Source organism: Buttiauxella sp. B2 (assembly GCF_006376615.1).
Classification (GTDB): Bacteria; Pseudomonadota; Gammaproteobacteria; order Enterobacterales; family Enterobacteriaceae; genus Buttiauxella.
Map to the genome: position 1 here is coordinate 1 of NZ_VEXQ01000007.1, position 115,343 is coordinate 115,343.

Genomic DNA, 115,343 nt, shown 5'->3' on the forward strand with positions numbered 1-115,343 from the left:
CAGTCAGAGTTGTTTTACCATGGTCAACGTGGCCGATAGTACCGACGTTGACGTGCGGTTTTGTACGTTCAAATTTTTCTTTAGACACGGCTATATTCCTTACTGTTGTGCTCTCACCATGAGGAGAGAGCACGGGATCAATGTTTTTAAACCCTGGGCTTATTTACCGCGGGCTTCGATTACGGCCTGAGCAACGTTGTTCGGCGCATCATCATACTTCAGGAATTCCATGGAGTAAGATGCACGACCTTTGGTCAGAGAACGCAATTGAGTTGCGTATCCGAACATTTCTGACAACGGAACTTCAGCATGAATCTGAACGCCAGTAGCGTTAGATTCTTGACCTTTCAGCTGACCACGACGACGGCTAAGGTCACCGATAACGTCACCAGTGTTCTCTTCCGGAGTTTCAACTTCAACCTTCATGATAGGCTCAAGCAGAACTGGTTTCGCTTTCTTAAAGCCATCTTTGAAGGCAATAGAAGCGGCCAGTTTAAACGCCAGTTCAGAGGAGTCAACGTCGTGGTAAGAACCGAAGTGCAGACGCACGCCGAGATCTACTACTGGGTAACCCGCCAGAGGACCAGACTTCAGCTGCTCCTGGATGCCTTTATCAACAGCAGGGATGTATTCCGTTGGGATTACACCACCTTTGATGTCGTTGACGAACTCGTAACCTTTCGGATTCGAACCCGGCTCCAGTGGGTACATGTCGATAACAACATGACCGTACTGACCACGACCACCAGACTGCTTAGCGTGTTTACCTTCAATATCGGTAACTTTCGCGCGAATCGCTTCACGGTAAGCAACCTGAGGTTTACCAACGTTAGCTTCAACGTTGAATTCACGTTTCATACGGTCAACGATGATGTCGAGGTGAAGCTCACCCATACCAGCGATAATGGTCTGGTTGGTTTCTTCATCAGTCCATACGCGGAATGATGGATCTTCTTTAGCCAGACGACCCAGAGCCAGACCCATTTTTTCTTGGTCAGCTTTGGTTTTTGGTTCAACAGCGATAGAGATTACCGGTTCAGGGAACTCCATGCGCTCCAGAATGATCACATTGTCCTGGTCACACAGGGTATCACCGGTGGTCACTTCTTTCAGACCAATAGCTGCAGCGATGTCGCCTGCGCGAACTTCTTTGATCTCTTCACGTTTGTTAGCGTGCATCTGTACGATACGGCCCAGACGTTCACGCGCTGATTTCACCGGGTTGAACACGGTGTCACCAGAGTTAACCACGCCAGAATAAACGCGGAAGAAGGTCAGGTTACCAACAAACGGGTCAGTTGCGATTTTGAACGCCAAAGCAGCAAACGGCTCATTGTCGTCAGAGTGACGAACTGCCGGAGTGTCTTTACCGTCGTCCAGCATACCGTTAATCGCAGTAACATCAGTCGGAGCTGGCAGGTATTCAACAACCGCATCCAGCATCGCCTGAACACCTTTGTTCTTAAATGCAGAACCACAGGTAACCAAGATAATTTCGTTGTTCAGTACGCGCTTACGCAGAGAAGTCTTGATCTCTTCTTCAGTTAGCTCTTCGCCACCAAAGAATTTCTCCATCAATTCGTCAGAACCTTCAGCAGCGGCTTCAACCAGTTTCTGGCGCCATTCTTCGGCCAGTTCCTGCATATCAGCTGGGATCTCTTCGTATTCGAAGGTCACGCCCTGATCGGCTTCATTCCAGTTGATCGCTTTCATTTTCACCAGGTCAACAACACCGGTGAATTTCTCTTCCGCGCCGATAGCCAGTTGCAGAGGAACCGGAGTTGCGCCCAGACGTTTTTCAATCTGATCAACAACTTTCAGGAAGTTAGCACCCATACGGTCCATTTTGTTAACGAACGCGATACGTGGAACTTTATATTTGTTTGCCTGACGCCATACGGTCTCAGACTGTGGCTGAACACCACCAACAGCACAGTAAACCATTACCGCGCCATCAAGAACACGCATGGAACGTTCAACTTCGATAGTGAAGTCAACGTGCCCTGGGGTGTCGATGATGTTGATGTGGTGTGGTTCGAACTGCTTCGCCATACCAGACCAGAAACAGGTAGTCGCAGCGGACGTGATGGTAATACCACGTTCCTGCTCCTGCTCCATCCAGTCCATAGTTGCTGCGCCGTCATGAACTTCACCGATTTTGTGGTTTACACCGGTGTAGAACAGAACACGTTCGGTAGTCGTTGTCTTACCGGCGTCGATGTGAGCACTGATACCAATGTTACGGTAGCGCTCAATGGGTGTTTTACGAGCCATTTGATTCCTCTATATCCTGAGACGTTCATTTAAGTAACCCAAAGCGGGCAGCTTATGTGAAGCGCCCGCTTGGTGACTAACACTCCGAAGGGATTACCAACGGTAGTGTGCGAACGCCTTGTTGGCTTCAGCCATACGGTGAACGTCTTCACGTTTCTTAACTGCAGTACCTTTGTTCTCTGCAGCATCAGAAAGTTCGTTCGCCAGGCGGAGAGCCATGGATTTATCACCGCGTTTACGAGCAGCTTCTACGATCCAACGCATTGCCAGAGCATTACGACGAACCGGACGTACTTCTACTGGAACCTGGTAAGTAGAACCACCTACACGGCGGGACTTAACTTCGACAGTCGGACGAACGTTGTCCAGAGCGACTTCGAAAGCTTCCAGTTCGTTTTTACCAGAACGCTGAGCCAGGGTCTCCAGCGCGGAATAAACGATAGATTCTGCAGTAGATTTCTTACCATCTACCATCAGAATGTTTACAAATTTGGCCAGCAACTCTGATCCGAACTTAGGATCTGGAAGAATTTTACGTTGACCAATGACGCGACGACGTGGCATGGGAATACTCCGTTGTTAATTCAGGGTTGTCCAAAACTCTATTGAGTTTGACATTTATTTAAAACGTTTGGCCTTACTTAACGGAGAACCATTAAGCCTTAGGACGCTTCACGCCGTACTTGGAACGAGATTGCTTACGGTCTTTAACGCCGGAGCAGTCAAGTGCACCACGAACGGTGTGGTAACGAACACCTGGCAAGTCTTTTACACGACCACCACGGATCAGGATCACGGAGTGTTCCTGCAGGTTGTGACCTTCACCACCGATATAGGAGGTAACTTCAAAACCGTTAGTCAAACGCACACGGCATACTTTACGCAGTGCGGAGTTTGGTTTCTTAGGAGTGGTAGTATATACACGAGTACATACGCCACGTTTCTGCGGGCAGGCTTCCAGCGCAGGCACGTTGCTTTTTGCAACTTTGCGAGCGCGTGGTTTGCGAACCAGCTGATTAACTGTTGCCATTAAATAGCTCCTGGTTTTAGCTTTTGCTTCGTAAACACGTAATAAAACGGCCTCATATAATATGAGGACGCAGAATTTTAGGGCTGAGCCGAAAAGGTGTCAAGAAATATACAACAATCCTGGATTTTACCAGGAAATCTGCTGTTCGTGTTTAACCGTCAATCTGACGAAATCAGTATAGCTGACCTGGCCTATGCCGGTTGAAATTTGAGCAGCTATGCCGCGAGCCTCGATATCTTCCTGCAGAGCATAAATAGAAATGGGGGCGGCGAGCAACAAATCAAGGGCTCTGGTCCCGGATAGGGCAGCAATAACCGCATCTTGTCGCAATAAAAGTTCATCACCGTGTTTCACACAGCGCAGCAACGATTCAAGATCGGTCTGAAAAGGTGAGTGTTGTAAAATATGCAGCATGCCGCCTCAGAAGGTTAATAGCACATCAAACTGATGCAGTAATTCGCACAACGCATCGGGCTCAAGCGGTTTTGCATCAAGAACCCAGGCACTTTCTGACGAGAATCCCCGTTCGCGGATAGAAGCAGCGCAGAGATAGCACTGCTCAATATCGTATAACGGCAGTACACGGAATGTTGCTATGTAATCTCTGGCAAGGATAAGCCCTGGCTGCTGGCCTGCTATCAACTGCAATACTCCGTCACCAATGAAAAACACACCAATGTCTTCGGTTAATGCCGATGTGGCGAGTAAAGCATCTAACCCTTCACGACCTGCAGCACTACCATGAGGGGCCGATTTAAATACAAATGCGACTCGCTTCATCAGAATTGTACCGTCCGATCGCACGTCAGCGATGCTTGCGCTAATGCACCCAGCCCACTGAGAGTGAAACCGGGTTGCAAGTTATGACCCGGCAGACCGAGTTGAGTGGCTTGTTCTGCATCCGTCACACCACGACGTAATGCCGCAGCTATACAGATATGCAATTCAACACCATATTGCTGATGTAATTGTTGCCAGGCGCGAACCAAATCGAATTCGTCACTTGCAGGCGAAGTCAGAAGGTTGGCGTTATGCACACCCTCACGGTAGAAAAATACGCTTTCCAACGTGTGACCTTCTTCGATAACAGCCCGGGAAAATTGCAACGCACTGCTAGCCTGCTGCGAGCCATAGGCCGGACCTGTCACCAGGATGGCAAAACGCATTACTTATCCTGTCCCTGGAAATCACCGTTTTTGAATTGGCGAATATAGAGATAAACCGTGTGCTTAGAAATGTTCAAACGATCGGCAACCTGGTTGATCGCATCTTTAATATCAAATATACCTTTCTCATAGAGGTTCAGCACAATCTGTCGATTCTTGGCGTTGTTGGACACATTGCGGTCGGCATTCACCTCTTCAATCGTGAATTCCAGAGCCTGCATAACCAGATCCTCCACCGAGGACGCAAAGTTAACGGAAGAAGCCACTTCTGGCGTTTCCGGTGGGATAAAGGTCGACATGATTTGCGAGAATGGAACATCAAGGTTGATGTTGATGCACAACAGGCCAATGACACGTTCGTCACGATTACGAATGGCAATAGTCTCTGATTTCATCAGGACGCCACTTTTTGCACGGGTGAAATAGCATTTGGAAACGCTACTATCCGCACCGGTCATATCATGCAGCATACGCAATGCAAGATCGGTAATTGGCGAACCAATTTTACGGCCGGTATGTTCGCCATTCGCAATACGGATGGCGGAACATTTCAGATCTTGCAGCGAGTGCAACACGATTTCACAATGAGAACCAATCAGCATCGCTAACCCGTCCACTACCGCTTCGTAGGATTTTAATATTTCAAAGTCGGTTTGTTCAAAAGGACGCTGGTCCAGTAAATCGAGCTCACTGGTTTCATTGGTTAAAAGCGAATTGGACATTTAAAAATACCACCCTCTACAGAGAGCCTGTCGCGCTTATATGGTGTCAGGGCAGACTCAAACTCGTTGTTGCGCAGTCTGCTAAGGTAATACAGCGTAAGATGCGCTTTCCAGCTTTTATTATATCCTGCCTCAAATAAAAAACCGCCGCCCCTGAGGACGGCGGTTAATAATGCCTTATTTGCTCTTCGCAGCATCTGCATCTGGAGCGGCTTCAGGAGCAGCATCCGGTTTAGCATCTGCTTTTGGCGCAGGCTTGATATCCAGCAGCTCAACGTCAAATACCAATGTGGAGTTTGCTGGAATTCCTGGGACGCCAGTTTTGCCATAAGCCAATTCTGGTGGAATAACGAGTTTGATTTTCCCGCCTTTCTTAAGGTTCTTCAGACCTTCAGTCCAGCCAGGGATTACACCGTCAAGACGGAAAGACAGTGGCTCGCCACGGGTGTAAGAGTTATCGAACTCTTTACCGTCGATAAGCGTACCCTTGTAGTTCACAACAACAGTGTCGCTGTCTTTCGGTGCTTCACCAGTACCGGCTTTGTCGATTTTGTACATCAAGCCAGTATCGGAAGTTTTAACGCCTTTCTCTTTTGCGAAAGCATCACGGAAGGCTTTGCCTTTATCCGCATTTTCTTTAGCGTCTTTTTCCATTTTCGCTTGAGCGGAAGATTTCACGCGAGCTTCGAAAGCTTGCAGCGTCTGCTCGATTTCCTGATCGGATAATTTGCTCTTATCAGCAAATGCATCCTGAACACCAGCGATCAGCTGATTCTTATCCAGCGTAATCCCTAGTTTCTCTTGTTCTTTCAGAGAGTTTTCCATGTAACGGCCCAGCGAAGCACCTAATGCATACGCAGATTTCTGGTCGTCATTCTTGAATGCCGCGTTGCTTGCAGCAGGAGCCGCAGCATCTTTAGCGGCAGCAGCCGGGGCAGCGAACGCCGGAGCGCTCAGGGCAACGGCCATCGTGGTCGCCAGTAGCGTTACTTTAAACAGTGATTTCATCCATTTCTCCAGGGCCGGGGCCTCTAACCCCAAGGTTATTATCAACTAAGAGACGTACTATAACGTCGTGGAAGAAATCTACACAATCTCTCCGCGTCTTATCGAGACAAATTCAGACTCTTTTTGTATAAAGAAGTTTCGTCCTGAGCAAAACGGCGCTGTAACATGCGTTTTTTTTCAGTAGAATCGCCGCAAATTGTCCATCCGCAGGCCAGGAGAGATTAGCCATGCAACAAAAGTCGACCGAACAACGGCTGGAAGAACTTGAGAGTCGTCTCGCTTTCCAGGAGATTACAATAGAAGAGTTAAATCAGACAGTAACGGCACACGAATTGGAGATGGTCAAACTACGCGAGCATTTTCGTTTGCTGGTAGAAAAGTTGAAAGCTAGCCAACCATCGATGGTTGCCTCGGAAGCTGAAGAAACACCACCTCCGCACTACTAGCGATACAAAAAGAAAAGGCGTGTCAGTGACACGCCTTTTTTATGTTTAGCAGATTAGTGGCAACCGCAGCCGCCATTACCGCCACAACCGCCTTTACCATGTTCGTGATCATGATCGTGACCGTGGCCACCACAGCAACCATCGTCGCCGTGATCGTGGTGATGGTCGTGCTCGCCGTGAACGTGGCCATGAGCCAGCTCTTCAGCAGTTGCTTCACGAATTGCAATAACTTCTACGTTGAAGCTCAGGTTTTGGCCTGCCAGCATGTGGTTGCCATCGACAACAACGTGTTCGTCTTCAACTGCAGTAATCTCAACTGGCACTGGACCTTGGTCGGTATCAGCCATAAAGCGCATACCCACTTCCAGCTCGTCAACACCCATGAAGACGTCTTTCGGTACACGCTGAACCAGATTTTCGTCGTATTGGCCGTAAGCGTCATTTGCGCCAACGTTCACGTCGAAACGATCACCAACTACGTGACCGTCCAGAGCTGTTTCTAAACCTGAAATCAGGGAGCCATGACCATGCAGATAGTCAAGCGGCGCACTCACCGGAGACTCATCAACCAACACACCGTCTTCTGTACGTACCTGATAAGCCAGGCTGACCACCAGGTCTTTTGCTACTTTCATGATATCTCCTGAGCGAGCGTGAGAAAAAAACTGGCGCCGATTGTAGCGGAATTTAGCGCCGGTGTACCCCTAAGCTTAAAAAAAGCTGACGCATCTCGCTAGTCCGGATGAAAAATCCCGATGACTTGCTCTTGTTCGCGAACGTGCTCGCGAGCCTGCTTATCCGCCTCACGCATCTGGTGGCCGCACTTAACACATTCAACAATATCGACATTGTTCTCACGCCACATCGCGAGGGAATCTCGCGCCTGGCATTTGGGGCAAACGGCCCCAGCAATAAAACGTTTACGCACCGGCATTCGCTTCACCTTAATTATTCAAAATCATCCCAACCATCGAACTGCCGACGCTCTAGTTGCATCTCGCGCTCGAAAATCTCTTCTAACTCACGACGAGCTTCACGCACCCTGGAAATTTGTGCGTTATCGGTATGAATCGGCATTAACTCACGCAGCATACTCATATCTAACCGCCGGAAGTGAAGTTGTGCGCGATGCGCCTGATGTGGATGCATACCTAACGTCATCAGCGCCTTACGCCCTAACTCTAGCGCACTGGAAAACGTCTCGCGTGAGAACTGCGTTACTCCAGCTTGCAACAATTCGTGAGCTTCTACACGTCCTCTGGCACGAGCCAAAATCGCCAGATGTGGAAAGTGTTGTTGACACAAATGAACCACTTTCATCGTATCTTCCGGCTCGTTACAGGTAATCACGATAGATTTTGCGGTCTCGGCACCCGCAGAACGCAGCAGCTCAAGTTCAGTCGCGTCGCCGTAATAAACCTTATAGCCGTATTTCCGCATCAGGCTTACGGAGCTGATATCTCTCTCCAGCACGGTGATGCGCATTTTGTTCGCCATCAACAAACGTCCAATCACCTGCCCGAAACGCCCAAAGCCAACAATAATGACTTGCGGTTGGTCGTCTTCCACGTACGGCTTTTCATCAATTTCATCATCGGCAACGTTAAAACGTCGCGCAAGAATGGCATCGACACCTTTCATCAGCAATGGAGTCGTCATCATTGAAAGCGTGACGGTGACCAGTAGCAATGGCATCTGGTCACCACTAAACAGCTTTTGCGATGAAGCGGTAGAAAACAGAACAAATGCAAACTCCCCGCCCTGGCTCAGAACGCCAGAAAACTGCAATCGTTCAGAGCGTCGCAAACCATAGAACCACGACAAGCCATACAACACTGTGGCTTTAACTGCCACCAGCACCAGCACACCCAAAACGACCCAGAATATATGGGTGTAAAGCACGCCAAGATTTAGCGCCATGCCCACGGAGATGAAGAACAACCCTAGCAATAACCCTTTAAAAGGATCGATAGCGGTTTCCAGTTCGTGCCGATATTCACTTTCAGCCAATAGCACACCCGCGATGAATGTACCTAGCGCCATGGAAAAGCCCAACGCATCCATGAATAACGCCGAGCCCAACACCAACAGCAATGCCGCAGCGGTAAAAACTTCCCGAACACCGGAACCGGCAATAAACCGGAAGAGAGGCTTTAACAGGTAACGTCCGCCAACCAACATGCCTGCAAACGCCAATACTTTGAAGCCTACTTTTATCCAATCGGGGCTATCGTCACCATGCCCTGCCAGCAGAGGTACCAGAGCAATCGCCGGAATAACGGCTAAATCCTGGAACAACAGAACAGAAAAACCGAGCTGTCCGGATTCGTTGCGATTCATACCTTTGTCGCGCATCAACTGTAACGCCATAGCGGTGGATGACATCGCCAGGCCAATACCGCCAATCACCGCCGCCTGCCAGGAAAACTGCGTCAGCATCAGTAGCCCGGCAAGCACCAGTGCGCTAAGCAAGACCTGTGCTGCACCCACGCCAAATATAGAACGTCGAAGTTGCCACAATTTTGATGGGTTCAATTCAAGCCCGATAATAAACATCAGGAACACAACACCCAATTCAGAGAAGTGAAGAATTTCATCCACATCACTGATAAAACCTAAACCCCACGGCCCAATAGCAATACCTGCAAGTAAATAACCCAGCACCGCGCCAATGCCCAAACGAGCGGCTATGGGTACAGCGACAACCGCCGCAAACAAAAATAGAACCCCGGCTAGCAATACGTCCGATCCTTCCATCAGCGACCTCCCGGTGGTAACGGCGACGCCAACCATTCACCATACGCTTTTGCATGGCTGGCTAGCTCCTGAGGAGATTGGCGGCGAGCCCAGTAAACAATGATGGGATTCATCCAGTGCATACGGCACATCGCAGCAGTAAGTTCAAAGGGGCGCAAAATATCGGTTAGCGGAAAACGATTAAAACCATCATGCCGATAGGCACCTTCCGGCTCTCCGGTGGTGATCACACTACGCCAGTACTTTCCCGCCAGAGCATTACCTCCGACACCGCTTGCAAATCCACGGCTCAGCACACGATCCAGCCACTCTTTGAGCAATGCCGGGCAACTGTAGGTATAAAGAGGATGTTGGAAGACGATGACATCATGTTCTTGCAGCAAGGCCTGCTCACGATAGACATCGATAAAAAAATCAGGATAGTGCGCATAAAGATCATGCACAGTCACATTTTCAAGCTTCTGCGCCGCCTGGAGTAAGACGCGGTTGGCGACCGAGTCTTGTGACTCCGGATGGGCATATAGCAGCAAAACTTTCGGCGGCTGCGACATCATTACCCTCCAGGGCGTCGTCATAGTGATTTTTTTGGGCTACCATGCAGCCCGACGCGGTGCCGACAGCATCACGTTACCTTAATATAATGACAATTTAACATACTCTGAACATACGGCGCTTTATGATTGTTTTCTCCTCGTTACAAATTCGTCGCGGCACACGCGTTCTGCTGGATAACGCCACCGCTACCATTAATCCGGGCCAAAAAGTGGGTCTGGTGGGTAAAAACGGCTGCGGTAAATCCACGCTGCTGGCGCTACTGAAGAACGAGATCAGCGCCGATGGTGGCAGCATGACCTATCCTGGCAACTGGGCGCTGGCTTGGGTTAATCAGGAAACCCCTGCATTGGCGATGCCGGCCATTGAATATGTTATTGATGGCGATCGCGAGTTCCGCCAGCTTGAAGCTGAACTGGAAAAAGCCAATGAACGCAACGATGGCCATGCAATTGCGCTGGTTCATGGCAAACTCGATGCAGTTGATGCCTGGACTATTCGCTCCCGCGCCTCAAGTTTGCTGCACGGCCTAGGCTTCAGCAATGAACAGCTTGAACGTCCGGTTAGTGATTTTTCCGGTGGCTGGCGCATGCGCCTGAACCTGGCACAGGCACTAATTTGCCGCTCCGATTTACTGCTGCTTGATGAACCGACTAACCACCTGGACTTAGATGCAGTTATCTGGCTGGAACGTTGGTTGAAAAACTATCAAGGCACGTTGATTCTTATTTCCCACGACCGTGACTTCCTCGATCCGGTAGTCGGTAAAATTATTCATATCGAACAAGAGTCGATGTTTGAATACACCGGCAACTATTCATCGTTTGAAGGCCAGCGTGCCACGCGCCTTGCTCAACAACAGTCGATGTTTGAAAGCCAGCAGGAGCGTGTCGCGCACCTGCAAAGTTTTATCGACCGTTTCAAAGCCAAGGCCAGTAAAGCTAAGCAAGCGCAAAGCCGCGTGAAGATGCTTGAACGTATGGAGCTGATTGCCCCGGCGCATGTCGATAACCCGTTCCATTTCAGCTTCCGCGCCCCAGAAAGTTTGCCGAATCCACTTTTGCGTATGGAAAAAGTCAGTGCAGGTTATGGCGACCGCGTGATCCTTGACTCCATCAAACTGAATCTGGTCCCTGGTTCTCGCATCGGCCTGCTTGGCCGCAACGGTGCCGGTAAATCAACGCTGATTAAACTTCTGGCGGAAGAAATCAAACCTTTGCAGGGCGATATTGGCCTGGCAAAAGGGGTTAAGCTGGGTTACTTCGCACAGCATCAATTGGAATATTTACGCGCTGATGAGTCTCCGTTGCAGCATCTTTCACGCATCGCGCCGAAAGAGCTTGAACAACAGTTGCGTGACTACCTGGGCGGCTTTGGTTTCCGGGGCGATAAAGTCACTGAGCAAACCGCACGTTTCTCTGGCGGTGAAAAAGCACGCCTGGTACTGGCACTGGTTGTCTGGCAGCGCCCTAACCTGCTACTGCTCGATGAACCGACCAACCACCTTGATCTCGATATGCGCCAGGCACTAACCGAGGCGTTGATTGATTTCGAAGGCGCACTGGTTGTGGTTTCGCACGATCGTCACTTACTGCGTTCAACTACCGACGATCTCTATCTGGTACATGATGGAAAGGTCGAAGCATTTGACGGCGATCTGGAAGATTATCAGCAGTGGCTTGTGGATTTGCAAAAGCAGGAAAACCAACCGCTTGATTCGGCAAAAGATAACGTAAACAGTGCCCAGGCGCGTAAAGATCAAAAACGCCGCGAAGCGGAGTTACGCACCCAAACGCAACCATTACGTAAGCAAATCACGCATCTTGAAAAGCAGATGGAAAAACTGAACGTACAGCTTGCTGCCGTAGAAGAAAAACTGGCTGATAGCGCTATTTACGACCAAAGTCGCAAAGCAGAAATGACCGAATGCCTGCAAACTCAGGTGAAAGTGAAGTCGGCGTTAGAAGAATGCGAAATGGAATGGCTGGATGCACACGATCAGTTAGAACAGATAATGCAGGCCGAATAATCGGCTTGCACAGCCCTCTCCCGTTGAGAGGGCTGTAAAAACAAAATCAGTGCCAAATCAGCAACACACAGGCAGCGGTTAGCAATCCCATAAAGATGTTGAAGGTTGCCCAAGCGCGGCGGCTACGAAGCAATATGCCAATCATGCTGCCGAATGCAATCCAGATGATACCCGCGACAATGTTGACCAACGCAATACCAATACTGATTAACACAACAGAATGCAGATACTGAGTACCGGCGAGAGTGAAACTCGCAACTGCGCCTAGCGCCATCAACCATGCTTTGGGGTTGATAACCTGTAACAAACCGCCCTGCCAGAATGGAATAGGTGCCGGAGGTGGTGCATCTGCTTCCAGTTTTTCGTAGGTTGCGGTGCCGATTTTCCAGGCAAGCCATAAAAGATAAGCGCTACCGGCAATCTTCAGGATAAGGTGCAGGGCAGGATAAACCAGGATTAAGCTACCGACGCCGAAGGCCACCAGTAAAAGGATGCACTGCATCCCCAGCATAATGCCTATCATCAAAGGTATGGTACGCATAAATCCGTAATTGGCGCCGGAAGACGTAAGCAACATATTGTTTGGGCCGGGTGTAATGGCAGCGACCCAAAGAAAACCAAGCATTGAGAAGAAAAGCGTTTCCATGAAATGGGTGTTCCACACCCGGTAAAGTTAATTAGCAAACTAAATGAAACTAACAGTGTGATATGGCCACGACAAGTCCCGCAGCATTGAATTTTAATCACATAGACGATGAGCAGTTTCGTCCGTTAAGAGGTGTCAGTAATCCACACCTGCAAACCATGCTCCCGCGGTTAATTCGCCGTCGCCTTAATTTCAAACCTCACTGGCAGCGCCTGGACATGCCGGATGGGGACTTTGTCGACCTTGCCTGGAGCGAAGACCCACGACAGGCAATGCATAAACCACGGTTAGTTGTTTTTCATGGCCTTGAAGGAAGTCTGCATAGCCCGTACGCACATGGTCTAATTGATGCTGCGCGTAAGAAAGGCTGGTTAGGTGTGGTGATGCATTTCCGTGGTTGCAGCGGTGTACCTAATCGCATGAAACGCATTTACCACTCTGGTGAAACAGAAGATGGAAGTTACTTCCTGAGCTGGCTCAGCACACGTTACGGTAAAGCACCGACGGCGGCTGTCGGGTTTTCACTCGGCGGTAATATGCTCGCCTGTTTAATGGCAAAACAGGGAGCTGATTGTACGCTTCAGGCAGGTGTTGTGGTTTCTGCTCCACTGATGCTGGAGCATTGCAGCAAGCATATAGAAAAAGGTTTCTCTCGCGTTTACCAACACTATCTTTTGAATTTGCTAAAGAAAAATGCGGCACGTAAGTTAAGAAGCTATCCGGGGACTCTCCCTGTTGATATGCGCCAACTTAAAGGCATGCGTCGTTTGCGTGAATTTGACGATTTGATTACCTCAAAGATTCATGGTTTTGCCGATGCTCTTGACTATTACCGTCAATGCAGTGCCATGCCATTACTGCCACAAATCAAAACACCGACGTTAATCATCCACGCTAAAGATGATCCGTTTATGGATCACCATGTGATCCCCGATAAGGCAATATTGCCTGCTAATATCGAATATCAACTGACTCGCTACGGCGGGCATGTTGGATTTGTCGGCGGTACGCTTCGTCGCCCTGAGATGTGGCTTGAACAGCGTATCCCGCAGTGGCTAGCTCAGTTTTTGGACCCGTAATATGATGATTCCCTGGCAAGATCTCCCTCCCGAAACACTTGATAATCTGATTGAATCCTTTGTATTACGCGAAGGCACAGATTATGGTGAACAAGAGCGCTCACTAGAGCAAAAGGTGGCCGATGTTAAGCGCCAGCTACTAAGTGGTGAGGCCGTGCTGGTATGGTCAGAGCTCCATGAAACGGTGAATATCATGGCTCGCGGGCAATTTCGCGGCTAAACATTCAACGCCTGGGTTGTCTCCTATACTGCATAAGGCTTACCTCTTATTAACAAGACCGTTGTGATTACCCATGGAGTTGTTGCCTTATGTCAGCCAAACATCCGGTTATTGCCGTAACAGGTTCCAGCGGCGCGGGAACGACCACCACCAGCCTTGCCTTCCGTAAAATCTTCCAGCAACTCAATTTACGCGCAGCGGAAGTTGAAGGTGACAGTTTCCATCGTTTCACCCGCCCTGAAATGGATATGGCTATCCGTAAAGCCCGTGATCTGGGCCGTCATATCAGTTATTTCGGCCCGGAAGCCAATGATTTCGGTTTGCTTGAGCAAACATTTATTGAATACGGAAAAACAGGGCAAGGTAAATCACGTAAGTATCTGCATACTTATGATGAGGCCGTACCCTGGAACCAAATTCCTGGCACCTTTACGCCCTGGCAACCGTTGCCAGAACCTACCGATGTTTTGTTCTATGAAGGTTTACACGGTGGAGTCGTTACGCCGCAACATGATGTGGCGAATGCCGTCGATTTACTGGTAGGTGTTGTGCCAATTGTGAATCTGGAGTGGATACAAAAACTGGTGCGCGATACCAGCGAGCGTGGGCATTCCAGAGAAGCAGTGATGGATTCTGTAGTACGTTCGATGGACGATTACATCAATTACATCACACCGCAATTTTCCCGCACGCACATTAACTTCCAGCGCGTCCCTACTGTTGATACTTCCAATCCGTTTGCCGCTCGCGGCATTCCGTCGCTGGATGAAAGCTTCGTGGTAATTCATTTTCGAGGGCTGGATGACATCGATTTCCCATACTTGCTCGCCATGCTGCAAGGCTCATTCATTTCCCACATCAATACATTAGTGGTGCCAGGCGGCAAGATGGGACTGGCAATGGAATTGATCATGACGCCATTGGTGAAGCGCCTGGCGGAAGGCAGAAATATTAATCAGGGCGGCTAATCACCGCCCAGTTAAGAGCTTCTCTAGCCTTCAATCACTTCATAACTATGGGTAATGTTCACCGCTTTTTCCAACATCAGAGCAACAGAGCAATACTTCTCAGCAGACAAATCTACCGCGCGGGAAACCGCGTTATCTTTCAATTCCTTGCCTGTCACGATGAAATGCAGATTGATATGCGTAAACAAACGCGGTGCTTCTTCGCGGCGCTCTGAGGTCAGTTTCACTTCGCAATCAGTCACGTTGTAGCGGCCTTTTTGCAAAATAGAAACCACATCGATTGCACTACAACCACCAGCGGACATCAGTACCATTTCCATCGGACTTGGGGCTTTATCGCCTGCATTGCCGTCCATCAGAATCTGGTGCCCTGAAGCAGACTCTCCAATGAAGGTTAACCCTTCCACCCACTTCACTCGTGCCTGCATGTTGCTTCTCCCATTGAAAAAATTACCTCTCAGAGTACGCGGAAGCAGCAAAACTGGCAATGGAAGGAGACCTACATCAAGCTGAAACGAGACAATAGGAGACACCTGTCAAAAGCTATGCTAAAACAATCCAGATGATACATTGACGTTATGCATGTTTGCATTGGACATCACTAATTACAGGCAGCAAGAATGACTTGCATGCCACCTCCCCAAGGTGGGGAATTTTCTAATACTTGCAACGCCAGACAGGATGTTTAGCGTCCCGTCGTTGGTAGCCAGTTATAACACAGAGGATAACCGCGCATGGTGCTTGGCAAACCGCAAACAGACCCGACTCTCGAATGGTTCTTGTCCCATTGCCATATTCATAAGTATCCATCGAAGAGCACACTGATTCACCAGGGTGAAAAAGCAGAGACGCTGTATTACATCGTCAAGGGTTCTGTGGCTGTTCTGATTAAAGATGAAGAGGGCAAGGAAATGATCCTCTCCTATCTGAATCAGGGCGATTTTATTGGTGAGTTAGGGCTGTTCGAAGAAGGTCAGGAACGCAGTGCCTGGGTTCGTGCTAAAAGTGCTTGTGAAGTGGCTGAAATTTCCTATAAAAAATTCCGCCAGCTGATTCAAGTCAACCCAGACATTCTGATGCGCCTGTCAGCACAGATGGCAAACCGTCTGCAAGTCACGTCTGAAAAAGTCGGCAACCTGGCATTCCTTGATGTTACCGGTCGTATCGCACAGACGCTGCTGAACCTGGCAAAACAACCTGATGCAATGACCCACCCAGACGGTATGCAGATTAAAATTACCCGCCAAGAAATCGGTCAGATCGTCGGTTGCTCTCGTGAAACCGTTGGTCGTATCTTGAAAATGCTGGAAGATCAAAACCTGATCTCCGCTCACGGTAAAACGATCGTCGTTTACGGCACTCGTTAATCTCCGTCTCAAAAATGGCGTATCGCTTCGGTAATACGCCTTTTTTATCTCTAAAATTCATACACCTGCAACTTGAAGTATGATGAGCATATGTGGCGCAGACTGATCTATCACCCAGAAGTTAACTATGCACTGCGGCAAACGCTTGTGCTGTGCCTTCCTGTGGCGGTAGGTTTACTGGTTGGTAATCTACAAGCTGGCCTGCTGTTCTCGTTAGTTCCTGCCTGCTGCAACATTGCGGGTCTGGACACGCCCCATAAACGCTTTTTCAAACGTCTGATTATCGGTGGTAGCCTTTTCGCCGTCAGCAGTTTGATCATGCAACTTTTGTTGCTCTACACCACCGTACCGCTGCCCGTCATTCTTATTGTTATGGCGTTACTGCTAGGGGTCACCGCTGAAATCAGCTCCCTTCACGCTCGCCTGCTTCCTGCCTCACTGATTGCTGCCATTTTCACACTCAGCATGGCCGGAAATATGCCAATCTGGAAACCAATGTTGCTGTATGTCTGCGGCACGATTTGGTACGGCGCTTTTAACTGGTTTTGGTTCTGGATGTGGCGCGAGCAGCCGCTGCGCGAATCATTAAGTCTGCTCTATGGCCAGTTAGCAGATTATTGCGAAGCCAAATACGGTTTGTTGACTCAGCATACCGATCCTGAAAAAGCACTTCCCCCATTGCTTGCACGTCAGCAAAAAGCGGTCGATCTGATTACCATCTGCTATCAACAATTACACATGCTGGCGGCAAATCAGCAAAACGGCTACAAGCGCTTGTTACGCTCATTCCAGGTTGCATTAGATCTTCAGGAACACATTTCTGTCAGTTTGCACCAGCCTGCTGAAGTTCAAAAACTGGTTGAGCAAAGCCATGCTGAAGCCGTGATTCGCTGGAATGCCCAGACAATCGCAGCGCGGTTACGCGTGCTGGCAGACGACATTCTTTACCATCGAATGCCACAGCGTTTCACGATGGAAAAACAAATCGAAGCTCTCGAGAAAATTGCCCGTCAGAATCCAGATAACCCAGTAGGCCAGTTTTGCCATTACCACTTCAGCCGTATTGGCCGCGTCTTGCGTACTCAACGTCCTTTATATGTCCGTGATTTAATGGAAGACAGGCAACGCCGCTTGCCTCTTTGGGCCGCACTCAAAAGTTATTTGTCATTGCAATCCGCCGCCCTAAGAAATGCCGCCAGATTAGGCGTGATGCTCACCATTGCCAGCCTGTTTGGCGCGTTTTTACATCTCCCTAAGCCCTACTGGATATTAATGACAATAATGTTCGTAACGCAAAACGGTTATGGCGCTACGCGGGTACGTATCCTGCACCGATCTGCAGGCACCATCGCGGGCTTGGCCATCGCGGGCGTGGCGTTGCACTTCCACTTCCCACAAAGCATTGCGTTGGCTGCGATGCTCGTCATCACGCTGGTCAGTTATCTGTTCATACGCAAAAGCTACGGTTGGGCGACAATTGGCTTTACGGTGACGGCGGTATATACCCTGCAACTGATCACACTGAGTGCCGAGCAGTATATCGTTCCCCGCTTAATCGATACTTTGCTGGGCTGCCTGATTGCTTTTGGTGGCATGGTGTGGCTGTGGCCACAGTGGCAAAGTGGTTTGTTAAGACAGAACGCCCACGACGCGTTGGAAAGAGATCAGGATGCTATCCGCATAATTCTGAGCAGCGACCCTGAGCCCACACCACTCGCTTATGCACGCATGAAGGTCAATCAGGCACATAACGCCCTGTTTAACTCGCTAAACCAGGCGATGCAGGAGCCGGGTTTTAACTCGCACTATCTGGCAGATATGAAACTGTGGGTAACGCACAGTCAATTCATCGTTGAGCACATAAATGCCATGACAACGCTCGCCCGCGAGCACAACATGCTCACCCCGGATTTAGCCCAGCGTTATTTACAGTCATGCGAAATTGCGCTGCAACGATGCCAACAGCGGCTTCAGTACGATGGGCCAGGGGAAACCAATGATGCGAATATTCTGGACCCACTGGAAGGGCTTCCGAGCGGGCCGTTAAGTACGATGGAGCAGCATTTACAACGGACTCTGGGCCACCTCAGCACCATGCATACCATTTCTTCGGTTGCCTGGCGTCAGCGGCCACATCACGGTATCTGGTTGAACCGCCGATTAGGACGGTCCAATTAGATCAGCCTTTGACGATTTTCGCGACCGCTTTAGCAAAGTGAATCATTCCTTCGTCAATATCAGCATCTTCGATAATCAACGATGGTGCGAAGCGCATGACATCTGGACCAGCGTTCAGAACCATGACGCCTTCCTGAGCAGCTGCATGCAAGAATTCACGCGCACGGCTTTTGTATTGCGGTTTAAGTTCGGCACCAATCAACAGCCCCATACCGCGAATATCGCTGAACACATCGAACTGCTCATCGATTTGCTGCAAATGCTTCACGAAAAGCTGGCGCTTCGCTGTGACACCGTTCAACAGCGCCGGAGTATTAATGATATCAAACGCAGCACCTGCTACCGCACAAGCCAGCGGGTTGCCGCCGTAGGTTGAACCATGTGTACCAACATGGAATGCCGAGGCAATGTCCTGCGTAGTCAGCATTACACTCACCGGGAAGCCACCGCCGAGTGCTTTGGCACTGGTCAAAATATCTGGCGTCACACCATAGTGCATATAGGCAAACAGCTCACCGATACGCCCCATTCCGCACTGCACCTCATCAAATACCAACAGCGCTTTATGCTCATCACACAACTCACGCAAACCCTGCAAGAATTCTGGTGTTGCCGCTGTTACGCCACCCTCACCTTGAATAGGTTCAACCACTATTGCGCAAGTGTGGTCATCCATCACAGCTTTTACCGCATGCAAATCGTTAAACGGCACATGGATAATATCGGCGGGTTTAGGGCCAAAACCATCGGAATACTTCGGTTGTCCACCGACAGAAACGGTAAATAGCGAACGGCCATGAAAAGCGTTATGGAAGGCAATGATTTTGGTTTTGTACGGACTATGGCGCGTAGATGCGTAGTAACGCGCCAGTTTAAATGCAGTTTCATTGGCTTCGGTGCCGGAGTTCATAAACAACACGCGTTCAGCAAAAGTGGCATCAATCAGCTTACGGCCAAGACGTAGCGCGGGTTCGTTGGTGAAAACATTGCTGGTATGCCATAGCGTTTCGCCCTGGCTTTTTAACGCTTCTACTAACGTCGGATGGCAGTGGCCTAACGCAGTAACCGCAATCCCCCCCGCGAAATCAACATACTCTTTCCCTTGTTGATCCCATACGCGACTGCCTTTGCCTTTTACGGGGATAAACTCCGCAGGTGCATAAATCGGCAGAATTACTTCGTCGAAAGTTGCGCGGGTAATTGCTGATTGTTCAGTTTCCATTTGTTGCCCATCCCCTTTTTACGCATAAAGCTTCATGAAAGACACTTGAAAATATAATCATGAAATATGCATAAAAAATCACTACCTGGCAATAAGAAATCAACGCTTGAGGAAATTGTCGAGTAACTGATGCCCTTGCTCGCTAAGAATACTTTCCGGGTGGAACTGCACACCTTCAAGATCCAGCTCACGATGCCGGATGCCCATAATCTCTTGCTTATCTGTCCAGGCCGTCACTTCAAAACATGTGGGTAACGTTGCCGGGTCGATAACCAAGGAATGGTATCGCGTCACCGTCAGAGGATTGTTCAGGCCGTTAAATACACCGGTATTGTTGTGCGAAATGGCAGAGGTCTTACCGTGCATAACATTTTCAGCACGAACAATGATCGCACCAAATGCCTGCGCAATAGCCTGGTGGCCGAGGCAAACACCCAGAATGGGTAATTGCCCGGCGAATTGCGTGATAGCAGAGAGGGAAATACCCGCGTCACTGGGAGTGCAAGGGCCTGGGGAGATAACTAATTTCTCTGGCGCCAGCATGCTGATATCAGTAAGGGTCAGTTCATCGTTACGTTTCACCACCACCTCCGCGCCCAATTCGCAAAAGTACTGATAAAGGTTCCAGGTGAACGAGTCGTAATTGTCGATAAGCAGTAGCATCGCGGCTCCGGGGTAAAAAGAACCGCGCTATTCTATTCGTTTTCGCGCGCTTCACTCACGACTTTAGTGAAAATCTCGCATAGCGGGGTTAAATCCCCCAGCGCACCAGCCTGATTCGCCGCTTGCCATTCGTCAGGATCAACATCGCGCCAGTCCAGAACGTATCCGGCATGAATAGCCAGTTGCTCGAAGAACACACGCTGTGCTCGTCCGCTGCCAACAAAGAACGGATGAAGTACATTAATTTCACAATAGTAATGTGCCAGGCGATTAATGAACTCGGTTTTGGCAAGCCCGACCAGATAATGCTCGTCTTCCATTTCCTGCATCAGATCGTTGCCTTCATTTTCGATGTACTCGAAATGACAGAAACGTGTCTCCCCTTTGGAGATATCCACATCACGTAGCTCACCAGCCCAGTCGAAAACATCCTGAAAAAGCTGCTGATGGATGGCACAAAGCCAAGGTAATCCGCGATGCAGCGGGCCAAGTTCAATTGCCTCTACGCGCTGTGCGATAGTCTCATCTTGCGCATGAGGCTCAAGAATATCCAGCCGGCTACTGGCCTGAAATGAACGGCTACGCTGTTGCTGCCAAAGGCGGGACTTTTGTTTGTCGGTTAGTTTCTTTGCCATGATGCCTCCCTAACATGACCCATTCTTGCCACAAGTATAAGCAGCAATCGGCGGACGTGCTGGAAGGTGAAAATGCGCGAGAACAAGATGCCCGCGCAGGAATTTTTACGGCAAGACTTTCGCGGAGAGGATAACTACTGGTTTTGACGGAACATTTTGATATGGGCCGACATCATGAGTCTGAACCTGAGAGATCTTATCGGCAACGTCCATCCCTTTCACAACTTTACCAAATACCGCATAACCGAAGTCGCGTTGGCCATGATCGAGGAAGGCGTTATCTGCCACATTGAGAAAGAATTGGCTGGTTGCGCTGTCTTTATCTGCAGTACGCGCCATAGAAATAGTACCGCGAGTATTACGCAGACCGTTATCGGCCTCGTTTTTAATTGGTGGGTTTGGCTGCTTCTGATTCATATCTGCAGTGAAGCCGCCACCCTGAAGCATGAAGCCCGGAATAACACGGTGGAAAATGGTGTTGTTGTAGAAACCGCTGTTAACGTAATCCACAAAGTTTTTCACAGAGACGGGGGCTTTCTGGCTATTTAACTCAAGCTCAATTTCGCCCGCTGAAGTGGTCAACAGAACGTGAGGGTCACCTTTAGCAGCAAGTGCCGCGGGGGATAGAGCGGTTAGAGCAAACACAGTTGCTACAGCCGCCAGAGTTGATTTGAGCATGAATAATTCCTTACGAAGGCAGTGAGTAAAGCAAGTTGCTAGAGTGTAAAGATGCACTCCAGTATGTGCCAGCCATTTACTGTTTTTTACTTTCACACAAATCAATAAGTTAAATCAGTGAATTAATGGATGTCGTCACATTTCATGACACACATCACTCTAAACAGTACTCATTGCAGTAAATGATTCATAAAATATATAAATACGTCACACTTTTGACTAAAATCCATTCTTCTCAAGTGCTGTCAAAGCATTTTACATTTCTATTTACAGGCTCGTCATGACTAACAGCAACCGCAGTAAGCTCACATGGATCAGCTTCTTCTCCTACGCCCTCACTGGTGCGTTGGTAATTGTCACCGGAATGGTGATGGGCAATATTGCCGAATACTTCCACGTTCCCGTTTCCAGTATGAGTAATACCTTTACCTTCCTGAATGCGGGGATTTTGATTTCTATTTTCCTGAATGCCTGGTTAATGGAAATCGTGCCACTAAAAACCCAACTGCGCTTTGGTTTCATACTGATGGTGCTGGCAGTGGCCGGGCTGGTCTTTGGGGATAGCCTGACTATCTTCTCGGTCGCGATGTTTGTGCTCGGGCTGGTCAGTGGTATCACGATGTCGATTGGTACATTCCTGATTACCCATATGTATGAAGGCCGTCAGCGTGGTTCACGTCTGCTGTTTACCGACTCCTTCTTCAGCATGGCGGGAATGATTTTCCCAATGGTGGCCGCGATTCTGTTGGCCCGCAGCATCAACTGGTATTGGGTTTACGTTTGCATCGGCCTGATTTATGTCGCCATCTTCATTCTGACCATCGGCTGTGATTTCCCGGCATTGGGCAAACACGCACCGCAAACTGAAAAAGTTGCCGAAAAAGAAAAATGGGGCATTGGCGTGCTGTTCCTGTCCATTGCTGCGCTGTGCTACATCCTTGGGCAACTGGGCTTTATTTCCTGGGTGCCGGAATATGCCAAAAGCCTGGGTATGAACCTGAATGATGCCGGTCAGTTAGTCAGTGATTTCTGGATGTCTTATATGTTCGGGATGTGGGCATTTAGTTTCATTTTGCGTTTCTTCGATCTGCAACGCATTCTTACCGTGCTTGCGGGCGCTGCTACCGTTCTGATGTACCTGTTCAACAAAAGTGAACCTGCGCATCTGGCATGGTTTATTTTGGCTCTCGGCTTTTTCTCCAGCGCAATTTACACCTCTGTTATCACACTGGGTTCTTTGCAGACTAAAGTTGCCTCGCCAAAACTGGTTAACTTCGTACTCACCTGCGGCACCATCGGCACCATGCTGACTTTCGTGGTTACCGGCCCGATTGTTGCCCACAGTGGCCCACTCATGGCACTGCAAACTGCAAACGCCCTGTATGCGGTGGTCTTTATCATGTGCCTTATTCTGGGCCTGGTAACGAAACACCGCCAGCATAACGCGGCTGCGCACTAACCGCCGACGTCGGATGTCGCTTCGCTAATCCGACCTACAAAACGCTCATGGCGGGTAACTCCTCGTTACCCGCCAAATTTAATCTCTTCCGCCTCATGCAGCATCACCCACGTTTGTGACAACTGTGTGGTTGCAATCACCTTCCCTGTCCGTACAGACCAGCGCACCGGCACCTGGCGCCGCACCGCATCAAAACCATTTTCTGCCGGAAGAATAATGAGGTTTGCCGCATTTCCTTCTACAAGGCCATAATCCTGCACACCAAAAGTACGAGCGCTGTTATCTGTAATCAGTTTCAGCCCTTCATCAATTTGCTGATAACCCATCATCTGGCAGACATGCAACCCCATATGCAGTACTTGCAACATATTGGCCGTACCCAGCGGATACCATGGGTCGAAGACATCATCATGACCGAAACAAACGTTAATACCCGCCTCGAGCAACTCTTTCACGCGGGTGATACCACGCCGTTTTGGATAATCATCGAAGCGGCCTTGCAGATGAATATTCACCAGAGGATTAGCGACAAAATTTATCCCGGACATTTTCAGTAAGCGGAATAGACGCGAGGTATAAGCACCGTTGTATGAGTGCATCGCCGTGGTATGGCTGGCGGTGACTCGCGCCCCAATACCGTCTCGCAATGCTAGTGCCGCCACAGTTTCAACAAAACGCGACTGCTCATCGTCAATTTCGTCGCAATGAATATCTAAGGGAAGGTCGTATTTCTGTGCCAGTGCGAAAACCTTATGCAAAGATTCAACGCCGTATTCGCGAGTGAACTCAAAATGTGGGATCGCACCGACCACATCCGCGCCCAAGCGCAACGCTTCTTCAAGCAACACTTCACCATTCGGATAGGAAAGAATCCCCTCTTGCGGGAAAGCTACTATTTGTACTTCAATCCATGGCGCTGCTTCTTGCTTAACTTCCAGCATCGCTTTTAATGCGGTAAGCGTTGGGTCTGAAACATCAACGTGGGTGCGTACATACTGGATACCATTGGCAATCTGCCATTTCAGTGTTTTCCAGGCTCGCTGTTTTACATCCTCATGCGTGAGTAACGCTTTGCGTTCTGCCCAACGTTCAATGCCTTCAAACAGAGTACCGGACTGATTCCAGCTGGGTTGCCCGGCAGTTTGTGTGGTATCGAGGTGAATATGAGGCTCAATAAAGGGTGGGATTGCCAGGCCACCCCGCCCATTAAGAATTTGCTGGCTTTCGGGTTGGGGTTCGCTCATCGGTTTTATTGTTTTAAAACGCCCATTTTCAATAACGAGTTGCCACAGGCCTTCTCGCCCAACAAGACGCACATTTTGGATCAATTCCAACGTCATTTTGTTCATACCCACCCCTTCATGATTAACCACCTCTACTTCATAACACGGTCTGCAAAATAAGGCATTTATTGTCTTACCGCGAATAATCAAACAATTCCGACACTTAGAAAAACCTTCTAAAATCAGACTCATACCCATTAAGAGGTATATAAAGGTGTATTTGATTTGTATCAATAATCGCCATTGCTGAATCGTTAAGGTAGGCAGTAATAAAAAAGAAATTGAGGCAAATATGAGCAAAGTCAAAATCGCAGTAGTCGGTAATGGCATGGTCGGCCATCGCTTTATCGAAGACTTACTTGATAAAGCCCTGCCAGGCCAATTCGATATCACTGTTTTCTGCGAAGAGCCACGTAAAGCCTACGACCGCGTGCATCTGTCTTCCTATTTTTCCCATCATACCGCTGAAGAATTATCTCTGGTTCGCGAAGGCTTCTACGAGAAGCACGGCGTCAATGTGTTGGTGGGCGAACGCGCCATCACCATTAACCGCCAGGAAAAAGTCATTCACTCAAATACTGGCCGTACTGTTTATTACGACAAGCTTGTGATGGCGACCGGTTCTTATCCGTGGATCCCGCCGATCAAAGGCTCTGAAACACAAGATTGTTTCGTCTACCGCACTATCGAAGATTTGAACGCCATTGAAGCCTGCGCCCGTCGCAGCAAGCGCGGCGCCGTTGTTGGTGGTGGTTTGCTTGGCCTTGAAGCCGCAGGTGCGTTGAAAAACCTCGGCGTAGAAACCCACGTCATTGAATTCGCCCCAATGCTGATGGCCGAACAACTCGACCAAATGGGCGGCGAGCAGCTACGCAATAAAATCGAAAGCATGGGCGTGCGCGTTCATACCAGCAAAAACACCCTGGAAATCGTACAAGTTGGTAACGAAGCACGTAAGACCATGCGTTTTGCTGACGGCACCGATCTGGAAGTGGACTTTATCGTCTTCTCCACCGGCATCCGCCCACGCGATAAACTAGCAACCCAATGCGGCCTGGCTACAGCTCAGCGCGGCGGCATCGTAGTTAATGACACTTGCCAGACTTCTGATCCAGATATCTACGCCATTGGCGAATGCGCAAGCTGGAATAACCGTACATTCGGCCTGGTAGCGCCTGGTTATAAAATGGCACAAGTCACTGCTGACCATCTGCTCGGTACAGAAAACGCGTTTGAAGGCGCGGACATGAGTGCCAAGCTGAAATTGCTCGGTGTCGATGTCGGCGGGATTGGTGATGCTCATGGCCGCACACCAAATTGCCGCAGTTATGTTTATCTCGACGAAAGCAAAGAAGTTTATAAGCGTCTTATTGTCAGTGCCGACAACAAAACCCTGCTCGGTGCGGTTCTGGTTGGCGATACCAGCGACTACGGCAACCTGCTGCAACTGGTATTGAATGACATTGAGCTGCCGGAAAACCCTGACGCACTGATCCTGCCTGCGCACGCCAGCTCAGGCAAACCAGCCATTGGCGTTGATAAACTACCGGACAGCGCACAAATCTGCTCCTGCTTCGATGTCACCAAAGGGCATCTGATCAAAGCCATCAATAAAGGCTGCCACACGGTAGCGGCGTTAAAAGCTGAAACCAAAGCAGGCACTGGCTGCGGTGGCTGTATCCCGTTAATTACTCAGGTATTGAATGCTGAGCTGAGCAAGCAAGGCATCGAAGTTAACCACAACCTATGTGAACACTTCGCATTTTCTCGCCAGGAGCTGTACCACCTGATCCGTGTTGAAGGCATTAAATCTTTCGACGAGTTGCTGGAAAAGTACGGTAAAGGCTACGGTTGTGAAGTCTGTAAACCGACTGTCGGTTCTTTGCTGGCCTCTTGCTGGAACGAATATGTGCTTTCTCCAAAGCACACACCACTGCAAGACACCAACGACAACTTCCTGGGCAACATCCAGAAAGACGGTACTTACTCTGTAATCCCTCGTTCAGCAGGCGGTGAAATTACGCCGGAAGGCTTGATGGAAGTAGGCCGCATCGCACGCGAATTTAATCTCTACACCAAAATCACCGGTTCCCAGCGTATCGGCCTGTTTGGCGCGCAAAAAGACGACTTACCAGAAATCTGGCGTCAACTGATTGAAGCTGGCTTCGAAACAGGTCATGCGTACGCGAAGGCACTGCGTATGGCGAAAACCTGCGTAGGTAGCACCTGGTGCCGTTACGGCGTTGGTGACAGCGTAGGTTTCGGCGTCGAGCTGGAAAACCGTTACAAAGGTATTCGTACTCCACACAAAATGAAGTTCGGTGTTTCTGGCTGCACCCGTGAATGTGCAGAAGCACAGGGTAAAGACGTGGGTATTATCGCCACCGAAAAAGGCTGGAACCTGTATGTGTGCGGCAACGGTGGTATGAAGCCACGTCATGCAGACTTACTGGCTGCGGACTTAGACAACGAAACGCTGATCAAATACCTCGATCGTTTCATGATGTTCTACATCCGCACTGCAGACAAACTGACCCGTACTGCGCCGTGGTTAGATAGCCTGGAAGGGGGTATCGACTATCTCAAGCAGGTCATTATCGAAGACAAGCTGGGCCTTAACGCTCAACTTGAAGCCGAAATTGAACGCCTACGTGAAAAAGTTATCTGCGAATGGACTGAAACGGTTAATACCCCAGAAGCACAGGTTCGCTTCAAACACTTTATCAATAGCCCGCAGCGCGACCCGAACGTACAAATCGTGCCTGAGCGCGAGCAACATCGTCCGGCTACGCCTTACGAACGTATCCCGGTCACTCTGGTAGAAGAAGTGGAGGAAAATGTATGAGCCAGTGGACTACCGTTTGCCCGTTAAACGACATCCTGCCTGCTACCGGTGTTTGCGCATTGCTAGGTAATGAGCAGATAGCAATTTTCCGCCCACGGAACGATGATCAAGTTTTCGCTATCAGTAACATTGACCCGTTCTTTGAAGCCAGTGTGCTGTCGCGCGGCCTGATTGCCGAACACCAAAACGAACTGTGGGTTGCCAGCCCGTTGAAAAAGCAGCATTTCAGACTGCGAGACGGGTTGTGCATGGAAGACGAGAGCCGCTCAATTGCGCATTACCCAGCACGCGTTCAAGACGGTCAGGTTCAGATTAAAGCATAAGATAACCCTCACCCCAGAAGAAAGCGGACACCGTTCAGTCCCCTCGCCCCTTTGGGGAGAGGGGAAGGGTGAGAGGCAATAACACCGTATTCGATTTCATTATTTTCTTTTAATTTATTGGGATAACAAAATGTTCACCGATACCATTAATAAATGTGCGGCAAATGCTGCACGCATTGCCCGACTGTCAAAAAACAACCCGCTTGGTTTCTGGATAAGCTCCGCGATGGCGGGTGCTTACGTTGGTCTTGGGATCATCCTGATTTTCACTCTTGGTAACCTTATTGAACCTGCGTTGCGTCCACTGGTTATGGGAGCGACCTTCGGTATCGCCCTGACGCTGGTCATCATTGCTGGTTCTGAATTATTTACCGGCCACACCATGTTCCTGACGTTTGGTGTAAAAGCAGGCACTATTTCCCATGGTCAAATGTGGGCGATTCTGCCAAAAACTTGGCTCGGCAACCTGATTGGTTCTGTGTTTGTCGCCCTGCTTTACAACTGGGGTGGTGGCAGCCTACTACCGTTAGATACAAGCCTAGTCCACACCGCCGCACTGGCAAAAACCACCGCGCCTGCAATGGTGCTGTTCTTTAAAGGTGCCCTGTGTAACTGGCTGGTTTGCCTTGCAATCTGGATGGCAGTGCGTACCGAAGGTGCCGCTAAATTCCTCGCTATCTGGTGGTGTTTGCTGGCGTTTATCGCTTCAGGTTACGAACACTCTGTTGCCAATATGACCTTGTTTGCGCTTTCATGGTTTGGCCATCATAGCGAAGCTTATACGCTGGCAGGAATCGGCCACAATCTGTTGTGGGTAACGCTTGGGAATACCCTTTCCGGTGTAGTATTCATGGGTCTGGGTTATTGGTATGCTACCCCGAAAGCCGAGCGTCCACAGCCTGAGCGAATCGCCACGCCGGAGACTGCACGCAACTAATTTCTTTTGAGGATTGACCGTGGATCACCTGCCTATATTTTGTCAATTGCGAGGTCGTACCTGCCTGTTAGTCGGCGGTGGCGATGTTGCTGAACGTAAAGCGCGTTTGTTGATGGAGGCAGGTGCACAAGTCACTGTGAATGCCCTGGACTTCTCCCCGCAATTTCATGTGTGGGCTGAACAGGGCATGATTACTTTAGTCCAGGGTGAATTCCAACCCACGCTGCTTGATGTTTGCTGGCTAGCTATTGCCGCAACAGACAACGATGTAGTGAATCAACAAGTCAGCGACGCTGCTGAATCCCGCCGTATATTCTGTAATGTGGTCGATGCGCCTAAGCAAGCCAGCTTTATCATGCCATCGATTATTGACCGTTCACCGCTGATGGTTGCGGTCTCATCTGGTGGGACTTCCCCGGTACTTGCCCGTCTGCTGCGTGAAAAACTCGAAGCCATTCTGCCATTGCATCTGGGAAAAATTGCCTCTTATGCAGGAACCCTGCGTGGTCGAGTGAAAGCGAATTTCAAAACCATGGGCGAACGCCGCCGGTTCTGGGAAAAGTTCTTCACTAACGACAGGCTGGCGCAATATCTGGCCAACGAAGATAAGCACGCCATCGACCAGGAAACCGAGTCGATGTTTGCAACACCGTTGGATCATCGCGGTGAAGTGGTGCTGGTCGGTGCAGGTCCAGGCGATGCAGGGTTGTTGACGCTCAAAGGGCTACAACAAATCCAGCAAGCCGATGTGGTGGTTTATGACCGACTGGTGTCCGATGACATCATGAATCTGGTGCGTCGCGATGCCGACCGTGTGTTTGTAGGTAAACGCGCGGGCTACCACTGTGTTCCACAAGAAGAAATTAACCAGATTCTGCTGCGCGAAGCGCAAAGCGGAAAACGCGTCGTGCGCCTGAAAGGTGGTGATCCGTTTATCTTTGGGCGTGGTGGAGAAGAACTGGAAACCCTGTGCGAAGGCGGTATTCCGTTCTCCGTCGTGCCGGGTATTACTGCCGCTTCCGGCTGCTCTGCATATTCTGGTATTCCATTAACTCACCGCGATTACGCACAAAGCGTGCGCCTGGTTACCGGGCACTTGAAAACGGGTGGCGAACTGGACTGGGAAAACCTGGCTGCGGAAAAACAGACGCTGGTCTTCTACATGGGTTTGAACCAGGCACCAGCGATTCAGGAAAAATTGATTGAGTACGGGATGTCTGCCGAAATGCCAGTTGCATTGGTAGAAAATGGCACCGCAGTGACACAACGTGTGGTCAGCGGAACATTAAACGAACTCGGTGCATTGTCCACTCAGGTCGCAAGTCCGGCATTGATTATCGTCGGCAGAGTTGTCGCATTGCGCGATAAGCTGAACTGGTTCTCGAATCACTGATCTACCCGTCATAATTCAAGATGCAGGTGCGTTGGCAGTGTTCGCACGCCCCGGTCACATAGTTTTAGTTATGCTCACAAGACCTTCCTGCAACTCAAATTATTTTGGGTATACATCCAATATCGCTCTCTTTAAGAGAGCGATTTGATTTAGAGACCCTTACAACTTTCCTGCAAAATACGTATCACCGTCTGCGCACCGCTGCGATTGGGATTAATACGGATCATTCGTTGTTCAAGCGTAGGGTCTGACTGACGAAACGTACCGGACACACGGTAAAACAGCGGCGGGATTTCATACTTCGATTCCGCGCCAACCGGATATGGTAACGCACCTAACTGCTGCGCACCGTTGAGTACCCGCTCTGCAATCGGTTGATGGAACTCCACCAACACCACCTTTGATTGCGCATTAGCGATAAACGCCTGCTTCACTTGTGGAATGATGCCTGAGTTCAGCGCGTCGACAAGATTGTCGTTAACCTGCGCCTGCACTGCGTGCATGACTGGCGCAAACACCAATCCCCGCAACGCTTCCATTGCCTGAAAACCCTGCACCTGGCAGCCGCCTGAATACATGCTCTGACGCACCGCATTAACCACTTTCTCGTCACCGACCACAACACCAATGCCCGCTGGTCCAAACAGCTTGAAGCTCGAAAAGGTCGACAGCGTCGCACCACATTCACAGCCAATACCGTCGACCTTCATCACCGCATAGTTGTCATCAGTTAGCGACGGTATGCCATGTTGATTGAAGCAGGCGATAACATCCTGCAAGACATACGAGTCATCTATTTTCTGTCGGGTATGCTGAATAAGTGCCGCCTGCGGGCGGTGCAATTCAATGGCCCGGTTCACCTCATCAAGCTGATTAAAATCGGCACGAATTAGCGTTAAACCCATCTGTTCGGCAATCACCGCCGTAGTGGGGTAAAGAGGCGCATCGTGGATAAGCAGGCTTTCACCGGCTTTCAACAATGCTACCAATCCACAGCGGATTGCCCCCGTTCCCGCACCCTGTACCAACGCTGCGGCAGGAGAAGCAAAGAAATCAGCTATAACGGCTTCAACACGCTGGGTCATTTGTGGCTGATTAAGACCCGGAACTAAACCCAAATCGCCAGTATTAAGAAAGTCGCTTCCCGGGAAATGGTGACAAATGGTATCCACAAGCTTGAACTGTTTGAGCTGCGCCTGTTCCATCGTCAAGCTTTGTAGGGGATAAGTTTTCATTGGTATGCTCCGTTAAATCCCCCTGCGGCATAGAGCTGACGCAGGGGAAGTACAATTAGCCAAGGCCAACCAGATTGATTACGTTGGCTAAAATCCCCACGATAATGGTCGCAATTGGGCCAATAGCCATTTCAACGAGTGGTCGTTTAGACGTGCGGTTCAGCAGATAGATCCCAGCTACCACCAGGAAACCCATTCCCGGTAAAATAGCGTTGGAAGCCATCATTCCCCCAACCAGCAACGACACTTCCAACATCCGGGTGATGGCTGTACGGATATGATCACCACACGCTTTAACACCAGGATATTTATCCAGCCAGATCGCTATTTTTCCCAGCAGTCGGATTTCAGCGAACATAATCACGCAGCCAGAAATAAACGCGATCCACGGATTGTTGGTTGCCAGGCCTGCCACAAACACGAACTTCATGCCTTCCGGACTATAAACCCCAGTGGCAATGGCTGTAGTGCCCACTAATGGCACAAAGCTAATTGCGCGCGCCAGCGCTACTAACATGGCACTGGTACCTTCTCCTTGCGCCATCAGTTGCAAGGATACCGGCCCTTCCGCTAGCAGGCTGAATGACATGGTTCCCGCGACAGCGACTAGCCCGCCACTGAGAACCAGGTACCAGATGTTTTTCTGGATACGCTGAATACGAGTAGAAAATAACCCGACCAACATTTCATTCGCGCCAACCGCAGGTGCCTGGCCATCAGCCGCTTTCGCAGGACGTTCTTTAATAGCGAAATAGAACATTGCCACCATAGCAAGCAGCAGTGCGATGCCATTAGGATCAAGATTAACGGGTTTGCTCAGGCGGCCGCCGAAACTCATTGCGCCAAGGGACTGTGTTGCCAGATAGCCCGTCAGCGTCACTACCAGAACCCAGAGCCCTTTGCGATAACCATACTGGTATGCCACTACTAGCGCGGGGAACAAAGCAAAACAGACGATGATGGGTTCACCAACTTTGCTCAGTTGATTCATAAAATTCACTGGCAAATGAGCAAATGCATCGACTACGGAACGTAGACCGGCCATCAGCGCGATGGAATACACGACGCCTATGACCCCCGATAAAATGAACCCTTTCCTACTGTCCGCACACCAGGTCCCGATCACGTCAGTACCGAGTAACAGGCTGTGCACCAGAATAATCGGTGCAGCCAGAGAGAACGGAATACCAAAACCAATAACCAGTCCAAAACTCAGTGCAAAACTGGTGGTTGCAAGTACTTTACGGCTCATCCTGCCTTCAAGGTACTCAGGTACTAATGGCCTCAATCCATCGTGAAATACGGCCACACCTCTGTTAGCCATCATGGCCGAGATCCCACCAATGAGCGCCAGCAGGCCGGCTTTGGTGGGATCGATTTCCATCAATCGGGTTAGAAACTCGAATCCCATAAACCGGTCCTCTACTGAGATAAAATCGCTTTAATCACAACAGGCATCACGACATCGATATCCTGACCAGTAAATCCAAATGCCGTTTTGCCCTTGTTCACATGACCGATGATTTCTTCATCAGAAAGGATTTTCCCGGGCATCCCGAGGGTGACACATTTATCGGCACCAACAATGGCGATAGCCATTGCCAGCGCCCCGCCGCCACCTGTATTACAGGCGCCAAAGTAAAAATCAGCATTACCACTTTTCAATGCCATCGCGGCTTCAATATCACCCATCACTGTGATGGAAGTAGCACGTTCACCCGCCAGAGATTGCAGCACATCAGCAATTCTCTGTTTTTCAATTTGTCCGCCAATTACGAATTTCATAGACTTATCCTTCATTAACAATATTGTGGAGTTGTATCTGCACTTTTTCTTAGTTACAGCCAGAGATGACGTTCACTCCGTCAGGCAACCTGGTGCAGCAGTCTCAATAGTTTTTTCATCAGTTCGCGCTGTAAGCCAGCAACACCGATTTTTTCATTGGGAATCCTTATTTAAAGAACACAGAGGGATTTTCTCGTAGCATCAAATCAACGTCGGCCTGCGTAAAACCTGCTTCCTGTAACATAGGCACAAACGTTGTCATCAAATAGTCGAAACCAAGGCCACCATTGGCTTTCAGATGGGAACGACGGGTAATATCCATGGAGAGCATGACGTGGTCGAGCAAGCCACGGCTGGCGATTTCCCGCAGCATGGCAATACGTTTTTCATCCGGGTAATAGTTGTTTTTTCCAATGGTATCGAACTGCACGTAGGCACCCTGTTCAATCATGCGCAGGATGTTCTCTAGATTGTCTTTCAGGTCACAATGGCCCACGACCACGCGGGAAAGATCTACGCCATAGCTTTTGAGCAATGCCAATTGCTCCAGACCCATGGTGCTAAATGAGGTGTGTGTGGAGATAGGGCGTCCGGTTTCCCGATGCGCAATTGCTGCGGCGGTAAACACTTTTGCTTCGTCCGGTGTGATTACGTCAACACTTGAACCGATTTCAGCAATGATCCCAGCTTTTAACCCTGTACCATCAATACCCTGTTCAATTTCATCAACCATTTCTTGTGCCAGCTTTTCGACGCTAGCTGTGGCAACGTGAGCTGGGAAAAAATCGTGTTGGTAATAACCGGTGCAAGCCACAACATTCATGCCAGAATCACGCATAATATCTAGCATAAACTGAGGGTTGCGACCCATATAACGGTTGGTCATTTCAATGATGTTACGCACACCCAGGCTATAGAGCGTTTTCATCTCTTCGCAAATCAAGTCGTACTGATCCAACCGGCAATCAATGTTGTTTTTGAACGACGATAGATCGATATGCAGGTGTTCGTGTGCATAGGTGTAGCCCGACGAATTGATTCTCAACTGTTCAGCCATGATGGTCTCCAGTGTTCACGGTATGCAGCAGCGATAGGAATGAAGTACCGTTTTGCGGCGCGGCGGCGTGGAAGAAATCGCAGGCCGTAGCGCCTACATCAGACAATGTTTTTCTGTTCCCCACAGACACGTTCACAATTCCTTGCGACCAAACCAGTAGCGGGACGTTTTCACGCGTGTGTTTACTGTGACCAATAGTGGGGTCGTTGCCATGGTCGGCCATCACCACCAGGCAATCGCCGTGTTGCATCACCCCCATTAATCGGGCGAGATTTTCATCCACGACCTGAAGTCGTTCAGCGTACCGCTCCACATCCTGCGCGTGCCCGGCAAGATCGGTTTCCTGAATATTGGTACAGATAAAAACATCGCCTGGCTTTTGCACTTCATCGAGCGTAATGTCCATAATCTGTTGAGTATCAACAAGATTCTGATAGCTAACACCGTGTGGGTTAATGGCGATATCTGCCACCTTTCCTATCAACACCGTTTTGACATCCACCTCATGCAACTTCTGTGGCACCTGTACACTGGCATCCACACCAAAGCCCATATGAACGACCTGAAAACCCTGCTGATAAACCCCGGCTCGCGGTGCGTTAATACCGATGTATTTGCCCTGTTTTTCCTCGACAGCATTCTGGAGCTGCTGGCTACTTTCCAGTTCTCCACCAAATGCGATGACCCTTCCTACTCGCACGCAGCGACGTACAATTTCGCCAATGGTGCGCACTTCCTCGAAAGAAATAGCATTCAAATTCGCGCTGATGTTAAACACCTGGCCGAGGTCTGCTTCAAGGTTATCGCCTATCGCTACCGCATGATTCACCCACAAATATTGCAGTCTGTTGCCGATACGCTCGACCTGCCAGCAATCGGCAATCAACGCTCGTTCAACTTCATCAATCACTTCAGAGAAGGGCATACGCAGCGGGGGGCATGGCCGGGTGCCGAGAATTTCCTGGTGGCCCATAAAGGTATCACCCCCTTCATGTTGCAGCGCCGCAGTACCGTAAACGGCGCTCGCAGAAGGGCGCATCGCCCCTTCGATGTAACCCAACGCATTGATAAGACCAAGTTTTTCAAGAGCAGGTAAACGTAACTGCGGGAAGTGCTGCAAAATGTGCCCACAGGTATTCGCACCAATATCTTCCGGCCTGTTCTGCGGCACATCCTCCATTGCACCAATACCAAAACTGTCTATTACGACCACCACAAATTTACTCACGTAGACCTCCGCAAATGGGATTACCGAGACTGTCATACAGTGCTTCAAGCACCGGAGTTCCACTACTGATGCCAGATACCAGTGCAACGTCACTGCGTGTGACAAAAACCTGCGTTCGAAAACACATCACCACCGGAGTACCGACCGCGAATTCACCTGCAAGCCCGATGTGGTAATCAATGCTGCTGTCGTCCATTGGCAGCAATTTGGCAGGAACCGCATCGTTTCCTGGCCCCTGGAAAACCAGTGCGTTTTGTGCGTGCCCACGACGGTAATAACCGCCGCCAAAGCAGTAACTGTTGCCCTGAAACTGATGTGAGATTTCGGTGAGATACAACATGGCTAGCTGTTCTGGCTGGTCGCCATGCTGATTAGCAGGAATGGTGCCCGTAAGCGCATGGCCCGGCTCGGCATGCGTCACACCATATTCAGCAAGCAATGTGAATGTGGTGCAGCTCGATGCAGACGGCGCATTAAGCTGCGTTACTTCGATTCCCTGCATGCTAAGTTGGTCGCGCGCTTGTAATAGCGTGTGCAGATTAGGCGTAACATGAGTTTGCTGTGAATCTTCATCCCAAAGTAGGCAAGGGAAATGGGTCAATCCGGAAATTTTCACACCAGGCATTTTGCCGACGGCAGCAACCGTTGCATCCAGTGTCAAGAGCGGGAACCCCGCCTCCTGGCCTGGGTAAAGTTTGTCTTTATCGCCGACGATTTTGAGCATAATGGGTTGGATAAGCCCTAAACGCTGAGCGGCATTTGAGATCTCTTGTGCTTTCTCCAACGAAAAAACAGTGATCATCTCCGTCGAAGCTGCAACATTCTCATCGGCCAGATTGGCTGGCACTTGCACCAAATGCCCGACATGTAAAACAGGTACTTTAGCGTTGCGCAGTGTGCGCGCTTCTTTAAAATCCACCGCCACGACCCCGTGAAAACCGATCTCAATCAGTTTTTTTGCAAGCCACGGATTACGTCCGATTTGCTTGGTCATCAAATAGAGGGTTATTCCGTGGCGAGCGGCTGCATCAAGCAGTTTCCGTCCATTTTCCAAAACCTTGTCTACATCGATGACGTACGTATCCGGCAGAATAGCGCCTTGCCGCCATAAGCCGCGCGCAGCCTTAATCAATTCCGGGTTTTGTGCCTTGAGCGCCTCAATAAACATTGCCTTGCCTCTCGACTACAGTATGTGAAATAAATCTAAATAATCATTTTTTTGAATATTTAAGGCGTATCAATAGCACTAAAAAAATGCGTTATGCCTTATGCGCCATCCACAGGCTATAAAGATTAGCCAGCAGATAACCTTCTTCATTAGGATGCAAAGCCAGCGCAAAAGGCGATATCAACGACTGATGAACTTGCACGAGTTTAGGGTAAATATCCGCTTCTTTGATTTCGGCTAACAACTCATCGTCCAGCGGGCCAATCTCCACGCCACGACGACTACGCATCAACGCATTTGCCATATGCGTAACCGCCATTTCGCCCTGCTCGTTGCGCATGGGAATTCCCCACACGCTTTCCAGTTCTGTGACGACATTCAACATGCCGTCACAAATATCCTGGTCAATAACACCTGCCTGGCAAAGCAGGTTGAGTCTGTTTTCCATAAAGTACTCACTTTCAGTAACTCGGTTCTTGTACCCCACCCAGCACACGTTGCTGATGGGCTAATAATTCGTGTTTATCTACTACTGTGCGTAAGAGTTGCTGAATGGGAATATCATCAGAACGCGTTAGCACCACCGCTTCGGAAGCCTGCATATATCGTTCATCACCATGAAGCGGTAAAGCCTCAAGGCCATGTAGTGCCAAATCAACGTCACTACCCACATTCCAAATCACCGCATCAATCTCACCTTTGGTGATGCGATTGAGACATTCATGGTAAGGAACATCCAACACTTCTACGTTCTGACCTGCAAAATAAACCTCCGTCATAATGCGCTGGTCGGCAGAACGTGGGTCAAGCCCAACACGACGAATGCTCTGTTGCTGGCCCACACGGCGAATGAGTTTATGCTCGCCAACATAAGTATGCGGCCCTAGTTCCAGCGCCATACACAAACCGCTGTTATCAAGGTAACTTTGCGCCGCCAGACGGGATACTACCGCAAGGTCGTACACACCATTTAGCAAGCATTCAACGCGAACATCTGAACCGCGCATATGCGCGTAATAAAAAGGAATACCATCAAACTGAGCTTTCAACCCGCTGGCTAACCCTTCATACAAACGCGTGTAGGGTAATGGCATAGCGCACACAACATTGCCAATATCTGCAAACGCCAGTAACGCTTTGTTATCCATGCTGACCAGGTAACTGCCATTGCGCCCGCGGCGTTCCACTGAGATAGCACCAGCGTTTTCAAGTGTCTTTAAGGCCGCTTGCATTAGCCCTACGGAAAAACGACATTCCGTTGCTAACTCACCTATTGTTTTCAATCGGTTGCCGCTTTTTTCGCCCAGCAAATAACGCGCCAGACTCGCTTGTGCGACACCCTCTTTCTTAATGAAACTACGGCTCATGAATAATCTTCATTTTTTTGAATGGTTATATCTTCATAAAAATGAAGATAGATGGCAATCGGCAAAGATGCAAAAAGAGAATGGGGTCACACAAAAAGAAAACCCGCCATATAGGCGGGTTCAAAAAAGCTTATGAGCTTATAAATTACGGCTGTGCGACAAACCCAATCACTTCATAGACTTTTTTCAGTGTAGCGCTAGCATGCACACGCGCTTTCTCAGAACCGTCTTTCATCACTTGCTGTAAGTAGGCTTCATCGTTACGGAAACGGTGGAAACGTTCCTGCAACTCGGTCAGCATGCCGGATACCGCATCAGCAACATCACCTTTCAGGTGGCCATACATTTTGCCTTCAAACTGCTGCTCAAGTTCTGGAATAGATTTACCCGTTACGCCCGCCAGAATATCCAACATATTGGATACACCCGCTTTGTTAGCGGTGTCGTAGCGTACAACAGGCGGCTCGTCAGAGTCAGTTACCGCACGTTTGATTTTCTTCACCACCGCTTTCGGGTCTTCCAGCAGGCCGATAACATTGTTGCGGTTATCGTCTGATTTAGACATTTTCTTGGTCGGCTCGAGCAGAGACATCACGCGCGCACCAGATTTCGGGATAAACGGCTCTGGTACTTTAAACACATCGCCATATAGCGCATTGAAACGCGCAGCGATATCGCGGCTTAGTTCCAGGTGTTGTTTCTGATCTTCGCCAACCGGCACCAGGTTGGTCTGGTACAGCAGGATATCGGCGGCCATCAATACCGGGTAGTCAAACAAACCGGCGTTGATATTCTCTGAATAACGGGAAGATTTATCTTTAAACTGAGTCATGCGGCTCAGCTCGCCAAAATAGGTGTAGCAGTTCAGCACCCATCCCAGTTGTGCATGTTCTGGCACATGGGACTGAACGAAGATGGTGCTTTTAGCCGGATCAATACCACAAGCCAGATACAATGCCAGCGTGTCTAGCGTTCGGCTACGCAGTTGCGTTGCATCCTGACGCGCGGTAATCGCATGCTGGTCAACGATGCAGTAAATGCAGTCGTAATCATCTTGCATATGGACCCACTGACGCAGCGCACCCATGTAGTTACCAATGGTCAATTCACCTGATGGCTGTGCGCCACTAAAGACGATGGGCTTACTCATGTTCTGATTCCTGATGTTCTTTGTTAGAGAGCCCTAATGCGGGCAATAACTCGTTGAAATGGTCAAATACGTAATCGGGTTTGCTCAACTCGATGGATTCACCATAGTTGTAACCGTAAGTCAGGCCGATAGAACAACATCCTGCGGCCTGCGCTGCAAGAATATCGTTACGGGAATCACCCACAAATAGCAGCTCTTCGGCACTCAGATTCAGCTGTTCCATCACTTTGTGCAGCGCTTCAGGATGTGGTTTTTTATTTTCCACATCGTCGCCACCAATAATGACCTTGAAGTAATGCGCGATACCTAATCTTTCCAGCATCGGTAAGACAAATGGAGTTGGCTTATTCGTAACTAGCCCCATCGGCAGTCCTTTTTCGGCCAATGTAGCAAGCGTGTCAGCCACTTCAGGGAACAGGAAGCTGCCTTCCTCCGCAGTTTGTGCGTAGTAAGTATCAAACAGTTTACGTGCGATACGGCATTTGTCGGCTTCTGGCTCTTCACCTTTTAACGCCCAGGTCAGCGCTCGCTGAACCAGCACGTCGGCGCCATTACCGATCCACTTCTCGACCTTATCTTCACCCGCCGTCGGCAACTCCAGGGCATACAGCGCCTGATCCATTGCTTGGGTCAGACCTAATGCGGTGTCAACCAATGTACCGTCTAAATCAAAGGCGATACCGCAAATTTTATTTAACTTATCCATGACTTACCTTTGCCAATTCACTGCGCATACGATCAATGACGGCTTTGTAATCTGGCTGATTGAAAATAGCTGACCCCGCGACAAACATATCCGCGCCTGCGGCCGCAATTTCAGCGATGTTGTCAGCTTTCACGCCACCATCAACTTCCAGGCGGATTTCATAACCGGATGCATCAATGCGCTCGCGCACCTGACGTAACTTTTCCAGTGTATGAGGAATAAAAGATTGGCCGCCGAAGCCCGGGTTAACGGACATAAGCAGAATCACATCCAGCTTATCCATCACGTGGTCAAGCCAACTCAGCGACGTAGCCGGATTAAACACCAGCCCAGCTTTACAACCATGCTCTTTAATCAGTTGCAAAGAGCGGTCAACATGTTCAGACGCTTCTGGATGGAAAGTGATGATATTCGCACCAGCAGCAGCGAAATCAGGGATAATTCGATCGACAGGTTTTACCATCAGATGTACATCGATAGGTGCGGTAATACCATAATCACGAAGGGCTTTTAACACCATCGGGCCGATGGTGAGGTTCGGTACGTAATGGTTATCCATAACATCAAAATGGACGATATCCGCACCAGCTTCCAGCACCGCTGCCGTGTCTTCACCCAAACGGGCAAAATCGGCTGAGAGGATTGAGGGGGCAATCAAAAACTGTTTCATCCGCTTCTCCAATAGCAAATCATTAACGTCTGCGGGCGAAACGGCTCAGGCACTAACTTTATACAGCGCCAGCAGTTCGTCCACCTTGTTACGTTTTCCACCATCCCGACTAATACTGCGTCGCACTTGTACCACATGCAGTTTTGTTGCCTGGTGGTACCACGACCGGGTAAGTTCCGTATCATGGTTAGAAATCAGCACCGGAATGCGATTTCCTTGCAAATTTTCGGCTAACTGTGCGAGATGTTGCTGCTGCACAGCGTTAAAGCTATCGGTGTGATACGCAGTAAAATTAGCCGTTGCAGACAAAGGCGCGTACGGAGGATCACAGTACACAACTGACCCCTCGACTACATTCGCCATGCTGACATCATACGACTGACACAGGAATGTGGCGTTTTGTGCCCGTTCGGCAAAATGATACAACTCTTCTTCCGGAAAGTAGGGTTTGATATAGCGGCCAAACGGGACATTGAATTCACCACGTAGGTTATAACGACAAAGGCCGTTGTAACAATGGCGGTTCAGATATAAAAACAGCAGCGCACGACGAAACTCATCTTTGCACTGGTTGAATTCGGTACGATTGAGATAGAACACCTGCTCATCGTTTTGCTCGGCAGTAAAGAGTTTTCGAGACTCCTGAACATACTCTTCCGTACGGGTTTTGACGATGTTATAGAGGTTTATCAGATCGCTATTAATATCTGCGAGGATATAACGGGAGTAATCAGTATTCAGAAAGACTGAGCCGGCACCAACAAACGGCTCAATCAGACAATCACCTTTCGGCAGATACTTTTTAATGTCTTCGAGCAGGGGGTATTTCCCCCCCGCCCATTTCAGAAAAGCGCGATTTTTTTTCATGCTGCCTAACTATTTACACCTTTTCCTGCTGTGGAAAGGTTCCAACAGCGGCTGCGCTTGCTCATCACTTCAGATCAGACTGAACCTGATGGATAGGTTTTGCCCACGGGTTCTTGGCCTGCACATCAGCTGGCAATGTTGCAACGGCACGTTTTGCCTCATCTTTGTTGGCATAAATACCGCTAACCAACACATACCAAGGTTGACCGTTTCGTACGGTCTGGTAAACCATGTAGTGTTGCAGATTCTCTTTCTTCGCCCAGGCATTCAAGTTTGCTGAGTTAGAAGAAGAGCTGAGCTGCAAGGTGTAATGGCTACCTGGTGCGCCTTTGATTGCACTATCATCACCAGCTACTGCGCCAGTTGCTGCTGTCACAGGTGCTGTTGCTTTCGGTGCGACTGCAGTTTCCGTGGCAGTTGCTTTTGGTGCAACTACGGCGGCAGGTGCTTTCACTGGAGCAGTGGCCGTTGGCGCTGTAACCGGCTCACTACGTTTAGCAGTTACAACCGGTTTTGGTTCAGTTACTTTCGCCACTGGCTGCTTAGCAGGCTGCGCTTTAGGCTGCGGCGCGATAACAGCAGTTTTACGTTCTTGACGTGGTGATGTTTGCTTCGCAGGTTCAGATTTTGCTACCTGACGCGGAGCTGTCGTTGCACCATTGCTACCCGCAACTGCCGCGACAGTAGCCGGTGCTGTTGGTAGTGTTGAGCTATTGACGGCATTATCAATCTGGCCCGATTGTTGGGTCAGTGCATTATTCAGATCACCCGGAACTTCTACACGTTGCTGGCCTTGAGGTGCAGGCTGAGACTGTGCGTCGGTCGGCGTTGAAGAAATGGCAGGAAGCGTGACCTCTTGTGGGTTACCTGCAGTTTCTGTCTGATTAGCCGCAGACGTATTACCCGGTTGTAGTTGCGCACCATTAGCCTGGTCAGCAGCATTGCCGTTAGAACCAGACAAATCGATATTTTTCTCAGCACCAGGCTTCTGCTCTGCAGTTTCCGGAGTCGAGGAAGGGGCTTTAAGTGCCGAACCAATTCCAATGATCAGTAGCAATAGTACAAGAATACCAATGCCCATCATCAGATGCTGGCGAGATACCGGAACTTTCTGTTTAGCGGATTTTTTACGGGTACGCGCCGGACGACGTTCTTCTGCATCAACTTGCAGATCATCATCGCTCTCATATTCTTCTTCGTCACGAGTACGGCGGGAACGCGCAGGGCGAGGCTCGTCGGCGTCTAATTCAACATCATCGACATTGATTTGTGGCTCGTTGTCACGCTCATCAGCTCTACGGGCACGGCCTGAACGGCGATCGCTTGGATCGGGTTTCAGTTCGTCTTCCGGTTTAAACTCATCCATTTAACACCCCACTCAAAGGCTTATGCCAGTAATTCGAACTCAGCACGTCACCCGAAGTTAAAAATCGCCTGACTTCAGCGACCGAAATTTCTAATAATTAAGCCTGCTGACAATCAGCTATGGCGGACAAAACGACATCATGCGGCACTCCAGCACGCATTTCACTCTTCCCTATTGCCAGCGGCAGCACTAAGCGCAGCTCACCAGCCAAAACTTTTTTATCACGCATCATGTGGGGCATATACGCGTCTGCTGACATTTCTTTCGGACCGGTAACCGGCAGCCCAGCACGTTGCAGCAATTTGATAATGCGCTGTACATCTACCGCACTGAAGTTACCAAGACGCTGTGCTGTACGTGCAGCCATCACCATACCTGCGGCAACAGCTTCACCATGCAGCCAGTTGCCATAGCCCATTTCAGCTTCTATAGCGTGACCAAAGGTGTGACCCAAATTCAGTAAAGCACGTAAGCCGCTTTCGCGCTCGTCAGCAGCGACAACTTCTGCTTTCAGCTCACAACAACGACGAATACACCAGGCCAAAGCTTTGCCATCAAGCGCAAGCAATGCATCCAGGTTTTCTTCAAGCCAGTCAAAGAACTTACCGTCAAGGATGATGCCGTACTTAATCACTTCTGCCAGGCCAGACGCCAACTCCCGCGCGGGTAAAGTACTCAGACAGTCGAGATCCACCACAACCGAAGCTGGCTGGTAGAACGCACCAATCATATTTTTACCGAGGGGATGGTTAACGGCTGTTTTACCGCCAACAGAAGAGTCCACTTGCGAAAGCAAAGTGGTTGGAACCTGAATAAAACGTACGCCACGTTGATAACTCGCCGCAGCAAAGCCAGTCAGGTCACCAACGACACCACCGCCAAGGGCGATGAGAGTCGTGTCACGACCGTGTGGCTTTTCAAGCAACGCGGTAAAGACAGTGTCTAATACTGCGAGGCTTTTAAATTGTTCGCCATCCGGAAGGATGACGGAATCGACTTTAACGCCCGCTTGCTCCAGCACGCCACGCACCTTATCCAGGTAGAGCGGCGCCAGGGTTTCATTGGTCACCAGCATCGTTTGGTCACCAGCTTTCAGCGGTCCAAAAGATGCCGAGTCACTAAATAACCCAGCAGCAATGGTGATAGGGTAACTACGTTCCCCGAGAGTGACTGTTAACCTCTCCATAACGCGAAGACCACCTTGATGTTGCTTAGCCCGCAGGCGTTTTTTTCGATTAAGCCAGAATCAGTTGCTTTCCAACATATGAATAATCTGGTTAGCAACCACTTTGGCACTTTGGTCGTCGGTGCGAATCGTCACATCAGCAATCTCTTCATAAAGAGGATTGCGTTCTTGAGCTAATGCTTCAAGAACTTCACGCGGTGGAGTTTCAACTTGCAGCAGTGGGCGCTTTTTATCACGCTGTGTACGAGCAAGCTGTTTTTCGATCGTGGTTTCAAGATACACCACAACTCCACGGGCGGAGAGACGGTTACGGGTCTCACGAGACTTAACAGAGCCGCCGCCAGTTGCCAGCACAATGCCCTGCTTTTCAGTGAGTTCGTTGATGATTTTTTCTTCGCGATCGCGGAAGCCGTCTTCGCCTTCAACGTCGAATACCCAGCCCACATCTGCTCCGGTACGTTTCTCAATCTCTTGATCAGAATCGAAAAATTCCATATTGAGTTGCTGAGCTAACTGACGCCCAATAGTGCTTTTGCCGGCACCCATAGGCCCAACCAGAAAGATATTGCGTTTCTCTGCCATTTTTTCGGTACTACTAAGACAATTCGTTGATGATAAACCCGCCCTGTTAAAACCAGGTGCAGCGGGACATGAACTGAAACCTCATAAGCGATAGTGCGAGAGTCAGACTGAAAATTATCTCAATACTCAAGGTGGTTTGGCAACCGATTATATTCCCCTGCGTTTCTATGACGAAGAAAATGCATAAATCAGGGTTATCTGTCACAACTCTTGAGCAACCAGCCTCTCGAAACGGTACACCTTGTAAGCTAATTCCTCTCTGCCGTCAAACACCTGGGCATCGTTTCAAAGAAAAATCCCACTATGGTGAACGAAAATACTACTGAACAGGGATAAGTCGAGGTGTAATAAACACCACTAATTCACGGCGCTGATGGTTTTTAGCATCATGACGAAACAAGTTACCCACCAGCGGTATGGAACCAAGAAGGGGGACGCTATCGCTGCTGTCTTTGCTCTGTTGCTGGAAAATCCCACCCAGCGCGAGGGTTTCGCCATCTTTCACTGCGACTACCGTTTCTATCTCTTGCTTATCTATCGCCAGTACTTCGCCATTAGCCTGCTGAATACTCCGCCCTGGCATGTTTTGGCTAATACGTAGTTTTAAGCGGATGTTGCCGTGCGCTTGAATCGTAGGTGTCACTTCCATCCCCAGAACAGCCTCTTTAAATTCAATTGCGGTCGCCCCACTGTCACCGCTGGAAACCTGATACGGAATTTCAGTACCTTGTTTAATGCTTGCTGGCTGTTGGTGCGCTGCCATCAAGCGCGGGCTGGCGATAATTTCCAACTGTTGCTGTTGTTCCAGAGCCGATAACTCAAGTTCGAGCAGCCGCCCATCTATACGAGCAATGTTAAAACCTACTTTTGCTGTTGCTGTGCCGACAGAAAGGCCAGCGGAAACTCCGGTGGGTTGATGAAACTTACCTTCGTCTGTCAGTTCCGCAGCAGACCATTTCACGCCAAGCTCACGAAGTTTGTCCTGATTAATGGTGACAATATGCGCAGCAATTTCAACTTGCCCTATTGGCAAATCCATTTCAGTGACCCAATCAGCTATCTGTTTCAGCACAGCCTTATTGTCCCGCACAATCAGTCGATTGGTACGTTTATCTGTCGTGATATTTCCCTGCGCACTCAATAAATTACTTCCGCCCGCTTTTAGTGCCGCGGACAACTCTTCAACGTTCGCATAATGAGGGGCGAAGACCTGATATAGCAGTGGTTGATTAAGAGCTTCCCGTTTACGAAGTTCCATCGCTAAAGTTTGTCTCTCTTGCAGACGTGCTTTTGGTAAAATTTGTATGACATTGCCTTCGCGTTGCTGGCTAAGTTCCGCAGTATTCAATACCAGTTGGAATGCCTGTTTCCACGGCACGTTAATCAAATTAAGTGACAGCGCGCCGTCAACACCTGGCGCGATCATCAGGTTAACGTTTTGATTTTCAGCCAATGCTTGTAGCACCTGAGCTACCGGTGCGTTGTCTAGCATCAAAGAAATGCCTTTATCTGCCTGGCTTGTGAATGGTAGAGCGAGCGCCAGAAGCAATACTCGAATCCATGGCATAGGTTGTTCCTTTTATATCCCAACGGTAAGAAGAGGGCTGGCAGACTGAAACGAGTTTTGCAGCCACAAAACCCGCTCCCACACTTTCAATATGGACACCTGGAAAAAGTTCGCTACCTGCTTTGATTCGCTTCCATGTACCTTGCGGGCTGAGCATCAGGGCTGTGCTCGTGGTTGATGAGCTAACGACCCCTTGTAACGCCCATCCAGCAAGTTGTTCTGCCAGTTTTTCACAAGGTGAAATCTGCGGCTGAAAAGGGTTAGGAGGCATTGCTCGCACAGATGACGCAGCAATTAATAATCCTATCCAAATGCTACGGCTCATCGGCAAACTCCATTGTCAGCACAAGTTTGAGCCATTCCCCTTGAGTCGTAATAGTGAAACTGTGGCTCGATACAACGCGATACTCGGCAAGCCTGGTAAAAAAGATCGGTAGCATTTCCCATGGAATAAGCATCTCCAGCACGCCCTGTTTCTCTTCAGGCTGCCACTTCAGCAACTGCCCGTTTGATTGCCCAACGAGCTGCGAAACAGAAAATATTGGCGCGCTTATTGATAAAAGCGATTTTTCGAGCGACTTAATTTCCCAAATTTTTCGTCGCAACTCAGTCTGTTTTTGATTCGCCTGCTGATTACCTGTTACCAGTTGCTGCGTAAGAGAATGTTGTGGATGTATCACGAAAAACCATGCTGCAAGCGTTAGCAAGATTGTTATGACCACAAGCGATACGATGCGTATCCAGACTGGCCCACTCAACCACCTTTCAATTAGCCAGGGCATTTACCACCTCAGAGAGAGTTACCGTGAAAGTAAAACCAAATCCGCCCTGTGCTTCATGCAGTACCGCACCAGCCCGAACGGTAGAAATGCCTTCAAGTTGAGCAAGTTCCTTTTCCAGCTTCTGCATTGCTTCCAAAGCAGTGGCGTGGCCCTTAACGACGAAGAATTCTTTTTGTAGTGATAACGAGGACAACCAGGTTCCCGCAGGTAAAAGACTGGCAAGTTGTATCAACCGTGTTTCCCAAACCTGAATAACCAGTTTTTGCGATTCTTTGATTTGCTGTAAATGCAGCAATTTATTGTTCTGCTTTTGTAACACCAGTCGCTGCTGATAGAGCTGTTGCAACGCGGAATGCATGCCTGCCTGATAGCCGCTTTGCGCCTGTAACTGGCGTACTTCCCATGCCGATAACGCCTGCCCTCTGACGACCAGCAGTGGTATCAGCATCAAAACCAGTGCGAATAAAGTGCTCCAGCGATGCATGCGCTTTTTACGCTGGCTCTGGCGCCAGGGCAGCAGATTGAGAAGGAGTGTCATCGGGATATTCTGCCAATTGCCAGTCCTATAGCGACCGTAAACATCCCTCCATGGCGCGGTAACGGTGGTTGCAAACGTGAAAGGGCTCCCCAGGCATTTAAGGGCAAAACACCTATTGGAAATGGCTCAGAATGCACGTGGCTCAATGCGACTAATTCCGGTTCGGCGGTTAATTGCTGACACAGGTCGGAAATTGTCGGTACCGTGCTGGTATCAGCCCACCCCCAGCGCCGGGAGGCATCTGTAGAAACCCACAGCCAATGATTGTTTTCGTGATGCACTAGATATTGGCATGCCTCCAGATGGCACGGCGTAATCAGCGTTGACAATGCACTGGCAGCGGGAGTCAGCGTTGCTGGGTACAACCTGACTGTGGCCAGGTTTTTAAGCAACGCAGCGACATCTGTCTGACGTGCAGCTACTATCAAATGCGGGTCAGCAACATCTTGTGACGCTAAATAATCCCAACACAGTTGAGCTGGTGACATTTGCAACTGCCGAGCAGTTGCTGAGGCGATATAAGTTTCACTTGCAGGTTCGGACAGGCGTTTATCGGGCGCAGGGACTGGACGTTGTAATGTTCGCTGCGTAGGAAAAGAGACGCGTAACTGATGGCGAAAAGGTAACTCATTTCGCCAGTCCGCCAGCGTCTTTGTGAATGCTTCAGCATTAGTTAATAAACCGTCGCGAAAGGTCCCTTCAGGAAGTGAAAGATGCCACCAATGCCGAAGCTGCCATCCTTGCCGTTGGCGTTGAACTGCCACAGCACGAATGCTTTCATATTGAATATCCAGGCCAATTTGCCAGGTATTGAACATCATGATTACGATCTCCTTATCGCCGCGTGAGGAAAATGCCGTACCAATGCCACTGGCTTGCCTTTATACTACCGCGCGGTTGTTTATAAACTGCCCAATGGAAACGAAATGGGAAATTTAAGGTGAAGTTCGTAAAGTATTTATTAATCCTTGCAGTATGTTGCATTCTGCTGGGAGCAGGCTCGATCTTCGGGCTCTACAAGTTTATTGAGCCGCAGTTGCCTGATGTCGCCACGCTTAAAGATGTGCGACTACAGATCCCAATGCAGGTTTATAGCGCCGATGGTGAGTTAATCGCCCAGTACGGTGAGAAGCGCCGTATCCCAGTAACGCTCGAACAAATTCCACCAGTGATGGTGAAAGCGTTCATTGCGACCGAGGACAGTCGCTTCTATGAGCACCATGGCGTCGACCCTGTGGGGATTTTCCGCGCAGCCAGCGTAGCGCTGTTTTCTGGCCATGCATCCCAGGGCGCGAGTACTATTACGCAACAACTGGCGCGTAACTTCTTTCTGAGTCCTGAACGCACTTTGATGCGTAAGATAAAAGAAGTGTTCCTGGCGATTCGTATTGAGCAGCTACTGACCAAAGATGAAATCCTCGAGTTGTATCTCAACAAGATTTATCTCGGTTACCGCGCTTATGGGGTGGGGGCTGCAGCGCAAGTCTACTTTGGTAAGTCGGTTGATCAGTTAACACTGAGTGAAATGGCAGTGATTGCCGGTTTGCCGAAAGCACCGTCGACGTTTAACCCACTTTACTCAATGGATCGCGCAATTTCTCGCCGCAATGTGGTGTTATCGCGCATGTTGAGCGAAAACTACATTACCCAGGCACAGTACGACGAAGCGCGTAACCAACCTATCGATGCGAATTACCATGCACCAGAAATCGCATTTGCCGCACCTTATCTCTCTGAACTCGTACGCCAGGATATGGTTGCACGTTACGGAGAGAAAGCTTACGAAGATGGTTACAAGGTATACACCACCATCACTCGTAAAACGCAGCAGGCGGCGCAGCAGGCTGTTCGCAACAACGTCATGGCTTACGATATGCGCCATGGTTACCGTGGCCCATCAAATGTGCTGTGGAAAGCAGGCGAAACGCCGTGGGACAAAACTAAGATTGTCGATTCTTTAAAGAATTTGCCGACTTATGGCCCCCTATTCCCGGCTGTCATTACCCAGGCATCTCAGAGCGAAGCCACAGCATTGATGTCTGACGGCAGCACCGTTTCCATCAGCATGGACGGTATGCGCTGGGCGCGACCGTATCGTTCGGATACTGCGCAAGGCCCAACGCCACGTAAAGTAACGGACGTTGTGCAAGCAGGCCAACAAATCTGGGTACGTAAAGTGGATGACAGTTGGTGGCTTGGACAAGTCCCAGACGTCAACTCCGCGCTGGTTTCAATTAATCCGCATAATGGAGCAGTCGTAGCACTGGTCGGCGGTTTTGACTTCAATCAGAGCAAGTTTAACCGTGCGACTCAGGCATTACGCCAGGTTGGTTCCAACATCAAACCGTTCCTGTATACGGCTGCAATGGATAAAGGGCTGACATTAGCGAGCGTGTTGAACGATGTACCGATTTCCCGCTGGGATGCAGGTGCCGGTTCCGACTGGCGGCCAAAAAACTCACCGCCAGAGTACGCAGGCCCAATCAGATTACGTCAGGGTTTGGGACAGTCTAAAAACGTTGTGATGGTGCGTGCGATGCGTGCGATGGGCGTAGATTACGCGGCAGAATATCTGCAACGCTTTGGATTCCCAGCGCAAAATATTGTGCATACTGAATCACTGGCGTTAGGTTCGGCATCATTCACCCCAATGCAAGTAGCCCGCGGTTACTCCGTGATGGCTAACGGCGGCTTCTTAGTCGACCCTTACTACATCTCGAAAATTGAGAATGAAGTTGGTGGCACTATTTTTGAAGCGAAACCGAAAGTGGCATGCCCGGATTGTGATATTCCGGTTATTTACGGGGAAACGCAGAAGTCTAACGTACTGGAAAATCAAGATGTTGAAAACGTCGCGCAATCTCAGGAAAAGCAAAACGCCAGCGTGCCGATGCCGAAGCTTGAACAAGCTAATAGCGAATTAGTTGCGCAGAGCAGCCCACCAGAATACGCACCGCATGTCATCAATACACCATTGGCATTCCTGATTAAGAGTGCACTCAACTCGAATATCTATGGTGAACCAGGTTGGCAAGGTACTGGCTGGCGTGCAGGCCGTGACCTGAAGCGTAATGATATTGGTGGCAAAACCGGCACCACTAACAGCTCAAAAGATGCGTGGTTCTCAGGTTATGGGCCGGGTGTGGTGACATCCGTCTGGATTGGTTTTGACGATCATCGTCGCGATCTTGGACGTACATCCGCATCAGGGGCAATCAAAGATCAGATCTCCGGTTACGAAGGCGGGGCGAAGAGTGCTCAACCGGCATGGGATGATTTTATGAAAGCCGCACTGGAAGGTGTGCCGGAAGAACCGTTAACTCCACCGCCAGGTATTGTTACGGTGAATATCGACCGTAGTACCGGGCAATTAGCTAATGGTGGAAATAGCCGTCCTGAGTTCTTTATTGAAGGCACCCAACCAACGCAGCAGGCCGTGCACGAGGTGGGTACGACGATAATTGATAATGGTGAAAGCCACGAATTGTTCTAAAACTTTGATACAGCCCGCTTCACTTTGAGGCGGGCTGCTATATACCCGTTAGCATTCGAGTTGCAGGTAGGCGGCAAGGGGGCTTATCACGATGAGCCTACTTGAGTAAGTGATTCGGGTTAGTGAGTGTAGCCAACACCCCCTGCGGCTTGCAGGATGACGGGTATAGAAAGGATTTACAAACGCCCGTTCTCTTTCAACCACTCACGCACCAGGAAAAGCGCACTCACATTTCGCGCTTCGCTGAAGTCTTCCTCATTGAGTAAATCGAGCAGCGATTCCAGCGGCCAGCGTACTTGCGGCAATTCTTCCGGCTCGTCACCTTCCAGGGATTCAGGATAGAGGTCCTCAGCAATCACAATATTCATTTTGCTGGAAAAATAGGACGGTGCCATAGTCAGCTTTTTCAAGAATGTCAGTTGATTAGCCCCGAAACCAACCTCTTCCTTCAGTTCACGATTAGCCGCTTCAAAGACAGTCTCGCCCGGATCAATTAACCCTTTTGAGAAACCAAGCTCATAAGATTCCGTGCCAACCGCGTATTCACGAATCAAAATCAAATGGTCATCGACGATAGGCACTATCATTACAGCTTCGCGCGCAGACGGTCGCATACGCTCATAAACACGGCGCACACCGTTGCTAAACTCCAGATCCACCGTTTCTACGTTAAACAGCCGTGAACGAGCCACGGTTTCAACATGTAAAATAGTTGGTTTTTGTAATGGTTTACTCATCGTGGCTGGGCTAACAGTAAATGCAGGTGCTCCATTGTGCGTTATGCCACATATCTGACGCAACGGACATTGGTTATTATTTACATTTTTGCAACTTTAAGTGATTTTTCAAAGCCTCTGTTACATGTCAATAGGCAGCAAATGAAATAGGAATTTGCTGATATTTCTCGTAAAGTCGCTTTGCTAACATTATGTTACAGCAGGCTATACAGATAAAATGCCTCAAGATTGAGGCCATACCTGCCGATAACGATTTTTACACCCAATGCTGTAAGGGGTGAAATTTGCTGCGTTTTACTAAGAAAACGAGTGTTTGATGGGGAAGGCATGAGCACCTTATTACTTCTTTTAGCTGCTATGCTGGCCTGCATCTTAATTGCGGGGTGGCTCATCTGGCGTAGCCTGCGATTACGCGCTCGTGTCTCACAAGCTCAATCGTTCAGTGGTGCAACTACTCGCAAGTTGACCGCTGATGAACGCGCCGCTGTTGAAAACTACATCGAATCATTATCCCGCTCGCAGGACATCGTGGGACCGTCAGGTGCGAGCGCTGCACCGGCAAAACTTGTATTGAACGCACTGAGTAATACAGCGCTTTCTCTTACCCGCTCCATCACCCGTTATGGCTTATCGACTGACGACCCCAATAAATGGCGCTATTACCTTGATTCAGTTGAGGTTCATCTTCCACCATTTTGGGAACAGTACATTACCAACGATAACTACGTTGAGCTGATTCGTACTGAAACCATGCCGTTGGTTATCTCCCTAAACGGCCATACGCTTATCGACTACAGAAGCGAAAACCGTGGTTTCGCTCTTGAACAAGTCCCTCACAGTCAGGCGTCTATTCGTGGCGAAGAAAGCGAACAAATAGAGCTGCTGAATATCCGTCAGGAAACACCTGAAGAGTACGCACTGAGCCGCCCCGATGGATTGCGTGAAGCGATTCTGATTTGCGTAGCGTTCATGATGCTGTTCTTGTGTCTGGTTACCCCTTCGGTCGTTTTGCCATGGTTAATTGGCGGCGCTTTTATGCTTCTGGCGGCCAGCTTGTGGGGTTTATTTGCTCCACCAGCAAAAAATGCACTGCGTGAAGTCCATTGTTTGCGCGGAACGCCCAAACGTTGGGGGTTATTTGGTGAATCTAATCAGGATCAGATTAACAATATATCTTTAGGGATCATTGACCTGCTCTACCCTGCCCACTGGCAACCATACGTTGCTCAGGATCTTGGGCAGAAAACAGATATCGATATTTATCTCGACAGGCATGTGCTCCGCCAGGGGCGTTTCCTTTCTCTGCATGATGAAGTGCGCAACTTCCCAATCCAGCATTGGGTGCGCAACATGGTCATTGCGTCAGGAAGCCTGATGATTCTGATAATGCTGACTATCTGGGTGCCGTTGGAGATGCCTTTAAAGCTGAGTCTTTCCTGGTTGAAAGGCGCACAAACTATTGAAGCCACCACTGTCGCAGACCTGGATAAAAAGGCACTTCGCGTTGGTGATACTCTGAAAGTGAACGGTACTGGCATGTGTAATATCCACATGCCGGGCAACTACACCACACGGCAAACTTACCCGTTTACTCCGTTCGACTGTTCGCAAATCATCTGGAATACTGCGCCATCAATGCCGCTGCCGGAATCCGAAATCATGGATAAAGCCATCGCACTGACACAGGCTGTCAGTGGGCAAATCCATCCCCAGACCAGTGACGACTCAAAGGTTAACCCGCAACTACGTAGCGCGATTCAGAAATCAGGCATGGTGTTGCTGGATGACTTCGCCGGTATTGTTCTGAAAACCCAGGCGCTGTGTACCGCAGAAGATGAATGTGTACGTCTGAAAAATGCGTTGGTAAACCTGGGTAACACGAAAGATTGGGATACTCTGACCAAGAAAGCTGATTCCGGCAAACTCACTGGTGTGAATGTTTTGCTGCGTCCGGTCAGTGCTGAATCACTTGATAACCTGGTTACGACTTCCACGGCCCCGTTCTTTATTCGTGAAACAGCTCGTGCCGCGCAGGCTCTTAACAGCCCTGCCCCTGCCGGATATGTCATTATTAATGATGAAGGCAGCGACCTGGTAGACCAGCCATTGCCGCCGGTTCCGTTATATGACATTCCCGCGCAAGAGCAATGGGGCGAGTTTTTACGACTGGCCGAAATGTTGCTCAAAACGCCATTTAGTGCAGAAGGGATTATTACCGGCATTTATGAGGATGCAAACGGCACACAGCACATCACCCTGCATAAGATTCCGGATAGCAGCAGCTTATGGCGATATATCAGTACCACATTGTTGCTCATCAGCATGATTGCCTGTTTGTTGATCAATGGTGTACTAGCTATTCGCCGTTACCGACGCAACCGCAACCGCCTGGCGCAAATCCAGCAGTACTATGACAACTGCATGAATCCCTCGTTAACCACGATCTCCGCTGTACACCCGCTGTTCTAAACCTCACGCGACAGGTTGTGCTAACCTGTCGCGTTGTTTCTCTTAATCAGGTCCGAACTTATGCATATTGATATTGCCTGGCACGATGTTGATACCGTATTGCTGGATATGGACGGTACGCTGCTGGATCTCGCTTTCGATAACCATTTCTGGCAGAAACTGGTGCCAGAAACCGTCAGCCAGCTAAGAGATATTCCGCTTGATGAAGCGCACCAGCTGATCGCCCGCGAATATAACGCCGTGCAACATACGCTAAACTGGTACTGTCTGGATTACTGGAGCGAGCGTCTGGGACTGGATATTTGTGCAATGACCACGGCGCAAGGGCGAAACGCGGTGCTACGTGAAGATACCGTTCCTTTCCTCGACGCCCTCAAAGCCTGCGGCAAACGACGCATCTTACTGACGAACGCGCATCCGCATAATCTGGCCGTCAAACTTGAACATACCGGTTTAGCTCAGCACCTTGATTTATTACTTTCCACCCACACATTTGGTTATCCGAAAGAAGATCAGCGGTTGTGGCAAGCCGTTACCGAACAGACCGGGTTGGACCCTGCCAGGACGTTATTTATTGACGATAACGAACCCATTCTGGATTCCGCCGCGAAATTTGGTATCCGCTATTGCCTGGGCATCACCAATCCAGATTCTGGTCAGGCTGAAAAAACCTATCAACACCATCCGGCATTGAACGACTATCGCCGACTGCTCCCGAAGTTGATGTTTAAGGAGTCGTGATGAAAGAAAAATCGTCTGAAGGTGTGCGTCTCGACAAATGGCTTTGGGCTGCACGTTTTTATAAAACGCGTGCCATTGCCCGGGAAATGGTGGAAGGCGGTAAAGTGCATTACAACGGGCAACGCAGTAAGCCGAGTAAAATCGTTGAGCTGAATGCTATGTTGACGCTACGTCAGGGCAATGACGAAAAAACCGTCAAAGTGCTGGCAATTACCGAGCAACGCCGTCCGGCCACCGACGCTGTGCAGCTTTATGAAGAGACTGCGGAAAGTATCATTAAGCGAGAAAAAGTGGCGCTGGCGCGCAAAATGAATGCGCTGACGATGCCCCACCCCGACCGTCGCCCCGATAAAAAAGAGCGTCGCGATTTGATGAAATTTAAACACGGTGGCAACGAATAGACCCAATAGATTTCGAGATGCAGGAAGGCAGCAAACCGAGTGAATCCCGATGAGCTTACTCAAGTAAGTGATTCGGGTGAGCAAGAGCAGCTAACGCATCTGCAACTTGAAAGATGAAGGGTATAGCGGCTATCTGAATGAGAGAAAATTATGACCCAACACGACCAACTGCATCGTTACTTGTTTGAAAATTTCGCCGTACGCGGTGAACTGGTAACGGTTTCCGATACCTGGCAGCAAATCATGGAAAACCATGACTACCCAGCCCCCGTGAAAACCATTCTCGGCGAATTGCTGGTGGCAACCAGTTTGCTGACTGCAACCCTCAAATTTGATGGCGATATTACCGTGCAATTGCAGGGTGATGGTCCAATGAGTCTTGCGGTAATTAACGGTAATAATAACCAGCAAATGCGTGGCGTCGCGCGCTTTAAAGGTGAAATCCCGGCTGATGCAGATTTGAAAACGTTGGTTGGCAATGGTTACCTGGTTATCACCATAACCCCGGCTGAAGGCGAGCGTTATCAGGGCGTTGTTGGGCTTGAAGGCGATACCCTGGCAGCCTGTCTGGAAGATTACTTCTTACGTTCAGAGCAGTTACCAACACGCCTGTTTATCCGTACCGGTGATGTTGAAGGTAAACCAGCGGCTGGCGGCATGTTATTACAAGTTCTACCAGCACAAGATGCTCAGGCCGATGATTTCAATCACCTGGCAGCACTCACCGAAACTATCAAGGCTGAAGAGCTGTTAACCTTACCGGCCAACGACGTATTGTGGCGCTTGTACCACGAAGAAGAAGTCACACTGTACGATCCGCAGGCGGTCGAATTTAAGTGTACTTGTTCACGTGAGCGCTGTGCCGATGCGTTGAAAACACTACCAGATGAAGAAGTGAACAGCATCATTGCCGAAGAAGGCGAAATTGATATGAACTGCGATTACTGCGGTAACCACTACGTGTTCAACTCCATGGACATTGCAGAAATCCGTAACAATGCCTCCCCGGCAGATCCACAAGTTCATTGATTTCCTGACCTCACTTTAGTTTTCTCCCTCTCCAGAGGGAGAGGGCTGAGGCGAGGGTATTGAGACTCAAATCATTTCATAGTTTGCACACGAACGCGCGCTCAATCACACCCGTCCGTTAATCGCACTATTTTTTAACATATTCAGAATATTTTCCCTGCTGTATTTGCATTTCCTGCCATACTCTCACCCCGTTGTGACTCGCTTCACAGCGTTTTCCGCTATATAGATTCGAGTGGATGCTCAAATCTATGATAGGAGTCGCGGTTAACAACCAATAAACAACCCTACAATATCAGGCAGTACAAATTGGCTAAGGAGCAGTGAAATGCGAGTTAAAGGTATAACCCCGCAAGATCTCAAGGCTTATGGAATTCATGATGCAAGTGAAGTGATTTATAACCCTGATTACGACACCCTCTATCACGAAGAACTGAATCCCAACCTGGAAGGATTCGAGCGCGGCGTAGAAACAAATCTTGGTGCAATAGCTGTTGATACCGGCATCTTTACTGGCCGTTCCCCGAAAGATAAATACATTGTTCGTGATGACACCACGCGCGATACCCTCTGGTGGGCAGATAACGGTAAAGGTAAGAACGATAACAAACCGCTTAGCAAAGAAACCTGGCAACATTTGAAAGGTCTCGTCACCAACCAACTCTCTGGCAAACGTCTCTTCATTATTGATGCTTTCTGCGGTGCGAATGCAGATACCCGTCTATCCGTGCGTTTTATTACCGAAGTGGCCTGGCAGGCTCATTTCGTTAAAAACATGTTCATTCGCCCAACTGACGAAGAGTTAGAAACATTCGAGGCTGACTTTGTGGTGATGAATGGTGCTAAGTGCACCAACCCACAATGGAAAGAACAGGGATTGAACTCTGAAAACTTCATCGCTTTCAATCTGACCGAGCGCGTGCAGTTAATTGGCGGTACCTGGTACGGCGGCGAAATGAAAAAAGGGATGTTCTCTATCATGAACTACCTGCTGCCGTTGAAAGGTATTGCATCTATGCACTGTTCGGCTAACGTCGGCGAAAAAGACGATGTAGCGGTGTTCTTTGGTTTGTCTGGCACAGGCAAAACTACGCTTTCTACCGATCCGAAACGCCGCCTGATTGGCGATGACGAGCACGGATGGGACGACGATGGTGTATTCAACTTCGAAGGCGGCTGCTACGCGAAGACCATTCGCTTATCTAAAGAAGCAGAGCCAGAAATCTACAATGCTATCCGCCGTGATGCGCTGCTGGAAAACGTAACAGTACGCGACGACGGTTCTATCGATTTTGACGATGGTTCTAAAACCGAAAACACCCGCGTTTCCTATCCTATCTACCATATCGACAATATCGTTAAGCCGGTTTCGAAAGCGGGCCATGCCAAAAAAGTTATTTTCCTGACTGCTGATGCCTTTGGTGTACTGCCTCCAGTTTCACGCCTGACGGCAAACCAAACGCAATACCACTTCCTGTCTGGCTTTACTGCCAAACTTGCTGGTACTGAGCGTGGTGTAACCGAACCAACGCCAACATTCTCAGCCTGTTTCGGTGCGGCATTCTTGTCCCTGCACCCAACGCAGTACGCTGAAGTGTTGGTAAAACGCATGCAGGCCGCAGGTGCGCAGGCTTATCTGGTTAATACTGGCTGGAACGGCACGGGCAAGCGCATCTCCATCAAAGATACACGTGCGATTATCGACGCTATTCTGGATGGTTCGCTGGATGACACCGAAACCTTCACGTTGCCAATCTTTGGTCTTGCAGTTCCAACGGCATTGGCGGGAGTTGATGGCGATATTTTGGATCCGCGTAATACTTACACCTCCCAGGAACAGTGGCAGGAGAAATCGGAACAACTGGCTAAGTTGTTTATCGAGAACTTCGAGAAGTACACCGACACCCCTGCGGGTGCAGCACTGGTGAGTGCAGGGCCAAAGATTTAATTCGCCCTACCGTTGATAGTTAAAAGCCTTCTCGAGGACGAGAAGGCTTTTTTTATTCCCTCTCGCTATTGAGAGGCTGAGGAGACTTGTTCATCGGAACTGGCAAATAAGCCCTTATCCGCAAACCGCCCCGCTCACTAACACCGATATCCAATAGACCGTTATGGTTGTCGATAATACGCTGCACAATCGCCAAACCTAAACCGGTTCCGCTGGTGCTACGTGCGCTATCACCACGTACAAACGGCTGGAACAGATGCTTAAGCTGCTCGGGTTTAATCCCTGGGCCGTCATCTTCCACCTGGAACCAGGCGCGATTTACTTCACCACCGCTGCTGACTTTAATCCAGCCATTGCCATAACGGGCAGCATTCACCACCATATTGGCTACAGCACGCTTGATCGACAGCGGATGGATATTCACCAACAGCTCACCGGCTTGCAAGTCGGTGTCAATTTCGCGCTCATAACCGCTTTCCGCAGCCACCACTTCCCCCAATACACTATTGAGATCGGCGGTTTCCAGCGGCATCTCTTGCCCTGTGCGCAGGTAATCAATGAATTGCTCGATTATCGCATTGCATTCTTCGATATCTTTGTTAATCGACTCAGCAAGATAGCCATCTTCTTCACCCATCATTTCGGTTGCCAGACGAATACGCGTGAGTGGTGTACGCAAATCGTGGCTGACGCCCGCCATTAGCAATGTGCGGTCATCGGCAAGTTGCTTCACACCGGCAGCCATATGGTTAAACGCTCTGGTCACAGAACGCACCTCGGAAGCACCATATTCGCGCAACGGCGGCGGAATAATGCCTTTACCCACTTGCAAAGCGGCATGCTCAAGGTCAACCAAGGGTCGGTTCTGAATACGAATAAACAGCCATGCACCGCCAATCGCTAGCAGCATTATTGCCAGCGTATAACGGAACAACGGTGAAAAATCGCCCTGATGAATTTCAGTTAGCGGAACACGAACCCAGATATTTGGCGACAGCCACGTCTTCAGCCAGACAACAGGCGAGCTTTTGTTAACCTCAACACGCACTTCGGTTGGGCCACCCAATTGCTGCGCCATTTGATGACTAAGGAATTCGTAATGCTGCGCCCAGCGTAAACCCGCGTCTTCCGCCGCTTCATTGGAATAAAGGGAAATACCCAATTCACGATAGATTTCACGCCGAAATGCAGGCGGAACCACCAGTTGCGTGCCATCTTCCAGTTGCAGTTTATCGGTCATCAGCATACGGACTTCGTAAGCCAGCACCTTATTAAACTGCTGCAAACTCGGCAGAATAGCGAAGTTCAACACCACAAGGTAGGTCGTCACCAGGCTGACAAACAGCAAGGTGACGATCAGTAACAGCGTCCGGGCAAACGAGCTTCTGGGGGAGAAGCGGACTCGCCTCATGCCTTGGAACCGTCCGGCACGAATACGTAGCCCAGGCCCCATACGGTCTGGATATAACGTGGATGCGCAGGATCTTCTTCGACCATGCGGCGCAGACGAGAAATCTGCACGTCGATTGAGCGTTCCATCGCACTGTATTCACGTCCACGAGCCAGGTTCATCAACTTGTCGCGAGACAACGGCTCACGCGGATGACTAACCAGCGCTTTCAGTACCGCGAACTCGCCGCTAGTTAATGGCATAGGCTCATCTTCACGGAACATCTCACGGGTGCCGAGGTTCAGTTTAAACTTACCAAACGCAATAACCGCTTCTTCCTGAGAAGGTGCACCAGGCAGTTCATTAGCCTGACGGCGCAGAACAGCACGGATACGTGCCAGCAGTTCACGCGGGTTAAAGGGTTTTGGAATGTAGTCATCAGCACCAATTTCCAACCCTACAATACGGTCAACTTCTTCGCCTTTCGCGGTAACCATAATGATTGGCATTGGGTTGCTTTGGCTGCGCAGACGGCGGCAAATAGACAAACCATCTTCGCCAGGAAGCATCAAATCAAGCACCATCAGGTGGAAGGACTCACGAGTTAGCAGGCGATCCATCTGTTCTGCGTTAGCGACGCTACGGACCTGGAAGCCTTGTTCGGTGAGATAACGCTCTAGCAGCGCACGCAGGCGCATGTCGTCATCCACGACCAGAATCTTATAATTCTCTTGCATTCTTATACTCCCAAAGGCTCGAACAGTGAGTGCGTATTCTTAAAAAACTGCGACGTTACGACCAGTCAATTCTGGTATATATTCTAGTCGAAATTGTTACAAAGCATATTAAACAGATGGTTATAGGCATTTTTTAACCAAAAGAATGACCTGGTTCGCAAATCTCCGGGATTGCCATCACCCTGATATTTCGGTTTAAATCACTTATATCGCTATACACTTTGCAAGGTTTGAAGATGAAAACGCCATTAATCACCCGCGAAGGCTATGAAAAGCTCAAACAAGAAAAGGACACCTTGTGGCGTTTCGAGCGTCCAGAGGTGACAAAAAAGGTCACCTGGGCTGCAAGTCTTGGCGATCGCAGTGAAAATGCCGACTATCAGTACAACAAAAAACGGCTGCGAGAAATAGATCGTAGAGTGCGTTATCTCACAAAATGCCTGGAACAGTTAAAGATCGTCGACTATTCGCCACAACAAGAAGGCAAAGTGTTCTTTGGCGCATGGGTCGAGATTGAAAACGATGCAGGAAACCAACTGCGTTTTCGCATTGTGGGTTACGACGAAATTTTTGGGCGCAAAGATTACATCTCTATCGATTCACCCATGGCTCGTGCCCTGTTGAAAAAAGAAGTGGGCGATCTCGCCATTGTGCAAACGCCTGCAGGTGAAGCGCAGTGGTACATCAATGAAATCGAGTATGTGAAATAGCCCGCACAGCCAGCAACAGAACTGTCCGATTCATCACCTCCAGGGCGCTGTGGCTGGCATTTTCGCCCTCCAATCCGTATAACTATCCCTTGAAATTTCGACTCACACAGATGAAAAAGCCATGATGAATGATTCACTCTGCCGCATTATCGCAAGCGAGCTAAAGGCCAGAAATGAACAGGTTGATGCCGCCGTTCGCCTGCTGGATGAAGGGAATACCGTGCCATTTATTGCACGCTATCGTAAGGAAGTCACCGGCGGTCTGGATGACACGCAACTGCGTCAGTTAGAGAGCCGTCTTAGCTATCTGCGCGAGTTAGAAGATCGCCGCCAAACGATACTTAAATCGATTACCGAGCAAGGTAAATTGAGTGACGAACTCGCCGCGGCCATCAATGGTACGCTGAGCAAAACCGAGCTCGAAGACCTCTATTTACCGTATAAGCAAAAGCGCCGTACGCGCGGACAGATTGCAATTGAAGCAGGGCTCGAGCCACTGGCTGAGCTGCTGTGGAACGACCCGTCACACACACCTGAAGATGCTGCAGCCCGTTACGTTGATGCCGACAAAGGCGTTGCCGATACCAAAGCCGCACTGGATGGTGCGCGCTACATTCTGATGGAGCGTTTTGCAGAAGACGCCGCGTTGCTGGCAAAAGTGCGTAACTACCTGTGGAAAAATGCACATCTGGTTGCCAACGTGGTGAGTGGCAAAGAAGAGGAAGGTGCAAAATTCCGTGACTATTTCGACCATCACGAACCGATTGCCACCGTCCCCTCTCACCGTGCTCTCGCTATGTTCCGTGGCCGCAACGAAGGTATTTTACAGCTAGCACTGAATGCTGATCCGCAGCATGACGAACCACCGCGTGAAAGCTACTGCGAACAGCTGATTATCGACCATCTTGGTTTGCGCCTGAACAACGCACCTGCTGACGCCTGGCGCCGTGCTGTTGTGAGCTGGACATGGCGCATCAAAGTGCTGATGCACCTTGAAACCGAGTTGATGGGCACCGTGCGCGAACGCGCCGAAGAAGAAGCGATTAACGTTTTTGCCCGCAATATGCACGACCTGTTGATGGCCGCTCCTGCCGGATTACGCGCCACTATGGGCCTCGATCCCGGCCTGCGTACCGGTGTGAAAGTCGCCGTTGTCGATTCCACCGGCAAACTGGTCGCCTTCGATACTATTTATCCACATACCGGCCAGGCGGCAAAAGCAGCGGCGGCCGTTGCGGCACTATGCGAAAAACACAATGTTGAGCTGGTCGCTATCGGCAACGGGACTGCATCGCGTGAAACCGAGCGCTTCTTCCTCGATGTACAGCAGCAGTTCCCGAAAGTCACCGCGCAAAAAGTGATAGTCAGTGAAGCGGGCGCTTCTGTGTATTCTGCATCCGAGCTGGCAGCACTGGAATTCCCTGACTTAGACGTATCGATTCGTGGCGCAGTTTCGATTGCCCGCCGCCTGCAAGATCCGCTTGCCGAGTTGGTTAAAATCGATCCGAAATCCATTGGTGTCGGCCAATATCAGCACGATGTGAGCCAGTCACAATTGGCGAAAAAACTGGATGCAGTAGTAGAAGACTGCGTAAACGCCGTTGGCGTCGATCTCAACACCGCTTCAGTGCCGCTGTTGACTCGCGTGGCAGGTTTAACACGCATGATGGCGCAAAATATCGTCAACTGGCGTGATGAAAATGGTCGTTTCCAGAACCGCCAGCAGTTGCTGAAAGTCAGGCGTTTGGGGCCGAAAGCCTTTGAGCAGTGTGCGGGCTTCTTGCGTATTAACCACGGCGACAACCCGCTGGATGCCTCCACCGTTCACCCGGAAGCATATCCCGTTGTTGAGCGCATCCTGGCCGCAACCGAACAAGCGCTACAGGATTTGATGGGCAACGGTGAAGCATTGCGTGGCCTTAGCGCACGCGAATTTACTGACGAACGCTTCGGTGTACCGACTGTTACCGACATCATTAAAGAGCTTGAGAAACCAGGCCGCGACCCTCGTCCGGAATTCAAAACAGCGAAGTTTGCTGACGGCGTTGAAACCATGAACGACCTGCAACCAGGTATGGTTCTGGAAGGTGCTGTTACCAACGTGACCAACTTCGGCGCGTTTGTGGACATCGGCGTCCACCAGGATGGTTTAGTCCACATCTCCTCACTGTCCGACAAATTCATCGACGATCCCCATAAAGTGGTGAAAGCGGGGGATATCGTCAAAGTGAAAGTGATGGAAGTGGATCTGTCTCGCAAACGTATCGCATTAACCATGCGTCTTGATGAGCAACCAGGGGAATCCAACCGCCGTAGCAGTGCGCCACGTGAACAAAGTGAACGTCGCCCGGCACAAGCGCAAAAACCTCGCGGGCGTGATAACGCTAGCAGCGCAGGCAACAGCGCGATGAGTGATGCATTGGCGGCAGCACTCGGTAAGAAGCATTAGAGTTAGTCAAATCCCCCTATCCTGAAGGAGAGGGGGCTCCAATATTCTCTCCATCCACAATGAGCACAATGTGTCTGTTTCATTCCCACCTGCAAATTAATAACATTTCATTATCATCCCAATCCATTTATCAGAAAATAGAATGAGTTTGCGATAGATCAATTTTGATAAAAATATAAAAACGGCAGTAATACTTATCAAACATGTAACACATGAAATATCCAGACAACATTAACTGAGATAATATAATAAATTCATCATTGAAAAATAATAACAAACCATTGTTATTATTTGATTTATTATAAAAACCTCGTTGCATGCACCACAACCTCAATAAACAACACTCACCTGAAAAATAAGTGAGAACCCGTTGTTCATCACAAAAATAGTTATTGAAGACAGAAACCATTCTCATTATCATTGATTTGTTCGTTATTTCTACTCCATCCAAAGAACATTCTTGTTAGCGTTTCTCATTAACGTAATAAAGAGCCCAGCTCTAAGTAGGTCCTATGCGATTATTGCCAGGTAGTACGTGGAAAATTACCGGTTTTGCCAGTGAAATTAGCCCGTCTTATCGCCAGAAATTATTATCACTCGGTATGCTGCCCGGCTCTTCGTTCAATGTTGTACGTGTAGCACCGCTGGGCGACCCGATTCATATCGAAACACGTCGCGTCAGTTTGGTATTACGTAAAAAAGATCTCGAACTACTACACGTTGAAGCCATTGCCTGATTGGCGGGGTGAGCGCTAGCGCTCGTTGTTATTTTCTTTAAGTTCACGAATAAAATGAAAAAATTAACCATCGGCTTAATCGGTAACCCTAACTCCGGGAAAACAACGTTATTTAACCAGCTCACCGGCTCACGCCAGCGGGTTGGTAACTGGGCGGGCGTTACTGTAGAACGTAAAGAAGGTCAGTTTTCAACGCTTGCACATCAGGTCACACTTGTCGATCTGCCCGGCACCTACTCGCTGACCACCATTTCATCGCAGACCTCTTTGGATGAACAAATCGCCTGCCACTACATCTTGAGCGGCGATGCTGACCTGCTGATTAACGTTGTTGATGCGTCCAACCTTGAGCGTAATCTCTATTTGACGCTGCAACTTCTCGAACTGGGTATTCCATGTGTGGTCGCGCTTAACATGCTCGACATCGCCGAGAAGCAGGATATTCGTATTGATATCGATGCGCTTGCCGCTCGCCTTGGTTGCCCGGTTGTTCCACTGGTATCAACGCGTGGCCGTGGTATGGAAGGCTTGAAACTGGCCATCGACCGCCGCCAGCCAAATACACATACCGATTTAGTACTTTATCCGCCGAAATTGCTTGAAAGCGCAGAAACACTGGCTGCTGAGATGCCTGCAGATATGCCCGCGCAGCGGCGCCAATGGCTGGCTCTGCAAATGCTCGAAGGTGATATTTACAGCCGTGATTTTGCCGGTCACGCAGCGGATAATCTGGATGCCATTCGCGCCCATTTGGTGGAAAAAAATGAAGACCCAGCGCTGCTCATTGCCGATGCGCGTTATCAAACCATTGCCGCCATCTGCGATTCCATCAGTAACAGTCTGACTGCTGAACCACACCGTTTAACGGCGATGATGGACAAAATCATCCTTAACCGTTTCCTTGGATTACCTATTTTTTTGCTGGTGATGTACCTGATGTTCTTGCTGGCAATCAACATCGGTGGCGCATTACAGCCTATTTTTGACGGCGGATCTGCCGCTATCTTTATCCATGGTATTCAGTGGATTGGTGCCACATTGCACTTCCCAAGCTGGCTGACAATTTTCTTAGCCCAGGGGATTGGTGGTGGTATCAACACCGTGCTGCCATTGGTGCCACAAATTGGCATGATGTACCTGTTCCTGTCGTTCCTTGAAGACTCCGGCTACATGGCTCGTGCAGCATTTGTGATGGATCGCCTGATGCAATCCCTCGGCCTGCCAGGCAAATCCTTCGTTCCATTGATCGTCGGATTCGGCTGTAACGTGCCCTCGGTAATGGGCGCACGTACACTGGATGCCCCACGTGAACGCCTGATGACCATCATGATGGCGCCATTTATGTCCTGCGGTGCACGTCTGGCGATTTTTGCGGTGTTTGCCGCAGCCTTCTTCGGTCAGCAAGGCGCTCTGGTCGTCTTCTCGCTCTACATTCTGGGCATTGTGATGGCGATTCTTACAGGCCTGATGCTCAAACACACCATCATGCGTGGTGAAGCAACGCCGTTTGTGATGGAACTGCCGGTGTATCACGTTCCGCATCTGAAAAGTCTGCTACTGCAAACCTGGCAACGTCTGAAAGGCTTTGTGCTGCGTGCCGGTAAAGTTATCGTCATCGTCAGTATCTTCATTGGCGCACTGAACAGCTTCTCGTTTAGCGGCAAAGAAGTGGACAACATCAATGATTCCGCGCTGGCATCTGTCAGCCGTGTGCTCACCCCGCTATTGAAACCAATTGGTGTGCATGAAGACAACTGGCAAGCGACTGTTGGCCTGTTCACCGGGGCAATGGCAAAAGAAGTCGTCGTGGGCACGCTCAACACGCTCTACACCGCTGAAGACATGCATGAAGAACCGTTTGATGCAGCGAACTTCAACTTGCTTGATGAGCTGGGTGGCGCGGCGAGTGAAACCTGGCAGAGCCTGAAAGACACTTTCAGCCTGAGCGTACTGGCGAACCCAATCGAAGCCAGCAAAGGCGACGGTGAAATGGCAAGCGGTGCGATGGGCGTAATGAGCAGCAAATTTGGCAGTGCGGCTGCGGCCTACAGCTACCTGATTTTCGTTCTGCTCTACATCCCATGCATTTCTGTGATGGGTGCTGTGGCCCGTGAGTCCAGCCGTGGTTGGATGATGTTCTCAGTGCTTTGGGGGCTGAATATTGCTTACTCGCTTTCCACGCTTTACTACCAAACTGTGACGTTTAACGCGCATCCGCAATACAGCCTGGTTTGCATCCTCGCGGTAGTGTTGTTCAATGTGCTATTGATTGGTGGTTTGCGTCGGGCTCGTAGCCGTGTGAATGTCAGCCTGATGGCGGCACGCCAAACGGCAGCCTGTTGCAAAAGCAGTACTGGCGATTGTCACTAAGGAGAAGGTATGGCGAGTTTAATTGAGATTCGTGATGCGCTGGCGCTGCAAGGGCGTTTGGATGCGACGCAAATTAGCCAACAGCTCGCCACGCCGTTGCCGATGGTGAATGCCATGCTCAGTCGCCTTGAAGCGATGGGCAAAGCGATTCGTATCACCGAAGACCCAAGTGACTGCCTGACGGGAAGCTGTAAAACTTGTCCGGAAGGTAAAAAGTGTATTCGTGAAGTTTGGTCGCTACGGGCGTGAAAAAAATTGAGGCGGGAGCTAATCCCGCCTTTTTTATTTAAAGCTGCTTTTGAAATTCCTCAAGAACCTGGCAAACGTCATGCGGATGAGAAATAAACGGCGCATGGGCGGCTTTCGGGAAAATCACCGTTTTACTTTGTGGCAAGTGTACATCCAGCAAACCCGCTATTTTGCGCGGCACCAGCCCATCAAGATGACCATACAAGCGCAAGAAAGGCACAGTGAGATGTTTCAAAGGCTCGCGCAAATCTGCCGTTTTCAGGATTTCCAGACCACCGTTTAACACCTCAATGCGCGGCATTGGCTGCTCAAGTACTACTGATTTCAGGCGGCGAGCATCCTGCCGTGCAGTTTCTGTACCCAAGGTTTGTAGCGCCAGAAAACGTTCCACGGTGCGCTGAAAATCTTCACTTAGCTGATGCTGGAAACCCGCAAGAATTTCAGGCTTGATGCCCGGCCAGTCGCCGTGAGTGGTAAAACACGGTGAAGATGCGACCGTCACCAGCCCTTTCACTCGCTGTGGATACTTTAATGCAACCTGGCTTGCTACCAACCCACCTAAACTCCATCCAAGCCAAATAGCTCTGTCTGGTGCCTGCGCTAACACTAATTCTGCCATTTCCTCGAGAGTCAGCGCACCAAAACCCTGGCTGCGGCCATAGCCTGGCAAATCGACAAGATGGAGACGAAAATGCGAGCTTAGTTCCTCGCAAATGCAATGCCACACTTCCGCGTTCAGTCCCCATCCGTGCAGCAGCACAAGATCGTCTTTTCCTTCACCTTTTGTCTGCCACCAAAGCTTGCTCATCAGTTACTGTTCTCATTTTTCTCTGCAAGGAAGCGAATATGCTAACAATCCCAGGGCTATGTTGGCTATGCCAGATGCCACTCGCTTGTGCAAAATGGGGATTTTGTTCTTGCTGTGCCAAAGCATTACCTACGCCACCGCCCTGCTGCCCGCGCTGTGGATTGCCCTGTGCCTGGACACAGTCACCTTGCGGTCGCTGTCTGCAAAAACCGCCAGCATGGGATGCACTCGTCTTTGTTACCGATTACTGTCCACCGCTAAACCTGCTTATTCATCGCTTCAAATTTAACGCCACCGTCGCACTGGCACAGGCTCTGGCGCGATTAATGCTGATAAGCGTACTGGATGCCAGACGGCATTCTCAGAGGCAGAAACCAGATTGCATTGTTAGTGTTCCGCTGCATTCACGCCGCGCCTGGCGTCGAGGCTTTAACCAAAGCGCACTGCTGGCAAGCCACCTTTCCCACTGGCTGCAATGTGAATATTTACCGCAAGGAATCAGACGGATACGCGCTACTCATACGCAGCATCAACTCAACGCCCGGATGCGTCGCAACAATCTTAAAGGTGCTTTCAGGGTTGATTTTCCCGTGGCTGGCCGCCATATAATTATTGTGGATGATGTCGTCACGACGGGCAGTACGGTGGCGGAGATTGCGCGGTTGCTGAAAAAGCAGGGCGCGGCGACTATCCAGGTATGGTGCCTTTGTCGAACCTTGTAGACCCTCGATGATGGGCGTATTATAACCGACTAAAATAGTCAACTATTGAGCAATCGTTATGATCCGTATTTCCGATACAGCACAATCTCACTTTGCCAAACTGCTGGCAGGTCAGGAAGAAGGGACGCAAATTCGCGTATTCGTCATTAATCCTGGTACTCCAAATGCGGAGTGCGGGGTTTCTTACTGTCCGCCGGATGCGGTAGAAGCATCAGATACTGCCCTCAAATTCGAGCAGCTGACCGCGTACGTTGATGAATTGAGTGCACCTTATCTTGAAGATGCTGAAATTGATTTCGTCACAGACCAACTCGGTTCACAACTGACGCTGAAAGCGCCAAACGCAAAAATGCGTAAGGTGTCTGACGATGCGCCACTGATGGAACGTGTTGAATATATGCTGCAAGCAACAGTTAACCCACAGCTGGCAGGGCACGGCGGCCGCGTTACACTGATGGAAATCACCGATGAAGGTTTCGCCATTCTGCAATTCGGCGGCGGCTGCAACGGCTGTTCAATGGTCGATGTGACCCTGAAAGAAGGCATCGAGAAGCAACTGTTGGCAGAGTTCCCGGAACTGAAAGGCGTTCGTGATTTGACCGAGCACCAGCGTGGCGAGCACTCTTACTACTGATTAAAAGGTGGATGTCGCAAGCGACATCCACCCTACAACCTCTTTCGTAGGTCGGATTAGCGCAAGCGACATCCGACATTACGCTTATCTCTTTTTACGTCGCTTATCCAAATCCTTGAGCAACTTATTCACTTCAGCGTCTGCGAACATCGTCTCAAGCGATGTCGATAACTTACGCCGCCAGTTTTTATACTGGTAACTAGTGCCTGGAATATTGACCGGCTCCGCCATACCTAACCAATCTTCCGGTTGCAGGCCCAGCAGAGCACTGTTGCTATCGGCAATGTAACGCTGCATTGCGCGATTTAGCGTGGAGGTCATCGCCATCAGCGAGGCTTTGTGCCCTGCTCGTTTTGGCAAACAACCATACTCATGCAAACCATTCAGCAAACCCTGTTTAGCGCGTTCGCGATCCTGATACAGCTCAGTCAGCATTTCTTCATCAGGATATAAGCCAAGCGTTTTACCCAACGTCAAATCACCGCTTTCCCAGTAACCACGCAGCGTTGGTAAATCGTGAGTGGTTGCCACCGCCATCGACTGTTTCGGCCACGATTTAGGGGCACGAAATTGTTTCTCGTTATCGTGCTCGAAATAGAGCACTTTGTACGAGTAAACTCCGCTGTCGCGCAGCTTGCCGACAATCTCTACCGGAACTGTCCCCAGATCTTCGCCGATCACCATACAATTGTGACGCTTACTTTCCAACGCAAGGATCGACAGTAGATCGTCAACCGGGTAATGCACATAGGCACCTTTGTCTGCCGTTTCACCGTAAGGTATCCACCACAAACGCAGCATCGACATAACATGGTCAATACGCAATGCACCGCAGCTTGTCATGTTGGAACGCAACAGTTCGATAAACGGTTGATAGGCACGCGCAGTAATTACATGCGGATCCATCGGTGGTAAACCCCAGTTCTGGCCAAGAGGGCCAAGAATATCAGGTGGGGCACCGACAGATGCTTTTAGGCAGTACAGTTCGCGGTCACACCAGGTTTCTGAGCCACCTTCTGCCACGCCAACGGCTAAGTCGCGATACAAGCCAATCGGCATCTTAAAGCTTTGGCTAGTTTGCCAGCACATCTCAAACTGAACGTACGCCAAATATTGCAGCCACAGGTAGAAATTCACTTCGTCACTGTGCTCTGTGCAGAAAGCTTTCACCTCTGGGTTATGTGCATCACGGAAACCTTCCGGCCAAACTGGCCAGCCCCAACGCATTTCATCTTCTTTCACTTGATAAGCATGCAGCGCGTCGAACGCTGCCTGGTAATAGAGGCTATCGCCGCCTTCCTGCACAAACTTTTGGAACGCAACAACTTGCTCATCGCGCGCACCACGCAGAGAAAACTGCTTCCACGCCATGCGAAGTGCGGTAATTTTCAGAACAGTCACGGTGGAATAATCTACCCACTGCGCATCCCGTGCTGCTTTCAGGGTCGCCTGCGTAGTGGGCATATTCCACCACGTCTGCGCTTCGTCACTGAGTAAGAAATCATCTACCGCATTCACGTCGATATAAATCACGTTCAACCAACGGCGAGATGACGGGCTATATGGGCTGGCACTTTCAGGATTTGCAGGGTAGAGCGCGTGAATCGGATTCAGGCCGATAAACGCACCGCCCCGCTTTGCCACATCCACCAGCATGCGCTGCAGGTCACCGAAATCACCAATTCCCCAATTATGGGCGGAACGTAATGTGTAGAGCTGAACGCACGCACCCCACAGTTTTTCATCCTGTAACAGAGCGGCGGATTCATAACAACGCTTCGGTGCCACAATCACGCGGCATTGCCAGTGATGTTCATCCTGGCTGACCGTAAGGTCGTGATAACCTTCCGGAAGTGCCGCAGGCAGCGCTAGCTTTTTACCCGCCAGAGCATGCCCTTTGTGCTGCTTACCGTCCTCGGTGGTCAACTGCCAGCTGTAATCACCGTTTCCTTCCAGTACCGTCGCCATGCGAGTACCGGAAGTAAACACCAGGACATTTGCCACCGGAGTTACCGCCACTTTTTTCAAGGTGGTGGTAAGGTTCATTGCCTCCAGCAAACGCTGCTTGGTATCTGCAGGAATAGCCTGCGGTTTGCCGTGGGCGTTAATGTAGTTTGGGCTAATTCCCGCCGCCAGGGCGGCGTTATCAAGACGTTTGCTGTCCATCGCGTTCCCTTAGCGTTTTGCCTGCCAGATACGTTGCTGATAATCACGAATGGAGCGGTCTGAGCTAAACATGCCGCAACGAGCCGTGTTAAGAATAGCGGCACGCGTCCACGCTTCCTGGTCAAGATACAACGCATCCGCTTGTTTCTGTGCTGCCGCATAAGCCGTGAAATCTGCCATAACTAAATATGGGTCGCCACCTTCTTTGCCGATACTGTGCAGCATCTGGTCGAAAGCATGTTTGTCACCCTCGGCGTAAATGCCTTTCTCCAGTTCTTTGAGCACCGCATCCAGCACTTTGTCTTTCTTACGCCATTTCACCGGGTCGTAACCTTTGGCTTTGAGAGCCTTCACTTCTTCCACGGTATGACCAAAGATAAAGATGTTTTCTGCACCGACTTTCTCGGCGATTTCCACATTCGCCCCGTCCAGTGTACCGACGGTCAACGCACCATTCAGAGCCAGTTTCATATTGCCAGTGCCAGATGCCTCTTTACCTGCGGTAGAGATCTGTTCGGAGATATCGGCTGCCGGGATCATCACTTCTGCCGCAGAAACACAGTAATCCGGCAGGAACACCACTTTCAGTTGGTCGCCAACAACCGGATCGTTGTTGATTGCGTGCGCAACTTTGTTGATTGCGAAGATTATGTTTTTCGCCAGGTAGTAACCCGGTGCCGCTTTCGCACCAAACAGATACACACGCGGTACACGGTCAGCCTTCGGATTTTCACGAATTTCTTTGTATTGAGCCAGAATGTGCAGCAGGTTCAAGTGCTGGCGTTTGTATTCGTGTAAACGCTTAATTTGCACGTCAAACAACGCATCAGGGCTTATCACAATACCGGTACGTGCTTTCACAAACGCGGCCAGCTTCACTTTGTTCTGGTATTTGATCTCACGGTATTCCTTGTGGAATTTCGCGTCATCAGCGTATTTTTCCAGTCCTTCCAACACATCCAGATCGTTAGCCCACTCTTTCTTAAGCTTTTTGTCGAGTAGCGCGGCCAGAGCCGGGTTGCACTGTTTTATCCAGCGACGTGGCGTAATACCGTTGGTAACGTTGTGGAATTTGTTCGGCCACAACTGGTGATACTCAGGGAACAAATCTTTCACTACCAAGTCGGAGTGCAGTGCTGCCACGCCGTTTACCGCAAAACCACTGACCACACACATATTCGCCATGCGGACTTGTTTGTGGTGAACCACCGCCAGTTTCGCCCACACGGCTTCATTCCCAGGCCAGGTTTTGTCTACCAGCTTCTTAAAGCGGGCGTTAATTTCGTTGATTAGCTGCATATGACGCGGGAGCAAAGCTTTTACCAGTTTCTCGTCCCAACACTCCAGTGCTTCAGGCATCAGGGTGTGGTTAGTGTAAGCGAAGGTTTTGCTGGTTATAGCCCAGGCATCGTCCCAGCTCATTTGATGCTCGTCGATGAGTACGCGCAACAGTTCAGGGATCGCGATAGTTGGATGGGTATCGTTAAGCTGAATCACTTCGTAATCAGCCAGTTCCGCAAGCTTGCGGCCCGCCAGATGGTGGCGGCGTAAAATATCGCCCACAGAACACGCGCACTGGAAGTACTGCTGCATCAGGCGTAGTTTTTTGCCATTCAGGTGATTGTCGTTCGGGTAAAGTACTTTAGTCAGTTTTTCAGCGTCGATACCCTGTTGTTCTGCTTTCAGGAAATCGCCGTCGTTAAATTTGGTTAAATCAAATGGGTGGGCATGCTTTGCTTGCCACAAGCGCAGAGGTTGCGCCACACCGTTACGGTAACCAATAACCGGCAAATCCCAGGCTTCGCCGTGGAAGATAAACGCCGGTTCCCAGCGAATATTCTCACCGTCTTTAATCACTTTGCCACCCACGCCAACTTGTACGTCGAGCGCAGAATTGTGTTGGAACCACGGATAGCTGCCGCGCTTCCAGTCGTCCGGCGCTTCCATCTGGTGGCCATCTTTGAAGGACTGGCGGAACAGACCGTACTGATAATTCAGACCGTAACCAATCGCCGACTGGCCGACTGTCGCCATGGAATCCAGGAAACACGCCGCAAGACGACCCAAACCACCGTTACCTAAAGCCGGGTCGGTTTCTTGTTCCAGAAGATCAGTCAGATTGATATTGAATGCTTTAAGTTCATCCGCCACTTCCTGATACCAACCCAGGTTCAGCAAGTTGTTACCCGTCAGGCGACCAATCAAAAACTCCATTGAGATGTAGTTTACGTGCCGCTGATTTTTTTCCGGTTTAGCGACAGGCTGAGCCGCCAATAATTCTGCCAATGCGCCACTGACAGCGTGCCACCACTGATGCTGGTTCATTGCGGAGGCTGAGTGCAGCCCGTAACGCTGCCACTGACGGGTCAGTGCAGCCTGGAATTGTGCTTGATTGAAGGTCGTCTGTGACATGGGGGCTCGGGTCCTGTGATGTTCTAATTTCATTACCCGTTAGTTTGACGGGTGGCCTGGGCTAATTCCTCATCCCGTGGGGGATTAGGGAGGGAGGAGTAGCGGGGAGTAGCTAAAAATGTGATCACCGCCACTTAAAGTTAGACTCTCAGGGCCAAAATACCCACCAACCCTGAGCTTTCCGTCTTGGACCCCAACAATTTCAGATTGGATTCATTTAATGAATAGAATTGTGACCAGGAGCAACTTACAACGCCTGAAACCCTCAACAATCTTGCAATAACGCACAATCTGGTCGACCTTGTAGTAAGCATTAATTACGAAGCGTAAAAAAATTCACATTCGTACACATTTTATACACAGTGAAGTGACAGACCATGCTGATCCCCTCCAAATTAAGTCGTCCAGTACGTCTGGAAAATACAGTGGTCCGCGACCGTCTGTTGATGAAGTTATCGACGGCCAATAATTATCGAGTGGCGCTAATTACCAGCCCAGCCGGCTATGGAAAGACAACACTGGTTTCTCAGTGGGCGACGGGGAAAAATGAATTGGGTTGGTATTCCCTTGATGAAGGGGATAACCAGCAAGAACGCTTTGCAAGTTACTTAATCGCGGCAATTCAACAGGCCACGTCGGGTCACTGTGTCACCAGCGAAGTGATGGTACAAAAACGCCAGTACTCAAGTCTGACGGCTTTATTTGCTCAGCTTTTTATCGAAATGGTGGAATGGCATCGCCCACTGTTTTTGGTCATTGATGATTACCATCTGATAACCAATCCCGTTATTCACGAAGCAATGCGCTTTTTCATTCGCCACCAGCCAGAAAACCTGACTTTGGTGGTACTGTCGCGCAACCTGCCACAATTGGGCATCGCTAATTTGCGAGTGCGCGATCAACTGCTGGAAATCGGCAGCCAACAACTCGCGTTTACCCACAACGAAGCGAAACTATTTTTTGACCATCGGCTGATTTCGCCACTCGAGCATGTCGAGAGCAATAGCCTGTGTGATGATGTCGCAGGCTGGGCAACCGCGCTGCAACTTATTGCGCTTTCCGCCCGGCAAAATAGTAACTCCTCGGCGCAGCACTCTGCTCGCCGGCTTTCCGGCATCAATGCCAGCCATTTATCTGACTACCTGGCGGATGAAGTGCTGGATAATGTCGATGTGCAAACCCGTAACTTCCTGTTGCGTAGCTCGATTCTACGCTCGATGAATGATGCCCTGATTGTACGCGTCACCGGCGAAGAAAACGGCCAAATGCGCCTTGAAGAAACGGAACGTCAGGGGTTATTTATCCAACGTATGGATGACTGTGGTGAATGGTTCCGCTTCCATCCGCTGTTTGGCAACTTTTTGCGCCAACGCTGCCAGTGGGAACTTGCAACTGAACTCCCGGAAATTCATCGTGCCGCAGCCGAAAGCTGGATGGCTCAAGGTTTTCCAAGCGAAGCCATTCACCACGCCTTAGCCGCAGGTGATGCCAGCCTGTTGCGCGATATCCTGCTCAATCACGCCTGGGCGCTGTTCAATCACAGCGAATTAGCGTTACTGGAAGAATCTTTAAAAGCGCTGCCGTGGGAAAGTCTGTTGGCTAATCCTAAGCTTGTGCTGTTACAGGCATGGCTGATGCAAAGCCAGCACCGCTACAGCGAAGTGAACACGCTTTTAGCTCGTGCCGAGCAGGAAATGGATGTCGTGATGGACGATACCATGCACGGCGAATTCAATGCATTACGCGCCCAGGTTGCCATTAATGACGGTAATCCTGATGAAGCCGAACGTCTGGCAATGGTTGCGCTGGAGACGCTCCCACTGGCCAGTTTTTACAGCCGGATTGTCGCGACTTCAGTTCATGGTGAAGTGCTGCACTGCAAAGGCGAGCTCACCAAATCTCTTTCTGTTATGCAGCAAACCGAACAAATGGCGCGCCGCCATGACATGTGGCACTACGCGTTATGGGGTTTATGTCAGCAGAGCGAAATTTTATTAGCCCAGGGTTTCCTCCAGTCAGCGTGGGAATCGCAGGAAAAAGCTTTTGCTCTGATTGAAGAGCAGCACCTTGAACAACTCCCGCTCCATGAGTTTTTACTGCGTATTCGCGCACAACTGCTTTGGGCGTGGTCGCGGTTGGATGAAGCCGAAGCGACAACACGCATGGGTCTGGAAGTGCTTTCCGGATATCAGCCACAACAACAATTACAGTGTCTGGCGCTGCTAGTGCAATGTTCGCTGGCTAGGGGAGATTTGGACAACGCACGTAATCACCTGAACCGTCTGGAGAACTTGCTTGGGAATGGTGCGTTCCACAGCGATTGGGTTTCCAACGCTGACAAAGTGCGGGTGATTTACTGGCAAATGACGGGCGATAAAAAATCTGCCGCCAACTGGCTGCATCTGACGCCGAAGCCTGAGTTTGCTAATAACCATTTCTTGCAAAGCCAATGGCGCAATATCGCTCGAGCGCAAATTTTGCTGAGTGATTTTGAACCGGCTGAAATCGTACTGGAAGAATTAAACGAAAATGCACGCAGTCTGCGTTTGATGAGCGATCTCAACCGCAACTTGCTGTTGTTAAACCAGCTTTACTGGCAGGCCGGGCGTAAAAGCGATGCTCAACGCGTTTTACTGGAAGCATTAGCGCTGGCTAATCGCACCGGGTTTATCAGCCATTTTGTGATTGAAGGTGAAGCGATGGCGCAGCAATTGCGCCAACTTATTCAGCTCAACACGCTGCCGGAATTGGATCAACATCGTGCGCAGCGCATTTTGCGTGAGATAAACCAGCATCACCGCCATAAGTTCGCCCACTTTGATGAGAACTTCGTTAACCGCTTATTGACGCATCCTGAAGTGCCGGAGCTTATTCGCACCAGCCCGCTGACTCAACGTGAATGGCAAGTACTGGGTCTGATTTATTCAGGCTACAGTAATGAACAAATCGCCGGAGAGTTGGATGTCGCAGCAACAACGATTAAAACGCACATTCGTAATTTGTATCAGAAATTAGGAGTCGCACATCGGCAGGATGCGGTATTGCATGCGCAGAAATTGCTGAAGATGATGGGATACGGAGTTTAGTTTGTGACGGATGGCGCTCACGCCATCCGTCATTTACATCAAGATGCCAGCGATAACCGCGCCTTACCACCCCGCTTTACCAACCACTGTGACACCCGAGCCTGTTGCTCTTTGCTCAGCCACATTCCAAGCTTGGTACGACGCCAAATAGCATCGTCAACGCCGCGAACCCACTCATGATCGGCCAGATAACGTAATTCGGCTTCGTAAAACTCGTGGCCGAAGTCTTCACCCAAATCACTGACGCAGGTAGTACCCGCCAGAATTAATTCGCTATTGCTGCCGTAGGTACGTGAGTAACGACGAGCCATGCTTTCGCTCAGGAATGTGTAGCGACGGCGTAACTGCGCAGCGTAATCATCGCGGTCTCCATTAATATCACCACCCGGTAAAGTGCAACCTTTGGTCCAGGCAGGCCCCATTTTCGGGTAATAAGCTTTCAGCTTATCCAGCGCATGTTCCGCCAGCTTGCGATAAGTGGTGAGCTTGCCGCCAAACACTGACAGCAGCGGTGCTTTACCTTGCTCATCATGAATATCGAGCGTGTAGTCACGGGTGATTGCCTGCGGCGAGTCAGATTCATCGTCACACAACGGACGCACACCAGAGTAAGTCCAGACGATATCGTCGCGGCTCAACGTCTTTTTAAAGTGCGCGTTATAGGCAGCCAGCAAATAATTGATTTCATTATCATCGATATGGACAGCTTTCGGGTCACCCTTATATTCCACATCGGTGGTACCAATAATAGAGAACTCATCCATCCACGGGATAACAAATACAATACGCTTGTCTTCGTTTTGCAGAATATAAGCCTGCTTCTGATTGTGAACGCGAGGCACCACAATATGGCTGCCTTTAATAAGGCGAATGCCGTATGGCGAAGGCAATTGCAGGCCATCGTCAAAGAAGTTTTTCACCCACGGACCCGTCGCATTTACCAGACCACGCGCACGCCAGGTGAAGGTTTCACCAGTATCAATATCTTGTGCTTCGACAATCCAGTAGCCGTTTTCACGCCATGCACGGGTTGCGCGGGTACGGGTTTTCACCTCGCCACCTTCGCGCATCACCATCTGCGCATTCGCCAATACCAGGCGAGCATCATCTACCCAGCAGTCAGAATATTCGAAACCGCGCACGATATTCGGTTTGAGAACGGAGTCTGCGCCAAAACGCAAACCGGTGGAAGCAGGCAAGCTAGTGCGCTTACCGAGATGGTCATACATAAACAGACCAATACGAATCATCCACGCAGGGCGTAAATGAGGACGATGAGGCAAACGAAAACGCATTGGGAAGGCAATATGCGGTGCCATATTCAGCAGTACTTCGCGCTCGGCTAATGCTTCACTCACCAGGCGGAACTCGTAATGTTCCAGGTAACGCAGGCCACCATGGATCAATTTTGAACTGGCCGAGGATGTTGCACTAGCCAGATCCTGAGCTTCGAGCATCAACACGGATAAACCACGGCCTGCGGCGTCAGCGGCGATACCTGCCCCGTTAATCCCTCCGCCAATCACAATCAGATCTTTAGTTTCCATGCTGCCCTCACACGCTTTCGTTAAAGTTCAAATATGTTCGTTATCGCTCATACTAGCAAGACTACGCGCGCTTTGTAACGAAAAAAAAACATTACTGCGTGATATGGATAACATAATGACGTTAATATCAGCGGCCAGAGGGCAGATTCCCTTAATATGGCGCAAGCCGATTCAATAAAGTGACGAGCAAATCTATGGAAACTTTTGAGTGTATTGGTGTAGAAGAAGCACACCAGAAATTGCAGCAAAAACTGGCAGTGTTAGTGGATATCCGCGATCCGCAGAGCTTTGCGATGGGCCATACGCCTGGCGCATTTCATCTGACTAACGACAGACTAGTTGCCTTTATGCAACAAACTGAATTTGAAACACCAGTGATGGTGATGTGCTACCACGGCAATAGCAGTAAAGGTGCAGCGCAATATTTGCTGCAACAAGGTTACGACCAGGTCTATAGCGTCGACGGCGGTTTTGACGCATGGCATCGCCATTTCCCGGCGGAAGTCGAACACGGCGCATCGTAAGTCATCAAGAAATCGCTGCGTTGCAGGTATACTGCTTCCTTTTGTACGGATTTGGTTGAAACTTTATGATCATGATTACCTCGTTTGCCAACCCGCGAGTAGCGCAGGCATTTGTCGACTATATGGCGACGCAGGGCATTATCCTTACGATTCAACAGCATGAGCAAAGTGATATCTGGCTGGCAAATGACAGCCAGGAATCCCGCGTTCGTGCAGAGCTTGAACAATTCCTCGCGAATCCAGGCGATTCTCGTTATCTGGCTGCCAGCTGGAATACCGGCCATACCGGCAGCGGTTTGCGTTACCAGCGCTTCCCATTCCTTGCGACTGTGCAACAAAAAGCGGGCCCTTTCACACTGCTTATCATGGCTGCCTGCGTGTTGGTTTATTTGCTGATGCAAGTTATCGGCGACCGAGCAGTAATGGTCTGGTTAGCATGGCCCTATAAAGACAGTTTGCACTATGAATTATGGCGCTATTTCACCCACGCGTTGATGCACTTCTCAATAATGCATATCGCATTCAACTTGCTATGGTGGTGGTATCTCGGTGGCCCACTCGAAAAGCGCCTCGGCAGCGGAAAACTCATTACACTGACGCTGATTTCAGCTTTATTAAGTGGTTACGTGCAGGCTAAGTTCGGAGGCCCACTTTTTGGTGGTCTATCTGGGGTTGTTTACGCGCTAATGGGTTATGTCTGGCTACGTGGTGAACGCGATCCTGACAGCGGTATCTATATGCAGCGCGGGCTTTTAGCCTTTGCAGTGCTGTGGATTGTGATAGGATTTTTCGATGTTTTAGGAATGTCGATCGCCAACGCCGCACACATTACCGGTCTGGTGGTTGGGCTTGCGATGGCTCTGGTTGATACAATGCATGCGCGAAAACGAACATAGCATTTCAGGAGAATAAAACAGCGTGAAGCAAACACAACGTCATGATGCGATTGTCGAACTGGTAAAAAAACAAGGCTATGTCAGCACCGAAGAGCTCGTCGAGCAGTTTGCTGTCAGCCCGCAAACAATTCGTCGCGATCTGAACGATCTGGCAGACCAGAATTTGATCATGCGCCATCACGGTGGGGCAGCTCTGCCTTCAAGCTCAGTGAATACACCGTGGCACGACCGTAAAGCCACTCAGACTGCGGAAAAAGAGCGTATTGCCCGGAAGGTTGCTAGCCAGATCCCTAATGGTGCCACGCTGTTTATTGATATCGGCACCACGCCGGAAGCGGTCGCCCATGCGTTGTTGAATCACAGCAATTTGCGCGTGGTGACCAACAATCTCAATGTGGCAAATACGCTCAAGGTAAAAGAAGATTTCCGCATTATTCTGGCGGGCGGTGAGTTACGCAGCCGTGACGGTGGGATTATTGGTGAAGCAACTCTCGATTTTATCTCCCAGTTCCGCCTGGATTTTGGCATTTTGGGTATCAGTGGTATTGATGGTGATGGCTCATTGCTGGAGTTTGATTATCACGAAGTTCGTACCAAACGCGCCATTATTGAAAACTCGCGCTGCGTAATGTTGGTTGTTGACCATTCGAAGTTTGGCCGTAACGCGATGGTGAATCTTGGCAGTATCGGCCTGGTGGATCAGGTTTACACCGACATCTTGCCACCTGCGGGCGTAATGCAGGTGATTGCCGAGAACAATGTGTTACTGGAGTTGTGCTAAAACAGCCCACAACTGCCGCTTCCCGTTCAGGGTAATACCCTCTCCTTCAGGGAGAGGGTTGGATGGTTTTAGCTCCTACAATCTCACTGGCTTAATATGCCAAATCTCATCGGCATATTCCTGAATCGTCCTGTCAGACGAGAAATAGCCCATGTTGGCAATATTGTGTATGGCGCGAATAGTCCACTCTTCCGGCTGGCGATACAGTTCATCGACTTTGTCCTGGCAATCCACATAGCTGCGGTAATCCGCAAGTACCTGATAGTGATCACCAAAGTTAATCAGTGAATCCAACAGATCGCGGTAGCGAGTAGGCTCGCCAGGGCTGAACGTACCGGTACCTATTTGCGTCAGCACCTGATGCAACTCTTCATCTTTTTCATAATATTCACGCGGCTGATAGCCTTTACGCCGTAGCGTTTCGACTTCTTCCGCCGTATTACCAAAGATAAATATGTTATCTGCCCCAACATGCTCCAGCATTTCGACGTTTGCACCGTCGAGTGTGCCGATAGTCAGCGCACCGTTTAGGCCAAACTTCATATTACTGGTGCCGGAAGCCTCAGTTCCCGCCAGAGAAATCTGTTCGGAAAGGTCCGCCGCAGGAATAATGATTTGTGCGAGGCTTACGCTGTAGTTCGGGATAAACACCACTTTCAGTCGGTCTTTGACGTCTGGGTCGTTGTTGATCACCGCAGCCACATCATTGATGAGATGAATGATGTGTTTCGCCATGTAATACGCCGACGCCGCTTTTCCGGCGAAGATGTTCACACGCGGCACCCAATCTGCTGTTGGGTCGGCCTTGATCCGGTTGTAGCGCGTAATCACATGCAGCACGTTCATCAGCTGGCGTTTGTACTCGTGAATACGTTTGATTTGGACATCAAACAGCGCATTCGGATTCACCACCACATTCAGTTGCTGGCCGATGTAACTTGCCAGGCGCTTCTTGTTGGCGAGTTTCGCCTTGCGCACATCCTGATGCACGGTTGGGTAATCAATATGCTGCTTCAGCTCGTTTAACTGGCTTAGATCGGTACGCCAGGTCCGGCCAATGTTTTCATCAAGCACTTCCGAAAGCGGGGGATTAGCCAGAGCCAGCCAGCGACGTGGTGTCACGCCATTGGTTTTATTGCAAAAGCGCATTGGGAAAATAGCGGCAAAATCGGCAAACAGAGATTGCACCATCAAGTTGGAATGCAGCTCAGAAACACCGTTAACTTTGTGGCTGGCAACCACAGCAAGCCACGCCATGCGTACTTTGCGACCATTTGACTCATCAATAATCGAAGTACGACCAAGCAACGCCGTATCGTTCGGATACTGCTCCTGTAAGGTTTTCAGGAAGTAGTCGTTAATCTCAAAGATTATCTGCAAATGGCGCGGCAGAATTTTGCCCAGCATATCAACCGGCCAGGTTTCCAGCGCCTCGCTCATCAACGTGTGGTTGGTGTACGAAAATACCTGACAAGTCACTTCAAACGCATCTTCCCAGCTGAACTTATGTTCGTCGATTAACAAACGCATCAGCTCGGGGATTGCTAACACTGGGTGCGTGTCGTTAAGGTGGATGGCGATTTTATCCGCCAGGTTGTCATAAGTCTTATGGAGCTGGTAATGGCGGCTGAGAATGTCCTGCACGGTGGAGGACACGAGGAAATATTCCTGACGCAAACGCAGTTCGCGGCCTGAATAGGTTGAGTCATCCGGATAGAGCACGCGTGAGACATTTTCCGAATGGTTTTTATCTTCAACTGCCGCGAAGTAATCACCCTGGTTAAATTTACCGAGGTTGATTTCACTACTCGCCTGCGCATTCCACAGGCGCAAAGTGTTGGTTGCATCGGTGTCGTAGCCAGGGATTATCTGGTCATACGCTACCGCCAAAATTTCTTCCGTTTCTACCCAGCGGAATTTTTTCGCTTCCATCTGCACACGGCCGCCGAAGCGCACTTTGTAGCGTGTGTTGTGGCGTTTGAACTCCCACGGGTTGCCATATTCGAGCCAATAGTCCGGGGACTCTTTCTGGCGTCCATCAACAATATTCTGTTTGAACATACCGTAGTCGTAGCGAATACCGTAACCACGGCCAGGCAAACCGAGTGTCGCTAGTGAATCGAGGAAACAGGCGGCGAGACGACCGAGCCCGCCATTGCCAAGGCCGGGGTCGTTCTCTTCGTCAATCAACTCTTCAAGATCGAGGCCCATCTCCTCCAGCGCATTTTTAACATCTTCATAGATACCTAATGAAAGCAGTGCGTTAGAAAGCGTTCGACCAATCAAAAACTCCATCGACAGATAGTAAACCTGGCGAACCTCCTGGGAAAGCTGAGCACGATTAGAACGCAACCAGCGCTCTACCAGCCGGTCGCGAACTGCAAATAACGTGGCGTTCAACCACTCATGCTTATTCGCAATGGCGGGGTCTTTCCCAACTGTAAACATCAGCTTATAGGCGATTGAGTGCTTTAATGCCTCAATACTGAGCGTCGGTGAAGCATAGGAAAAGGGTGCATTCATATCAGTGATTCCTGGTAATGGCTACAGCAAACGTTGGTACAGATCGCGGTAGGAATGCGCCGCCACCTGCCAGCTAAAATCCATGCCCATGGCCTGACGCTGAACAAATCGCCACAGCGAAGGGCGAGACCACAACACGAAGGCACGTCTAATCGCTCTTAACAGCGACCAGGCATTACTGTCTTCAAACACAAATCCACTGGCGATGCCGTCAGCCAGATTTTCGAGCGAACTGTCGGACACTGTATCCGCAAGCCCGCCTGTACGCCGCACAAGCGGCAAAGTACCGTACTTCAAACCATACAATTGCGTTAAGCCACAAGGTTCAAAACGGCTCGGGACCATAATCACGTCAGCGCCACCCATAATGCGGTGCGAGAAAGCTTCGTGATAACCGATTTGAACCCCAACCTGCCCTGGATGTTCCGCTGCCGCCGCAAGAAATCCTTCCTGCATCACCGAGTCACCTGCGCCCAATAATGCCAGCTGCCCGCCCTGCTCAAGTAAACCAGGCAACGCTTCCAGCACCAAATCCAAACCTTTCTGGCTGGTTAAACGGCTCACCACTGCAAACAGAGGTGCTTTGTCGTTAACTTTTAACCCCATCGCCACCTGCAACTGGCGTTTGTTTTCAGCTTTATCTTCGAGGGTATCTCGTGTGTAGCGAGAAGCCAGCAGCAAGTCGTGCGCAGGGTCCCAAATTTTTTCGTCAACACCATTGAGGATACCGGACAACCGCCCTTCACGATGACGCTGGCGCAACAGCCCTTCCATACCGTAGGCGAATTGCGGTTCGGTTATCTCGCGCGCATAGGTCGGGCTGACCGCCGTAATATGATCAGCATAGTAAAGACCAGCTTTCAAGTACGAAATTTGACCGTTAAACTCCAGACCATTCATGTCATAGAACGACCATGGCAGGTCAATTTCACTCATATGATGGGCATAAAACAGCCCCTGGTAAGCCAGGTTGTGAACGGTAAATACCGACTTTGCTGGCCGACCACGAGCCTCCAGATACGCTGGCACCAGTCCCGCATGCCAGTCGTGCGCATGAACGATATCCGGGTGCCAGAAGGGGTCCAGACCACATGCCATCTCAGCACCCACCCAACCTAATAGTGCAAATCGGTGCACGTTGTCGGTGTAAGCGAACTGATTGGTATCGTGATACGGGCTGCCAGGACGGTCATATAAATGTGGGGCATCAATGAGGTAAATCCCCACGCCGTTGAAATGGCCATATAACAAAGTCATATGACCCGCGAAGGTGTCACGGTGCGCAACTACCTGCGCATCGACAATTCCACGGCGAATGTCAGGAAATGCGGGCAGTAAGACTCGCGTCTCAACGCCGCCTGCGATTTGTGCCGCCGGTAGCGCACCAATAACATCTGCCAGGCCACCTGTTTTCAACAGGGGAAAAATTTCAGAACATACATGTAGGACCTGCATTATCGCTCCCATATGGAAAGTCGTGGCGCTATCTATGATCAAACTTCAGGTACGCCAAACGATAAAACTACAACGCGCAGCCCTTGCTGCGCGGAGGTCAATTCCACTACTTAATTAGATAACTTTGCAAGCATCTCACGCGTGACCAGCACAATGCCTTCTTCGGAACGGTAGAAACGGCGTGCATCTTCCTCTGCGTTTTCCCCAACCACCATGCCTTCAGGAATGACACAGGCACGGTCGATAATGCAACGGCGTAAACGACAAGAGCGCCCAACCTGTACGTCTGGCAACAATACTGAAGAGTCAATGTTGCAAAACGAGTTAATGCGCACGCGCGGGAATAACACCGACTGAACGACTACCGAGCCGGAAATAATGCAGCCGCCAGAAACCAATGAGTTCAGCGTCATGCCGTGGCTACCTGAGCGGTCTTGCACAAACTTCGCCGGTGGCAGCGGTTCCATATGAGTACGGATTGGCCATTCCTGGTCATACATATCCAGTTCTGGCGTCACAGAGGCGAGGTCGAGGTTAGCTTTCCAGTAGGCTTCCAGCGTCCCTACGTCGCGCCAATACGGCTCGGCATTCGGGTCAGACTGCACGCAGGAAAGCGGGAATGGATGTGCAAAACAAACGCCTGATTTCATTACGTTCGGGATAATATCTTTCCCAAAGTCATGGCTTGAGGAGTCGTCTTTGTCGTCAGCTTCCAGCAATTCGTAAAGGTAATCGGCATCGAAAACATAGATCCCCATGCTGGCAAGCGCTTTGGTATCGTCACCAGGCATTGACGGAGGGTTAGTCGGTTTCTCAACAAATTCGATAATTTTATCTTCGTTATCAACCGCCATCACGCCAAAAGCCGAAGCTTCATGCAGTGGCACAGGCATACATGCCACAGTGCAACGCGCACCTTTTTCTACGTGGTCAATCAACATGCGCGAGTAGTCTTGCTTGTAGATATGGTCACCCGCGAGGATAACGACATATTCCGCTTTGTAACGGCGAATAATATCGAGGTTCTGCGTAACCGCATCAGCCGTGCCACGATACCAGTTTTCACCGTGTACACGTTGCTGCGCCGGAAGCAAATCCACAAATTCATTCATCTCTTCACTGAAAAATGACCAACCGCGCTGAATATGCTGCACCAGCGTATGCGACTGATATTGGGTAATGACACCAATACGGCGGATACCCGAGTTAATACAATTTGACAGCGCAAAATCAATGATGCGGAACTTGCCACCAAAGTGAACAGCAGGCTTGGCTCGCGTAGAGGTTAAATCTTTCAATCGGGTACCGCGCCCACCAGCCAGAATCAGGGCTACAGATTTATTTGGCAGTTGTCTTGCCAGCATCAGAGGATCGTTCTTATCAAGCTTAACCATGACTGACTCCTTTTTTATGACTTCTGGAATACGCATACTCCGTGCGCAGGACCATGCCATACAGCCATTACCACCGGGTTGTCCTCACCGGCAAACGGAGGAATGGCACGCCACTCCCCTTCGGGTAGTACGATGTCGGCAACTTCTTCGGTTGCGTTTATCGTAATAAGCCAACGTTCTGAGAGCTGGATTTGCAAACGATGAACCCCGTTCTCCCACTCGTCAGCACTCAGAGGCTGAGCCTCTTTATTCCACCAGCGAACATTGTCATCGCCTTCCTCCCACCAGATATTCCGGGTTAGTGCCGGAATTGTCTTGCGTAGATGAATCAATGCCGCGGTAAAAGTGGTTAAGCCATCGTTACAGTGTTCCCAGTCAAGCCATGTCAGTTGGTTGTCCTGGCAATAGGCGTTGTTGTTGCCGTGTTGGCTGTGGCCATGTTCGTCACCGGCCAACAGCATCGGCGTACCCTGGGAAAGCAGTAACAATGTAAGCAAGGCGTGAACACTATCGCGCCGTCTTTCTTTGATATTTAGCGAGGCTTCCAGTCCTTCGAAACCGTAGTTATTGCTGTAGTTATTACCCGTACCATCACGGTTATCTTCGCCGTTAGCTTCATTGTGTTTTTGATTGAAGCTGACACAATCACGCAACGTGAAACCGTCATGGGCAGTAATTAAGTTGATACTGGTTGAAGGGCAACGCTCTCCACGACGATATACATCGCTGGAACCGGCAAAGCGGCAAGCGAATCCCCCCAACGATAAATCTTGTCGTAACCAGAAACGCCGCATGCCATCACGAAAATGATCGTTCCATTCAGCAAATAACGGTGGGAAATTCCCAACCTGATAGCCACCCGCGCCGATATCCCACGGTTCAGCAATCAATTTTACCTGTGACAAAACTGGATCGTTTTTAATGGCTTCGAACAATGGGGCATCCTGGCGGAATTCCGGTGTCCGCCCCATAACCGAGGCTAAATCAAAGCGAAAACCATCAACATGGTAGCTGTCGACCCAATAACGCAGGCAATCCACCATCTGAGCAACGACGCCAGGGGTGCTCAAATTCAACGTATTACCGCACCCCGTCCAGTTCTGGTAATCACCATTGTCCATTAACCAATAATAGCTACGGTTGTCGATTCCGCTCAGAGAGAGGGTTGGACCATCGCGGTCTAGCTCAGCACTGTGGTTGAGAACGATATCGAGGATCACCTCAATACCCGCTTCATGCAGCGCTTTTATGGCACTTCGCAGTTCGTTGGCGGCGGTCATTGGGTCTTGATTCACCGCGTAGTAACCTTCGACGGCGTACAACCCGCGTGGGTTATAGCCCCAATAGTTGCTGAGCCCTAAATGGGCAATGCGTGGCTCGGTAACAAAATGGGCCACTGGCAGCAATTCCAGCGCAGTTATTCCCAGTCTTTTGAAGTAGTTAATCATCACCGGATGGCCGAGTGCGGCATAAGTACCACGCAGCTCTTCCGGAATGCCAGGGTGAAGCAGTGTCAGGCCCCGAACATGCGCTTCGTAAATAACGGTATCGCCCCACGGAGTACGTGGATGAACATCATCTTCCCAGTCGAATTTATCCTGCACTACCACGCATTTCGCCATGTGCGGGGCACTATCTTCCAGATTCGGCTCATCGTAACCACCGTGCAGGTGCGGGTGGTCATCAGCTCCCCCCACCACCACGCGGGCACAGGGATCAAGCAACAGCTTGGCCGGGTTAAAGCGATGACCGTTTTGCGGTTCCCACGGGCCATGTACGCGATAACCATATTTCAAACCCGGTTTGGCGTTGGGTAAATAGCCATGCCAGATGTCACCGGTTCGCACGGGTAAATCGTAACGTTGCTCATGGCCATGTTCGTCGAAAATACACAATTCCACTTTGTGCGCATTCGCAGAAAATAGAGTGAAGTTCACTCCTTTCCCGTCATAGTGCGAACCATACGGCGTGGAGTTGCCAGCGCTGAGTTGCGTCATTCAGTCTCCCGTACCAGCCAGATGGTGGAGAGTGGTGGCAACGTCAAGCTCAGGGAATGCTCGCGCCCGTGGCTTGGAATCGTATCACTGTGTACCACCCCACTATTCCCGGTATTACTACCGTGATAATGCATTGAGTCGGTATTCAGTTCCTCTCGCCAGCGGCCCGGTTGGTTAATACCAAACCGATAGTTGTAGCGTGGCACTGGTGTAAAGTTACTCGCGACAATGATTTCATTGCCCTTAGAATCCCGGCGTACAAAGATAAATACGGAGTTAATGTTGTCTTCAACGACCAGCCATTCAAAACCATAGCTGTCAAAATCCAGTTCGTGCATTGCAGCATGGTGGCGATAGGTTTTGTTCAGATCGCGCACCAGACGTTTCACCCCGTGGTGCCAATTGTCACCACCTTCCAGAAGATGCCAATCAAGACTACTGTCGTGGTTCCACTCCCGCCCTTGTGCAAACTCATTCCCCATAAACAGCAGCTTTTTACCCGGGAATGCCCACATCCAGCCGTAATAAGCACGCAGGTTGGCAAACTTCTGCCAGGCATCGCCAGGCATTCTGTCCAGAATGGATTTTTTACCGTGCACGACTTCATCGTGCGACAGCGGTAGTACGAAGTTTTCGGTACTGTTGTACAGCATGCCAAAGGTCATCTTGTCGTGATGGTACTGGCGGTGTACTGGGTCGAGCTTCATGTAGTCGAGCGTGTCGTGCATCCAACCAAGGTTCCATTTAAACCAGAAACCCAGCCCACCCATTGAGGCTGGACGCGACACGCCAGCAAAATCAGTAGACTCTTCGGCCATGGTCACCGCACCCGGCGTTTGCTCGCCGATAACCCGATTGGTATTTCGCAGGAATTCGATAGCTTCGAGGTTTTCACGCCCGCCTTTATCATTAGGTATCCATTCGCCTGGCTGGCGGCTGTAGTCGCGGTAAATCATCGACGCCACAGCATCAACACGTAAGCCGTCAATGCCGAAACGTTCAATCCAGTACAACGCGTTACCCACCAGGTAGTTGCTGACTTCACGCCGACCGTAGTTATAAATCAGCGTGCTCCAGTCCTGGTGATAACCTTCACGCGGGTCGCCATGTTCGTATAACGCGGTGCCATCGAATTTCGCAAGCCCAGCATCGTCAGTCGGGAAGTGGCCCGGCACCCAGTCAAGCAGTACGTTCAGACCCGCTGTATGCGCGGCATTAATAAAGTAGCGGAAGTCTTCTCGCGTGCCGAAGCGCCGTGTTGGTGCGTATAAACCTTGTGGCTGGTAGCCCCAACTGCCATCAAACGGGTGCTCGTTAATCGGCAACAGTTCGAGGTGCGTAAAGCCCATTTCTTTCACGTAAGGCACCAGTTGATCTGCCAGTTCGCGATAGCTGAGCCAGAAATTATTGTGCCCATGACGTCGCCACGAGCCGAGGTGTACTTCATAAATTGAAATCGGCTGGTCGAAACCGTTTGCATGTTGGCGCGCAGGACTAAGCGTGGTTTTGTCCGGTAGCCCGCAGATTAGTGATGCGGTTTCAGGGCGCATTTGCGACTCAAACGCATACGGATCGGCCTTCAGGCGCAAATGACCATGGGCATCAATCAGTTCAAATTTATATAACTGCCCAGGGTGAGCGCCGGGAATAAAAAGCTCCCAGATGCCGCTTTCACGACGTAAACGCATCGGATGTCGACGGCCATCCCAATAGTTAAATTGGCCTACAACGGAGACACGGCGAGCATTGGGCGCCCAAACTGAAAAACGGGTACCTGTGACGCCATCCATTGTGTCGGCGTGTGCTCCGAGCGTTTCATAGGGGCGTAAATGCGTGCCTTCGGATAATAACCAACTATCCATTTCCTGAATGAGCGGCCCAAAGCGGTAAGGATCGTCAATGAGATTTTCATGGCCGTGCCAGATGACAGCCAACTGATAACGGAAAAAATTTTTACGGCGCGGGATAACCCCACAAAAGAAACCACGTGAATCTATGCAATCAAGCTTACCGACCTTCCCACCCGTTTTGGGTTCAATAACCCACACTTCGGTGGCATCCGGTAACAAAGCGCGAACTTCCAGCCCGGCCTCGGTTTTATGCATTCCCAGCAAGGAAAAAGGATCAGCGAAATGGCCTGCAATTAGCGCATTTATCACGTCTTTTTCTGGATGAACAGACATGGCATTCGTCCTGTTTTTTATGTCTCATCCTGGCGCAACGCTTACACGCTCAGGTGAAAGTTGACCCCAACAGGCAGCGGAAATGGAACTCCTGTAAGCTGCTCTGCCCAATAACTCATCACAATGGTTTTCACCATTCTGAATAAAGCATAGCCAACGCGCTGTTTTACTCCCGATAAATAATGAAAGACAGTCATACTCTCCATGTATGACGCGAAAAAAAAGGGGCTGCAATGCCCCTTATGTAATTAAGTGTACTTATGCGAGCAAGCGCAACATTCTACGTAACGGTTCTGCAGCACCCCACAGCAACTGGTCACCTACGGTGAAGGCTGACAGGTATTCAGGGCCCATATTCAGTTTACGCAAACGCCCGACCGGTGTAGTAAGCGTGCCGGTTACCGCCGCAGGGGTCAGTTCACGCATAGTAATATCACGCTCGTTCGGAACGACTTTCGCCCACTCATTATGCCCGGCCAGCATCGCTTCAATAGTTGGCAAAGAAACATCTTTCTTCAGTTTGATAGTGAACGCCTGGCTGTGGCAGCGCAGTGCGCCAACGCGGACACATAACCCATCAATCGGGATAATGGTGCCGGTATTGAGGATCTTGTTCGTCTCAGCCTGACCTTTCCACTCTTCACGCGTCTGGCCGTTATCAAGCTGTTTGTCTATCCATGGGATCAGGCTGCCGGCTAATGGCACGCCAAAATTATCAGTTGGCAGGCGACCGCTACGTGTCAGATCGGTAACTTTGCGCTCGATGTCCAGAATAGCTGACGCAGGGTTGGCTAATTCACTGGCAACATGGTTATGCAACAGGCCCATTTGGCTCAGTAGTTCACGCATGTGACGTGCGCCGCCACCGGATGCCGCCTGGTAAGTCGCAACAGAAATCCAGTCAACCAGGTCGTTTGCAAACAGGCCGCCCAGCGACATCAGCATCAGACTGACAGTACAGTTACCACCCACAAAGGTCTTCACACCTTTGTTCAAACCTTCCTGGATAACGTGCTGATTAATCGGGTCAAGGATGATAATCGCGTCATCGTTCATACGCAGTGAGGAGGCCGCATCAATCCAGTAACCTTCCCAGCCGCTTTCACGAAGCTTTGGATAGATTTCGTTGGTATAATCGCCGCCCTGGCAGGTAATGATAATGTCCAACGCCTTCAACGCTTCCAGGTCGTATGCGTCTTGCAGCGTGCCATTATTCAGGCCTGCAAAAGACGGGGCCGCGAGGCCTAACTGAGAAGTAGAGAAGAAAACCGGACGAATGGCGTCAAAATCGCGCTCCTCAACCATGCGTTGCATGAGAACGGAACCGACCATACCGCGCCAACCGATAAAACCAACATTTTTCATAGCGACTAATCCTGCGGGGGTTTGCATTGTGTGTGTTAATTAGAATTACCGTCCACATTACAAAATGCTGCCAAAGTCGCAAGTGAAATTAATCAATGATATGCACGCTATTAGAAATACAACTTATTAGAGACCACCATTCATGACCGAAATTATTTCTGCGGCAGTTTTGTTAATCCTGATTATGGACCCGTTGGGGAACCTGCCGATTTTTATGTCAGTGCTCAAGCACACGGAGCCAAAACGCCGCCGGGCCATCATGATCCGCGAGTTGCTGATTGCGTTGATCATCATGCTTATTTTTCTGTTTACCGGGGAAAAAATTCTCGCGTTCCTTAACCTGCGAGCGGAAAGCGTGTCAATTTCAGGCGGGATTATCTTGTTCCTGATTGCTATTAAGATGATTTTCCCAAGCCAGGAAGGTAACGCTTCCGGTCTACCTGCGGGTGAAGAACCGTTTATCGTACCGCTGGCGATTCCACTGGTAGCAGGCCCTACACTGCTCGCCACGCTTATGTTGATGTCGCACCAATATCCGAATCAGATGGGGCATTTAGTCGCGGCCCTATTGTTGGCCTGGGGTGGAACCGTGGCTATTTTGCTGCAATCGTCACTGTTCTTGCGTCTGCTGGGCGAAAAGGGTGTGAATGCGTTGGAACGCCTGATGGGACTTGTGCTGGTGATGCTGGCAACACAGATGTTCCTGGACGGGATTCGGGCGTGGATGAAAGGATAACTCATTCGGGAAAGCCCACTCTCTAGCGTAACCATAAGCCCTCCACCCCGGAGGGCTTTTTTATTAGCTAATGCCGCGCTTTAAATTTATCAACACCTTTAAGTGATTAAATTGAATAAAAAACCGCAAGTATAAAATTGAACAAAAATCTAACCTGCTTCCGTTATGCAGCACAAATATGCAGCAAAAATAAGAATATTAATTTCAATTTAAATATACGACTACTAAGGAAAGATAATGCGTAAATCACTATTAATGGCTGTACTACTGCTTTCATCCGGCGCCACCTTTGCTACCACTACTCAAGCAGGTAAACCCTTTGAGGGCTGGTTAATTGGCGGTAACTTAGGTTATGCCAGTGGAAACAATCAGGATGTTTCTATTTCCCCAGGCCAAACAGAACCCTACGGAACACCGCGCGATATTGACGGAACAGTAGGAGGCATTCAGGCGGGATATAACTGGCAACTGGATAATGACATTGTTTTAGGGGTTGAGACTGGATTTTCAGCCGCGAATATAAGTGGTGGGCTTAACAATCCCTCTAATTCGTCATGGTATGACGAGGTAGACATTAATCAGGCGTTTAATTTAAATCTAAAGGCTGGTTATGCAATTGGCAATTGGCTGCCATATGTAACGGCAGGTTTAACAGTCGCATCAATGGAGCTTGCAAAGGGTTGCTCTGTTAATCCTGCCCCGGCTGTTCAGGATTGCGGCAACGCGTTTAAAACAACAAGCGATGATGTTCGTTTGGGTTATAACGTTGGCGCGGGTGTTGAATGGAAATTCAGCGATAATTTTTCAACCGCGCTTGAGTATCGCTATACCGATTTGGGCGAAAGTGACGCGTTCGATCCAGAAGGTAGTAGTGTCGTTTACCCGAAATTCAAAACTGATTATCAAGAAATTACTTTGCGCCTGAACTATCATTTCTAACAAACTGACTGGCGTTAAGCATCACAAACAATAGCACTTGTAGTGATTTAACCCTCTCCCCCTCAAAAGTCACATTAAAACGAAAAAATCAGGCTTTCAAAACCCTCTCCTTCGTGGAGAGGGTTTAGGTGAGAATAGTTTTTAGCTCAGGAGTGTAAAGGCAATCATCCCAACAATCGCACCGGTGGTACCGAGAATGGTTTCCATCATGGTCCAGGTTTTCAGGGTTTGCCCTTCGGTTGCCCCTGTAAACTTACCAAACAGCCAGAAACCCGCATCGTTTACATGGCTCACCACAATCGAACCACCAGCGATACAAATCGACAAGGCTGCCATTTGTGCACCACTGTAATTGAGTTGTTCGATAACAGGCATCACCAAACCCACTGCGGTCAGACAAGCAACCGTTGCGGAACCCTGGATGATACGAACCGCAGCAGCCAAAACGAAGCATGTCAAAGCAATCGGCAAGCCCATACCTGTCAGCGCTTCACCCAATGCCGGGCCAACACCGGAATCTACCAGCACTTGTTTGAACACGCCACCAGCGCCGATAACCAGCAAGATAATACCCGCCGGTTGCAGCGCGTGGCCGCAGATTTCCATGACCTTCTCTTTCGCCATTCCCTGACGATACGCCAGCCCGTAAATAGCAACCAGGCAAGCCACCAGAATCGCAGTGAAGGGATGCCCGATGAACTCGAGCCATTCGTACAAAGTGGAACCTTGCTCGACGAAACGTGCAGCGACAGTTTTAAGCCCTACCAGCACGAGCGGCAGCAGGATCAACGACAGGCTGAAACCAAACGAAGGCAGTTTACCTTCGCCCAGGTGCGGTTCGGTAATATCGTCAGGAATATGCAGTTCGACATATTTGCTGATGAAGTTACCAAATATCGGCCCGGCGATAATCATGCTTGGAATCGCAGCACACAAGCCCAGCAAAATCATCCAACCAAAATCGGCATGCATCTGCGAGGCCAGCAACATTGGTGCAGGCCCTGGCAGCAGAAATGCAGCAGCGGCAGCAACACCTGCAAACAGAGGAATAACCAATTTAACGAGGTTCGTCCCTGTGTGGCGCGCCATAGAAAAGGCCACGCTAATCAGCAGGACAATAGCTACTTCGAAGAAAAGAGGGAGTGCGCATATCAAACCCGCAAGGCCAATCGCATAATGTGCGCGGCTGTGGCCAAAGGACTTGAGCATTTTGACGGCGATTTGGTCTACCGCACCGGTTTCATGGAGAATTTTACCAAACATCGCGCCGAGCGCGACAACGATGGCCAGAAATCCCAACGTTCCGCCCATTCCTTTTTCCATCGTTGCCGCGATTTTGTCGAGCGGCATTCCGGAAAATATCCCTGCACCAATTGAAACCACCATCAAAGCAACGAAGGCATGCATACGTGCCTTCATTACTAAAAACAACAGCAGCAAAACCGAGCCTACTGCTGTTAAAACAAGCGTTAATGTACTCACTGCGCACTGCCTTTATTAATCACATCAATAGTGCTGGCCACCACGCCTTCAAGCGGTTGGTCAATATCCACTACCAGAACATCAGGTTCATCAGAATTTGGTTCTTCCAGCGTTTCAAACTGGGTGACAAGCATTTGAGTTTTGAAGAAGTGGCCCTTACGCGCTTTCAGACGGTTTTCGATAACTTCAAAAGCCCCTTTCATGTAGATGAAAGAGAGGTTCGGGTTACCATCACGTAATTGGTCGCGATAGACCTTTTTCAGCGCTGAGCAGACAATCAGGGATACTTTGTTAGTACGCTGCATGGCGAAAGCCGCATCGTTTAATGCTTGCAACCACGGCTTGCGATCGTCGTCATTGAGTGGCTCACCGGAAGCCATTTTCATGATATTACAACGTGGGTGCAGGAAATCGCCGTCAAGAAACGCGGCTTTAAGTTGATGTGCAACTTCGCTCGCAACAGCAGATTTACCGCTGCCAGAGACGCCCATCAGGACGTAGATGTGGTGGTCATGGTTGGTAGTGCTCATAGCGTAGCTCCGACTGGCACAGTAAGTTGTTACGGGTAACTGTTATCGGTAACATTGTCAGGAGAGCTTTCACAATAAGCAATAACCATTCACTTAAAAAGTGAATAAGTGTGAACTACATCAAAAAATGTGCCGTAATTAATCTGAGTTGCAGCCAACGCGGCTGCAACCTGAACCCTGGGGGTTAAATTGAACCGCCTGGAGCCAGCGTAAAGCCAAGATCGAGCATTTGTGGCGTCACGGTTTCACCACGAATTCTTGCCAGTAAACGCTCGGCACCAATGCGGCCCATGCGTTCACGCGGGGTCAGTACGCTGGCAAGACGTGGTTCCATGACCTGGCCAATATCGTGGCCGTGGAAACCCGCAATCGCCATATCTTTTGGAATACTTAGCCCTTGCCGCTGGCATTCAAACGCCGCACCGATAGCTAAGTCATCGTTGGTACAGAAAATACTATCAAGTTGCGGATATTCACGACGCGCCTGACGGAACAGTTCGATACCAGTGGAATAAGAAGACGATTGTTCAACCATTACGCTGTAAGGCACAAGCCCTGCATCAAGCATCGCTTGCTCATAGCCTTTTTTCTTAATCACAGTACGTTCGTCGAGACGAGCGCCAAGATAGGCGACGTGACGGTGGCCGCGCGCAATAATGGCGGCAGTCATCTGGCGTGCGGCTTCGAAGTTATCAAACCCTACTGCAATGTCGAGACACGGTGAAATGCTGTCCATTAATTCCACAACCGGGATCCCTGCCACTTCAATCATTTTCAAGGTGCGCGGGGTATGTGTGCGTTCAGTGAGGATAAGTCCGTCAATATTCCAGGAAAGCATCGATTCCAGACGTTCTTCTTCCAGCTCGGGCTTATAGCCGTAGTGAGCAAGCATGGTCTGGTAGCCGTAAGCATCGATAACGTTTTCAACGCCACGCAGCACTTCCGCAAAAACCTGGTTGGTCAGCGAAGGCAGTAACACGCCAATTGCGCGGCTAGTAGAATTGGAAAGGATGTCTGGCGCGCGGTTAGGAATGTAGCCAAGTTCATCGAGGGCTGCGGCAATTTTTACCTGTAACGCGGCGGAAACCTGGTCAGGGTTACGTAAAAAGCGACTGACCGTCATTTTGGTTATTCCAACGCGGTCTGCAACGTCCTGTAATACCGGTCTTTTCTTTTTCATTGTCCTGCTGTGCGGGTTAACAATCGACACGCAAGTTTAGCACGGACAAAGCACAACCTTCCCCTGTTTAAGGAGAAGGTTGTGACCGGTAACTATTGGAAAATCTTAGACTGGCGGTAAATCGAACAGCAACACTTCACTTTCGATATTTGCATGAATCGAAATCGCTTGTTCATCCCATACCGCAACGGCATCGCTGGTTTTTGCCTGAGTGCCATTAATCGACACATCACCTTTCACCACCTGAACCCAGATACGTCTATCTGCCGGAATCTGATAAACAGATTGTTCGTCTTTTGCCAACGCCCAGCGCGACAGTTCCATATCCTGATTCACTTTCAATGAACCGTCACGAGCATCCGGTGAGAGCACCAGTTGGCGGCCCTGTGGCGCATCAAAACGGCGTTGATCGTAACGCGGTGTAATACCTGTTTTATCTGGGATGATCCAGATTTGATACAAGCGCAGGCGTTCAGTTTTACTTGGGTTGTACTCGGAGTGAGTAATCCCCGTACCGGCGCTCATAATCTGGAATTCGCCTGCGGGCACCTTTTCTTCATTGCCCATACTGTCCCGATGCGCAACCGCACCTTCCAGCACATAAGTCAGGATTTCCATGTCTTTGTGTGGATGGGTACCAAAACCTTCACCCGCTTCCACCACGTCTTCGTTAATCACACGTAACGCCGAGAAACCCATGTAATTGGCATCGTAATAGTTGGCGAAAGAGAAAGTGTGCCAGCTATCCAACCAACCATGATTCGCGTGACCACGTTCTTCAGCTTTTCTTAAGTAGATCATCTTCATTTCTCCGTAATTCGTTTGATGGGACTAAGTGTGTACCTGAATCGGAAATGATCATAGAGGGTGAAAATTGACGCCTCTGTTCAAAAAAAGTGAACGAGTCTGAGGCGCCGTTGAAAGGCTAGGTGAGGCTTATAACAGAAGGTGAAGCTTGTTCGAAACCACGTTCGAGGATCTCAAGATTGGTCAGTGCTTCAATTTCACTGACGAAATTCGGCTTGCCATTATTAATGGTTTCATACAGCGCGTCGTAAACACGCCCGTAGTCGCCCTGCTCCGGTTTCATCTCTTCACGCACGGTTTCGCCTGCGTCATTCACATACTCCAGTACGCCTACGCTGTTGTCTGCTGCAAAGCCTGGTTCGCCCGGCATGATGTAAGCCTTCAGGCTGGTTTCCTGCTGGTCAATACCATACTTGATGAAGGAACCTTTGGTACCGTGAACCTGGAATTTCGGGTAGTCGATTTTCACCAGATGGCTGGTTTTGACGATGGCTTTCAGGTCGCCGTAGAAAAGTTGCGCTTCGAAGGTATCGTCAGGATTGGCTTTATTACGCACGCTACGAATGTCGTAGGCAACTTTGTTCGGGCGACCAAACAGCGAAATGATTTGGTCCATGGTATGTACGCCAAGACCATAGAACGCACCGTCTGCATACGTTCCAGGTGCTGTAGGAGCTTCCGGGCGATACATATCAAAGTGGCTTTCAATCTCCACAATTTTGCCCAACTTACCGCTTTCGATGGCTTTTTTCATCGTCAGGAAGCAGGAGTCAAAACGGCGATTCTGGTATGGCGAAACGGTCAGCCCTTTGGCTCGAGCCAGCGCAAACAGTTCCTTGGCTTCAGCAAGCGTTGGGGTAAACGGTTTTTCCACTAACACATTTTTGCCTGCTTCCAGCGCGCGTTTCGCGTACTCGAAGTGGCTGTCCTGATGAGTACAAACCACCACCAGTTTGACCTGCGGATCATTCAGGATGTCATCCAGAGCGCTGGTGAAATGAATGTGACTGTATTGTGGCTGCTGTTCGATTTCCGCTTTTTCATGGCGGCGGAAGATATGCGCAACGTGGAATTTATCTTTGCGTACCAGCACATAAGGAAGATGGTAACGAGTGGTACTTTTGCCAAAACCTATAAAAGCGCAGTGTAGGGTCATTGCTTCGTCCTTTTGACTTTAAATTGCAATTACCATACTGCAGTCTTTGGCGGATGTCGCTGCGCTTATCCGCCCTACGAAAACCCCAAACAGTTTACCTAAATGAGTTGGAGTTGTAGCAAGGCGGTAAGAGAGTGAATCCCGATGAGCTTACTTATGTAAGTGATTCGGGTGAATGAGCGCAGCCAACACAGCTACAGCTTCAAATTCAAATAAGAAGGGCAAAAAAAAGCCAGCACTAGGCTGGCTAAAGTAATACTGGAAGCAATGTGAGCAATGTCGTGCTTTCAGGTTGTCTCCGTAGGGGTCTCCCCTGAACGCATGGCAATAATAATCATTATCATTCGCACTTGTCTACTGTTTTTTAGAAAAAATTGGCAGTTGACGAAAACTAAAAAGTCAATAATGTTGAAGGGGTTACCTAACCACTTGAGGAGAAAAGGAATGAGCGATATTGCGATACGCCACGCTGAATTGAGAGATCTTGATGCTTTACGTCAGATTAACGCCCAGCCAGAGGTTTATCACAACACGCTACAAATTCCGCATCCTTCTCTCGAGATGTGGGAGGAACGTATGAAGCATCCATATGCAGGCCGCAAACATCTGGTTGCTTGTATTGATGATGTGGTTGCGGGCCATCTGGTAGTGTCCGTCGAACCAAACCCGCGCCGTAGCCATGTAGCCTCTTTCGGTATCGGTGTTTCAGCACACTTCCGAAACCGCGGAGTAGCATCAGCGCTATTAGCCGCGATGGTAGACTTGTGTGATAACTGGCTGCGCATTGAGCGTATTGAGCTGACGGTGTTTGTCGATAACGAACCAGGTATCGCGGTTTACCGTAAATTCGGGTTTGAAATTGAAGGCACCGGGAAGGACTACGCGCTGCGTAACGGGCAGTTTGTGGACGCGTATTTTATGGCACGATTTAAGCCACTCTAAATTAATGGCCCTCAGATGAGGGCCATTAGCTTGTTAAAACCCTGCGGTGAGATCATCCACCGAACGTGGGTCAGACGCACCATACAGTGCACCATCCGGCCCAACCATAATACTTTGCGTACTCCCCATTGCCTCTTTCACTTCTACCTTTTGGCCTTTTCCTTTCAGAAGTTTGAGCGTATCCGGGCTAAAGCCTTTTTCGACCCTCAACTCATCAGGCAGCCATTGATGATGGAAGCGTGGTGCGTTGGTTGCTTCGGCGACGTTCATACCATAATCGATAGTGTTCATTACCATTTGCAGCACAGTTGTAATAATTCGACTACCACCAGGGCTGCCGGTCACCAGCCAGGTTTTCCCGTCTTTTACCACGATAGTTGGCGACATCGACGACAGCGGGCGTTTATGCGGCCCAACGGCGTTTGCATCACCACCCACCAGCCCATACACGTTTGGCACGCCAGGCTTGGCCGAGAAATCATCCATTTGGTTGTTCATGATAATGCCGGTATTGCCCGCCACAATGCCTGTCCCGAACACGGTGTTGAGCGTGTAAGTCACCGCCACGGCGTTGCCGTCTTTATCCACTACTGAGAAATGTGTGGTCTGGTTACTTTCATACGGCGCCAGCTTGCCCGGTTTGATTTCACTAGACGGTCGAGCTTTATTGATATCTATCTGTTCTGCCAGTGATTTGGCGTAGGCTTTGTTAGTCAGCGCCTGCCACGGTACTTTTACAAAATCAGGGTCGCCGAGATATTCCGAGCGATCGGCATACGCGTATTTTTCGGCTTCAGCGGTGAGTTGCATCGCATCGGCGCTACCAAAACCGTATTTGGAAAGATCGAAGTTTTCCAGAATATTAAGGATTTCGACGATATGGATACCGCCAGAAGACGGCGGCGGCATGGAGAAAATCTGGTAACCACGATAATCACCGCTAATAGGTGCACGCTCAATAGCTTTGTAATTTGCCAAATCGACCTTGCTAATCAGCCCACCATTTTTTGCCATTTCCTCAGCAATTTGGCCAGCGATAGCCCCTTTGTAGAAAGCGTCCGGGCCATTTTCAGCAATCATCTCCAGGCTTTTGGCAAGATTGGCTTGCACCAGTTTGTCGCCTTTTTGCAGCGGATTGCCATCTGCTTTCCAGAAAATAGCTTTGCTGTTTGGATGATTAGGGAGAACTTCCGCACCGTACACTTTCAGGTCTTCGGCCAGTGCATCGTTCACGGTAAATCCGTCCTGCGCCAGTTTGATGGCCGGTTGGATGACTTTATTGAGTGGCAGGGTGCCGTATTTTTCCAGTGCCATGGAGAAGCCCGCAACGGTGCCAGGTGTGCCTGATGCCAGATGAGAAGTCAGGGATTTTTTACTGTCGGCATTGCCGGCGCTATCAAGGAACATGTCGCGCGTGGCCTTTTCTGGTGCCATTTCACGGAAATCGATGGACGTAGTTTTACCGTCTTTAGTGCGCAGCATCATGAAGCCACCACCGCCGATATTACCTGCCTGCGGATGGGTTACTGCTAGTGCAAATCCCACCGCCACCGCAGCATCAACGGCATTCCCACCTTGTTTAAGAATATCAACACCCACCTGCGTGGCGAGAGAATCCTGCGACGCAACCATGCCATGTTCAGCACGTACAGGATGATACACATCCGCTTCAACACCGTAAGATACAGGAGCCGCTGGAGTTGGTGCGGCACTAACAGAGAGGCAAAGTCCGATCATTAGCGCAGGGATGGTCATCCAGCGCAGTATTTCTAAACGAAAAGTTTTCCACTGCTTCATCTTTATTTTCTCCATGTTTATCAGGGGCAATCCCCCAATAAGCCTGGTCTAAAAATCCTAAATAACCATCGGGATGGTGGAAAACGAGTAAACTTAGTAGATCGCCCAAATGGAGGAAGTGACGATGAAAAAAATATTACTTCTGGCAGTACTACTGCCATTGACCAGTTTGGCACAGCCGATTAATACCCTGAATAATCCAAACAAACCGGATTACCAGAACCCAAGCCAGCAACGGATGCAGCAACAGATGCAAACGCAGCAGGTGCAGCAAAAAGGGATGTTGAATCAGCAGTTACAAACGCAAACGCGTGTACAACAGCAGCATCTGGAATCGCAGATAAACAATAATTCGCAGCAAGATGTCTTCAAAGTAAAGAAGACGTTGCCAAATGAATTGGATGTCGGGACGCAGCAAGTATTGCCCAATACCCAAGGTGGAATGTTAAGCGGTAGCGGATCCAGCGGCCAGGATCACATGCTGCAACCGAAAACCAATGGCAGCATGCTTAATCCGCAGAGTAACTCGATGACACCGCAGCCGAGTATTCCGCTGAAAACTATTGGGCCATAAAGTCAGCACCAATCTGGTCAATACGGTCTGTGCAGATAGTATCAACGCCCCAGCGCAGCAGCGTAGCTGCTCGTTGGGGAACATTCACTGTATAAACCAGAATATGTAACCCCGCCGCTTTGAGCTCGCGTACGCGGGATTCATCCAGCAATTTATGATTTAAATGGATAGAAACACAGCCGAGCTGGGTAGTCAGTTCACGCCAGTCATCACGCCATTCATCCAGCAACAACCCACGCGGCAATTCTGGAGCAGCAAGCTGTGCAGCTTCCAGTGCTTCGATGGAAAACGAAGATAACAATGGCGCGGTTTGCCCCTGCCATAACTCTTGCGCCGCCAGCGCGACAACTTTTCCGGTTTCTGTATCGGTGTCGGTTGTCGGTTTAATTTCAATGTTTGCCATCATGCCGTGTTGTTTACAACGTGCAGCAACCTGCGAAAGCAAAGGTAATGGCTCACCTTTAAACTCACCGCTAAACCAGCTTCCTGCATCAACGTTCCGTAATTTATCCCACGGTAAATCACCCGCGACTCCCCAACCATTGCTGGTGCGTTCAAGCGTGTCATCATGCAGCAGGAAAATTTTCCCGTCTTTTGAAAGCTTGGCATCAAACTCAATCATGGTGTGGCCGTAGCGTGCGCCGACATCAATCGCTGCCAGTGTGTTTTCCGGTGCCAGTTTCCCGCCGCCACGATGGGCTGCAATTTTTGGATAAGGCCAGTTGCTCATAAACGTTGTCCATTTTCTTCATCAAAGAAATGCAGATGGTTTTCAGGCAGATGCAACCACAGCGTGCTACCAGGTTGAGGCCGTTTCTGATACGACAGGCGCACCACCATTTTTTGCTCACCCCAACGCCCATGCACCAGATTATCCGCGCCGAGCATCTCCAGCGTGTCTACCATAAATGGCACACCGCCTGCGGTTTGTGAGCTTAACGCAATATGTTCTGGGCGGATACCCAGCGTCACCGCTCGGTCCCGATGTAAATTTTGCGCGCTTCCCAATGGTAGTGCCATTCCGCCTGCAAGCTCGAAACGCGTGCCATCAGCACTGATTTTACCTTCCAGCAGGTTCATAGCAGGCGAGCCAATAAAGCTTGCCACAAAACGGCTTGCCGGACGTTCGTAGACTTCAACCGGCGTACCAATTTGCTCGGCGACACCTTTGTTCATCACCATGACACGCTGCGCCAGCGTCATCGCTTCTACCTGATCGTGCGTAACATATAAGCTCGTTGTTTTCAGGCGACGGTGCAGCTGCTGTAACTCCAGGCGCATCTGCACACGCAGCTTGGCATCGAGGTTTGATAGCGGTTCATCGAACAGGAAAACGGCGGGATCGCGCACGATAGCACGGCCCATGGCTACGCGCTGGCGCTGCCCACCGGAAAGCTCGCGTGGGCGGCGTTTGAGCAAACCATCAAGCTCCAGAATACGGGCCGCCTCCACCACTTTCTGCTGAATATGCGCTTTACCCATACCGCGGATTTTCAGCCCCCACGCCATGTTTTCTTCCACACTCATATGTGGATAAAGCGCGTAGTTCTGGAACACCATCGCAATTCCACGCTCTTTTGGTTCCATTTCTGTGACGCGCTGACGGTCAATCCAGATGTCACCGCTAGTGACACGTTCAAGCCCCGCAACCATGCGCAGCAGCGTGGATTTACCGCAGCCCGACGGGCCAACCATTACGATAAATTCGCCATCGGCCACATCCAGCGTCAGCGGCTGAATCACTTGAGTTTTGTTGTCCCAACTCTTACTTACTGCCTGTAACTTCAGTCCAGCCATGAAAGGTTGTATCCCTATTTCTCACTATCAACCAAGCCACGCACGAACGCGCGTTGCATTACTAAAACGATAATTACCGGGGGGATCAGGGTCAGTAGCATTGCGGCCATAACCTGGTTCCACTGAGTGCTACCTTCACCAGAAGACATCATGCCTTTGATACCTGCCACAGCAGTGCCGAGGTTAACGTCGCTGATAATCAGCAACGGCCACAAATACTGGTTCCAGCCGTAGATAAAGGTGATGACGAACAGCGCCGCGAGATTGGTTTTTGAAAGAGGGAGCACAATGTCGCGGAAAAAACGCATTGGCGATGCGCCGTCGATACGTGCCGCCTCCATCAATTCATCCGGCAGCGTCATAAAGAACTGACGGAATAAGAATGTGGCGGTTGCTGAAGCCATTAACGGCAACGTTAAACCGGTGTAGCTGTCGAGCATTTTGAGATTAGCGATAACCTCAACCGTTGGAAAAATACGCACTTCAACTGGCAACATCAGGGTGATGAAAATCATCCAGAAGAATAGGTTACGCAGTGGAAAACGAAACCAAACTATGGCAAATGCAGACAGCATGGAGACGGTAATTTTGCCAATGGTTATCACCAGCGCCATCACAAAACTGTTGAGCAGCATCAGACCGAATGGCGCACTGTTTGCTCCCACGCCATGCATCCAGATATACGTCATATTTTCCAGCAGATGAGTGCCCGGAATCAGCGTCATCGGCGTTTGAAAGACAGCTTCGTTATCCAGCGTCGCCGCGACAAACGCGACATACAGCGGGAATAAAATAACGATGATGCCAAAGATGAGCATCGTATGGCTGAAAATAGTCAGCCCGCGGCGGTTCTCAATCATTGGTAGCGCACCTTACGTTCCACAAAACGAAACTGAACCACGGTCAGGATTATCACGAGTAACATCAGCACTACGGACTGTGCCGCAGATGCGGAAAGGTCGAGACCGGCAAAACCTTCGCGATAAATTTTGTAGATAAGCGTGGTGGTTGCCTGTACAGGTCCACCGCCCGTTGCCGCATCGATAACCGGGAAAGTATCGAAAAAGGCATAAACCAAATTAACCACCAGCAAAAAGAAACTCACCGGGGCAATTAAGGGCAGCGATAAGCGGAAAAAGCGGCGTATCGGGCCTGCTCCATCGATAGAAGCGGCCTCAACCAGCGAGCGAGGTATCGATTGTAATGCTGCGAAGAAAAACAGGAAGTTGTAGCTAATTTGCTTCCAAACGGAAGCAAACACCACCAGGAACATCGCCTGTCCGCTGTTCTGCGCATGATTCCAGTGATAACCAAACTGCTCGAGCACATGTGTGACCAGGCCGCGTCCGGGGTTAAACAAAAAAATCCACAGTACGGCAGCAATCGCGGGTGCCACGGCATAGGGCAGCAACATGAGTGTTTGATATAAACGGCTGCCGCGAATGACGTAATCCGTCAGGGCTGCGAAAAAAAGCGAGACAAGCAAACCACTGCCCGCCACTAATCCACTGAAAATTAGCGTGGTATAAAAAGAGTCGAGATAGTAACTGTCGTGGAAAAGCTGCTTGAAATTATCCAGCCCGACAAACGTACTCGAAAGCCCAAAAGGATCGACGTTTTGCAGTGAGTACCACAGCGCTTCACCCGCAGGCCAAATGAAAAAGATAATGGTGATAATCAGTTGCGGCAGGACTAGTGCATACGGCAACCAGCCAGAACGGAACACCGGACGAGATGATGACATAGTGTTGCTCTTATAGAGATTAATGGTGGATGTCGCATGCGCTAATCCACCCTACAACGGCTTTCGTAGGTCGGATTAGCGTTAGCGACATCCGACACCAACAAAGCTTAAGATTTGGTCGACTGCTCAAAACGGCGTAACAACTGATTGCCACGCTCAACGGCGCTATCTAATGCCTGCTGAGGGGTTTTCTTACCGGTCCACACAGATTCCAGTTCTTCATCCACGATGGTACGAATCTGCGGCATATTGCCCAGACGCAGACCTTTGGTGAACGGTAATGGCGGCTTGTTCATCATCTGGCGCGTAGCGATATCAGCACCTGGATTCTTCTCGTAGAAACCTTGCTCACGCGTCAGGTCGTAAGCGGCTTTGGTAATCGGCAAGTAACCGGTTTTCTGGTGCCACTCGGCAGCGATTTCCGGCTGAGCGAGGAACTGCATAAATTCAGCCACACCTTTGTACGTCGCGGCATCTTTACCCTGCATCACCCACAAACTTGCTCCGCCGATAATGGCGTTCTGCGGCGCATTTGGAATGGTTGAGTCATAAGGCATCATGCCCACGCCGTAGTTGAATTTAGCGTAGTGGCGGATATCAGCCAGCGAGCCAGAAGAAGCGGTGGTAATCGCACAATCACCGTTGTAGAACTTCTCGGTCGATTCGTCTTTGCGACCAAAGTAGCTGAAATCACCTTTCTTGTTCAGCTCTTCAAGCAAGGCAATATGTTTGACCTGCTCTGGTTTATTGAATTCAAGAACCGCGTCAGTACCGTCAAAGCCGTTGTTTTTCGTTGCAACTGGCAGACCGTTCCAGGCGCTGAAGTTTTCGATTTGAATCCAACCCTGCCAACCGCTGGCGTAACCGCATTTCATGCCCGCAGCTTTGAGCTTGGCTGTATATGCAGCCAGATCCTGCCAGGTTTTTGGTGGTTGCTCGGGGTCAAGCCCAGCTTTCTTGAAGGCGTCTTTGTTGTAATACAGTACCGGAGTCGAGCTGTTGAACGGTTGTGAAAGCAGATGCCCGGTTTTCGCATCGGTGTAATAGCCGGAAACCGTCGGCACAAATTGAGATTCATCGAACTTAATGCCCGCATCACTGAACACTTCGTACACCGGTTTGATCGCTTTCGAAGCCATCATGGTCGCGGTGCCCACTTCGTAAACCTGCAAAATAGCTGGCGCGTTACCCGAGCGGAAAGCGGCTATCCCTGCCGCCAGGTTTTGTTCGTAGTTGCCTTTATAAACAGGAACAATTTGGTAGTCAGGATGCGTCTGGTTAAATCGTTGAGCCAGCGAATCGACTTCTTTGCCCAGTTCACCTTCCATTGAATGCCAGAATGGAATAGAGGTGGCGGCGATGGCGTTGCTGCTAACTACGCATCCAAGCGCAAGGCAAAGTGCTGTATGTCGTAACGATGCAGTCATGTCTTATCTCTCTAGTTATGAGGCATTTAAGCTGCGCGAAAATACGCGTTTTTGTTCGCATCAAAACATGACATGCGCGTATGACAGAAAAATAACCGAGAGGTGACAGGATCATGACGATGGGGTGAAGGAAAGAAGACAGTCGGAAGAATGCCATAAAAAAGGAGCCCGTAGGCTCCTTCATGATTAAGCAATAAATTAGCCGCCCAGATAGGCGCTACGTACCGCTTCGTTAGCTAATAGCGCATCACCGGTATCTTCCAGTACCACGTGGCCGTTTTCCAACACGTAGCCTCGGTCAGCGAGTTTCAGCGCCTGATTGGCGTTTTGCTCGACGAGGAAGATGGTCATGCCTTCGCTGCGCAGTTGTTCGATGGTATCGAAAATCTGCTGGATGATAATTGGCGCAAGGCCAAGCGATGGCTCGTCCAGCAGCAGCAGGCGCGGTTGGCTCATCAACGCACGACCAATCGCCAGCATTTGCTGCTCACCGCCGGACATGGTGCCTGCACGTTGAATACGGCGTTCATGCAGACGCGGGAACAACTCGTAAACGCGTTTGATGCGCTCTTGAAACTGGTCGCGCTCGGCGAAGAAACCGCCCATCGCCAGGTTTTCCTCCACCGTCATACGTGAAAATACGCGGCGTCCCTCTGGAACAATCGCTACTGCCTCACGCATGATGCGCGCGGTGTGCCAGTCAGTAATGTCTTTACCATCAAAGGTAACCTTACCGCTAGAAGCGCGTGGATCACCGCACAATGTGCCGAGCAGCGTGGTTTTACCTGCACCGTTCGCACCAATCAGAGTAACGATTTCACCCTGTTTGATGTGCAAGCTGACCTCGTGAAGCGCCTGTATTTTGCCGTAATGCGCGCTCACATGGTCAAAGGACAACATGATATTTTCCATCTTATGCCTCTCCCAGATAGGCGCGGATTACGTCAGGGTTATTGCGGATTTGCTCCGGCGTACCATTTGCTAACGGTGTTCCCTGGTTCACAACGTAGATCCGGTCAGAAATGCCCATCACCAGTTTCATATCATGCTCGATTAACAGCACGGTGGTGTTGTGATGGTTACGCAGCTCCATGATCAGTTCATCAAGCTCATGCGTTTCTTTCGGGTTAAGGCCAGCGGCCGGTTCATCCAGCATCAGGATTTCTGGCTGAGTCACCATGCAGCGCGCGATTTCAAGGCGACGCTGATCGCCATACGCCAGGTTACTCGCCTGACGGTTAGCCTGCTCAAGCAGCCCAATACGATCAAGCCAGATAGCCGCCCGGTCGAGCGCTTCGCTTTGTGACCGGCGAAAAGCTGGGGTTTTCAGCAATCCTGAGAACACACCGGTTTTCAGTTGCATATGTTGGGCAACCAACAGATTTTCAATGACGGTCATTTCACGGAACAAGCGCACGTGCTGGAAAGTGCGCACCACGCCCATACGCGCAATTTGTTGGCCCGGTAGCCCTTCCAGGTGCTGGTCACGCAACATAATCGAGCCGCCCGTTGGTTTATAAAAACCGGTCAGGCAGTTAAATACTGTGGTTTTGCCCGCGCCGTTTGGGCCGATTAACGAAACAATTTCTTGTGGATGCAGTTCCAGAGAAACATTGTTTACAGCGAGAAGGCCACCGAAACGCATCATCAAGCCGTTTACGGATAACAATGGCTGACTCATGCCTGCTCTCCTTTGGCTTGTTCTACTTGCTCTTTCTTCAGTTTCAATTGAGGGCGCGTCATTGGCAGCAAACCTTGTGGACGCCAAATCATCATCAGCACCATCAACCCGCCTAGCATCAACATGCTGTATTCGTTCAGGTCACGCATCAGTTCACGTGACACGACCAGCAGAACTGCGGCGAGGATAACGGCAAATTGCGAACCCATACCGCCCAGTACCACAATCGCCAGCACGAATGCCGATTCGGCAAAGGTGAATGATTCCGGACTCACAAAGCCCTGGCGCGCAGCAAACAGTGTTCCGGCAAAACCTGCGAACGCGGCGCTGATAGTAAATGCGGTCAGTTTGATGCGAGTTGGATTCAGACCCAGTGAGCGGCAGGCGATTTCATCTTCACGCAATGCTTCCCAAGCACGCCCCAGCGGCATACGCAGCAGTCGGTTAATCACAAACAGCGAAAACACAACCAGCAACAGCGCAACAAGGTACAGGAAGATAACCCTGTCGCCGGGATTGTAGGCGACGTTAAAGAAGTTGCTGAAGGTATCCCAACCGCCTTCACGCGCACTACGGCTGAATTCCAGACCGAACAGCGTGGGTTTTGGGATCTGGCTGATGCCGTTCGGTCCGCCAGTTATTTCGGTGTTATTGAGCAGCAAAATACGGACGATTTCACCGAAGCCCAGCGTCACAATCGCGAGGTAGTCACCTCGCAGCCGCAGCACCGGGAAGCCCAGCAGGAAGCCTGCTGCCGCAGAAACCAAACCTGCGATTGGCAAGCAAGTCCAGAATCCGAGACCGTAATAGTGGTTCAGCAACGCAAAGGTGTAAGCGCCGATGGCATAAAAACCACCATAGCCCAGAACCAACAAGCCAGACAAACCAACGACCACGTTCAAACCGAGACCGAGAATAATGTAGATCATCGTCAGCGTGGCGATATCCACCGTGCCGCGTGAAACCACGAACGGCCACGCAACGGCAAGCACCAGCAATGCCAGCAGGAACAGTTTTTGTTTTGGCGTGGAACCGTCGAGCGCGGGCAGAACAAACTTCGGCCCGGAGACTTTTTTCATGCCTTTCTGGAATACAGGACGCAATAACTGGAAGACAAAAACAATCGCCGTACCAATCAGAACCCATTCCCAGCGCACTGTTTCAGCGCTGTGTACCACAAGTTTCGTTCCATCGAGGCTGAGCTGCACACCCATGAACACACCCGCCAGAACGAAGAACATGACCGCCGAAAGTGCTGCAAAAACAACATGCATCGGTTTCATACTTTTTCTACCTCCGGACGGCCCAGGATACCCGTTGGCATAACCAGCAGAACCACGATGAGCAGCGCAAAGGAGACAACATCTTTATATTCAGTGCTCAGATACGCCGACGTCAGCGCTTCTGCCACACCTAAAATCAAACCACCAATCATTGCACCAGGAATACTACCGATACCGCCAAGAACCGCTGCGGTGAAGGCTTTCATCCCAGCCATAAAGCCGATGTATGGGTTGATTACACCGTAGAATTGGCCAAGCAATACACCAGCAACCGCTGCCATTGCCGCGCCAATCACGAACGTCAGAGAGATAACACGGTCTGTGTTAATACCGAGTAGGCTCGCCATTTTCAAATCTTCTGCACACGCACGGCAGGCACGGCCCATGCGGGAATAGCGGATAAACAGCGTCAACGCCAGCATCGCAAGGAAAGTCACAACCCAGATAACGAGCTGCATGGTGGTGATAGTTGCGGTGAAGTTATCGCTCGCCCCTACAATCCATTGGCCGTTAAACAGGCTTGGTAGCGCGATATCGCGCGAACCTTCAGTGAGACTGACGTAGTTTTGCAAGAAGATGGACATACCGATGGCAGAGATCAGTGCAATCAGACGCTTAGAGTTACGCACCGGCTTATAAGCGACGCGTTCGATGCTCCACCCATAGGCGCTGGCGATAACAATCGCACCAATGAAACCCGCACCGACAAGCATCCAGCCCGCATCAATGCCCATCATCATCAGTGCTGCGATGATCATAAACGAGACGTAGCTGCCTATCATGTACACCTCGCCATGGGCGAAGTTGATCATGCCGATAATGCCATAAACCATGGTGTAACCGATGGCAATCAACGCGTAAGTACTGCCCAGCGTGACGCCGTTAAACATCTGTTGCAGGAAGTAGAGGAACTGCTCGGACATACAATAACCTTATTTATTCCTTCTCCGACGCATAGCCGCCGGAGAAGTAGGATGACCCAGAATTGCCGGTCTGTTTATTTCGCCACAGAGGACGAACCGTCGGCATGCCACTGGAAGACACCAAATTCAAATCCCTTCAGATCGCCTTTCTCATCCCAGTTCAGCGGCCCAATCACGGTTTTCGCACCGTTTGCTTTCAAGTCTTTGATTAAATCAGCAGGTTCAGCGCTGCCAGTACGCTCAAGCGCGGTTGCCAGAGATTGCACGGCTGCGTAAGTGATCCAGACATATGGGCCACTTGGGTCTTTCTTCTCAGCTTTCAGTTCGTCAACGACAGCTTTGTTCGCTGGGTCCTGGTCATAGCGTTTTGGCATAGTCACTAACATACCCTCGCCCGCAGCACCCGCGATGTTGGACAGCGATGCGTTACCGACACCTTCTGGGCCCATGAACTGAGTTTTCAGGCCAACAGCACGTGCCTGACGCAGAATCTGGCCCATTTCTGGGTAATAACCACCGTAGTAAACGAAGTCGATATTTTCTTTCTGCAGACGTGCAACCAGCGTGGAGAAGTCTTTATCGCCTGCGGTGATGCCGTCGAAGAAGACGATGTTTGCGCCCGCTTTTTTCAGACCGTCTTGTACAGAACGCGCCAGACCTTCACCGTATTGCTGTTTGTCATGAATGATAGCGATACGTTGAGGCTTAACGGTTTCAAGAATGTACTTAGACGCCGTTGGACCCTGGGAAGAATCCAGACCAGCGGTACGCATAATCATCTTGTAGCCGCGGTTTGTCAGCTCTGGGTTAGTAGCACCAGGGGTTATCATCAGAATGCCTTCGTCTTCATAGATATCAGACGCTGGCTGAGTAGAAGAAGAGCACAGGTGGCCGATGACATAGCGCACACCGTCGTTAACGATTTTGTTGGCAACCGCTACAGCTTGTTTTGGATCGCAAGCATCGTCGTATTCAACCGCAACAAGTTTGTCGCCTTTGATGCCACCTTTGGCGTTGATGTCTTTGATTGCCTGGCGAGCACCGTTAAATTCCATGTCGCCCCACTGCGCAACCGGGCCTGACATGGCACCAACAACCGCAACTTTGATATCCGCTGCAGTTGCCGCGTGAGACACCGCCAGCGCAATAATCCCAGCGAGTAATGTCTTCGCGTTTACTTTCATTCGTTGAATCCCCATTTCTCGTGATTATGTGGTTTTATTATGGTTAAAAAACATGCTGCACATTTTTTAACCTTTAACCATTTTTATGATTGTCTTTAAGGGTTTAGCGCTAAAATTTACAATTTTTACGGCTAAACTCTCTATTTTTCAGGCTATTAAGCAAAGATATTATTCTGTATTTGCTTATAGTTAAACAAAAAAAAGCAGCTTTTTCAGCATAAAATAGCGATACAAAGAACGGAATAAATCACTAGGTTTTAGGGTTTTATACTGAACAACTTTCAATCTGACGCTGATAGAACTGGCATATGTTTTCCACAAAAACTAATCACCTGGTTTATGGTGGATAAAAGATAAAGCGTCTGGCGCAAATAAATTGGTTACACTCGATGTTTTCCCGCTTTTTGGTTAGCTCGCTTATGAAACTCACCATCATTCGTCTGTTTGAGTGTAGTGCTCAGGATGAGATCGATCTTGCTAAGATCTGGCCGGAATATTCCAGCTCCTCGCTCACCCTTAGCGATACCCACAGAATTTACGCCGCAAAATTTAACGACAGGCTATTGGGTGCGGTGCGCGTCACGCTTGCCGATACGCATGGTGCATTGGATTCGCTACGGGTACGCGAAATCACCCGTCGTCGTGGCGTTGGGCAATATTTAGTAGAAGAAGTGATTCGTGATAACCCTGACATCACCGGATGGTGGATGGCAGATGTCGGCATGGAAGACCATCGCGTAATAACCGCGTTTATGCAGGCGTTGGGTTTTAAAGCTCAGGATGGTGGTTGGGAGAAGTGATTCATTCGTTCCCTCTCCTGTTGGAGAGGGAACGAATTTAGAAAAATTACTTAGCGTCGGTCGCTGTACCGTTAGCATGCCAGGTAAACACACCAAACTCAAAACCTTTCAGATCGCCTTTCTGATCCCAGCTCAACGGCCCCATTACGGTTTCAACTGTGCTGCCTTTCAGGTAAGTCGCGATCTTCGCAGGATCTTCTGACTGCTTCAGACCCGCCGCTAAAGATTGCAGAGCTGCGTATGTTGTCCATACGAATGCGCCGCTTGGATCTTGTTTCTTCGCTTTGATGGCATCTACAACAGGTTTGTTCGCAGGAATCTGGTCGTAGTTCTTCGGTTTAGTGACTAACAGGCCTTCAGCAGAGTCGCCAGCAATGTTAGACAGAGAAACGTTCGCCACACCTTCCGGCCCCATGAACTGAGTTTTCAGACCTGCTGCACGAGACTGACGCAGGATCTGACCCATTTCTGGGTGATAACCACCGTAGTAAACAAAATCGATGTTTTCTTTCTTCAGGCGCGCCACCAGCGTGGAGAAATCTTTCTCGCCTGCGGTGATACCGTCAAAGAACACCACATTAGCGCCGCCTTTTTTCAGGTTGTCCTGAACCGAACGCGCCAGACCTTCGCCATACTGCTGTTTGTCATGAATGACCGCGATGTTTTTCGGTTTCACATGATCAAGGATGTATTTCGCAGCCGTCGGGCCTTGATCGGAGTCCAGACCGGTAGTACGCATTGTCAGTTTGTAGCCACGTGCTGTCAGCTCAGGAGCCGTTGCCGCAGGCGTAATCATCAGAATACCTTCGTCTTCGTAGATATCAGACGCAGGTTGAGTGGAAGAAGAACACAGGTGGCCGATGACGTATTTAATACCGTCGTTAACCACTTTGTTGGCGACCGCTACCGCTTGCTTCGGGTCACAAGCATCGTCGTATTTGGTAATAACCAGCTTATCGCCATTAATACCACCTTTGGCGTTAATATCGGCTACCGCTTGCTCTGCACCGGTAAATTCCTGGTCGCCATATTGTGCAACCGGGCCAGACATCGCCCCAACTACCGCTACTTTGATATCCTTAGCAAATGCTGCGTTGCTCATCGCAAGTGCAATACAACCAGCCAATAATGCTTTGCCCTTCATTTTCATCCTGAGAATCCCCATTCTTGTTGTGATTGGTATTTGTTGTGTTGTTTCGGCACGATTTTATTTTTGATTTACGAATACCGCGTGTGCCTTCACCGCATCCAGAGTTAAAAACATACCCGAATTTGCGGTTTTTGGAATAACAATTTTTTCACAAGATGAACAGGAAAGTAACAGGCATAAAAAAACCGCCCCGAAAGGCGGTTTTTTTCTAACTGAATAACTTACGCTTCGATTGCCATGCGCAGTTTTTTCATCGCGTTCTTTTCAAGCTGGCGCACACGCTCAGCGGAAACGCCGTAACGATCGGCCAACTCTTGCAACGTGCTCTTGTTGTCTTCGTCAAGCCAGCGTGCGCGGATAATATCCTGGCTACGCTCATCCAGACCCAACATAGCGTCGCTGAGTTTATCAGCCGCGTGCGATTCCCAGTTATCGTCTTCAATGCCATCGGCAAAGTTAGAAGACTTATCCTGCAAGAACAGCACAGGAGCCATTGGCGCGCTGTCTGAATCGTCGTCGTTACCCATGTCAAACGTCATGTCCTGCGCTGCCATGCGAGATTCCATCTCACGGACATCTTTGCTGGAAACACCCAGCTCGTTGGCAACCATTTCAACTTCGTCTTGATTGAACCAACCCAGACGCTGTTTGGTTTTGCGCAGGTTAAAGAACAACTTACGTTGTGCTTTAGTGGTTGCCACTTTCACAATACGCCAGTTACGCAGAACGTATTCGTGAATTTCAGCTTTAATCCAGTGCACGGCGAACGACACCAGACGGACACCCACTTCCGGGTTAAAGCGGCGCACAGCCTTCATCAGGCCAATGTTACCTTCCTGAATCAAGTCAGCCTGCGGCAAGCCATAGCCCGAGTAATTACGAGCGATATGAACAACAAAGCGCAGGTGTGACAGGATCAGCCTTTTCGCTGCTTCCAGATCGCCCTGGTAATGCAGCTTTTCAGCCAGCTCCTTCTCTTCCTCAGCCGTCAACATCGGCCAAGAGTTAGCGGCCCGGATATAAGATTCCAGGTTACCAACAGGGGCTAAAGCTAAATTTTGCATTTCTTTGGTCATTCAAACCCTCTCTTAGAAGCTAACGTACAGGTTGCTACAACATGCTGCACCTGACTTCACGTCAAGCGCCAAACCGTACCATTCACAGTAAACTCAGACAGTGATGTTATCCACAAGTTCACTGTAAAGCTGTGCATATATTACACACAAAATGTGACAGAGCTATGAAACTGGGCAGGAGAAACACTAACCGAGGTGGGAGCATGTCCCCTGCTAACGGGTACTTCGTAGCAGGGAACAAGTATATCAAAAAATTTTTACTCTGGGGTAAAACGACGTAAATGTTGTACCGTTGCGATCCATGCAGCCAGCCAGCCGCTCATAGATGCAACCAGCAGCAACAGCAGGCATTCGTCGAATCCTAAGCCGGTAAGATCGAACTTAGTGCCGAACACTTGCGCGACTTCGGTTACCGCTGACGACAAGCGCCAAACCAGGATTTCAGTCAGGATCAGCGACAAGAACGCACCGCTAAAACCTAACAATGCGCCACCATATAAGAACGGGCGCAGGATGAATCCATCTGTGGCGCCAATCAGCTTTTGCACGTTGATGGTGTCGCGGCGGGCAAAGATGCTCAAACGCACACTGTTCCCAATCACCAGAAACACCGCCGCAACCATCAGTACGCCAATCATCGCGGCAACACGGCCCACAAGACCTGTCAGCGAAGCAAGACGCGCAAACCAACTGTCGTCCATGCGCACTTCATCGACACCATGAATACGCGCCACGCGATCACGCAACGTGTTCAGATGATCTGTAGTTTGGAAGTCGAGCTTCGGGTTAACCACAGCAACCGCAGGCAGCGGGTTTTCTTCCAGCATATCTAGTGCGCCACCAAAACCAGACCAGTTACGGAACTCGCCCAGCGCTTCGTCACGCGAAAGATAATTAACTTTATCGACACCCTCTTCAGCCTGAATCGCGCCCACCACTTGCTGCGCGGCATTATCATCGAGCGCTTTATCGAGGTAAACGGTGATTTGCGGAGACGGATAATACTGTGTGGCAGCCTGGTTCACGTTCTTGTAAACCATGTAGCACA

At 49.9% G+C, this 115,343-nt stretch carries 106 protein-coding genes (1 of these 106 running past the window's edge); 34 read left to right on the top strand and 72 right to left on the bottom strand.

Going from position 1 to position 115,343, the window contains the following annotated elements; translation table 11 throughout:
- From FH968_RS10005 to fkpA, 9 genes are all read right to left on the bottom strand, one after another.
- Nucleotides 1-88, bottom strand: an 88-nt coding sequence (locus FH968_RS10005; RefSeq protein ID WP_002436303.1) for a GTP-binding protein, incomplete at its 3' end; no start/stop codon positions are given.
- A 71-nt stretch (nucleotides 89-159) separates the two neighbouring features.
- Nucleotides 160-2,274: an elongation factor G gene (gene fusA, locus FH968_RS10010; RefSeq protein ID WP_139879014.1), complete on the bottom strand. Its 2,115-nt coding sequence runs from the start codon at nucleotides 2,272-2,274 to the stop codon at nucleotides 160-162.
- Nucleotides 2,275-2,367: 93 nt separating this feature from the next.
- On the bottom strand, nucleotides 2,368-2,838 hold the full coding sequence (gene rpsG / locus FH968_RS10015; protein ID WP_139879015.1) for a 30S ribosomal protein S7: 471 nt from the start codon (nucleotides 2,836-2,838) through the stop codon (nucleotides 2,368-2,370).
- Nucleotides 2,839-2,929: 91 nt separating this feature from the next.
- A complete protein-coding gene (gene rpsL / locus FH968_RS10020; protein WP_003023654.1) occupies nucleotides 2,930-3,304 on the bottom strand; it encodes a 30S ribosomal protein S12 in 375 nt (124 codons plus the stop codon).
- Nucleotides 3,305-3,430: 126 nt separating this feature from the next.
- A complete protein-coding gene (tusB, locus tag FH968_RS10025) occupies nucleotides 3,431-3,718 on the bottom strand; it encodes a sulfurtransferase complex subunit TusB (RefSeq protein ID WP_139879016.1) in 288 nt (95 codons plus the stop codon).
- Nucleotides 3,719-3,724: 6 nt separating this feature from the next.
- A complete protein-coding gene (tusC, locus tag FH968_RS10030) occupies nucleotides 3,725-4,084 on the bottom strand; it encodes a sulfurtransferase complex subunit TusC (protein WP_139879017.1) in 360 nt (119 codons plus the stop codon).
- The gene (tusD, locus tag FH968_RS10035; RefSeq protein ID WP_139879018.1) at nucleotides 4,084-4,470 is read right to left on the bottom strand and encodes a sulfurtransferase complex subunit TusD; all 387 of its coding nucleotides are present in this window, start codon (nucleotides 4,468-4,470) and stop codon (nucleotides 4,084-4,086) included. The genes tusC and tusD overlap by 1 nt, the downstream gene beginning before the upstream one ends.
- Nucleotides 4,470-5,192: a transcriptional regulator gene (locus FH968_RS10040; RefSeq protein WP_034460202.1), complete on the bottom strand. Its 723-nt coding sequence runs from the start codon at nucleotides 5,190-5,192 to the stop codon at nucleotides 4,470-4,472. Before FH968_RS10040 ends, tusD begins: the two co-directional genes overlap by 1 nt.
- A 177-nt stretch (nucleotides 5,193-5,369) precedes the next feature.
- Nucleotides 5,370-6,200, bottom strand: coding sequence for an FKBP-type peptidyl-prolyl cis-trans isomerase (gene fkpA, locus FH968_RS10045; RefSeq protein ID WP_139879019.1), 831 nt, complete (start codon nucleotides 6,198-6,200; stop codon nucleotides 5,370-5,372).
- Nucleotides 6,201-6,427: 227 nt separating this feature from the next.
- On the opposite strand from fkpA, the gene FH968_RS10050 reads away from it, so the two are divergent.
- On the top strand, nucleotides 6,428-6,646 hold the full coding sequence (locus tag FH968_RS10050; protein ID WP_034460204.1) for a protein SlyX: 219 nt from the start codon (nucleotides 6,428-6,430) through the stop codon (nucleotides 6,644-6,646).
- A gap of 53 nt (nucleotides 6,647-6,699) precedes the next feature.
- Here FH968_RS10050 and slyD read toward each other — a convergent pair whose 3' ends face one another.
- The 4 genes from slyD to kefG all read right to left on the bottom strand — a co-directional run bounded on the left by slyD (nucleotide 6,700) and on the right by kefG (nucleotide 9,957).
- Nucleotides 6,700-7,281: a peptidylprolyl isomerase gene (gene slyD, locus FH968_RS10055; protein ID WP_139879020.1), complete on the bottom strand. Its 582-nt coding sequence runs from the start codon at nucleotides 7,279-7,281 to the stop codon at nucleotides 6,700-6,702.
- 98 nt (nucleotides 7,282-7,379) lie between these two features.
- The gene (locus tag FH968_RS10060) at nucleotides 7,380-7,580 is read right to left on the bottom strand and encodes a YheV family putative zinc ribbon protein (RefSeq protein WP_139879021.1); all 201 of its coding nucleotides are present in this window, start codon (nucleotides 7,578-7,580) and stop codon (nucleotides 7,380-7,382) included.
- Between the two features lie 14 nt (nucleotides 7,581-7,594).
- Nucleotides 7,595-9,403, bottom strand: coding sequence for a glutathione-regulated potassium-efflux system protein KefB (kefB, locus tag FH968_RS10065; RefSeq protein ID WP_139879022.1), 1,809 nt, complete (start codon nucleotides 9,401-9,403; stop codon nucleotides 7,595-7,597).
- On the bottom strand, nucleotides 9,403-9,957 hold the full coding sequence (gene kefG / locus FH968_RS10070) for a glutathione-regulated potassium-efflux system ancillary protein KefG (protein ID WP_139879023.1): 555 nt from the start codon (nucleotides 9,955-9,957) through the stop codon (nucleotides 9,403-9,405). Before kefG ends, kefB begins: the two co-directional genes overlap by 1 nt.
- Before the next feature lie 122 nt (nucleotides 9,958-10,079).
- Between kefG and FH968_RS10075 the strand changes: the two genes are divergently transcribed.
- Nucleotides 10,080-11,984, top strand: coding sequence for an ABC transporter ATP-binding protein (locus FH968_RS10075; RefSeq protein ID WP_139879024.1), 1,905 nt, complete (start codon nucleotides 10,080-10,082; stop codon nucleotides 11,982-11,984).
- A gap of 46 nt (nucleotides 11,985-12,030) precedes the next feature.
- Here the strand turns inward: FH968_RS10075 and FH968_RS10080 are convergent, their stop codons facing one another.
- A complete protein-coding gene (locus tag FH968_RS10080) occupies nucleotides 12,031-12,630 on the bottom strand; it encodes a LysE family translocator (RefSeq protein WP_139879025.1) in 600 nt (199 codons plus the stop codon).
- A 62-nt stretch (nucleotides 12,631-12,692) separates the two neighbouring features.
- On the opposite strand from FH968_RS10080, the gene FH968_RS10085 reads away from it, so the two are divergent.
- The 3 genes from FH968_RS10085 (at nucleotide 12,693) to FH968_RS10095 (ending at nucleotide 14,897) form a co-directional block, all read left to right on the top strand.
- Nucleotides 12,693-13,709 carry a hydrolase gene (locus FH968_RS10085; RefSeq protein ID WP_139879026.1) on the top strand — a complete coding sequence of 339 codons (1,017 nt, stop codon included), beginning with the start codon at nucleotides 12,693-12,695 and terminating at the stop codon, nucleotides 13,707-13,709.
- Nucleotide 13,710: 1 nt separating this feature from the next.
- Nucleotides 13,711-13,929, top strand: coding sequence for a YheU family protein (locus FH968_RS10090; RefSeq protein ID WP_139879027.1), 219 nt, complete (start codon nucleotides 13,711-13,713; stop codon nucleotides 13,927-13,929).
- Between the two features lie 89 nt (nucleotides 13,930-14,018).
- Nucleotides 14,019-14,897, top strand: coding sequence for a phosphoribulokinase (locus FH968_RS10095; protein ID WP_139879028.1), 879 nt, complete (start codon nucleotides 14,019-14,021; stop codon nucleotides 14,895-14,897).
- A gap of 23 nt (nucleotides 14,898-14,920) precedes the next feature.
- Here FH968_RS10095 and FH968_RS10100 read toward each other — a convergent pair whose 3' ends face one another.
- Nucleotides 14,921-15,325, bottom strand: a complete 405-nt coding sequence (locus tag FH968_RS10100; RefSeq protein WP_139879029.1) for an OsmC family protein — start codon at nucleotides 15,323-15,325, stop codon at nucleotides 14,921-14,923.
- 306 nt (nucleotides 15,326-15,631) lie between these two features.
- On the opposite strand from FH968_RS10100, the gene crp reads away from it, so the two are divergent.
- A complete protein-coding gene (gene crp / locus FH968_RS10105; RefSeq protein WP_139879030.1) occupies nucleotides 15,632-16,264 on the top strand; it encodes a cAMP-activated global transcriptional regulator CRP in 633 nt (210 codons plus the stop codon).
- Between the two features lie 90 nt (nucleotides 16,265-16,354).
- On the top strand, nucleotides 16,355-18,442 hold the full coding sequence (locus tag FH968_RS10110) for a YccS/YhfK family putative transporter (protein ID WP_139879031.1): 2,088 nt from the start codon (nucleotides 16,355-16,357) through the stop codon (nucleotides 18,440-18,442).
- 1 nt (nucleotide 18,443) lies between these two features.
- On the opposite strand, the gene FH968_RS10115 is transcribed toward FH968_RS10110, so the two are convergent.
- The 4 genes from FH968_RS10115 to ppiA all read right to left on the bottom strand — a co-directional run bounded on the left by FH968_RS10115 (nucleotide 18,444) and on the right by ppiA (nucleotide 21,640).
- A complete protein-coding gene (locus FH968_RS10115) occupies nucleotides 18,444-19,664 on the bottom strand; it encodes an aspartate aminotransferase family protein (RefSeq protein ID WP_139879032.1) in 1,221 nt (406 codons plus the stop codon).
- A 99-nt stretch (nucleotides 19,665-19,763) separates the two neighbouring features.
- Nucleotides 19,764-20,327, bottom strand: a complete 564-nt coding sequence (gene pabA, locus FH968_RS10120) for an aminodeoxychorismate synthase component 2 (protein ID WP_139879033.1) — start codon at nucleotides 20,325-20,327, stop codon at nucleotides 19,764-19,766.
- A 32-nt stretch (nucleotides 20,328-20,359) separates the two neighbouring features.
- Nucleotides 20,360-20,962, bottom strand: a complete 603-nt coding sequence (locus FH968_RS10125) for a putative adenosine monophosphate-protein transferase Fic (RefSeq protein WP_139879034.1) — start codon at nucleotides 20,960-20,962, stop codon at nucleotides 20,360-20,362.
- 105 nt (nucleotides 20,963-21,067) lie between these two features.
- A complete protein-coding gene (gene ppiA, locus FH968_RS10130) occupies nucleotides 21,068-21,640 on the bottom strand; it encodes a peptidylprolyl isomerase A (protein ID WP_064514292.1) in 573 nt (190 codons plus the stop codon).
- Nucleotides 21,641-21,920: 280 nt separating this feature from the next.
- Here ppiA and tsgA point away from each other — a divergent pair, with 280 nt between their 5' ends.
- The gene (gene tsgA, locus FH968_RS10135) at nucleotides 21,921-23,099 is read left to right on the top strand and encodes an MFS transporter TsgA (protein ID WP_139879035.1); all 1,179 of its coding nucleotides are present in this window, start codon (nucleotides 21,921-21,923) and stop codon (nucleotides 23,097-23,099) included.
- Between the two features lie 65 nt (nucleotides 23,100-23,164).
- On the opposite strand, the gene FH968_RS10140 is transcribed toward tsgA, so the two are convergent.
- On the bottom strand, nucleotides 23,165-24,448 hold the full coding sequence (locus tag FH968_RS10140; RefSeq protein WP_139879036.1) for a cytosine deaminase: 1,284 nt from the start codon (nucleotides 24,446-24,448) through the stop codon (nucleotides 23,165-23,167).
- A gap of 226 nt (nucleotides 24,449-24,674) precedes the next feature.
- Between FH968_RS10140 and nirB the strand changes: the two genes are divergently transcribed.
- From nirB to cysG, 4 genes are all read left to right on the top strand, one after another.
- Nucleotides 24,675-27,227 (top strand): nitrite reductase large subunit NirB, encoded by a 2,553-nt coding sequence (nirB, locus tag FH968_RS10145; protein ID WP_139879037.1) that lies wholly within the window; start codon nucleotides 24,675-24,677, stop codon nucleotides 27,225-27,227.
- Nucleotides 27,224-27,550, top strand: coding sequence for a nitrite reductase small subunit NirD (gene nirD, locus FH968_RS10150; protein WP_139879038.1), 327 nt, complete (start codon nucleotides 27,224-27,226; stop codon nucleotides 27,548-27,550). The genes nirB and nirD overlap by 4 nt, the downstream gene beginning before the upstream one ends.
- A gap of 130 nt (nucleotides 27,551-27,680) precedes the next feature.
- On the top strand, nucleotides 27,681-28,487 hold the full coding sequence (nirC, locus tag FH968_RS10155) for a nitrite transporter NirC (protein ID WP_139879039.1): 807 nt from the start codon (nucleotides 27,681-27,683) through the stop codon (nucleotides 28,485-28,487).
- Nucleotides 28,488-28,506: 19 nt separating this feature from the next.
- Complete coding sequence (gene cysG, locus FH968_RS10160; RefSeq protein ID WP_139879040.1) at nucleotides 28,507-29,880, top strand: siroheme synthase CysG; 1,374 nt, start codon at nucleotides 28,507-28,509, stop codon at nucleotides 29,878-29,880.
- A 149-nt stretch (nucleotides 29,881-30,029) separates the two neighbouring features.
- Here the strand turns inward: cysG and FH968_RS10165 are convergent, their stop codons facing one another.
- The 20 genes from FH968_RS10165 to FH968_RS10260 all read right to left on the bottom strand — a co-directional run bounded on the left by FH968_RS10165 (nucleotide 30,030) and on the right by FH968_RS10260 (nucleotide 47,955).
- On the bottom strand, nucleotides 30,030-31,115 hold the full coding sequence (locus FH968_RS10165) for an aminotransferase class V-fold PLP-dependent enzyme (protein WP_139879041.1): 1,086 nt from the start codon (nucleotides 31,113-31,115) through the stop codon (nucleotides 30,030-30,032).
- Nucleotides 31,116-31,170: 55 nt separating this feature from the next.
- Nucleotides 31,171-32,526: a YhfT family protein gene (locus tag FH968_RS10170; RefSeq protein ID WP_139879042.1), complete on the bottom strand. Its 1,356-nt coding sequence runs from the start codon at nucleotides 32,524-32,526 to the stop codon at nucleotides 31,171-31,173.
- Nucleotides 32,527-32,537: 11 nt separating this feature from the next.
- On the bottom strand, nucleotides 32,538-32,900 hold the full coding sequence (locus FH968_RS10175) for a DUF2620 domain-containing protein (RefSeq protein ID WP_139879043.1): 363 nt from the start codon (nucleotides 32,898-32,900) through the stop codon (nucleotides 32,538-32,540).
- A gap of 166 nt (nucleotides 32,901-33,066) precedes the next feature.
- Nucleotides 33,067-33,957 carry a phosphotriesterase-related protein gene (locus FH968_RS10180; RefSeq protein ID WP_370451492.1) on the bottom strand — a complete coding sequence of 297 codons (891 nt, stop codon included), beginning with the start codon at nucleotides 33,955-33,957 and terminating at the stop codon, nucleotides 33,067-33,069.
- The gene (locus tag FH968_RS10185; RefSeq protein WP_139879044.1) at nucleotides 33,950-35,185 is read right to left on the bottom strand and encodes a phosphopentomutase; all 1,236 of its coding nucleotides are present in this window, start codon (nucleotides 35,183-35,185) and stop codon (nucleotides 33,950-33,952) included. The genes FH968_RS10180 and FH968_RS10185 overlap by 8 nt, the downstream gene beginning before the upstream one ends.
- Entirely contained in the window at nucleotides 35,178-36,353 is a 1,176-nt protein-coding gene (locus FH968_RS10190; protein WP_139879045.1) for a YhfX family PLP-dependent enzyme, read from the bottom strand. The genes FH968_RS10185 and FH968_RS10190 overlap by 8 nt, the downstream gene beginning before the upstream one ends.
- A gap of 91 nt (nucleotides 36,354-36,444) precedes the next feature.
- Entirely contained in the window at nucleotides 36,445-36,801 is a 357-nt protein-coding gene (locus FH968_RS10195) for a PRD domain-containing protein (RefSeq protein WP_139879046.1), read from the bottom strand.
- 13 nt (nucleotides 36,802-36,814) lie between these two features.
- Nucleotides 36,815-37,720, bottom strand: a complete 906-nt coding sequence (gene yhfZ, locus FH968_RS10200; protein WP_139879047.1) for a GntR family transcriptional regulator YhfZ — start codon at nucleotides 37,718-37,720, stop codon at nucleotides 36,815-36,817.
- Nucleotides 37,721-37,865: 145 nt separating this feature from the next.
- Nucleotides 37,866-38,870: a tryptophan--tRNA ligase gene (gene trpS / locus FH968_RS10205; protein ID WP_139879048.1), complete on the bottom strand. Its 1,005-nt coding sequence runs from the start codon at nucleotides 38,868-38,870 to the stop codon at nucleotides 37,866-37,868.
- Nucleotides 38,863-39,576, bottom strand: a complete 714-nt coding sequence (locus tag FH968_RS10210; RefSeq protein ID WP_139879049.1) for a phosphoglycolate phosphatase — start codon at nucleotides 39,574-39,576, stop codon at nucleotides 38,863-38,865. The genes trpS and FH968_RS10210 overlap by 8 nt, the downstream gene beginning before the upstream one ends.
- A complete protein-coding gene (gene rpe / locus FH968_RS10215; protein ID WP_139879050.1) occupies nucleotides 39,569-40,246 on the bottom strand; it encodes a ribulose-phosphate 3-epimerase in 678 nt (225 codons plus the stop codon). The genes FH968_RS10210 and rpe overlap by 8 nt, the downstream gene beginning before the upstream one ends.
- Nucleotides 40,247-40,291: 45 nt before the next feature.
- Complete coding sequence (gene dam / locus FH968_RS10220) at nucleotides 40,292-41,113, bottom strand: adenine-specific DNA-methyltransferase (RefSeq protein WP_139879051.1); 822 nt, start codon at nucleotides 41,111-41,113, stop codon at nucleotides 40,292-40,294.
- 64 nt (nucleotides 41,114-41,177) lie between these two features.
- On the bottom strand, nucleotides 41,178-42,479 hold the full coding sequence (gene damX / locus FH968_RS10225) for a cell division protein DamX (protein WP_139879052.1): 1,302 nt from the start codon (nucleotides 42,477-42,479) through the stop codon (nucleotides 41,178-41,180).
- A 97-nt stretch (nucleotides 42,480-42,576) separates the two neighbouring features.
- Nucleotides 42,577-43,665, bottom strand: a complete 1,089-nt coding sequence (gene aroB, locus FH968_RS10230) for a 3-dehydroquinate synthase (protein WP_139879053.1) — start codon at nucleotides 43,663-43,665, stop codon at nucleotides 42,577-42,579.
- A 60-nt stretch (nucleotides 43,666-43,725) separates the two neighbouring features.
- Nucleotides 43,726-44,247 carry a shikimate kinase AroK gene (gene aroK / locus FH968_RS10235; RefSeq protein ID WP_064542836.1) on the bottom strand — a complete coding sequence of 174 codons (522 nt, stop codon included), beginning with the start codon at nucleotides 44,245-44,247 and terminating at the stop codon, nucleotides 43,726-43,728.
- A 319-nt stretch (nucleotides 44,248-44,566) separates the two neighbouring features.
- Nucleotides 44,567-45,814 carry a type IV pilus secretin PilQ gene (pilQ, locus tag FH968_RS10240; RefSeq protein ID WP_223271308.1) on the bottom strand — a complete coding sequence of 416 codons (1,248 nt, stop codon included), beginning with the start codon at nucleotides 45,812-45,814 and terminating at the stop codon, nucleotides 44,567-44,569.
- On the bottom strand, nucleotides 45,753-46,139 hold the full coding sequence (locus FH968_RS10245) for a HofP DNA utilization family protein (protein ID WP_139879054.1): 387 nt from the start codon (nucleotides 46,137-46,139) through the stop codon (nucleotides 45,753-45,755). Before FH968_RS10245 ends, pilQ begins: the two co-directional genes overlap by 62 nt.
- Nucleotides 46,129-46,596 (bottom strand): hypothetical protein, encoded by a 468-nt coding sequence (locus tag FH968_RS10250; protein ID WP_139879055.1) that lies wholly within the window; start codon nucleotides 46,594-46,596, stop codon nucleotides 46,129-46,131. Before FH968_RS10250 ends, FH968_RS10245 begins: the two co-directional genes overlap by 11 nt.
- Complete coding sequence (locus tag FH968_RS10255) at nucleotides 46,580-47,134, bottom strand: PilN domain-containing protein (protein ID WP_139879056.1); 555 nt, start codon at nucleotides 47,132-47,134, stop codon at nucleotides 46,580-46,582. The genes FH968_RS10250 and FH968_RS10255 overlap by 17 nt, the downstream gene beginning before the upstream one ends.
- A complete protein-coding gene (locus FH968_RS10260; RefSeq protein WP_139879057.1) occupies nucleotides 47,131-47,955 on the bottom strand; it encodes a pilus assembly protein in 825 nt (274 codons plus the stop codon). The genes FH968_RS10255 and FH968_RS10260 overlap by 4 nt, the downstream gene beginning before the upstream one ends.
- A gap of 119 nt (nucleotides 47,956-48,074) precedes the next feature.
- Between FH968_RS10260 and mrcA the strand changes: the two genes are divergently transcribed.
- The gene (mrcA, locus tag FH968_RS10265; protein WP_139879058.1) at nucleotides 48,075-50,627 is read left to right on the top strand and encodes a peptidoglycan glycosyltransferase/peptidoglycan DD-transpeptidase MrcA; all 2,553 of its coding nucleotides are present in this window, start codon (nucleotides 48,075-48,077) and stop codon (nucleotides 50,625-50,627) included.
- 176 nt (nucleotides 50,628-50,803) lie between these two features.
- On the opposite strand, the gene nudE is transcribed toward mrcA, so the two are convergent.
- Nucleotides 50,804-51,364, bottom strand: coding sequence for an ADP compounds hydrolase NudE (gene nudE, locus FH968_RS10270; RefSeq protein ID WP_139879059.1), 561 nt, complete (start codon nucleotides 51,362-51,364; stop codon nucleotides 50,804-50,806).
- A 327-nt stretch (nucleotides 51,365-51,691) separates the two neighbouring features.
- Between nudE and FH968_RS10275 the strand changes: the two genes are divergently transcribed.
- The 5 genes from FH968_RS10275 to pckA all read left to right on the top strand — a co-directional run bounded on the left by FH968_RS10275 (nucleotide 51,692) and on the right by pckA (nucleotide 57,952).
- Entirely contained in the window at nucleotides 51,692-53,833 is a 2,142-nt protein-coding gene (locus FH968_RS10275; protein ID WP_139879060.1) for an intracellular growth attenuator family protein, read from the top strand.
- Nucleotides 53,834-53,893: 60 nt separating this feature from the next.
- Nucleotides 53,894-54,574 carry a GMP/IMP nucleotidase gene (gene yrfG, locus FH968_RS10280; protein WP_139879061.1) on the top strand — a complete coding sequence of 227 codons (681 nt, stop codon included), beginning with the start codon at nucleotides 53,894-53,896 and terminating at the stop codon, nucleotides 54,572-54,574.
- Nucleotides 54,574-54,975, top strand: coding sequence for a ribosome-associated heat shock protein Hsp15 (hslR, locus tag FH968_RS10285; protein ID WP_139879062.1), 402 nt, complete (start codon nucleotides 54,574-54,576; stop codon nucleotides 54,973-54,975). The genes yrfG and hslR overlap by 1 nt, the downstream gene beginning before the upstream one ends.
- Nucleotides 54,976-55,125: 150 nt before the next feature.
- On the top strand, nucleotides 55,126-56,004 hold the full coding sequence (hslO, locus tag FH968_RS10290; RefSeq protein ID WP_139879063.1) for an Hsp33 family molecular chaperone HslO: 879 nt from the start codon (nucleotides 55,126-55,128) through the stop codon (nucleotides 56,002-56,004).
- A gap of 328 nt (nucleotides 56,005-56,332) precedes the next feature.
- The gene (gene pckA / locus FH968_RS10295) at nucleotides 56,333-57,952 is read left to right on the top strand and encodes a phosphoenolpyruvate carboxykinase (ATP) (protein WP_139879064.1); all 1,620 of its coding nucleotides are present in this window, start codon (nucleotides 56,333-56,335) and stop codon (nucleotides 57,950-57,952) included.
- A gap of 52 nt (nucleotides 57,953-58,004) precedes the next feature.
- Here pckA and envZ read toward each other — a convergent pair whose 3' ends face one another.
- Nucleotides 58,005-59,363 (bottom strand): two-component system sensor histidine kinase EnvZ, encoded by a 1,359-nt coding sequence (gene envZ, locus FH968_RS10300; protein ID WP_139879065.1) that lies wholly within the window; start codon nucleotides 59,361-59,363, stop codon nucleotides 58,005-58,007.
- Nucleotides 59,360-60,079, bottom strand: a complete 720-nt coding sequence (ompR, locus tag FH968_RS10305) for a two-component system response regulator OmpR (protein WP_001157751.1) — start codon at nucleotides 60,077-60,079, stop codon at nucleotides 59,360-59,362. The genes envZ and ompR overlap by 4 nt, the downstream gene beginning before the upstream one ends.
- A gap of 236 nt (nucleotides 60,080-60,315) precedes the next feature.
- Here ompR and greB point away from each other — a divergent pair, with 236 nt between their 5' ends.
- The 5 genes from greB to feoC all read left to right on the top strand — a co-directional run bounded on the left by greB (nucleotide 60,316) and on the right by feoC (nucleotide 66,594).
- Nucleotides 60,316-60,789, top strand: coding sequence for a transcription elongation factor GreB (gene greB, locus FH968_RS10310; protein WP_139879067.1), 474 nt, complete (start codon nucleotides 60,316-60,318; stop codon nucleotides 60,787-60,789).
- A 121-nt stretch (nucleotides 60,790-60,910) separates the two neighbouring features.
- The gene (locus tag FH968_RS10315) at nucleotides 60,911-63,238 is read left to right on the top strand and encodes a Tex family protein (RefSeq protein WP_139879068.1); all 2,328 of its coding nucleotides are present in this window, start codon (nucleotides 60,911-60,913) and stop codon (nucleotides 63,236-63,238) included.
- Nucleotides 63,239-63,750: 512 nt separating this feature from the next.
- Nucleotides 63,751-63,975 carry a ferrous iron transporter A gene (gene feoA, locus FH968_RS10320; RefSeq protein WP_139879069.1) on the top strand — a complete coding sequence of 75 codons (225 nt, stop codon included), beginning with the start codon at nucleotides 63,751-63,753 and terminating at the stop codon, nucleotides 63,973-63,975.
- A gap of 54 nt (nucleotides 63,976-64,029) precedes the next feature.
- Nucleotides 64,030-66,345 (top strand): Fe(2+) transporter permease subunit FeoB, encoded by a 2,316-nt coding sequence (gene feoB / locus FH968_RS10325; RefSeq protein WP_139879070.1) that lies wholly within the window; start codon nucleotides 64,030-64,032, stop codon nucleotides 66,343-66,345.
- Between the two features lie 9 nt (nucleotides 66,346-66,354).
- A complete protein-coding gene (feoC, locus tag FH968_RS10330; RefSeq protein ID WP_139879071.1) occupies nucleotides 66,355-66,594 on the top strand; it encodes a [Fe-S]-dependent transcriptional repressor FeoC in 240 nt (79 codons plus the stop codon).
- Between the two features lie 37 nt (nucleotides 66,595-66,631).
- Here the strand turns inward: feoC and bioH are convergent, their stop codons facing one another.
- On the bottom strand, nucleotides 66,632-67,402 hold the full coding sequence (gene bioH, locus FH968_RS10335) for a pimeloyl-ACP methyl ester esterase BioH (RefSeq protein ID WP_139879072.1): 771 nt from the start codon (nucleotides 67,400-67,402) through the stop codon (nucleotides 66,632-66,634).
- A 38-nt stretch (nucleotides 67,403-67,440) separates the two neighbouring features.
- Here bioH and gntX point away from each other — a divergent pair, with 38 nt between their 5' ends.
- Nucleotides 67,441-68,124, top strand: coding sequence for a DNA utilization protein GntX (gene gntX / locus FH968_RS10340; protein ID WP_139879073.1), 684 nt, complete (start codon nucleotides 67,441-67,443; stop codon nucleotides 68,122-68,124).
- 58 nt (nucleotides 68,125-68,182) lie between these two features.
- Complete coding sequence (gene nfuA / locus FH968_RS10345; protein ID WP_034460317.1) at nucleotides 68,183-68,758, top strand: Fe-S biogenesis protein NfuA; 576 nt, start codon at nucleotides 68,183-68,185, stop codon at nucleotides 68,756-68,758.
- An 84-nt stretch (nucleotides 68,759-68,842) separates the two neighbouring features.
- On the opposite strand, the gene malQ is transcribed toward nfuA, so the two are convergent.
- Both malQ and malP read right to left on the bottom strand, forming a co-directional pair.
- Nucleotides 68,843-70,924: a 4-alpha-glucanotransferase gene (gene malQ, locus FH968_RS10350; protein ID WP_139879074.1), complete on the bottom strand. Its 2,082-nt coding sequence runs from the start codon at nucleotides 70,922-70,924 to the stop codon at nucleotides 68,843-68,845.
- 9 nt (nucleotides 70,925-70,933) lie between these two features.
- Complete coding sequence (malP, locus tag FH968_RS10355) at nucleotides 70,934-73,336, bottom strand: maltodextrin phosphorylase (RefSeq protein ID WP_139879075.1); 2,403 nt, start codon at nucleotides 73,334-73,336, stop codon at nucleotides 70,934-70,936.
- A gap of 377 nt (nucleotides 73,337-73,713) precedes the next feature.
- Here malP and malT point away from each other — a divergent pair, with 377 nt between their 5' ends.
- Nucleotides 73,714-76,422 (top strand): HTH-type transcriptional regulator MalT, encoded by a 2,709-nt coding sequence (gene malT / locus FH968_RS10360; RefSeq protein ID WP_139879077.1) that lies wholly within the window; start codon nucleotides 73,714-73,716, stop codon nucleotides 76,420-76,422.
- A gap of 38 nt (nucleotides 76,423-76,460) precedes the next feature.
- Here malT and glpD read toward each other — a convergent pair whose 3' ends face one another.
- Nucleotides 76,461-77,969: a glycerol-3-phosphate dehydrogenase gene (gene glpD / locus FH968_RS10365; protein ID WP_139879079.1), complete on the bottom strand. Its 1,509-nt coding sequence runs from the start codon at nucleotides 77,967-77,969 to the stop codon at nucleotides 76,461-76,463.
- Between the two features lie 194 nt (nucleotides 77,970-78,163).
- Here glpD and glpE point away from each other — a divergent pair, with 194 nt between their 5' ends.
- From glpE to FH968_RS10380, 3 genes are all read left to right on the top strand, one after another.
- The gene (glpE, locus tag FH968_RS10370; RefSeq protein ID WP_139879081.1) at nucleotides 78,164-78,493 is read left to right on the top strand and encodes a thiosulfate sulfurtransferase GlpE; all 330 of its coding nucleotides are present in this window, start codon (nucleotides 78,164-78,166) and stop codon (nucleotides 78,491-78,493) included.
- A gap of 65 nt (nucleotides 78,494-78,558) precedes the next feature.
- Nucleotides 78,559-79,389 carry a rhomboid family intramembrane serine protease GlpG gene (glpG, locus tag FH968_RS10375; protein ID WP_139879083.1) on the top strand — a complete coding sequence of 277 codons (831 nt, stop codon included), beginning with the start codon at nucleotides 78,559-78,561 and terminating at the stop codon, nucleotides 79,387-79,389.
- A gap of 22 nt (nucleotides 79,390-79,411) precedes the next feature.
- Nucleotides 79,412-80,170 (top strand): DeoR/GlpR family transcriptional regulator, encoded by a 759-nt coding sequence (locus tag FH968_RS10380; protein ID WP_139879085.1) that lies wholly within the window; start codon nucleotides 79,412-79,414, stop codon nucleotides 80,168-80,170.
- A 75-nt stretch (nucleotides 80,171-80,245) separates the two neighbouring features.
- Here the strand turns inward: FH968_RS10380 and glgP are convergent, their stop codons facing one another.
- The 6 genes from glgP to asd all read right to left on the bottom strand — a co-directional run bounded on the left by glgP (nucleotide 80,246) and on the right by asd (nucleotide 91,087).
- Nucleotides 80,246-82,693, bottom strand: coding sequence for a glycogen phosphorylase (gene glgP / locus FH968_RS10385; protein ID WP_139879087.1), 2,448 nt, complete (start codon nucleotides 82,691-82,693; stop codon nucleotides 80,246-80,248).
- A gap of 21 nt (nucleotides 82,694-82,714) precedes the next feature.
- Nucleotides 82,715-84,148, bottom strand: coding sequence for a glycogen synthase GlgA (gene glgA / locus FH968_RS10390; protein ID WP_139879090.1), 1,434 nt, complete (start codon nucleotides 84,146-84,148; stop codon nucleotides 82,715-82,717).
- 110 nt (nucleotides 84,149-84,258) lie between these two features.
- On the bottom strand, nucleotides 84,259-85,542 hold the full coding sequence (gene glgC, locus FH968_RS10395; protein WP_139879092.1) for a glucose-1-phosphate adenylyltransferase: 1,284 nt from the start codon (nucleotides 85,540-85,542) through the stop codon (nucleotides 84,259-84,261).
- A 14-nt stretch (nucleotides 85,543-85,556) separates the two neighbouring features.
- Nucleotides 85,557-87,539, bottom strand: a complete 1,983-nt coding sequence (gene glgX, locus FH968_RS10400) for a glycogen debranching protein GlgX (RefSeq protein WP_139879094.1) — start codon at nucleotides 87,537-87,539, stop codon at nucleotides 85,557-85,559.
- Nucleotides 87,536-89,722: a 1,4-alpha-glucan branching enzyme gene (gene glgB / locus FH968_RS10405; RefSeq protein ID WP_139879096.1), complete on the bottom strand. Its 2,187-nt coding sequence runs from the start codon at nucleotides 89,720-89,722 to the stop codon at nucleotides 87,536-87,538. The genes glgX and glgB overlap by 4 nt, the downstream gene beginning before the upstream one ends.
- Before the next feature lie 258 nt (nucleotides 89,723-89,980).
- Complete coding sequence (gene asd / locus FH968_RS10410) at nucleotides 89,981-91,087, bottom strand: aspartate-semialdehyde dehydrogenase (RefSeq protein ID WP_139879099.1); 1,107 nt, start codon at nucleotides 91,085-91,087, stop codon at nucleotides 89,981-89,983.
- A 142-nt stretch (nucleotides 91,088-91,229) separates the two neighbouring features.
- Here asd and FH968_RS10415 point away from each other — a divergent pair, with 142 nt between their 5' ends.
- Both FH968_RS10415 and FH968_RS10420 read left to right on the top strand, forming a co-directional pair.
- Complete coding sequence (locus FH968_RS10415) at nucleotides 91,230-91,823, top strand: YhgN family NAAT transporter (protein ID WP_139879101.1); 594 nt, start codon at nucleotides 91,230-91,232, stop codon at nucleotides 91,821-91,823.
- A gap of 237 nt (nucleotides 91,824-92,060) precedes the next feature.
- Nucleotides 92,061-92,762 (top strand): outer membrane protein, encoded by a 702-nt coding sequence (locus tag FH968_RS10420; RefSeq protein ID WP_139879104.1) that lies wholly within the window; start codon nucleotides 92,061-92,063, stop codon nucleotides 92,760-92,762.
- A 141-nt stretch (nucleotides 92,763-92,903) separates the two neighbouring features.
- Here the strand turns inward: FH968_RS10420 and gntU are convergent, their stop codons facing one another.
- The 5 genes from gntU to FH968_RS10445 form a co-directional block, all read right to left on the bottom strand.
- Nucleotides 92,904-94,244, bottom strand: coding sequence for a gluconate transporter (gene gntU, locus FH968_RS10425; RefSeq protein WP_139879106.1), 1,341 nt, complete (start codon nucleotides 94,242-94,244; stop codon nucleotides 92,904-92,906).
- Entirely contained in the window at nucleotides 94,241-94,774 is a 534-nt protein-coding gene (gene gntK / locus FH968_RS10430; RefSeq protein ID WP_139879108.1) for a gluconokinase, read from the bottom strand. The genes gntU and gntK overlap by 4 nt, the downstream gene beginning before the upstream one ends.
- Nucleotides 94,775-94,958: 184 nt before the next feature.
- Entirely contained in the window at nucleotides 94,959-95,954 is a 996-nt protein-coding gene (gene gntR, locus FH968_RS10435) for a gluconate operon transcriptional repressor GntR (RefSeq protein ID WP_139879110.1), read from the bottom strand.
- Nucleotides 95,955-96,059: 105 nt separating this feature from the next.
- Entirely contained in the window at nucleotides 96,060-96,755 is a 696-nt protein-coding gene (locus FH968_RS10440) for a pirin family protein (RefSeq protein ID WP_139879112.1), read from the bottom strand.
- Nucleotides 96,756-96,879: 124 nt separating this feature from the next.
- Nucleotides 96,880-97,917, bottom strand: coding sequence for an oxidoreductase (locus FH968_RS10445; protein ID WP_139879115.1), 1,038 nt, complete (start codon nucleotides 97,915-97,917; stop codon nucleotides 96,880-96,882).
- Between the two features lie 444 nt (nucleotides 97,918-98,361).
- On the opposite strand from FH968_RS10445, the gene yhhY reads away from it, so the two are divergent.
- Nucleotides 98,362-98,859: an N-acetyltransferase gene (gene yhhY / locus FH968_RS10450; protein ID WP_139879117.1), complete on the top strand. Its 498-nt coding sequence runs from the start codon at nucleotides 98,362-98,364 to the stop codon at nucleotides 98,857-98,859.
- Between the two features lie 33 nt (nucleotides 98,860-98,892).
- Here the strand turns inward: yhhY and ggt are convergent, their stop codons facing one another.
- A complete protein-coding gene (ggt, locus tag FH968_RS10455) occupies nucleotides 98,893-100,656 on the bottom strand; it encodes a gamma-glutamyltransferase (RefSeq protein ID WP_189389068.1) in 1,764 nt (587 codons plus the stop codon).
- 124 nt (nucleotides 100,657-100,780) lie between these two features.
- Here ggt and FH968_RS10460 point away from each other — a divergent pair, with 124 nt between their 5' ends.
- Nucleotides 100,781-101,230 (top strand): DUF2756 family protein, encoded by a 450-nt coding sequence (locus FH968_RS10460; RefSeq protein ID WP_139879121.1) that lies wholly within the window; start codon nucleotides 100,781-100,783, stop codon nucleotides 101,228-101,230.
- Here FH968_RS10460 and ugpQ read toward each other — a convergent pair.
- From ugpQ to livK, 10 genes are all read right to left on the bottom strand, one after another.
- Nucleotides 101,217-101,960, bottom strand: coding sequence for a glycerophosphodiester phosphodiesterase (gene ugpQ / locus FH968_RS10465; RefSeq protein ID WP_139879124.1), 744 nt, complete (start codon nucleotides 101,958-101,960; stop codon nucleotides 101,217-101,219). The two genes, FH968_RS10460 and ugpQ, sit on opposite strands and share 14 nt — an antisense overlap.
- Complete coding sequence (locus FH968_RS10470) at nucleotides 101,957-103,027, bottom strand: sn-glycerol-3-phosphate import ATP-binding protein UgpC (protein ID WP_139879126.1); 1,071 nt, start codon at nucleotides 103,025-103,027, stop codon at nucleotides 101,957-101,959. Before FH968_RS10470 ends, ugpQ begins: the two co-directional genes overlap by 4 nt.
- Nucleotides 103,028-103,041: 14 nt before the next feature.
- Nucleotides 103,042-103,887, bottom strand: a complete 846-nt coding sequence (gene ugpE / locus FH968_RS10475) for a sn-glycerol-3-phosphate ABC transporter permease UgpE (RefSeq protein WP_139879128.1) — start codon at nucleotides 103,885-103,887, stop codon at nucleotides 103,042-103,044.
- Nucleotides 103,884-104,771, bottom strand: coding sequence for a sn-glycerol-3-phosphate ABC transporter permease UgpA (ugpA, locus tag FH968_RS10480; protein ID WP_139879130.1), 888 nt, complete (start codon nucleotides 104,769-104,771; stop codon nucleotides 103,884-103,886). The genes ugpE and ugpA overlap by 4 nt, the downstream gene beginning before the upstream one ends.
- Nucleotides 104,772-104,878: 107 nt before the next feature.
- The gene (ugpB, locus tag FH968_RS10485; RefSeq protein ID WP_139879133.1) at nucleotides 104,879-106,198 is read right to left on the bottom strand and encodes a sn-glycerol-3-phosphate ABC transporter substrate-binding protein UgpB; all 1,320 of its coding nucleotides are present in this window, start codon (nucleotides 106,196-106,198) and stop codon (nucleotides 104,879-104,881) included.
- A gap of 198 nt (nucleotides 106,199-106,396) precedes the next feature.
- Nucleotides 106,397-107,110: a high-affinity branched-chain amino acid ABC transporter ATP-binding protein LivF gene (gene livF / locus FH968_RS10490; RefSeq protein WP_139879135.1), complete on the bottom strand. Its 714-nt coding sequence runs from the start codon at nucleotides 107,108-107,110 to the stop codon at nucleotides 106,397-106,399.
- A 1-nt stretch (nucleotide 107,111) separates the two neighbouring features.
- Entirely contained in the window at nucleotides 107,112-107,879 is a 768-nt protein-coding gene (livG, locus tag FH968_RS10495; RefSeq protein ID WP_139879138.1) for a high-affinity branched-chain amino acid ABC transporter ATP-binding protein LivG, read from the bottom strand.
- The gene (locus tag FH968_RS10500; RefSeq protein WP_139879140.1) at nucleotides 107,876-109,162 is read right to left on the bottom strand and encodes a high-affinity branched-chain amino acid ABC transporter permease LivM; all 1,287 of its coding nucleotides are present in this window, start codon (nucleotides 109,160-109,162) and stop codon (nucleotides 107,876-107,878) included. The genes livG and FH968_RS10500 overlap by 4 nt, the downstream gene beginning before the upstream one ends.
- Nucleotides 109,159-110,085, bottom strand: a complete 927-nt coding sequence (livH, locus tag FH968_RS10505; protein WP_139879142.1) for a high-affinity branched-chain amino acid ABC transporter permease LivH — start codon at nucleotides 110,083-110,085, stop codon at nucleotides 109,159-109,161. Before livH ends, FH968_RS10500 begins: the two co-directional genes overlap by 4 nt.
- Before the next feature lie 74 nt (nucleotides 110,086-110,159).
- Nucleotides 110,160-111,269, bottom strand: coding sequence for a high-affinity branched-chain amino acid ABC transporter substrate-binding protein LivK (livK, locus tag FH968_RS10510; protein ID WP_139879144.1), 1,110 nt, complete (start codon nucleotides 111,267-111,269; stop codon nucleotides 110,160-110,162).
- A gap of 419 nt (nucleotides 111,270-111,688) precedes the next feature.
- Here livK and panM point away from each other — a divergent pair, with 419 nt between their 5' ends.
- Nucleotides 111,689-112,069, top strand: coding sequence for an aspartate 1-decarboxylase autocleavage activator PanM (gene panM, locus FH968_RS10515; protein ID WP_139879147.1), 381 nt, complete (start codon nucleotides 111,689-111,691; stop codon nucleotides 112,067-112,069).
- 46 nt (nucleotides 112,070-112,115) lie between these two features.
- On the opposite strand, the gene FH968_RS10520 is transcribed toward panM, so the two are convergent.
- The 3 genes from FH968_RS10520 to ftsX form a co-directional block, all read right to left on the bottom strand.
- Nucleotides 112,116-113,219: a branched-chain amino acid ABC transporter substrate-binding protein gene (locus tag FH968_RS10520; protein WP_139879149.1), complete on the bottom strand. Its 1,104-nt coding sequence runs from the start codon at nucleotides 113,217-113,219 to the stop codon at nucleotides 112,116-112,118.
- Between the two features lie 221 nt (nucleotides 113,220-113,440).
- The gene (gene rpoH, locus FH968_RS10525) at nucleotides 113,441-114,295 is read right to left on the bottom strand and encodes an RNA polymerase sigma factor RpoH (protein WP_034499532.1); all 855 of its coding nucleotides are present in this window, start codon (nucleotides 114,293-114,295) and stop codon (nucleotides 113,441-113,443) included.
- Between the two features lie 257 nt (nucleotides 114,296-114,552).
- Nucleotides 114,553-115,343, bottom strand: the 3' portion of a protein-coding gene (gene ftsX, locus FH968_RS10530; protein ID WP_139879151.1) for a permease-like cell division protein FtsX. The gene runs 265 nt beyond the window's last position; 791 of the gene's 1,056 nt are visible here — the last part of the coding sequence; the start codon falls outside the window, past its right edge; it ends in the stop codon at nucleotides 114,553-114,555.

What these genes read in the sequence shown, in the direction of transcription:
- pilQ (WP_223271308.1), bottom strand. Translation starts at nt 45,814, where the DNA reads ATGCCATGGATTCGAGTATTGCTTCTGGCGCTCGCTCTACCATTCACA.
- feoA (WP_139879069.1), top strand. Translation starts at nt 63,751, where the DNA reads ATGCGATTATTGCCAGGTAGTACGTGGAAAATTACCGGTTTTGCCAGT.
- trpS (WP_139879048.1), bottom strand. Translation starts at nt 38,870, where the DNA reads ATGAGTAAGCCCATCGTCTTTAGTGGCGCACAGCCATCAGGTGAATTG.
- slyD (WP_139879020.1), bottom strand. Translation starts at nt 7,281, where the DNA reads ATGAAAGTAGCAAAAGACCTGGTGGTCAGCCTGGCTTATCAGGTACGT.
- FH968_RS10250 (WP_139879055.1), bottom strand. Translation starts at nt 46,596, where the DNA reads ATGCCCTGGCTAATTGAAAGGTGGTTGAGTGGGCCAGTCTGGATACGC.
- ugpA (WP_139879130.1), bottom strand. Translation starts at nt 104,771, where the DNA reads ATGTCATCATCTCGTCCGGTGTTCCGTTCTGGCTGGTTGCCGTATGCA.
- FH968_RS10500 (WP_139879140.1), bottom strand. Translation starts at nt 109,162, where the DNA reads ATGAAACCGATGCATGTTGTTTTTGCAGCACTTTCGGCGGTCATGTTC.
- FH968_RS10060 (WP_139879021.1), bottom strand. Translation starts at nt 7,580, where the DNA reads ATGCCGGTGCGTAAACGTTTTATTGCTGGGGCCGTTTGCCCCAAATGC.
- FH968_RS10195 (WP_139879046.1), bottom strand. Translation starts at nt 36,801, where the DNA reads ATGGAAAACAGACTCAACCTGCTTTGCCAGGCAGGTGTTATTGACCAG.
- crp (WP_139879030.1), top strand. Translation starts at nt 15,632, where the DNA reads ATGGTGCTTGGCAAACCGCAAACAGACCCGACTCTCGAATGGTTCTTG.
- panM (WP_139879147.1), top strand. Translation starts at nt 111,689, where the DNA reads ATGAAACTCACCATCATTCGTCTGTTTGAGTGTAGTGCTCAGGATGAG.
- ugpB (WP_139879133.1), bottom strand. Translation starts at nt 106,198, where the DNA reads ATGACTGCATCGTTACGACATACAGCACTTTGCCTTGCGCTTGGATGC.
- nirD (WP_139879038.1), top strand. Translation starts at nt 27,224, where the DNA reads ATGAGCCAGTGGACTACCGTTTGCCCGTTAAACGACATCCTGCCTGCT.
- ugpQ (WP_139879124.1), bottom strand. Translation starts at nt 101,960, where the DNA reads ATGAGCAACTGGCCTTATCCAAAAATTGCAGCCCATCGTGGCGGCGGG.
- ugpE (WP_139879128.1), bottom strand. Translation starts at nt 103,887, where the DNA reads ATGATTGAGAACCGCCGCGGGCTGACTATTTTCAGCCATACGATGCTC.
- glgB (WP_139879096.1), bottom strand. Translation starts at nt 89,722, where the DNA reads ATGTCTGTTCATCCAGAAAAAGACGTGATAAATGCGCTAATTGCAGGC.
- rpe (WP_139879050.1), bottom strand. Translation starts at nt 40,246, where the DNA reads ATGAAACAGTTTTTGATTGCCCCCTCAATCCTCTCAGCCGATTTTGCC.
- ompR (WP_001157751.1), bottom strand. Translation starts at nt 60,079, where the DNA reads ATGCAAGAGAATTATAAGATTCTGGTCGTGGATGACGACATGCGCCTG.
- yhhY (WP_139879117.1), top strand. Translation starts at nt 98,362, where the DNA reads ATGAGCGATATTGCGATACGCCACGCTGAATTGAGAGATCTTGATGCT.
- FH968_RS10245 (WP_139879054.1), bottom strand. Translation starts at nt 46,139, where the DNA reads ATGAGCCGTAGCATTTGGATAGGATTATTAATTGCTGCGTCATCTGTG.
- rpsL (WP_003023654.1), bottom strand. Translation starts at nt 3,304, where the DNA reads ATGGCAACAGTTAATCAGCTGGTTCGCAAACCACGCGCTCGCAAAGTT.
- livK (WP_139879144.1), bottom strand. Translation starts at nt 111,269, where the DNA reads ATGAAAGTAAACGCGAAGACATTACTCGCTGGGATTATTGCGCTGGCG.
- dam (WP_139879051.1), bottom strand. Translation starts at nt 41,113, where the DNA reads ATGAAAAAAAATCGCGCTTTTCTGAAATGGGCGGGGGGGAAATACCCC.
- glpE (WP_139879081.1), top strand. Translation starts at nt 78,164, where the DNA reads ATGGAAACTTTTGAGTGTATTGGTGTAGAAGAAGCACACCAGAAATTG.
- tsgA (WP_139879035.1), top strand. Translation starts at nt 21,921, where the DNA reads ATGACTAACAGCAACCGCAGTAAGCTCACATGGATCAGCTTCTTCTCC.
- glgA (WP_139879090.1), bottom strand. Translation starts at nt 84,148, where the DNA reads ATGCAGGTCCTACATGTATGTTCTGAAATTTTTCCCCTGTTGAAAACA.
- rpoH (WP_034499532.1), bottom strand. Translation starts at nt 114,295, where the DNA reads ATGACCAAAGAAATGCAAAATTTAGCTTTAGCCCCTGTTGGTAACCTG.
- bioH (WP_139879072.1), bottom strand. Translation starts at nt 67,402, where the DNA reads ATGAGCAAGCTTTGGTGGCAGACAAAAGGTGAAGGAAAAGACGATCTT.
- hslO (WP_139879063.1), top strand. Translation starts at nt 55,126, where the DNA reads ATGACCCAACACGACCAACTGCATCGTTACTTGTTTGAAAATTTCGCC.
- glpG (WP_139879083.1), top strand. Translation starts at nt 78,559, where the DNA reads ATGATCATGATTACCTCGTTTGCCAACCCGCGAGTAGCGCAGGCATTT.
- nudE (WP_139879059.1), bottom strand. Translation starts at nt 51,364, where the DNA reads ATGAGTAAACCATTACAAAAACCAACTATTTTACATGTTGAAACCGTG.
- kefB (WP_139879022.1), bottom strand. Translation starts at nt 9,403, where the DNA reads ATGGAAGGATCGGACGTATTGCTAGCCGGGGTTCTATTTTTGTTTGCG.
- FH968_RS10175 (WP_139879043.1), bottom strand. Translation starts at nt 32,900, where the DNA reads ATGAAATTCGTAATTGGCGGACAAATTGAAAAACAGAGAATTGCTGAT.
- FH968_RS10170 (WP_139879042.1), bottom strand. Translation starts at nt 32,526, where the DNA reads ATGGGATTCGAGTTTCTAACCCGATTGATGGAAATCGATCCCACCAAA.
- tusD (WP_139879018.1), bottom strand. Translation starts at nt 4,470, where the DNA reads ATGCGTTTTGCCATCCTGGTGACAGGTCCGGCCTATGGCTCGCAGCAG.
- FH968_RS10315 (WP_139879068.1), top strand. Translation starts at nt 60,911, where the DNA reads ATGATGAATGATTCACTCTGCCGCATTATCGCAAGCGAGCTAAAGGCC.
- nfuA (WP_034460317.1), top strand. Translation starts at nt 68,183, where the DNA reads ATGATCCGTATTTCCGATACAGCACAATCTCACTTTGCCAAACTGCTG.
- FH968_RS10180 (WP_370451492.1), bottom strand. Translation starts at nt 33,957, where the DNA reads ATGGCTGAACAGTTGAGAATCAATTCGTCGGGCTACACCTATGCACAC.
- FH968_RS10440 (WP_139879112.1), bottom strand. Translation starts at nt 96,755, where the DNA reads ATGATCTACTTAAGAAAAGCTGAAGAACGTGGTCACGCGAATCATGGT.
- yrfG (WP_139879061.1), top strand. Translation starts at nt 53,894, where the DNA reads ATGCATATTGATATTGCCTGGCACGATGTTGATACCGTATTGCTGGAT.
- FH968_RS10085 (WP_139879026.1), top strand. Translation starts at nt 12,693, where the DNA reads ATGGCCACGACAAGTCCCGCAGCATTGAATTTTAATCACATAGACGAT.
- ggt (WP_189389068.1), bottom strand. Translation starts at nt 100,656, where the DNA reads ATGAAGCAGTGGAAAACTTTTCGTTTAGAAATACTGCGCTGGATGACC.
- FH968_RS10075 (WP_139879024.1), top strand. Translation starts at nt 10,080, where the DNA reads ATGATTGTTTTCTCCTCGTTACAAATTCGTCGCGGCACACGCGTTCTG.
- asd (WP_139879099.1), bottom strand. Translation starts at nt 91,087, where the DNA reads ATGAAAAATGTTGGTTTTATCGGTTGGCGCGGTATGGTCGGTTCCGTT.
- livG (WP_139879138.1), bottom strand. Translation starts at nt 107,879, where the DNA reads ATGAGTCAGCCATTGTTATCCGTAAACGGCTTGATGATGCGTTTCGGT.
- fusA (WP_139879014.1), bottom strand. Translation starts at nt 2,274, where the DNA reads ATGGCTCGTAAAACACCCATTGAGCGCTACCGTAACATTGGTATCAGT.
- kefG (WP_139879023.1), bottom strand. Translation starts at nt 9,957, where the DNA reads ATGATGTCGCAGCCGCCGAAAGTTTTGCTGCTATATGCCCATCCGGAG.
- tusC (WP_139879017.1), bottom strand. Translation starts at nt 4,084, where the DNA reads ATGAAGCGAGTCGCATTTGTATTTAAATCGGCCCCTCATGGTAGTGCT.
- livF (WP_139879135.1), bottom strand. Translation starts at nt 107,110, where the DNA reads ATGGAAAATATCATGTTGTCCTTTGACCATGTGAGCGCGCATTACGGC.
- aroK (WP_064542836.1), bottom strand. Translation starts at nt 44,247, where the DNA reads ATGGCAGAGAAACGCAATATCTTTCTGGTTGGGCCTATGGGTGCCGGC.
- pckA (WP_139879064.1), top strand. Translation starts at nt 56,333, where the DNA reads ATGCGAGTTAAAGGTATAACCCCGCAAGATCTCAAGGCTTATGGAATT.
- glgC (WP_139879092.1), bottom strand. Translation starts at nt 85,542, where the DNA reads ATGGTTAAGCTTGATAAGAACGATCCTCTGATGCTGGCAAGACAACTG.
- FH968_RS10415 (WP_139879101.1), top strand. Translation starts at nt 91,230, where the DNA reads ATGACCGAAATTATTTCTGCGGCAGTTTTGTTAATCCTGATTATGGAC.
- FH968_RS10520 (WP_139879149.1), bottom strand. Translation starts at nt 113,219, where the DNA reads ATGAAAATGAAGGGCAAAGCATTATTGGCTGGTTGTATTGCACTTGCG.
- FH968_RS10190 (WP_139879045.1), bottom strand. Translation starts at nt 36,353, where the DNA reads ATGTTTATTGAGGCGCTCAAGGCACAAAACCCGGAATTGATTAAGGCT.
- rpsG (WP_139879015.1), bottom strand. Translation starts at nt 2,838, where the DNA reads ATGCCACGTCGTCGCGTCATTGGTCAACGTAAAATTCTTCCAGATCCT.
- FH968_RS10125 (WP_139879034.1), bottom strand. Translation starts at nt 20,962, where the DNA reads ATGGCAAAGAAACTAACCGACAAACAAAAGTCCCGCCTTTGGCAGCAA.
- gntK (WP_139879108.1), bottom strand. Translation starts at nt 94,774, where the DNA reads ATGAGCACTACCAACCATGACCACCACATCTACGTCCTGATGGGCGTC.
- glpD (WP_139879079.1), bottom strand. Translation starts at nt 77,969, where the DNA reads ATGGAAACTAAAGATCTGATTGTGATTGGCGGAGGGATTAACGGGGCA.
- FH968_RS10090 (WP_139879027.1), top strand. Translation starts at nt 13,711, where the DNA reads ATGATGATTCCCTGGCAAGATCTCCCTCCCGAAACACTTGATAATCTG.
- aroB (WP_139879053.1), bottom strand. Translation starts at nt 43,665, where the DNA reads ATGGAGAGGTTAACAGTCACTCTCGGGGAACGTAGTTACCCTATCACC.
- glgP (WP_139879087.1), bottom strand. Translation starts at nt 82,693, where the DNA reads ATGAATGCACCCTTTTCCTATGCTTCACCGACGCTCAGTATTGAGGCA.
- glgX (WP_139879094.1), bottom strand. Translation starts at nt 87,539, where the DNA reads ATGACGCAACTCAGCGCTGGCAACTCCACGCCGTATGGTTCGCACTAT.
- nirB (WP_139879037.1), top strand. Translation starts at nt 24,675, where the DNA reads ATGAGCAAAGTCAAAATCGCAGTAGTCGGTAATGGCATGGTCGGCCAT.
- FH968_RS10165 (WP_139879041.1), bottom strand. Translation starts at nt 31,115, where the DNA reads ATGAAAACTTATCCCCTACAAAGCTTGACGATGGAACAGGCGCAGCTC.
- FH968_RS10210 (WP_139879049.1), bottom strand. Translation starts at nt 39,576, where the DNA reads ATGGATAAGTTAAATAAAATTTGCGGTATCGCCTTTGATTTAGACGGT.
- gntX (WP_139879073.1), top strand. Translation starts at nt 67,441, where the DNA reads ATGCTAACAATCCCAGGGCTATGTTGGCTATGCCAGATGCCACTCGCT.
- FH968_RS10260 (WP_139879057.1), bottom strand. Translation starts at nt 47,955, where the DNA reads ATGATGTTCAATACCTGGCAAATTGGCCTGGATATTCAATATGAAAGC.
- FH968_RS10095 (WP_139879028.1), top strand. Translation starts at nt 14,019, where the DNA reads ATGTCAGCCAAACATCCGGTTATTGCCGTAACAGGTTCCAGCGGCGCG.
- malP (WP_139879075.1), bottom strand. Translation starts at nt 73,336, where the DNA reads ATGTCACAGACGACCTTCAATCAAGCACAATTCCAGGCTGCACTGACC.
- FH968_RS10275 (WP_139879060.1), top strand. Translation starts at nt 51,692, where the DNA reads ATGAGCACCTTATTACTTCTTTTAGCTGCTATGCTGGCCTGCATCTTA.
- pabA (WP_139879033.1), bottom strand. Translation starts at nt 20,327, where the DNA reads ATGCTACTGCTTATCGACAATTACGACTCGTTCACCTGGAACCTTTAT.
- malQ (WP_139879074.1), bottom strand. Translation starts at nt 70,924, where the DNA reads ATGGACAGCAAACGTCTTGATAACGCCGCCCTGGCGGCGGGAATTAGC.
- FH968_RS10445 (WP_139879115.1), bottom strand. Translation starts at nt 97,917, where the DNA reads ATGACCCTACACTGCGCTTTTATAGGTTTTGGCAAAAGTACCACTCGT.
- gntR (WP_139879110.1), bottom strand. Translation starts at nt 95,954, where the DNA reads ATGAAAAAGAAAAGACCGGTATTACAGGACGTTGCAGACCGCGTTGGA.
- malT (WP_139879077.1), top strand. Translation starts at nt 73,714, where the DNA reads ATGCTGATCCCCTCCAAATTAAGTCGTCCAGTACGTCTGGAAAATACA.
- FH968_RS10110 (WP_139879031.1), top strand. Translation starts at nt 16,355, where the DNA reads ATGTGGCGCAGACTGATCTATCACCCAGAAGTTAACTATGCACTGCGG.
- FH968_RS10470 (WP_139879126.1), bottom strand. Translation starts at nt 103,027, where the DNA reads ATGGCTGGACTGAAGTTACAGGCAGTAAGTAAGAGTTGGGACAACAAA.
- envZ (WP_139879065.1), bottom strand. Translation starts at nt 59,363, where the DNA reads ATGAGGCGAGTCCGCTTCTCCCCCAGAAGCTCGTTTGCCCGGACGCTG.
- feoC (WP_139879071.1), top strand. Translation starts at nt 66,355, where the DNA reads ATGGCGAGTTTAATTGAGATTCGTGATGCGCTGGCGCTGCAAGGGCGT.
- damX (WP_139879052.1), bottom strand. Translation starts at nt 42,479, where the DNA reads ATGGATGAGTTTAAACCGGAAGACGAACTGAAACCCGATCCAAGCGAT.
- tusB (WP_139879016.1), bottom strand. Translation starts at nt 3,718, where the DNA reads ATGCTGCATATTTTACAACACTCACCTTTTCAGACCGATCTTGAATCG.
- FH968_RS10460 (WP_139879121.1), top strand. Translation starts at nt 100,781, where the DNA reads ATGAAAAAAATATTACTTCTGGCAGTACTACTGCCATTGACCAGTTTG.
- yhfZ (WP_139879047.1), bottom strand. Translation starts at nt 37,720, where the DNA reads ATGAGCCGTAGTTTCATTAAGAAAGAGGGTGTCGCACAAGCGAGTCTG.
- fkpA (WP_139879019.1), bottom strand. Translation starts at nt 6,200, where the DNA reads ATGAAATCACTGTTTAAAGTAACGCTACTGGCGACCACGATGGCCGTT.
- ppiA (WP_064514292.1), bottom strand. Translation starts at nt 21,640, where the DNA reads ATGCTCAAATCAACTCTGGCGGCTGTAGCAACTGTGTTTGCTCTAACC.
- FH968_RS10050 (WP_034460204.1), top strand. Translation starts at nt 6,428, where the DNA reads ATGCAACAAAAGTCGACCGAACAACGGCTGGAAGAACTTGAGAGTCGT.
- hslR (WP_139879062.1), top strand. Translation starts at nt 54,574, where the DNA reads ATGAAAGAAAAATCGTCTGAAGGTGTGCGTCTCGACAAATGGCTTTGG.
- feoB (WP_139879070.1), top strand. Translation starts at nt 64,030, where the DNA reads ATGAAAAAATTAACCATCGGCTTAATCGGTAACCCTAACTCCGGGAAA.
- FH968_RS10080 (WP_139879025.1), bottom strand. Translation starts at nt 12,630, where the DNA reads ATGGAAACGCTTTTCTTCTCAATGCTTGGTTTTCTTTGGGTCGCTGCC.
- FH968_RS10255 (WP_139879056.1), bottom strand. Translation starts at nt 47,134, where the DNA reads ATGACACTCCTTCTCAATCTGCTGCCCTGGCGCCAGAGCCAGCGTAAA.
- nirC (WP_139879039.1), top strand. Translation starts at nt 27,681, where the DNA reads ATGTTCACCGATACCATTAATAAATGTGCGGCAAATGCTGCACGCATT.
- FH968_RS10420 (WP_139879104.1), top strand. Translation starts at nt 92,061, where the DNA reads ATGCGTAAATCACTATTAATGGCTGTACTACTGCTTTCATCCGGCGCC.
- livH (WP_139879142.1), bottom strand. Translation starts at nt 110,085, where the DNA reads ATGTCCGAGCAGTTCCTCTACTTCCTGCAACAGATGTTTAACGGCGTC.
- FH968_RS10100 (WP_139879029.1), bottom strand. Translation starts at nt 15,325, where the DNA reads ATGCAGGCACGAGTGAAGTGGGTGGAAGGGTTAACCTTCATTGGAGAG.
- greB (WP_139879067.1), top strand. Translation starts at nt 60,316, where the DNA reads ATGAAAACGCCATTAATCACCCGCGAAGGCTATGAAAAGCTCAAACAA.
- FH968_RS10140 (WP_139879036.1), bottom strand. Translation starts at nt 24,448, where the DNA reads ATGAACAAAATGACGTTGGAATTGATCCAAAATGTGCGTCTTGTTGGG.
- FH968_RS10040 (WP_034460202.1), bottom strand. Translation starts at nt 5,192, where the DNA reads ATGTCCAATTCGCTTTTAACCAATGAAACCAGTGAGCTCGATTTACTG.
- FH968_RS10115 (WP_139879032.1), bottom strand. Translation starts at nt 19,664, where the DNA reads ATGGAAACTGAACAATCAGCAATTACCCGCGCAACTTTCGACGAAGTA.